The organism is Calorimonas adulescens (genome assembly GCF_008274215.1).
GTDB classification, from domain to species: domain Bacteria; phylum Bacillota; class Thermoanaerobacteria; order Thermoanaerobacterales; family UBA4877; genus Calorimonas; species Calorimonas adulescens.
In genome coordinates this window covers 1-115,343 of sequence record NZ_VTPS01000003.1, presented here as the reverse complement: position 1 = coordinate 115,343, position 115,343 = coordinate 1, and the positions used below count along the sequence as shown (strand labels likewise).

Annotated in this window: 111 protein-coding genes and 2 tRNA genes (1 of these 113 running past the window's edge); 10 read left to right on the top strand and 103 right to left on the bottom strand. The window is 43.0% G+C overall.

What is annotated here, in order from left to right:
• Nucleotides 1-106, bottom strand: the 5' portion of a protein-coding gene (locus FWJ32_RS13820) for a DsbA family protein (protein ID WP_149544524.1). It extends 29 nt beyond the left edge of the window; the window shows 106 of its 135 coding nt (coding positions 1-106); it begins with the start codon at nt 104-106; its stop codon lies beyond the left edge, outside the window.
• Between the two features lie 506 nt (nt 107-612).
• On the opposite strand from FWJ32_RS13820, the gene FWJ32_RS03165 reads away from it, so the two are divergent.
• The 3 genes from FWJ32_RS03165 to FWJ32_RS03155 all read left to right on the top strand — a co-directional run bounded on the left by FWJ32_RS03165 (nt 613) and on the right by FWJ32_RS03155 (nt 1,607).
• The gene (locus FWJ32_RS03165) at nt 613-810 is read left to right on the top strand and encodes an AAA family ATPase (RefSeq protein WP_149544523.1); all 198 of its coding nucleotides are present in this window, start codon (nt 613-615) and stop codon (nt 808-810) included.
• 162 nt (nt 811-972) lie between these two features.
• Nucleotides 973-1,410 (top strand): PIN domain-containing protein, encoded by a 438-nt coding sequence (locus tag FWJ32_RS03160; protein WP_149544522.1) that lies wholly within the window; start codon nt 973-975, stop codon nt 1,408-1,410.
• A complete protein-coding gene (locus tag FWJ32_RS03155; RefSeq protein ID WP_149544521.1) occupies nt 1,407-1,607 on the top strand; it encodes a hypothetical protein in 201 nt (66 codons plus the stop codon). The genes FWJ32_RS03160 and FWJ32_RS03155 overlap by 4 nt, the downstream gene beginning before the upstream one ends.
• Before the next feature lie 64 nt (nt 1,608-1,671).
• Here the strand turns inward: FWJ32_RS03155 and FWJ32_RS03150 are convergent, their stop codons facing one another.
• The 33 genes from FWJ32_RS03150 to FWJ32_RS02990 form a co-directional block, all read right to left on the bottom strand.
• Nucleotides 1,672-2,403: an SIS domain-containing protein gene (locus tag FWJ32_RS03150; RefSeq protein ID WP_238988772.1), complete on the bottom strand. Its 732-nt coding sequence runs from the start codon at nt 2,401-2,403 to the stop codon at nt 1,672-1,674.
• Nucleotides 2,390-3,130: a creatininase family protein gene (locus FWJ32_RS03145; RefSeq protein ID WP_149544519.1), complete on the bottom strand. Its 741-nt coding sequence runs from the start codon at nt 3,128-3,130 to the stop codon at nt 2,390-2,392. Before FWJ32_RS03145 ends, FWJ32_RS03150 begins: the two co-directional genes overlap by 14 nt.
• Nucleotides 3,131-3,135: 5 nt before the next feature.
• Nucleotides 3,136-4,074: a phosphotriesterase family protein gene (locus tag FWJ32_RS03140; RefSeq protein ID WP_149544518.1), complete on the bottom strand. Its 939-nt coding sequence runs from the start codon at nt 4,072-4,074 to the stop codon at nt 3,136-3,138.
• Nucleotides 4,075-4,123: 49 nt separating this feature from the next.
• Nucleotides 4,124-5,440: a PTS ascorbate transporter subunit IIC gene (locus FWJ32_RS03135; RefSeq protein WP_238988771.1), complete on the bottom strand. Its 1,317-nt coding sequence runs from the start codon at nt 5,438-5,440 to the stop codon at nt 4,124-4,126.
• 17 nt (nt 5,441-5,457) lie between these two features.
• Nucleotides 5,458-5,727: a PTS sugar transporter subunit IIB gene (locus tag FWJ32_RS03130; RefSeq protein ID WP_149544517.1), complete on the bottom strand. Its 270-nt coding sequence runs from the start codon at nt 5,725-5,727 to the stop codon at nt 5,458-5,460.
• 14 nt (nt 5,728-5,741) lie between these two features.
• The gene (locus FWJ32_RS03125; RefSeq protein WP_149544516.1) at nt 5,742-7,838 is read right to left on the bottom strand and encodes a BglG family transcription antiterminator; all 2,097 of its coding nucleotides are present in this window, start codon (nt 7,836-7,838) and stop codon (nt 5,742-5,744) included.
• A 96-nt stretch (nt 7,839-7,934) separates the two neighbouring features.
• A complete protein-coding gene (gene murQ, locus FWJ32_RS03120; protein WP_149544515.1) occupies nt 7,935-8,822 on the bottom strand; it encodes an N-acetylmuramic acid 6-phosphate etherase in 888 nt (295 codons plus the stop codon).
• Between the two features lie 15 nt (nt 8,823-8,837).
• Nucleotides 8,838-9,890 carry a serine hydrolase domain-containing protein gene (locus tag FWJ32_RS03115; RefSeq protein ID WP_149544514.1) on the bottom strand — a complete coding sequence of 351 codons (1,053 nt, stop codon included), beginning with the start codon at nt 9,888-9,890 and terminating at the stop codon, nt 8,838-8,840.
• A complete protein-coding gene (locus FWJ32_RS03110) occupies nt 9,890-10,375 on the bottom strand; it encodes a PTS sugar transporter subunit IIB (protein WP_149544513.1) in 486 nt (161 codons plus the stop codon). The genes FWJ32_RS03115 and FWJ32_RS03110 overlap by 1 nt, the downstream gene beginning before the upstream one ends.
• A 17-nt stretch (nt 10,376-10,392) precedes the next feature.
• Nucleotides 10,393-11,202 (bottom strand): PTS system mannose/fructose/sorbose family transporter subunit IID, encoded by an 810-nt coding sequence (locus tag FWJ32_RS03105; protein WP_149544512.1) that lies wholly within the window; start codon nt 11,200-11,202, stop codon nt 10,393-10,395.
• Nucleotides 11,195-11,962 (bottom strand): PTS mannose/fructose/sorbose/N-acetylgalactosamine transporter subunit IIC, encoded by a 768-nt coding sequence (locus FWJ32_RS03100; protein WP_149544511.1) that lies wholly within the window; start codon nt 11,960-11,962, stop codon nt 11,195-11,197. The genes FWJ32_RS03105 and FWJ32_RS03100 overlap by 8 nt, the downstream gene beginning before the upstream one ends.
• A gap of 14 nt (nt 11,963-11,976) precedes the next feature.
• Complete coding sequence (locus FWJ32_RS03095) at nt 11,977-12,393, bottom strand: PTS sugar transporter subunit IIA (RefSeq protein ID WP_149544510.1); 417 nt, start codon at nt 12,391-12,393, stop codon at nt 11,977-11,979.
• A 187-nt stretch (nt 12,394-12,580) separates the two neighbouring features.
• Nucleotides 12,581-13,078 carry a ferritin-like domain-containing protein gene (locus FWJ32_RS03090; protein ID WP_149544509.1) on the bottom strand — a complete coding sequence of 166 codons (498 nt, stop codon included), beginning with the start codon at nt 13,076-13,078 and terminating at the stop codon, nt 12,581-12,583.
• A gap of 64 nt (nt 13,079-13,142) precedes the next feature.
• Complete coding sequence (locus FWJ32_RS03085; RefSeq protein ID WP_149544508.1) at nt 13,143-15,872, bottom strand: sigma-54-dependent transcriptional regulator; 2,730 nt, start codon at nt 15,870-15,872, stop codon at nt 13,143-13,145.
• 1 nt (nt 15,873) lies between these two features.
• Nucleotides 15,874-16,692, bottom strand: coding sequence for a PRD domain-containing protein (locus FWJ32_RS03080; RefSeq protein WP_149544507.1), 819 nt, complete (start codon nt 16,690-16,692; stop codon nt 15,874-15,876).
• 44 nt (nt 16,693-16,736) lie between these two features.
• The gene (gene nagA, locus FWJ32_RS03075) at nt 16,737-17,864 is read right to left on the bottom strand and encodes an N-acetylglucosamine-6-phosphate deacetylase (protein ID WP_149544506.1); all 1,128 of its coding nucleotides are present in this window, start codon (nt 17,862-17,864) and stop codon (nt 16,737-16,739) included.
• 72 nt (nt 17,865-17,936) lie between these two features.
• Nucleotides 17,937-18,428 carry a PTS sugar transporter subunit IIA gene (locus FWJ32_RS03070; protein ID WP_149544505.1) on the bottom strand — a complete coding sequence of 164 codons (492 nt, stop codon included), beginning with the start codon at nt 18,426-18,428 and terminating at the stop codon, nt 17,937-17,939.
• Between the two features lie 70 nt (nt 18,429-18,498).
• Nucleotides 18,499-19,926, bottom strand: a complete 1,428-nt coding sequence (nagE, locus tag FWJ32_RS03065) for an N-acetylglucosamine-specific PTS transporter subunit IIBC (RefSeq protein ID WP_149544504.1) — start codon at nt 19,924-19,926, stop codon at nt 18,499-18,501.
• Nucleotides 19,927-20,094: 168 nt separating this feature from the next.
• A complete protein-coding gene (gene ptsP, locus FWJ32_RS03060; protein ID WP_149544503.1) occupies nt 20,095-21,750 on the bottom strand; it encodes a phosphoenolpyruvate--protein phosphotransferase in 1,656 nt (551 codons plus the stop codon).
• Between the two features lie 6 nt (nt 21,751-21,756).
• Nucleotides 21,757-22,020, bottom strand: coding sequence for an HPr family phosphocarrier protein (locus FWJ32_RS03055; protein ID WP_149544502.1), 264 nt, complete (start codon nt 22,018-22,020; stop codon nt 21,757-21,759).
• Nucleotides 22,021-22,126: 106 nt separating this feature from the next.
• Nucleotides 22,127-22,870, bottom strand: coding sequence for a glucosamine-6-phosphate deaminase (gene nagB / locus FWJ32_RS03050; RefSeq protein ID WP_149544501.1), 744 nt, complete (start codon nt 22,868-22,870; stop codon nt 22,127-22,129).
• A 7-nt stretch (nt 22,871-22,877) separates the two neighbouring features.
• Complete coding sequence (locus FWJ32_RS03045) at nt 22,878-23,648, bottom strand: GntR family transcriptional regulator (RefSeq protein ID WP_275266213.1); 771 nt, start codon at nt 23,646-23,648, stop codon at nt 22,878-22,880.
• Nucleotides 23,649-23,844: 196 nt separating this feature from the next.
• Nucleotides 23,845-24,996 (bottom strand): mannitol-1-phosphate 5-dehydrogenase, encoded by a 1,152-nt coding sequence (locus tag FWJ32_RS03040; RefSeq protein ID WP_149544499.1) that lies wholly within the window; start codon nt 24,994-24,996, stop codon nt 23,845-23,847.
• Complete coding sequence (locus FWJ32_RS03035) at nt 24,996-25,427, bottom strand: PTS mannitol transporter subunit IIA (protein WP_149544498.1); 432 nt, start codon at nt 25,425-25,427, stop codon at nt 24,996-24,998. Before FWJ32_RS03035 ends, FWJ32_RS03040 begins: the two co-directional genes overlap by 1 nt.
• A 13-nt stretch (nt 25,428-25,440) precedes the next feature.
• Entirely contained in the window at nt 25,441-27,447 is a 2,007-nt protein-coding gene (locus FWJ32_RS03030) for a BglG family transcription antiterminator (RefSeq protein ID WP_149544497.1), read from the bottom strand.
• A gap of 11 nt (nt 27,448-27,458) precedes the next feature.
• Entirely contained in the window at nt 27,459-28,886 is a 1,428-nt protein-coding gene (locus FWJ32_RS03025) for a PTS mannitol transporter subunit IIBC (protein WP_149544586.1), read from the bottom strand.
• A gap of 323 nt (nt 28,887-29,209) precedes the next feature.
• Nucleotides 29,210-29,713: a hypothetical protein gene (locus tag FWJ32_RS03020; protein ID WP_149544496.1), complete on the bottom strand. Its 504-nt coding sequence runs from the start codon at nt 29,711-29,713 to the stop codon at nt 29,210-29,212.
• The gene (locus tag FWJ32_RS03015; RefSeq protein WP_149544495.1) at nt 29,700-30,356 is read right to left on the bottom strand and encodes an HAD family hydrolase; all 657 of its coding nucleotides are present in this window, start codon (nt 30,354-30,356) and stop codon (nt 29,700-29,702) included. Before FWJ32_RS03015 ends, FWJ32_RS03020 begins: the two co-directional genes overlap by 14 nt.
• Before the next feature lie 207 nt (nt 30,357-30,563).
• Nucleotides 30,564-30,857, bottom strand: a complete 294-nt coding sequence (locus FWJ32_RS03010; RefSeq protein ID WP_149544494.1) for a CC/Se motif family (seleno)protein — start codon at nt 30,855-30,857, stop codon at nt 30,564-30,566.
• 14 nt (nt 30,858-30,871) lie between these two features.
• Nucleotides 30,872-33,586 carry a UPF0182 family membrane protein gene (locus FWJ32_RS03005; RefSeq protein WP_149544493.1) on the bottom strand — a complete coding sequence of 905 codons (2,715 nt, stop codon included), beginning with the start codon at nt 33,584-33,586 and terminating at the stop codon, nt 30,872-30,874.
• Nucleotides 33,587-33,679: 93 nt separating this feature from the next.
• Nucleotides 33,680-33,770, bottom strand: a tRNA-Ser gene (locus FWJ32_RS03000).
• A 33-nt stretch (nt 33,771-33,803) separates the two neighbouring features.
• Nucleotides 33,804-33,892: transfer RNA gene (locus FWJ32_RS02995), tRNA-Ser, on the bottom strand.
• 39 nt (nt 33,893-33,931) lie between these two features.
• A complete protein-coding gene (locus tag FWJ32_RS02990) occupies nt 33,932-34,351 on the bottom strand; it encodes a HutP family protein (RefSeq protein WP_420837934.1) in 420 nt (139 codons plus the stop codon).
• Nucleotides 34,352-34,436: 85 nt separating this feature from the next.
• Between FWJ32_RS02990 and FWJ32_RS02985 the strand changes: the two genes are divergently transcribed.
• Both FWJ32_RS02985 and FWJ32_RS02980 read left to right on the top strand, forming a co-directional pair.
• Entirely contained in the window at nt 34,437-35,048 is a 612-nt protein-coding gene (locus tag FWJ32_RS02985; RefSeq protein WP_149544492.1) for a hemerythrin domain-containing protein, read from the top strand.
• Between the two features lie 134 nt (nt 35,049-35,182).
• Nucleotides 35,183-36,889, top strand: a complete 1,707-nt coding sequence (locus tag FWJ32_RS02980) for an HD-GYP domain-containing protein (protein ID WP_162523480.1) — start codon at nt 35,183-35,185, stop codon at nt 36,887-36,889.
• A 14-nt stretch (nt 36,890-36,903) separates the two neighbouring features.
• On the opposite strand, the gene FWJ32_RS02975 is transcribed toward FWJ32_RS02980, so the two are convergent.
• The 4 genes from FWJ32_RS02975 to FWJ32_RS02960 form a co-directional block, all read right to left on the bottom strand.
• Nucleotides 36,904-38,193: an aspartate aminotransferase family protein gene (locus FWJ32_RS02975; RefSeq protein WP_149544584.1), complete on the bottom strand. Its 1,290-nt coding sequence runs from the start codon at nt 38,191-38,193 to the stop codon at nt 36,904-36,906.
• Nucleotides 38,171-40,096, bottom strand: coding sequence for a peptidase U32 family protein (locus tag FWJ32_RS02970; protein WP_149544490.1), 1,926 nt, complete (start codon nt 40,094-40,096; stop codon nt 38,171-38,173). The genes FWJ32_RS02975 and FWJ32_RS02970 overlap by 23 nt, the downstream gene beginning before the upstream one ends.
• Nucleotides 40,097-40,169: 73 nt before the next feature.
• Nucleotides 40,170-41,264 carry a glycosyltransferase family 4 protein gene (locus tag FWJ32_RS02965; protein ID WP_149544489.1) on the bottom strand — a complete coding sequence of 365 codons (1,095 nt, stop codon included), beginning with the start codon at nt 41,262-41,264 and terminating at the stop codon, nt 40,170-40,172.
• The gene (locus FWJ32_RS02960; protein ID WP_149544488.1) at nt 41,233-43,422 is read right to left on the bottom strand and encodes an alkaline phosphatase family protein; all 2,190 of its coding nucleotides are present in this window, start codon (nt 43,420-43,422) and stop codon (nt 41,233-41,235) included. The genes FWJ32_RS02965 and FWJ32_RS02960 overlap by 32 nt, the downstream gene beginning before the upstream one ends.
• Nucleotides 43,423-43,573: 151 nt before the next feature.
• On the opposite strand from FWJ32_RS02960, the gene FWJ32_RS02955 reads away from it, so the two are divergent.
• The gene (locus FWJ32_RS02955; RefSeq protein ID WP_149544487.1) at nt 43,574-44,524 is read left to right on the top strand and encodes an L-lactate dehydrogenase; all 951 of its coding nucleotides are present in this window, start codon (nt 43,574-43,576) and stop codon (nt 44,522-44,524) included.
• Between the two features lie 127 nt (nt 44,525-44,651).
• The gene (locus tag FWJ32_RS02950) at nt 44,652-45,881 is read left to right on the top strand and encodes a M48 family metallopeptidase (protein WP_203227556.1); all 1,230 of its coding nucleotides are present in this window, start codon (nt 44,652-44,654) and stop codon (nt 45,879-45,881) included.
• Here FWJ32_RS02950 and FWJ32_RS02945 read toward each other — a convergent pair.
• The 27 genes from FWJ32_RS02945 to FWJ32_RS02820 form a co-directional block, all read right to left on the bottom strand.
• A complete protein-coding gene (locus FWJ32_RS02945; protein WP_149544486.1) occupies nt 45,862-46,716 on the bottom strand; it encodes a mechanosensitive ion channel family protein in 855 nt (284 codons plus the stop codon). The genes FWJ32_RS02950 and FWJ32_RS02945 overlap by 20 nt on opposite strands.
• Nucleotides 46,717-46,766: 50 nt before the next feature.
• Nucleotides 46,767-47,288: a type 1 glutamine amidotransferase domain-containing protein gene (locus FWJ32_RS02940; protein WP_149544485.1), complete on the bottom strand. Its 522-nt coding sequence runs from the start codon at nt 47,286-47,288 to the stop codon at nt 46,767-46,769.
• 15 nt (nt 47,289-47,303) lie between these two features.
• Nucleotides 47,304-48,203, bottom strand: coding sequence for a S66 peptidase family protein (locus FWJ32_RS02935; protein WP_149544484.1), 900 nt, complete (start codon nt 48,201-48,203; stop codon nt 47,304-47,306).
• Nucleotides 48,204-48,207: 4 nt separating this feature from the next.
• Nucleotides 48,208-49,263, bottom strand: coding sequence for a nicotinate-nucleotide--dimethylbenzimidazole phosphoribosyltransferase (gene cobT / locus FWJ32_RS02930; protein ID WP_149544483.1), 1,056 nt, complete (start codon nt 49,261-49,263; stop codon nt 48,208-48,210).
• A gap of 75 nt (nt 49,264-49,338) precedes the next feature.
• Entirely contained in the window at nt 49,339-50,508 is a 1,170-nt protein-coding gene (locus tag FWJ32_RS02925) for a M20 family metallopeptidase (protein WP_149544482.1), read from the bottom strand.
• A gap of 279 nt (nt 50,509-50,787) precedes the next feature.
• The gene (gene arcC, locus FWJ32_RS02920; protein WP_149544481.1) at nt 50,788-51,735 is read right to left on the bottom strand and encodes a carbamate kinase; all 948 of its coding nucleotides are present in this window, start codon (nt 51,733-51,735) and stop codon (nt 50,788-50,790) included.
• A 301-nt stretch (nt 51,736-52,036) separates the two neighbouring features.
• Nucleotides 52,037-53,011, bottom strand: coding sequence for an ornithine carbamoyltransferase (gene argF, locus FWJ32_RS02915; RefSeq protein WP_149544480.1), 975 nt, complete (start codon nt 53,009-53,011; stop codon nt 52,037-52,039).
• A 173-nt stretch (nt 53,012-53,184) separates the two neighbouring features.
• Nucleotides 53,185-54,402 (bottom strand): arginine deiminase, encoded by a 1,218-nt coding sequence (arcA, locus tag FWJ32_RS02910; RefSeq protein WP_238988770.1) that lies wholly within the window; start codon nt 54,400-54,402, stop codon nt 53,185-53,187.
• A gap of 626 nt (nt 54,403-55,028) precedes the next feature.
• A complete protein-coding gene (locus tag FWJ32_RS02905) occupies nt 55,029-55,550 on the bottom strand; it encodes a chromate transporter (protein WP_149544478.1) in 522 nt (173 codons plus the stop codon).
• The gene (locus FWJ32_RS02900; RefSeq protein WP_149544477.1) at nt 55,547-56,095 is read right to left on the bottom strand and encodes a chromate transporter; all 549 of its coding nucleotides are present in this window, start codon (nt 56,093-56,095) and stop codon (nt 55,547-55,549) included. Before FWJ32_RS02900 ends, FWJ32_RS02905 begins: the two co-directional genes overlap by 4 nt.
• A complete protein-coding gene (prmC, locus tag FWJ32_RS02895; protein WP_149544476.1) occupies nt 56,092-56,934 on the bottom strand; it encodes a peptide chain release factor N(5)-glutamine methyltransferase in 843 nt (280 codons plus the stop codon). Before prmC ends, FWJ32_RS02900 begins: the two co-directional genes overlap by 4 nt.
• A complete protein-coding gene (locus FWJ32_RS02890) occupies nt 56,918-57,841 on the bottom strand; it encodes a DUF1385 domain-containing protein (RefSeq protein ID WP_149544475.1) in 924 nt (307 codons plus the stop codon). Before FWJ32_RS02890 ends, prmC begins: the two co-directional genes overlap by 17 nt.
• A gap of 51 nt (nt 57,842-57,892) precedes the next feature.
• Nucleotides 57,893-58,120 (bottom strand): 50S ribosomal protein L31, encoded by a 228-nt coding sequence (rpmE, locus tag FWJ32_RS02885; RefSeq protein ID WP_149544474.1) that lies wholly within the window; start codon nt 58,118-58,120, stop codon nt 57,893-57,895.
• A gap of 169 nt (nt 58,121-58,289) precedes the next feature.
• Complete coding sequence (trpS, locus tag FWJ32_RS02880; RefSeq protein WP_149544473.1) at nt 58,290-59,270, bottom strand: tryptophan--tRNA ligase; 981 nt, start codon at nt 59,268-59,270, stop codon at nt 58,290-58,292.
• 16 nt (nt 59,271-59,286) lie between these two features.
• Nucleotides 59,287-60,684 carry a transcription termination factor Rho gene (rho, locus tag FWJ32_RS02875; RefSeq protein WP_149544472.1) on the bottom strand — a complete coding sequence of 466 codons (1,398 nt, stop codon included), beginning with the start codon at nt 60,682-60,684 and terminating at the stop codon, nt 59,287-59,289.
• Nucleotides 60,685-61,014: 330 nt separating this feature from the next.
• Nucleotides 61,015-61,566, bottom strand: coding sequence for a cupin domain-containing protein (locus tag FWJ32_RS02870; protein ID WP_203227555.1), 552 nt, complete (start codon nt 61,564-61,566; stop codon nt 61,015-61,017).
• A 103-nt stretch (nt 61,567-61,669) separates the two neighbouring features.
• On the bottom strand, nt 61,670-62,317 hold the full coding sequence (gene fsa, locus FWJ32_RS02865) for a fructose-6-phosphate aldolase (protein ID WP_149544471.1): 648 nt from the start codon (nt 62,315-62,317) through the stop codon (nt 61,670-61,672).
• 5 nt (nt 62,318-62,322) lie between these two features.
• Nucleotides 62,323-63,183 (bottom strand): class II fructose-1,6-bisphosphate aldolase, encoded by an 861-nt coding sequence (locus FWJ32_RS02860; RefSeq protein WP_149544470.1) that lies wholly within the window; start codon nt 63,181-63,183, stop codon nt 62,323-62,325.
• 8 nt (nt 63,184-63,191) lie between these two features.
• Nucleotides 63,192-63,839 (bottom strand): hypothetical protein, encoded by a 648-nt coding sequence (locus tag FWJ32_RS02855; protein ID WP_149544469.1) that lies wholly within the window; start codon nt 63,837-63,839, stop codon nt 63,192-63,194.
• Nucleotides 63,840-64,032: 193 nt separating this feature from the next.
• Nucleotides 64,033-64,227, bottom strand: a complete 195-nt coding sequence (locus FWJ32_RS13990; RefSeq protein WP_238988769.1) for a hypothetical protein — start codon at nt 64,225-64,227, stop codon at nt 64,033-64,035.
• Nucleotides 64,211-64,339: a hypothetical protein gene (locus FWJ32_RS13985; RefSeq protein ID WP_275266207.1), complete on the bottom strand. Its 129-nt coding sequence runs from the start codon at nt 64,337-64,339 to the stop codon at nt 64,211-64,213. The genes FWJ32_RS13990 and FWJ32_RS13985 overlap by 17 nt, the downstream gene beginning before the upstream one ends.
• 21 nt (nt 64,340-64,360) lie before the next feature.
• On the bottom strand, nt 64,361-64,717 hold the full coding sequence (locus tag FWJ32_RS02845) for a response regulator (RefSeq protein WP_149544468.1): 357 nt from the start codon (nt 64,715-64,717) through the stop codon (nt 64,361-64,363).
• 224 nt (nt 64,718-64,941) lie between these two features.
• A complete protein-coding gene (locus FWJ32_RS02840; RefSeq protein ID WP_162523479.1) occupies nt 64,942-66,810 on the bottom strand; it encodes an S-layer homology domain-containing protein in 1,869 nt (622 codons plus the stop codon).
• Between the two features lie 147 nt (nt 66,811-66,957).
• Entirely contained in the window at nt 66,958-67,521 is a 564-nt protein-coding gene (locus FWJ32_RS02835) for a TetR/AcrR family transcriptional regulator (RefSeq protein WP_149544466.1), read from the bottom strand.
• Between the two features lie 15 nt (nt 67,522-67,536).
• Entirely contained in the window at nt 67,537-68,760 is a 1,224-nt protein-coding gene (locus FWJ32_RS02830; protein WP_149544465.1) for a TolC family protein, read from the bottom strand.
• A 23-nt stretch (nt 68,761-68,783) separates the two neighbouring features.
• Complete coding sequence (locus FWJ32_RS02825) at nt 68,784-71,924, bottom strand: efflux RND transporter permease subunit (RefSeq protein WP_149544464.1); 3,141 nt, start codon at nt 71,922-71,924, stop codon at nt 68,784-68,786.
• Complete coding sequence (locus FWJ32_RS02820; RefSeq protein ID WP_149544463.1) at nt 71,924-73,057, bottom strand: efflux RND transporter periplasmic adaptor subunit; 1,134 nt, start codon at nt 73,055-73,057, stop codon at nt 71,924-71,926. The genes FWJ32_RS02825 and FWJ32_RS02820 overlap by 1 nt, the downstream gene beginning before the upstream one ends.
• 249 nt (nt 73,058-73,306) lie before the next feature.
• On the opposite strand from FWJ32_RS02820, the gene FWJ32_RS02815 reads away from it, so the two are divergent.
• Nucleotides 73,307-74,017, top strand: coding sequence for a hypothetical protein (locus FWJ32_RS02815; RefSeq protein ID WP_149544462.1), 711 nt, complete (start codon nt 73,307-73,309; stop codon nt 74,015-74,017).
• Here FWJ32_RS02815 and FWJ32_RS02810 read toward each other — a convergent pair.
• From FWJ32_RS02810 to sleB, 29 genes are all read right to left on the bottom strand, one after another.
• The gene (locus FWJ32_RS02810; RefSeq protein WP_149544461.1) at nt 73,960-74,595 is read right to left on the bottom strand and encodes a hypothetical protein; all 636 of its coding nucleotides are present in this window, start codon (nt 74,593-74,595) and stop codon (nt 73,960-73,962) included. The two genes, FWJ32_RS02815 and FWJ32_RS02810, sit on opposite strands and share 58 nt — an antisense overlap.
• Entirely contained in the window at nt 74,592-74,846 is a 255-nt protein-coding gene (locus FWJ32_RS02805; protein WP_162523477.1) for a DUF3450 domain-containing protein, read from the bottom strand. Before FWJ32_RS02805 ends, FWJ32_RS02810 begins: the two co-directional genes overlap by 4 nt.
• A 16-nt stretch (nt 74,847-74,862) precedes the next feature.
• The gene (locus FWJ32_RS02800; RefSeq protein WP_149544459.1) at nt 74,863-76,158 is read right to left on the bottom strand and encodes an AAA family ATPase; all 1,296 of its coding nucleotides are present in this window, start codon (nt 76,156-76,158) and stop codon (nt 74,863-74,865) included.
• 3 nt (nt 76,159-76,161) lie between these two features.
• Nucleotides 76,162-77,130: a metallophosphoesterase family protein gene (locus FWJ32_RS02795; protein WP_149544458.1), complete on the bottom strand. Its 969-nt coding sequence runs from the start codon at nt 77,128-77,130 to the stop codon at nt 76,162-76,164.
• Nucleotides 77,127-78,992, bottom strand: a complete 1,866-nt coding sequence (locus FWJ32_RS02790; RefSeq protein WP_149544457.1) for an ATP-binding protein — start codon at nt 78,990-78,992, stop codon at nt 77,127-77,129. Before FWJ32_RS02790 ends, FWJ32_RS02795 begins: the two co-directional genes overlap by 4 nt.
• The gene (locus FWJ32_RS02785; RefSeq protein WP_149544456.1) at nt 78,989-79,933 is read right to left on the bottom strand and encodes a DNA double-strand break repair nuclease NurA; all 945 of its coding nucleotides are present in this window, start codon (nt 79,931-79,933) and stop codon (nt 78,989-78,991) included. Before FWJ32_RS02785 ends, FWJ32_RS02790 begins: the two co-directional genes overlap by 4 nt.
• A 192-nt stretch (nt 79,934-80,125) precedes the next feature.
• Nucleotides 80,126-80,653, bottom strand: coding sequence for a hypothetical protein (locus FWJ32_RS02780; RefSeq protein ID WP_149544455.1), 528 nt, complete (start codon nt 80,651-80,653; stop codon nt 80,126-80,128).
• Between the two features lie 15 nt (nt 80,654-80,668).
• Nucleotides 80,669-81,097, bottom strand: coding sequence for a hypothetical protein (locus FWJ32_RS02775; protein ID WP_149544454.1), 429 nt, complete (start codon nt 81,095-81,097; stop codon nt 80,669-80,671).
• Between the two features lie 78 nt (nt 81,098-81,175).
• On the bottom strand, nt 81,176-82,555 hold the full coding sequence (locus FWJ32_RS02770) for a sensor histidine kinase (RefSeq protein WP_203227554.1): 1,380 nt from the start codon (nt 82,553-82,555) through the stop codon (nt 81,176-81,178).
• Nucleotides 82,545-83,219 carry a response regulator transcription factor gene (locus FWJ32_RS02765; protein ID WP_149544452.1) on the bottom strand — a complete coding sequence of 225 codons (675 nt, stop codon included), beginning with the start codon at nt 83,217-83,219 and terminating at the stop codon, nt 82,545-82,547. Before FWJ32_RS02765 ends, FWJ32_RS02770 begins: the two co-directional genes overlap by 11 nt.
• 619 nt (nt 83,220-83,838) lie before the next feature.
• Nucleotides 83,839-84,207, bottom strand: coding sequence for a BlaI/MecI/CopY family transcriptional regulator (locus FWJ32_RS02760; RefSeq protein WP_149544451.1), 369 nt, complete (start codon nt 84,205-84,207; stop codon nt 83,839-83,841).
• 246 nt (nt 84,208-84,453) lie between these two features.
• Nucleotides 84,454-85,203, bottom strand: a complete 750-nt coding sequence (locus tag FWJ32_RS02755) for an ABC transporter ATP-binding protein (protein WP_149544450.1) — start codon at nt 85,201-85,203, stop codon at nt 84,454-84,456.
• 4 nt (nt 85,204-85,207) lie between these two features.
• Nucleotides 85,208-86,101, bottom strand: a complete 894-nt coding sequence (locus FWJ32_RS02750) for an ABC transporter permease (RefSeq protein WP_149544449.1) — start codon at nt 86,099-86,101, stop codon at nt 85,208-85,210.
• Nucleotides 86,102-86,112: 11 nt separating this feature from the next.
• On the bottom strand, nt 86,113-87,075 hold the full coding sequence (locus FWJ32_RS02745; RefSeq protein WP_149544448.1) for an ABC transporter substrate-binding protein: 963 nt from the start codon (nt 87,073-87,075) through the stop codon (nt 86,113-86,115).
• A 190-nt stretch (nt 87,076-87,265) separates the two neighbouring features.
• Nucleotides 87,266-88,309 (bottom strand): ABC transporter substrate-binding protein, encoded by a 1,044-nt coding sequence (locus FWJ32_RS02740; protein ID WP_149544447.1) that lies wholly within the window; start codon nt 88,307-88,309, stop codon nt 87,266-87,268.
• 218 nt (nt 88,310-88,527) lie between these two features.
• A complete protein-coding gene (locus FWJ32_RS02735) occupies nt 88,528-89,925 on the bottom strand; it encodes a S41 family peptidase (protein ID WP_149544446.1) in 1,398 nt (465 codons plus the stop codon).
• A gap of 100 nt (nt 89,926-90,025) precedes the next feature.
• Nucleotides 90,026-90,676 carry an MBL fold metallo-hydrolase gene (locus FWJ32_RS02730; RefSeq protein ID WP_149544445.1) on the bottom strand — a complete coding sequence of 217 codons (651 nt, stop codon included), beginning with the start codon at nt 90,674-90,676 and terminating at the stop codon, nt 90,026-90,028.
• 31 nt (nt 90,677-90,707) lie between these two features.
• Entirely contained in the window at nt 90,708-91,874 is a 1,167-nt protein-coding gene (locus FWJ32_RS02725) for an ABC transporter permease (protein WP_149544444.1), read from the bottom strand.
• Nucleotides 91,871-92,548, bottom strand: a complete 678-nt coding sequence (locus FWJ32_RS02720) for an ABC transporter ATP-binding protein (protein ID WP_149544443.1) — start codon at nt 92,546-92,548, stop codon at nt 91,871-91,873. The genes FWJ32_RS02725 and FWJ32_RS02720 overlap by 4 nt, the downstream gene beginning before the upstream one ends.
• A gap of 11 nt (nt 92,549-92,559) precedes the next feature.
• On the bottom strand, nt 92,560-94,116 hold the full coding sequence (locus tag FWJ32_RS02715) for an efflux RND transporter periplasmic adaptor subunit (RefSeq protein WP_149544442.1): 1,557 nt from the start codon (nt 94,114-94,116) through the stop codon (nt 92,560-92,562).
• A 274-nt stretch (nt 94,117-94,390) separates the two neighbouring features.
• The gene (locus FWJ32_RS02710; protein ID WP_149544441.1) at nt 94,391-96,073 is read right to left on the bottom strand and encodes an FAD-dependent oxidoreductase; all 1,683 of its coding nucleotides are present in this window, start codon (nt 96,071-96,073) and stop codon (nt 94,391-94,393) included.
• Nucleotides 96,074-96,124: 51 nt separating this feature from the next.
• Complete coding sequence (locus tag FWJ32_RS02705; protein WP_476727222.1) at nt 96,125-96,229, bottom strand: sigma 54-interacting transcriptional regulator; 105 nt, start codon at nt 96,227-96,229, stop codon at nt 96,125-96,127.
• 13 nt (nt 96,230-96,242) lie between these two features.
• Nucleotides 96,243-97,925, bottom strand: coding sequence for an arginine--tRNA ligase (gene argS / locus FWJ32_RS02700; protein ID WP_149544440.1), 1,683 nt, complete (start codon nt 97,923-97,925; stop codon nt 96,243-96,245).
• On the bottom strand, nt 97,925-98,329 hold the full coding sequence (locus FWJ32_RS02695) for a YwiB family protein (protein ID WP_149544439.1): 405 nt from the start codon (nt 98,327-98,329) through the stop codon (nt 97,925-97,927). Before FWJ32_RS02695 ends, argS begins: the two co-directional genes overlap by 1 nt.
• 789 nt (nt 98,330-99,118) lie before the next feature.
• Nucleotides 99,119-100,189, bottom strand: coding sequence for a D-alanine--D-alanine ligase family protein (locus FWJ32_RS02690; protein WP_149544438.1), 1,071 nt, complete (start codon nt 100,187-100,189; stop codon nt 99,119-99,121).
• Between the two features lie 82 nt (nt 100,190-100,271).
• Nucleotides 100,272-101,150: a cation diffusion facilitator family transporter gene (locus FWJ32_RS02685; RefSeq protein ID WP_149544437.1), complete on the bottom strand. Its 879-nt coding sequence runs from the start codon at nt 101,148-101,150 to the stop codon at nt 100,272-100,274.
• 186 nt (nt 101,151-101,336) lie between these two features.
• On the bottom strand, nt 101,337-101,537 hold the full coding sequence (locus FWJ32_RS02680; RefSeq protein WP_149544436.1) for a small, acid-soluble spore protein, alpha/beta type: 201 nt from the start codon (nt 101,535-101,537) through the stop codon (nt 101,337-101,339).
• A gap of 69 nt (nt 101,538-101,606) precedes the next feature.
• Complete coding sequence (gene ypeB / locus FWJ32_RS02675) at nt 101,607-102,959, bottom strand: germination protein YpeB (RefSeq protein WP_149544435.1); 1,353 nt, start codon at nt 102,957-102,959, stop codon at nt 101,607-101,609.
• Between the two features lie 4 nt (nt 102,960-102,963).
• Entirely contained in the window at nt 102,964-103,638 is a 675-nt protein-coding gene (gene sleB / locus FWJ32_RS02670; RefSeq protein WP_149544434.1) for a spore cortex-lytic enzyme, read from the bottom strand.
• A 320-nt stretch (nt 103,639-103,958) separates the two neighbouring features.
• Between sleB and FWJ32_RS02665 the strand changes: the two genes are divergently transcribed.
• Nucleotides 103,959-105,602 carry a peptide ABC transporter substrate-binding protein gene (locus FWJ32_RS02665; RefSeq protein ID WP_149544433.1) on the top strand — a complete coding sequence of 548 codons (1,644 nt, stop codon included), beginning with the start codon at nt 103,959-103,961 and terminating at the stop codon, nt 105,600-105,602.
• Between the two features lie 30 nt (nt 105,603-105,632).
• Here FWJ32_RS02665 and spoIIR read toward each other — a convergent pair whose 3' ends face one another.
• The 8 genes from spoIIR to yabG all read right to left on the bottom strand — a co-directional run bounded on the left by spoIIR (nt 105,633) and on the right by yabG (nt 113,724).
• Nucleotides 105,633-106,289 carry a stage II sporulation protein R gene (gene spoIIR / locus FWJ32_RS02660; RefSeq protein WP_149544432.1) on the bottom strand — a complete coding sequence of 219 codons (657 nt, stop codon included), beginning with the start codon at nt 106,287-106,289 and terminating at the stop codon, nt 105,633-105,635.
• Between the two features lie 78 nt (nt 106,290-106,367).
• Nucleotides 106,368-107,096 carry an NTP transferase domain-containing protein gene (locus FWJ32_RS02655; protein ID WP_238988768.1) on the bottom strand — a complete coding sequence of 243 codons (729 nt, stop codon included), beginning with the start codon at nt 107,094-107,096 and terminating at the stop codon, nt 106,368-106,370.
• Nucleotides 107,097-107,114: 18 nt separating this feature from the next.
• Nucleotides 107,115-107,780, bottom strand: coding sequence for a GntR family transcriptional regulator (locus FWJ32_RS02650; RefSeq protein ID WP_149544431.1), 666 nt, complete (start codon nt 107,778-107,780; stop codon nt 107,115-107,117).
• A complete protein-coding gene (gene ispE, locus FWJ32_RS02645; protein ID WP_149544430.1) occupies nt 107,773-108,615 on the bottom strand; it encodes a 4-(cytidine 5'-diphospho)-2-C-methyl-D-erythritol kinase in 843 nt (280 codons plus the stop codon). The genes FWJ32_RS02650 and ispE overlap by 8 nt, the downstream gene beginning before the upstream one ends.
• 166 nt (nt 108,616-108,781) lie before the next feature.
• The gene (locus FWJ32_RS02640; RefSeq protein ID WP_149544429.1) at nt 108,782-110,428 is read right to left on the bottom strand and encodes a peptide ABC transporter substrate-binding protein; all 1,647 of its coding nucleotides are present in this window, start codon (nt 110,426-110,428) and stop codon (nt 108,782-108,784) included.
• Nucleotides 110,429-110,810: 382 nt separating this feature from the next.
• Entirely contained in the window at nt 110,811-112,331 is a 1,521-nt protein-coding gene (locus FWJ32_RS02635; protein WP_162523476.1) for a DUF3794 and LysM peptidoglycan-binding domain-containing protein, read from the bottom strand.
• A gap of 97 nt (nt 112,332-112,428) precedes the next feature.
• Nucleotides 112,429-112,689 (bottom strand): Veg family protein, encoded by a 261-nt coding sequence (locus FWJ32_RS02630; RefSeq protein WP_338028685.1) that lies wholly within the window; start codon nt 112,687-112,689, stop codon nt 112,429-112,431.
• A 177-nt stretch (nt 112,690-112,866) separates the two neighbouring features.
• On the bottom strand, nt 112,867-113,724 hold the full coding sequence (gene yabG / locus FWJ32_RS02625) for a sporulation peptidase YabG (RefSeq protein WP_149544426.1): 858 nt from the start codon (nt 113,722-113,724) through the stop codon (nt 112,867-112,869).
• 166 nt (nt 113,725-113,890) lie between these two features.
• On the opposite strand from yabG, the gene spoVT reads away from it, so the two are divergent.
• Nucleotides 113,891-114,445: a stage V sporulation protein T gene (spoVT, locus tag FWJ32_RS02620; protein WP_149544425.1), complete on the top strand. Its 555-nt coding sequence runs from the start codon at nt 113,891-113,893 to the stop codon at nt 114,443-114,445.
• Nucleotides 114,446-114,486: 41 nt separating this feature from the next.
• On the opposite strand, the gene FWJ32_RS02615 is transcribed toward spoVT, so the two are convergent.
• Nucleotides 114,487-115,092, bottom strand: coding sequence for an NUDIX hydrolase (locus tag FWJ32_RS02615; protein WP_149544424.1), 606 nt, complete (start codon nt 115,090-115,092; stop codon nt 114,487-114,489).
• Nucleotides 115,093-115,343 lie beyond the last annotated feature (251 nt).

Genomic DNA, 115,343 nt, shown 5'->3' with positions numbered 1-115,343 from the left:
ATATCTTTATAATGGATATGGCTTGAATGTAGTAGACTGCATCCAGGACAACCTTGCCCATGTAGCAAAATGGACAAACGTAGTCCGAATAAACCTCAATTTTCATTTATCATTCGCCTCCTACTTTGTTATAGCACTATGGAAGAAATAAATGCAGAAGCAAACCACCGCAGGCATATATGATTCCATGACATCATGGACATTTATTTATTATGGAATGTATAAATACAGATAGATACCCTGGTATTACGAGAGTTTTCACCTTGCATTAGTTCATACTAAAATACAGGGACTACAAGTACCCGGAACCGACGGACATATGCCCTCGTCCTGACTGTAAGAGCAGGGCAAGATTAAAAAAACATGGCTTTTATTACCGGTACCACTTCTCCTCTATCATGAAGGAAAAGAGGTTGGAGAAGCTTATCAGGTAAACCTATATGACAATGCAAAAATACCTTTAAGACACCATGGAAACCGAAAAGGTTCAAGTAAAGACAATATTTATGACGGAAGTACACCCATAGACAGTATGGATGGTTCTAAAGACCAATCAATATCCTTTAATGATATTATCGATTGAGGTGATAAAATTATGTTTACACAGTTTTAATGGAGATAGCAGGCACAGCAGACGACATATTTACAAAGTCGGCATATGAAGCAGTATACTCTGCTACCAAGGGTATACCCAGATTAATAAATAACCTGGTAACTGCCTCACTCATCTATGCATATTCCAAAAAACAAAAAGAGATAGATGAAGAAGCAATATACCAGGCACAAAATGAAATCAACATATACGAGTAGTAACCCCCTACTGTATAAACATGAATATGCAAAAATGGATGATTATGTAAATAGAAAGGTGCCAACAAATACTTGACACAAATCCTATGACATCAGTTAATTGAAGTTAATCTTTTACTATGCTATAATGACCTTAACAGCCCATATTGGGAGGGTTTTATAATGCGTATTTATCTTGATAATTGTTGTTTTAATAGGCCATTTGATGATCAAACTCAAATGAAAATAAAGTTGGAATCAGAAGCTAAATTATATATCCAAGATGCAATACATAATGGACTTTTTGAATTAGTATGGTCATACATTCTGGATTATGAAAACGCTATGAATCCTTTTGAAGAACGGAAAATAACTATCAGTTCATGGAAAAATATAGCTAATTTTGATTGTGATGAAAACGATGAAATTATATTGATTGCTGAAAATCTCGAAGGCAAAGGAATAAAAGCAAAGGATGCATTACATCTGGCTTGTGCCATTTACACAAGATGCAAATACTTTTTAACAACCGATATTAAACTATTAAAGAGAAATTTAGACTCTATTAATATTGTAAATCCAGTGGAATTTGTTAGAAGATGGGAGGATGATGAACTATGAAGAATGATACTTTACTCCGATCCGAAGGTATGGATATACTTATAAAGTATCTTGGAAAAGTTAACGCAGAAAGATTCATCACTTTAATAATGAGAGAACCTTTTGATTACACTAAATGGCAGACTGAACTATGGAAAGATAAGGGCGTCAAAGAACTTAGCAAAGAAGCAATGGAATACCGCAAATCTCAATCATAAAAAGTAAAATCAATTTATGTAGTAGAGAGGGCCTGGTTTATCAAATTAAACCAGGCCCTCTCTATCAAAATTTTATCCTATCCCTATATCTCTCCATGAGTTTTCTATTATGCTCATCTGCCCCATCAATATTGCCGCTTATGAATATTGGCGGCTCATATCCATTCTCATGCATTATCTCTACTGCCCTGGCAAAGACAGCATTCAGTATAGTTGCCCCAATTACTGTGGAAGAAGGTGCAAAGGGTTCAGGAATGCCATCCAGCTTGAGTACGGCATCCCCAGGTACTCCATGGTTATCTATGACTATATCTCCAAACTCATACAAATGTTTTCCGCTGGAGTGCCTCGAGGGCTGCGATTTTGAATATTCCATAGATGTTATCACTATAACTCTTGCCTCTTTTCCCTTTGCATATATGGCCATCTCTATGGGTACCGGATTTCTCCCTGAGTTTGATATGACTATAACTATATCACCCTTTCTTATGTCTTGATATTTTGCAAGGATGGTACCATATCCCTCAAATCTCTCAAGGTCTGAGCTTTTGGCTGCTCCCTCATGGAGCATAAGGCCGGTGTCCAGTATAGGATGTACTGGTACTAATCCACCTGCCCTGTAGTACATCTCCTCTCCCAGTATATGCGAATGGCCACATCCAAATATGTGGACAATGCCACCATCCATTATACACCGGGCTATCGCAGATGAAGAGAGCTCTAAATTATTTAACTCAAGAGTTTTTATTTTGTCAATAATTTCTCCAATTTTATTTATATAGTCATTGCTTAGCACTCTCATCTCTCCTTGTTATATTTTCTATTATAGTTATCATGTTATTTATCACTGAATTTATAATCTGCTCTCCTTTTTGGCGTGTAGCGGCTTTTGCATCTCCAAATACTCCAAAACTTGATACCTCGTCCCAATATATTGGTGTTTCATCAAAGCCCGGTGGATATTCTGGATACTCCGTAACCGCCTTGTTCATATCTACCTTAGTATCATCAATATAAAGCATCATTGATGTCTCAATCTCGCAGGCATGTATTATAGATGGGTGGCTCTTAGGTGACTGACAAACGTTTTTAGCTATTTCATTTATTCCAGGATAAGTAAAATATATTACCCTGAATCCTATCTCATCATATATTTCTCTGGCTGCCTCCTTAACTGCTGTCATATTACCTATATGTGAGTTAACTATTATTAAATACTGTACTCCCTGAAATTTTACTCCTCTTGCTATATCTTTTATTATAGCTTTAAGAGTATCTGTCGATAGCGAGAGACTACCGGGAAATCTCTTGAGAGACCATACCTGGCCGTAATTAATAGTAGGAAGCAAAATTCCTTTTATTTTTTCTGACAACAGCCGGGCTACACCTTCTGCCAGAAAATTATCAGTACCAAGTTTCATATGTGGGCCATGCTGTTCCAAGGCCCCCAGGGGTAATATAGCGTATTTTTTATTTGTTAGTTGTTCATATTCCTGCCACGAAAGTTCCTGCCATTCATTCATAAGTGTCACACCCTGAAGCTGAAAAATTCACGTGGATTGTTTATAAGCAGATCCTCAATTATTTCTTTACCATTTAACCCCTGGGAATTCGCCTCTTCTATGAATCTTGGCACCCATTTGGTTAGTATAAAGGTTAGGCCAGGCCCACCACCATATTCAATATAATATGACTTCCTTGCCATATCCCCAGAAATCATTATTTTCTTTTGATAGCCTTTCTTGCAGAGTTCTATAATAGAATTTATTCTTACACTTTCTGGATAATACTTTACTTTTCCAAGACCATCAAATATAAGGTAAGCACCTGTTTCTGCTATTTTGAGGTAATACCACATATCAGGATTTCTATCCATATGGCCAAAGGCCACATGAGTCAGGTCAATCCCCTCTTGCCTTAATATTTCTATTTGTTCTAACGCCATAGTCCCTATTTCCGTATGAGCATACATAGGTGCTTTTGTATAATTTTGGGCCTTTGCAGCGGCTCTTATTACCTTTTCTTCTGTTGGTGTAATTGTATTATAGCTTGTACCAATTTTAATCTGCCCACACTTTATTCCAGTATCTTTATAGCCCTCCATGACTTCTTTTATCATTAGTTCAACCATCTCTTCCATAGGCATCTCATGTACCCATTTTTCATAATAGAGTCCTTTATTAAAACCTGTTGTACAAACAATATTAATGTCAACGTTATCTGCTATTTCTTTTAATTTTAAAACATCTCTCCCATAGTCGATTGCAGTTCCTTCTATAATGGAATTGCCGCCAGCATCTATGAACATCTTTATTTCATTAACAATCTTCGCTGTATCATCTACAACCAGATCTTCATCTTTGCCACTGACCCAATAGGGTGGTTTAGAATATAAATGCTCATGTGAATATGTTATTCCCAATTTTGATGGGTCGATATCACCTTTTATAGTCCTTACAAACCTCATTTTACATACCTCCTAAAATGTCTCAAGCCCGTTAAAACGGGCTTGAGGTTTATATCCCGGCAAATAGTTTTGCTACTGATGACAAGATAAAGCCAAAAATAAACATGTCAGAGTCTGCCGCCCACAAAACCGTATCAGGTACAGTATGGGCTAATGCACCTACCATCCACCACTGTCCTAAAGCAACAACAGTCGATGTTATTATACCACCTGCTATAGCTCCTCTCACTCCACCGGTAATATTGCCAAAAACACCGGCAGTCGCTGCATGGAAGAATATTACTATCATTGTTGGTACAAAGGCATGTGCTCCTGAGGTACCTAATACAACCAGCCATAGCAGAGCTGTTACAAAAGCCGATAAGAAGCCTATGATTGTAGCAGTTGGCGCATATGGAAATACTACTGGACAATCCAAAGCTGGAACTGCATTTGGTGCTATTTTTGTAGCAATACCCTTGAACGCCGGTACAAGTTCACCTATAAATAACCTCACTCCATATAAGATAACCGCTATACCTGCCGCGAACTGAAAGCCCTGCAAAAACCCATATATTATAAAGTTCTGTGAGCCTGCCTTAGAAGCTAACTGTTGTATTGCAGGATTTGTTCCAAAATCTGGCCTCAAATAAATGATAGTCGCACCTACTGCATAAAGTAAACCCATCACTATTGTTATAATCACGTTGGAATCCTTTAGAAAGTCTAATCCCTTTGGCAATTTTATCTTTTCTGTGCTTTGCTCTGGATTGCCAATATATTTTCCAACTATCGCAGCCAGAAAAGATACAGAAGATGAAGTATGCCCCAACGCGATCTGGTCGTTGCCGGTTATTTTTTTCATGAACTTTTGAGTATATGCAGGCTGTAGTGTCCAATACACACCCATTAATAAACTCCCAATTATCAATAAGGCGGTTTTTGAAATTCCTGGGATGGCTTCTACTAAAATTGCTGTGGTTATCAGTGTTACCCAGAACATCATATGGCCTGTAAGATAAATATATTTAAATTTCGTGAACCTGGCCAATAATACATTCAGCAAAAAACCAAATGTCATTACTAATGCCACTATGCTCCCGTATTCTGCAAGAAAATCTGGCGTCCCCTGTAAAACAGGTGGTGACTCTATACCAAATATGGTATTCCACATTGGCTCAAATATGCCCAACGCTCCTGTAAGAACCCCCGAACCCGCACTAATTATTAAAAATCCCAAAATGGTCTTCAAAGTGCCACTTACCACCACAGATGCTGGCTTATTTTGAAGTAAGAGTCCAACCAAGGCAACCAAACCTATTAAGAATGCAGGCTGTCCAAATATGTTGTCAGCCAACCACTGAGCTGTTGAAATTAAGGTATTCACATTCTATTCCCCCTTATTTAAATATTAAAGTATTCTTTTAACTTTTCTTTAATCTCATTTTTATCAAAGTAATTGTTGATAATAATTTTTTGCGCCGGGTTTCGTTCCAGCAAGGGTGCTAACTGGGGTGATGTAAGTATTAATTCTGCATTCTCAGACGCCGCATAGCTGACATCCATATGATCCACTTCAGCCTGTATTTTTAATTCATTTAACACCTCCTCTACATTCATTCTTAACAATAGACTTGTACCCTGGCCCAACCCGCATACTGTTAATATCTTCATTTAGTCTCCTCCTTCTACGACGAATATTTTATGATATAATCTATGACTCTTTCTTTATTTATATCCTTAATGAGCACACTTTGAACATCTTCACTGCTCAAAAACTTTACCAGTTGTGATAGTGCCTTTATATGGCTGTTATTGTCTACTGCGCATAGGCACACCACAATCTTTACAGGGTCATTTTGTCGATGTCCGAAATTTACCGGAGTCCTTAGTGTTATAAGGCTCATCCCCACCTCCTTTACTCCATCTTCAGGCCTGGCGTGAGGCATAGCTATGCCGGGTGCTATAACGATGTATGGCCCGAGCTGCTTTGCCGTCTTTATCATAGCGTCAATATATCTTGCTTCTATCTTACCTGCTTCAAGTAAAAGCTTCCCACCTTCCCTTATTGCCTCCTCCCAGTTATCCACTTCTACATTTAGTTTGATTGTTTTCTCCGTTAAAAGGTCATTTAACACTGGTTGTCTTACCTCCCTCGAAATCAAATGTGGTATTTTTGGTGCGATGATCCTGCTTAATTCTTCTTTTAACCCCGCTTCGTCTGTTACTATGGCGTATCGTTTTATTGCCTTTATAACTTGCTCGAGCTTATCGCCATTGATTGGTTCAGGTTTTATATAAATCTCCCTTAAAATTCTTTTTATACTGTCTATATCCTCTTCTGCAAGCATAGGTGATACTCTTACATACGGCAGTGTTGTGTCTTTTAAATTTATTGTTGAGATAATAATGTCCGCATCTGTCTTTAGTTCTTTTAGCCCATGATAGGATGTGATATCTTCAATAATTATATTTTCAAACTCATTCATTACCCTGGTAGCCAGCAGCCTGGCCGTACCAAGCCCCGTACTGCAAACCAGTACGGCTCTAATGGACCTTTTGGACCTCATTCTTTCTAATGCTGCTCCAAAATGAAATGATATATAGCCAATCTCATCTTCATTAATCCTCTTACCTGCATAATTTTCCACTATCTTTACTGCTTTTTCCACTGCTTTGAACAGCTTTGGGTAGTTGGCTTTAACGTCATCCAGCAGTGGGTTCTTCACGGGAAGGTCATTTTTTATCCTGTAGAGTGTGGGTGTGAGATGTTCCTTTAATCCTTTAAAGAGAATATCATCATGTTCCAGATCTACCTTCAGCTCTTCTTCTACCTTTTTTATGAGTTCTGAGGTCATAAACTCCACGTCAAGCCAGTTTTCCTTTTCTATATCTACTGCCGTGGTAGACTTACTGCCCAGGAGATGGAGTGTAATATATCCCATTTCCTCTATCGGGACTTCTATACCATAGTGGCTCTCTATACAGCTGGCTATCTGAGAAGCAACTGCAAATTCCTTGGTAACCTGAAGCTGTTTTATTTCTTCATGTGGCATCATTATGTTCCTTCCCAGCTTTATTCTCTTTACCGCAATTGCAAGATGCAGTATGAGTCCTGAAAAGTCCATATCGGAGAGTCTGTATCCCAGTTCTCTTTCTGCCTCCCTTAAGACCTCTGATAAAAATTTAGTGTCTTCCTCAGAGATGAAATCAGACATCTCTTTCCCGGCACCAGGCCCAAAGTTCCATCCTTCCAGATATTCTAAAATCTTTGCAGTGTCCACTTCATCGGTAAGGAGTTCTATTGCTGCCCTCCTTATGTCCTTTTCCTTGCCAATTACTTTAAGACCATTTTTTGTAGGCTTAATATTTATATTAAACCTTTTAAACCAATCCCTTACATTCTTAAGGTCATTTATTACTGTGTTCCTGCTGACATAGAGCTTTTCTGCCAGTTCATCTATCTTAATTTCATCCCTAGCCTTTAAGATAAGGGCCTTAAGTATGTCTTCCCTCTCCAGGCGGCCAGGCCCATATTCATAATAGTTAATCGAGGATAGGGCGTCTGCAATAGATTTCTTTTCTCTAAGATAGACCCCTGTATTGGGTTTTCTCTCAACGGGTGAAATGTTATTCTCCTTCAGCCAGTCATCTATCCTGTCTAAATCATATCTTATTGTCCTGGTACTGACCTTAAAGACTTCAGCCAGTTTAGAGGTCGTAGCCGGCTTGTCTGTTTCAAGGAGATAATTTAATATGTCAATGCAACGGGTATCCAGCTGCATCCGCTTCCCTCCTCTTTATTTTTATTCTATACTATATATTCTATCTCTTTAAGTCCAAACCTTTTCCTCATAAATGTGGCAAAATAAAAAAGAAGGCTAAAGCGCCTTCCTAATAAATCCGTCTGCTTTTTTGAGTTCTTCTTCTGCCTGCTCCCTCGATATGCCCTTTAAGATCATCAATATGGCGGTCTTGGAGTGATATCCTGATCCCTCTAATGCCTCTTCAACAATTTCATCTGGAGCACCTGTGGCCAGCTTTACTATCCTCCTGGCCCTGGCTAAGAGCTTTTCATTACTGGCCTTCATGTCCACCATGAGGTTTGTGTACACCTTGCCAAGCCTTATCATAGAGGCAGTGGAGAGCATATTTAAGACCAACTTCTGTGCTGTACCCGCCTTCATCCGTGTAGAGCCCATAATGACCTCGGGCCCAACCTCGGGGGCTATCATGACGTCCACAATCTTTTCCAGTTCACTGTCTTTATTGCAGGCTATGCCTACGGTTCTGCAGCCTGTGCTTCTGGCGTAATCAACGGCACCGAGGACATATGGCGTCCTACCACTGGCAGCAATACCAACAGTCACGTCTATGTCTTTAAGCCCCTTTTCTGATAGGTCCCTTTTCCCTTGTTCCCTGTCGTCCTCTGCCCCCTCCGTAGATGAATAGAGAGCCTTAATGCCCCCCGCTATCACTCCCTGGAAGAGTTCAGGACTTACACCATATGTTGGCGGACACTCTGAGGCGTCAAGCACACCCAGCCTGCCGCTGGTACCTGCACCTACATAAAATATCCTCCCGCCTTTTTTGATGGATTCCACTATTATATCGACGGCTTTTGCTATAGATGGCAGTTCCTGCTCTACAGCTAAGGCCACCTTTTTGTCCTCATCATTGATCTTTCTTAAAATGCCCATGGTATCTAGTGTGTCTATGTCCATTGTATCTGGATTTCTGCCTTCCGTGGTTAACCTGTCCAGGTCCATAATACCAGTCCCTTCTTATTTTAAAATTGTAGTCATTGCTATGTTGTTTATATATCCTCTCAAGGGAATGAGCTTTTGGTTTTCTCTTGTGGGATGTACCCTGTTAGTCAAAAGGACAAAGCCTAGGCCATACTGTCTGTCTATGAGTATGGATGTTCCTGTAAAACCTGTGTGATAAAGTACATTATCTGATACAAGGTCTCCCATGGAGTGGCCAGGTGTCTTTAGCTCCCATCCCAGACCACGCCTCTCATTCAGGCCCTCGGTATAGCATCTGCCCATCGCATCAATAGCCGCTCTGCCAAGTATCCTCTTCCCTTTATAGTATCCGTCATTTAATATCATTTCAACAAATCTCATCAGGTCGGGGACAGTAGAAAAGAGTCCTGCATGGCCGCTTGCGCCTCCCATTATATATGCGTTGCCGTCATGTACTTCCCCTACAATCATACCCCTATCCTCACTATATTCCGTGGCAGCGCATCTCTTTTTTAATTCCTCTGGAGGGTTATAACACGTATCAAACATCCCCATGGGTTCAAAGACATACATATTGGCAAATTTATATATCGGCTCTGCCACTTTTTCTACAACAAGGCCCAGAAGCATAAACCCCAGGTCGGAGTATAAGACCTTCTCCCCCGGCTTATATTCAAGCTCCACATCATATAGCCTGTCTATGACCTCCTCATAATTTCTGCACATACGGTAAAACTTTATCTCAGCAGGCAGGCCTGATGTATGGGTCAGAAGCTGAAATATTGTAGTATCTTCGTATCTATATCCCGGTAAAATGCTTTTAATCCTGTCATATAACCCGATTTCTCCATTCTCTATTAAAATCATGATAGAGGTGGTGGTAGCTATAACCTTAGTAAGGGAGGCCAGGTCAAATACACTGTCCCCCCTCATTTCCCTTTTTATTGGTTCTACCTGTGCATTCCCCATGAATCCAGAATAGGACTCATCCACAGACACTATGCCAAAACAGGCACCAGGAAAAGCCCCCTCAGCCATGCATTTTGCAAGGAAATCCCTGAGATAATTGACTCTGTCTGCATTCAGCATTATATCAAGCCCCTTATGAGATCCATAAAATTATTTGCCGGTTCATCTGGAATCATCCTTGCTGTCATCTTTATGCCCATTGAATCAAGTTTTTTAAATATCTCTACATCTTCTTTAGTGACATTGACAGATTTCTTTACCTGTGTAGCTCCCTCTTTGTGGGCCATATTGCCCACATTTATCTCAGGCAGATTTACTCCAGCCTCAATAAGCCTCAGGCAGTCCCTCGGATTTTTAAATATCATAAAAACCCTGTCAGCATCATACTTACCTGCCTTTATCCTTTCTGCTGCGTCTGCTACGGTAAGGACAGAGAGTTTTATCCCGGGAGGTGTTGCCATCTTCAAAACGCTCTTTTGGATTTCATCTTTTGAAGCCTCGTCATTTACTACCATTATCCGGGTGACACCCAGTGAATTGCTCCACACGGTAGCCACCTGGCCGTGTATAAGTCTCTCATCAATTCTAACATGAATTATTGCCATAAATTAACCTCCAAGTTTTATCCTAATATCTTCAGATTATATAATACCACACCCAGTACCAAAAGGAATATAATAAGTTTTGTAGAGTTAAAACCTTTACGGCCTAAAAGCCAGTATGACAGCAATACTATCGCCATTGGCACCATAGATGGCATAATGTTGTTTAGCATATCCTGGACTTTTAGCTCTACCTCACCGCTTTTGAACACCAGCGGGACATTGGCCTTTACAACCGCCGGGGCCAGGCCACCTATAACCGTAAGCCCCAGTATGGCAGCACCTTCTGTGAGCTGTTTCAATTGGTTGGCAAATCCTACAGCTATCCTTCTGCCCTGTTCATAACCTATTACCGTAAACTCATACCTTACCCACCATATGGCTATGGCCGGTATAACAGGAATTAGAGCACCTATTACATTCCCCTGCAGTGCCATATAGGATGCCACACTGAATACAATTGTTCTGTATATAGCAACAAATACAGTATCTCCTATACCTGCAAATGGTCCCATAAGACCTGTCTTAATACCGCTTATTGTGTCCTCATTGGCCAGGCCGTATTCCTCTTCTATAGCTATATCGGCACCCACAATAAGGTGAGCCATGGCAGGGGTTGTATTAAAGAACTGCAGATGCAGTTTCAAAGCTTTTGTCATCTCTTCCTTGCTCTTATAAAGTTTTTTCAGTATTGGCATTATAGCGAAGCAGTACCCAAGGCCCTGCATCTTTTCGTAGTTCCATCCCATCTGAAGCCCCAGTATTGTCCTCCAGAATACAGAAAGCAGGTCTCTTTTTGTAACCTTTTTCTCCACCTTTGCATCAGTCATCGATATCTCCTCCTTCTGTCTGAGGCTTTAATTCATTCTTTAAGAACAGGTAGGCAGCCGCAACCGCAAATCCAATCAATGCTATACCTATCAGACTTACCTTTAAATATGCTGCCAGTACGAAGCCGATAATCATAAAGGGATAAAACTTCTTTAGAGGTAGATACCTCATCAGTATTGCAACACCCATGGCAGGGAGGATACCACCTGCAACCTTAAGGCCACCCATGAGCCACTGTGGCAGATATGCTGTGATAGCCTTGACAACTTCACTTCCGAAATACAGCCCCAAAAACACAGGAATGGCACGGCTAAGGCCCCATGGTATTATTCCCATAAGGTTCATTCTGGCCACTCCATCTGCATTTCCATCTTCAGCATACCTGTCAGCCCTATGCTGGAAATATGTGTTGGATAGCCTGGCCAGTATATCCAGCTGCGTGAGTAAAAGCCCTATAGGTAAGGCAATCCCTATAGCAAACTCCACATCCTGCCCTGATATTATCGCAAATGCAGTCCCTATAACTGCTGCCGACATAAAGTCCGGTACTGTAGCGCCTCCATATGTGGCCACACCCAGCACCATTAACTGTAGCGTAGCACCCACTGTAAGGCCCATTGGAATGTTACCCATTATAAGTCCTGTAACAAAACCGGCCATCAAAGGATTACCCAGTGAAATCTGAAGGCTTAAAGCATCAAGCTGTGCAACGAAGGCATATACCGTCAAAAATAGTATTTGCCAGAATGCAATTTCCATAAATTCCCCTCCTTTTAATTTTTCATAATGCCTGCAATTTCTTTAAAGACATCTTTGATACCGCTTTTGCCCACCTCTACAAGGTGATCTTTAAGCTCTTCGGCATCATCGATATAAGAGGTGGCAAACTCCAGAACCATTCCCAGATTAAACCCGCTTATGAGTTTTACTTTCTCATTCTTGAAGAGTTCTGTAGTCGCCACATTGGATGGTGTCCCGCCAATAAGGTCCACCATTACTATTATATTGCTATAACCCTTTACCTCATCCATCACCTCCTTTATCTTTTTCTTTAGGCCCTCAGCTCCATCCTTTGCATCCATTGATACTGCGTATGCACTATCGATATTGCCGACAATCATCTCCGCACTTTTCAGTGTTTCCTCAGCCATCCTGCCATGGCTTATTAAAATTAATGCCGTTTTCTTCAAAAGCTGCACCTCCTGACTTAGAAAATATAAAGGCCTTTTGTGAGGGCACCAGACTATGTAGCAAAAATCATGCCAGGTTTGGTTTCCCTCACAAAAGGCCTATTTACAGGGTCTCATATACCATCTAATACAGTGCAATACTCATCCATATAAATATGGGATAACAATAATACCCAATAAGACACTATTATATATTACGATAGTTGAGCTTAATTGAATTTAAGAGTGAGATATGCTTTCTCTCCTCAATTATTATGCTCAGGACCGTCTCCCTGGTGTTTCTGTTCTTTGTGCCCTCAGAGAGCGCCTGATACAGCAGGATAGAATCTTTCTCCAGGTCCAATGCCATGTTTATAGCATCAAGGGGCTCCCTGATGCCCTCCAGGACCTTATCTATGTCCTCGTCCTCTGGAAATACAGATGCATGTACGAGATCATCAATATACTTGCTGGCCTCCATATCAAAAAAGTCAGCTGATTTGTCACCTGCCATCTCGTCTATGGCTACAGACTGAAGTTCCTTAAACCTTTCTTTGTGCTTTAATTCTTCATCTGACAATCTCAAGAATATGGATCTTGCCTCTCCATCTTCAAGTTTTGCGGCAGCTTTTTTATAAAAAGCATTACCCTTGTCTTCCATTTCTATGGCTATGGTGATTAAGTCAAGACTGCTATAGTTTTCCATGTTTTCCCTCCCGATGTTTATTATTCTATAGTTATTATTCTCTATTAAACTAATATTTCCTTCCCTATTTTATAATTTCCTCAATTATTTTTAATTCATCACTTTCCAGAGTTACACCAAAATCCTCATATACTGTTCTTATAAGAGGATCTGGTGGCAGTGCACCTTCTACAACCCTGCTCGCAAATTTGAACCTCTCTATGGCATATGCCATATGCATAGTAAACAGCGTGTATTTGTGGTTATCCAGCTTAATATCCTTCTCCTTCTCAATCATCCTGGCATACTTGTCAAGAAATGGCATGAGTTTTTTCCCTGATAAGAAGTTCAGATTTTCATCAAGGGCATCCATGATCGCCCCATAGACCACTGTCCTGTCTTCATCCTTTATATCTGCCCTGAGTTGAGTACTGCCGGAGATAAGCCTTAAAACCCTTTCCAGGCCATTTCCGGTGACAAACTCCATCAAGTTTATAAATGGAACCCCGGGCATTTCCGGGTTGATGCTGCCGGCAATGGCTGCTATTTGGCGTCCTGCAGCAATCCTTTTCATGTTTTCTACTGCTTTTTTCCTGTCACTTATATTGATTTCTATTACATCTACACCCTCTATGTTGTTCTTCTTGAGGGCCCTTTCTATTACCTCCTTAAGGTACATGGCTGTCCCTTCCCCTGTACTGCAGACGGTAAATATCACCCTTTCCCTCTGTGTACTCCCGTTTACCTCTTTCGATGTCGCAGCTATTAAATTCCTGGTTAAATCCAGTACAGCCCTTGCTACATCGCGCAGCGTAGAATAGGGTAGCATGGACCTGTGGGCAGCCTCTATGAGCGCAGGGGTGCTTACATTGTCTATGGTGATGGTGTTTATCCCTGTGCGCTTCTCTATTTCCTCCCCGAACACCTTAAGTGAGCCCATGTCTACCATTAAAAGTATCCCTTTGCCTTCATCTATGTCCTTGGCTAGGCCGATTGCCCTCTCTAAAATATCTTCGGGGTTGTCATCTAAGCTCATGTCTATGGCCTTCACATGGTCAGTCCTCAAGAGCTTGTTTGCCACATCCGCCATGCCGGTGGCAGTCCCTTCCCCGTGAGCTATAACCATTACCCCTATCTTTTTGGGTCTCTCTTCCCCATTGGTAAGGTAGAGTATCATGCTTATAAACCCGGCCTCATAGGTTGGTATATCCCTCTTTAAAAGGCTCTTTAACCGCTCCACCATGTAAGAGGCCACCCCATACTCCACTGGATGTCCACTCTTGATGTCATCGAGGTTTATGGGGTTTACCTTATTTTTCCTCACAAACATGGAGTTTATGTGAAAGGCTAAGGCTATCAAAGTATCCTCCTTGATGTGGTAATTAAATTTCTTCAACACCTCTTCAGAGAGTACCTTTACGCTGCTTATTATGTCTGCACTTAAAAATCTGGCAAGTTCCTGCTCTTTTATACCTATAGATAATATGCCTTCCCTGTATCTTAAGAATACCTCTTCCAGGTCTTTTAAGAGCCTGTCGGTCATCTCTCCCTTTGATAGCCCATTTCCCCTGTATTCCCTGCTCTTTTCATCCAGATATTCATATACCTCCATAGAAAAATCATATGGGTCTCTTTCGCTTTTCTGCCTCTCAAAAGACGCCCCATCAAACACATAATCCCCATACTTTAAGAGCTTTTCAGCGGACCTCTTTTCATCCCCTGGAGTCAATATTGCCTCCCTTATATTCTCTGGGAGATGGCTTAAGGTTATCCTCATCTCATCCTGGTTTATAAGGTAGTCCAAGTACCCCCTGGATGATATGCGCTCTATGTCCGACTTCAGTTCACCCACATTTCCTGATGGCTTATATAATAGCAGTGAGAGCATAACATCCCGAGCCACCTTAATGGGTCTTTTTACCCGCTCAGCCTCTTTATTAAAAAAGTCAGATATGATCTCCAGTTTTTCTGCAAGGCCCCTTTCCTTAAGGGAAGGAAGTTTTATCATTATAGGAAAACGTCTTAAAAATGTCTCCAGGAGGGCAGACCTGGGGTCCCGGGTTGTGGCAGCAATTATGATGATATCAGCCTTCCTCTCGCTCACCTCACCAAGCCTCCTGTAAAGTCCCCTGTCTATTATGTTAAACAGCATTTCCTGGCCTTCAGGAGGCAGCCTGTGCACCTCATCCAAAAATAATATCCCCCCGCCAGCCTTTTCTACAAGCCCTACCCTGTCAACATCACTCCCGGTGTACGCACCCTTTGCACTCCCAAACAGTATGGACATTAAAAGCTGAGGGTTATTGGAGTAGTCAGCACAGTTAAAGACAACGTAGGGTGCGTCTTCCTTTATGACTCCATTGGCCCTGGCAAAAAGGTACATATGCTCTGCAAATGTGGTCTTTCCTACCCCGGTTTCTCCCAGGAGGAGTGTGGCCAGGCCCTTCGGAGGATAGAGCATAGCTGCCTGTGCCTGTTTTATATACGGGAGGAGGCTGCCGTCATGACCCACCATGTCGCTAAAAATGTCCATATTGATGGTATTTGCAGACCTCTCACTCTTAGGTTTGCTGCCTGTGATTCCATGTTCATCTGCCCAATCCCTGGTAAGATAAAGTGTCGGCCTTCCCTCTATCTTATATACCCTGCCCTCTCTGTACAGGGCATTTAAATCCGCCGAGACGTTATTCCTTGTCAAATTCAGCTTTGAGGCTATGTATTCAGCCGAAAACCCCACATCGTCCTTTATGTCCTTTGTCTTTATCCTGCTGCACTCATCATAGAGAAGTCTATAAACTTTTTCCTTCCTAAGCATCCTAAACCTCCTTAGAGGCTTCCAGAGCCCTCTCTATATGTATGGCAAGGTATCCCACCTCGCCCTCAGGTACATCTCTATCAAGATATCCCTCTATTATGTTTTTAAGTTTATTGGCCACACGGTACGACCTTTTGTATTTCCTCTTTATGGTGTTAATAAGAGGATTATCTATAGGCTTATCCTTATCTACCCTGTCTAAGGCAAACCTCAGGTGGGTGATCAACCTGGCGTAGTCCATACCCGACCTGTCTATTGAGACACCCATCTCCCTCTCTATAGTTTCCACCAGTTCATTTATTATACTGGTGTATTTAACTGTCTTTGACAGGCTGTTATTCTCCATCCCGGCATGTATGTGCATGGCTATTATCCCTGTCTCATCGGCAGGCATCATTACCCCAAGCTTAGCTCCCACCATAAGTACAGCTTTTTCTGCCAGGGCATACTCCTCAGGATATAGCACCTTTAGTTCAGCATTAAACGGATTTTTAATCTCAATGCCCAGTTTTATACGGTCTATGGCAAAGCCTATATGGTCTGCCAGGGAGATGTGGATGTGTTCTGAAAGTTTCTTGCCTGTCTCCTGCTCTATCATCGTGATTATCTCCTCGGCCAGGCCAATCACCTGCTCATCCACAGACTCCAAGAGTCCCTTGAACTTTTCTCTCGTATTGTATTCTAAGACAAATCTCTTCTCTATGCAGGATTCATCAATTGTCTCCATAAATCCAAGGCCGCGTCCTATCAGTATTATCTCTTTGCCCTCCTTTTCTGTCAGGACGACATTATTGTTGAGGACCTTTTTCACATGATACATTTATATCACCAATTAAAATATGATTTGGGTGTAATGAGGATAAATTAGAATACTCTATCCCCTGCTATAAACATCCCTTTTATGTTTATGTCTTCATCGAAAAATATTATGTCCGCCATATTCCCCTTCTTTATCTCTCCCATATCATTAAGCCCCAGGAGTTTTGCCGGGTTATATGACGCCATGCGGACGGCCTCTGGTATGGTGACACCAAGATGTTCTACTGCATTATGCACAGCAGCATCCAGGGTAAGCGTGCTGCCTGCAATAGTCCCGTCAGCAAGCCTGGCCTGGCCACTTTTCACAAAAACCTGCTGCCCGCCCAGATCATATACCCCATCGGCAAGGCCAGCCGCCCTCATAGAGTCTGTGACAAGTATTGACCTCTCTACGCCCTTTATCTTAAGAAGTGTACGTAATGCAGCAAAATGGACATGTACACCATCACAGATAAACTCAGCAAATATGTCACTGTCAAATACAGCCCCAAGGGCTCCCGGCTCCCTGTGGTGAAATCCCCTCATACCATTAAAAGTATGCGTAGAGCTCTTTGCACCTGCCTTTATTCCCTTCATGGCCTCATCATAGGTAGCATTGGTATGGCCCATGGATATCACTGTACCCATATTAGCTAATTTTCTTATAAATTCTACTGCCCCATCTGTCTCAGGTGCAACAGTAATAAGCTTTACAATGCTGTCAAACCCATCACACAGGCTCATAAACTCATCCATTGACGGCATCTTTATATAATCTTCAGGCTGAGCCCCCTTATGCTCTTTAGATATAAAAGGTCCCTCCATGTGAAGCCCAAGTAGCCTTGCCCCCTCCACCTTACCCATGGATTCACCCACAGTCCTTACCGCCCTTTTGATATTTTCCCCGGGCATGGTCATGGTGGTAGCAAGAAAACCTGTCACACCACTCGCAATAAGAGCCTTAGAAAGCCCATTTATTGCATCAAAGCTGGCATCCATGGTGTCATAACCATTCCTCCCGTGCATATGGATCTCTATAAACCCCGGTGAAACGTACATTCCCCTGGCATCTACTCTCCTAATACCCACGGGGACAGCGTCCCTGAGGTCTACTATCCTGTCCTTATCTACGATTACAACACTATCCACAATCTGGCTTCCAGCAATAACCCTACCATTGGTTATGGCAAACATATTTATCCCCCCAAAAATTGTGTTATAAATTCCGATAGAACATCTTCTTACAATAGAATCATATATGCAATCTCACTTAATAGCGACCACCATTATAGTATCCACACCTGCCTCGACGTCCCCATACCTCTTCTCTATGGACTGGATAATCTCTCCATTGGTCAATATAACCGGGGTTACCGCAGATTTACCTGAAGACTTTAACTTATCCAAGTCAACCTTTATAAGCGGTGTACCCACAGTAACAACATCTCCCTGTTTTATAAGTGCTGTAAAACCGTCCCCCTTGAGTTCCACAGTGTCTATCCCTATATGAATAAGGGTTTCCAGGCCCTCCTTACTCCTTAACCCTATGGCGTGAAGCGTAGGGAAAAGCTGCAAAACTTCACCGTCCACCGGTGATACAATAAGTCCGTCAGTAGGCTCTATCGCCACGCCATCACCAACCATCTTCTGGGCAAAAACCGGGTCTGGTACATTTCCTAAATCAACTATTGTCCCATTTACAGGTGAAAAAATATCCACTGTATTATGTCGTTTAAAAAAGCCGAACAATGCAACCATCCTTTCCTTTGTTCTACCCTATTATAGCATATCCAAAAATTACAGGGGAGGTCTTCCTCCCCTGTAATTTTTACATCATTTTCTGCATTTCCTGAACAATCAGGTCTGCCTTCGTGCCTACCACCACCTGAAGGCTGTTTTTGCCCATGTGGACCACGGCTGTTGCACCAATCTTTCTCAGCCTGTCATCAGATATAATGGAGTCGTCTTTTACTCCAAGCCTGATCCTGGTGACGCAGGCCTCCAAAGAGACTATGTTATCCTTTCCTCCTAGTTCCCTTAGGTAACCCTCTGCCATTCTCTTAATGTCCTCATGAGTTTCGCTTTTGCTCTGTACTGGTGCGTTACCCATTATCTCTGCTGCCGGGTTTACAAACTCCCCATCGGTAGCAAGGCGTCCGGGTGTTGGAAGGTTGAATTTTGTGATAAACCAGTAAAACACAAAGTAATATATGAAAAAGTACACAACGCCTATCAGCAAGAGCAGCAGCGGTTTGGAGGCTATGCCGTAGCTCAATACATAGTCAATAAGCCCTGCTGAAAAACCAAACCCCGAGCGAATCCCAAGGGCATAGGTTACTGCCAGTGATATACCCGTCAGAACTGCATGTACTACATACAGCACAGGAGCAACAAATAGGAATGAAAACTCTATCGGCTCAGTAATGCCGGTGAGGAATGCGGTCAGCGCTGCTCCTATCATAAAACCTGATATGGCTTTCCTGTTCTCCGGCCTGGCCGCTCTTATCATAGCAAAGCATGCTGCAGGAAGGCCAAACATAAATATGGGGAAGAAGCCTGTCATAAATATGCCAGCAGTAGGATCACCAGCAAAGAACCTGTTGAGGTCTCCAGTTACAACCTTGCCTGCAGTATTAGTAAATGTTCCAAATACAAACCATACCAGGCTGTTTATTACGTGGTGCAGGCCAAGCGGTATCAGCAGCCTGTTCAATATCCCATAGATAAATACGCCAAAAACTCCTGCACCTATTATCCATTGTCCAAGGCCGTTTATCCCCGCCTGTACAGGAGGCCATATAAAGCCAAATAATATACCAAGTATTAGTGCTGTGACCGCCGTGATAATAGGCACAAACCTCTTTCCACCAAAAAAGCCCAGCCAGTCCGGAAGCCTGATGTCATGATACCTGTTATACAGGTAACCGGCCACAAGGCCCATTATTATGCCAGCCAGTACACCCATGTTTATGTCTTTATTCATTATGCTAGTAACCCTGGTAAGGACCAGATAGCCTACCGCACCGGCCAGGCCTGCCACACCGTCATTCCCCGCTATGCCTATAGATATACCTATGGCAAAAAGCAGGGCCAGGTTGTCAAATATAGCACCACCGGCATTCGTAACCACAAGTATGTTGAATACATCAGGTGCTCCAAGCCTTAAAAGCAAAGCTGCGGCTGGTAAAACAGCTATAGGGATCATCAAAGCCTTACCGATTTTTTGCAGCTCGCCAAGAAAGCCCTTACTGTTCATAGATGATACCTCCTTATAATTTAAATTTAGGCAAATAAAAAGCTGAAAAGGTGACCATCCACCCTTTCAGCTCATGCCTCCAAATTTTAGAGTAACACGCTGATACTGATAAATCTATCGAGTTCTATAATCAGAGTATCACATGAAGAATTATATGTCAATATGGAACTATCCATTCATTAATGCCTTCTCCGCTAATGCCCTGGCTTCTTCCATGGTAGTATTCCTTATGACATCTTTTACCAGTGGTATAGATGAGGCGCTCATGCTGAATACATCCAGTCCCAGTCCCAAAAGTATCTTTGTGGCTTCCGGGTCACCAGCCATCTCACCGCACATAGCTGTGTATATGCCATGTTTGTGGGCCTGTTCTATACAGTACTTTATGAGCCTCAATACGCCGGGCTGGAAGTAGTTATAATAGCCCCTTACCCTCTGGTTACCCCTGTCCACCGCCAGGGTATATTGTGTAAGGTCATTAGTGCCTATGCTAAAGAAGTCCACCTCGCGGGCCAGTATATCGGCTGTGAGGGCAGCGGATGGGATTTCTACCATTATACCCACCTCAATGTTGAGGTCATACGGTATACCATTGCTCCTGAGCTCACTTTTGGCTTCTTCCAGCAACTTATTGGCCTTCCTTACCTCTTCTATATCGGATATCATAGGATACATTATGCTTACCTTGCCATAGGCGCTGGCCCTCAATATGGCCCTGAGCTGAGTTTTGAATATCTCAGGCCTATCTAAACAAAACCTTATAGCCCTCCAACCAAGGAATGGGTTTTCTTCTTTTTCAAGGCCAAGGTATGGTATGTCTTTATCTCCGCCGATATCCAGAGTCCTTATGGTCACCCTTTTGCAACCCATCGACGTGACAACTTTCTTATATGCCTCAAACTGTTCATCCTCAGTGGGCAGGTTGTTCCTGTCCATATAAAGAAACTCTGTCCTGAAAAGTCCTATCCCCTCTGCACCGTTGGAAAGAGCTGCCTCAACATCCTTGGGAGTACCTATGTTTGCTTCCAGCTCCACCTTTCTCCCATCTCTGGTAAGTGCCGGGAGTGTGGTAAGGCTCTTGAGCTTTTCCTTATACTCCTCGTATTCTTCCTTTTTTTTCATGTATAAACTGAGGGTGTCATTGTCAGGGTTTAAATAGACCTCTCCCTCATTGCCATCCACAATAACAATGTCGCCGTCTTTTACCTGATGGGTGACATCGCCAAGTCCAACCACAGCAGGTATTTCCATCGTCCTGGCCATAATAGCCGTATGAGAGGTCTTACCACCCTCATCTGTCAAGAAAGCCTCAACCTTTGACTTATCCATTTGGGCGGTGTCTGACGGACTGAGGTCCCTTGCAACAACAATGGTACCATTGGGAATTTCTGAGAGGTCGTATATCTGTCCACGCAGATTTGATATTATCCTGTTCCCGACATCTTTTATATCTGCAGCGCGTTCCTTAAGATATGTGTCTTTCATTGCATCAAACATTTCTGCATATTTTTTTACTACTTCAGCCACCGCATATTCCGCACTGGTCCCTTCCTTCTCTATATACGACCTTATCTCTGGTATAAACTCAGGGTCTTCCAGGATCATTATATGTGCATCAAAAATAGTTGCAGCGTTTTCGCCCATTTCCTTAGCGACCTTATCCATGATCCTTTTTAATTGCCCGATGGACGCGGCTATGGCTTCATCCAATCTTGCGAGCTCTTTCTTCCTATCCTCTACAGTGGCCTTTTCTATCTTAATATCCTTTTGAAGAAGATAGGCCTGGCCAATGGCAATACCAGGTGAAGCTTTTATGCCCCTCATGTTACCCTACTCCTCACCAAATTTACTTTCGACCAGTTTAACAAGAGCTTCCAATGCTTCCTTTTCGTCCTCACCGTTTGTCGTGATTTTTATCTTAGTGCCTTGAGAGACACCCAAAGACAAAATTCCCATTATGCTCTTGGCATTTACCTGCTTTCCATCCTTCTCCACTTTAATGTCGCATTTGTATTTGCTGGCTTCCTGTACAAACAGAGCAGCAGGTCTTGCATGAAGCCCCGTCTTATTAAGAAGTGTAACCTCTCTCTCCATCTTCAGTCTCCTTTCAGTAAAATTTCACACCTTTTATTATATACTATTTTGTATTTATAATTAAAGATAGGAAAATTTTGAATAACGTTTGCCTGCAAAATTTCTTCTATGATTTTTTTGCCAGCAGTTCCATTGCAGCCTCCCTGTCTATTATCACTGTTGTGTCTGGATGAAGGTGTAGGAATGATGCTGGCACTCTGGTAGTTACGCTGGTGTCACTCAAAAGTTCTGCCATGATTACAGCTTTTTCCCTGCCACTGGCGAGGAGCAGTATTTTTTTTGCCTTCATTATTGTACCCAATCCCATGGTAACCGCTTTTTGAGGGACATTGTTTAGATTGCCAAAAAATCTGGCATTGGCCATCCTTGTCTCCTCTGTGAGTATTGTGACATGAGTCTCAGTAATCAGCTCATCTCCCGGCTCGTTAAAGCCTATGTGTCCGTTTCTGCCTATGCCGAGTACCTGGAGGTCTATTCCCCCCACCCTCTGGATTTCCTTGTCATACTCTTCACAAAATTTGTCAATGTCCGTGGCTGTACCACTGGGTATGTGTATATTCTCCGGCTTTATGTTTATATGCTTAAAGAAGTTCTCATGCATGTAGTAGTGATAGCTATGTTCATCCTCGGGAGAAAGACCATAGTATTCATCTAAGTTAAATGTAATGACCTCCGAAAAGTCCAGACCCTCTTCCCTGTGCATCCTTATAAGCTCTTTATACATCCCCAGTGGTGTCCCCCCTGTGGCCAGGCCAAGCACCAGGCTGGGTTTTCTTCTTATCTCTTCTGCCACCATCCTGGCTGCAGTCCTGCTCATCTCTTCATAGGTCTCTTCTATAACTGTCTTCATTATAATACTACCTCCCATCCCTGTAAATATTTACAACATATTTGAATGTATCAGAACGGTAGAATGAAACCTCATAAAACACTGGCTTATCCGATATGTTGACGCTTTCTACCTTTAGGAGCGGTATACAGCCATCTGTCTCCAAAATCTTCTCCAGATACGAGTCACTCATAACAGCCTCAAAACCTGCACTTGAACAGGTTACCTCTATGTTGTATTCCTCTCTCAACAACCGGTACAGCGAGCCAGTCAGGTCTTTTTCGTCAATTCCCGGAGCATACCTTTCAGGTATATAGTCCGACTCTATAGCCACAGGAACATTATTTGCACACCTCAATCGGGTAATTTCAAACAACCCCTCCTGCTCATCAAGCATAAACCTGTTATGTAGGTTGCCTACCACAGTCCTCTTGAGGTCTATCACTGTTGTCGATGGTACCATGCCCATGTTCTTTACCATCTCTGTAAAGCTCATTATATTTTTCTGTTCAATCTTTGGCCTGGCCACAAAGCTCCCCCGTCCTCTTTCCCTGATGATAAGGCCATCGTCTTCCAGTTCCTTTAAGGCCTGTCTTACAGTCATGCGGCTTATGCCGTACTTCTCAGAATATTCCCTTTCAGATGGTATTATTGAACCTGGTTTCAATACTCCGCTCTCTATGTCGTCTTTTATAATATTTTTAAGTTGAAAATAAATAGGTATAGGACTTTTCTTGTCGATCTCCATATCCACCACCTTGATTATTATAACATATATATGTATAGTTGTATAGACCATTTTAAGTGAAATAAAAACTGCAGCACAGTTTTTATTTGGGCGTAAGAACACATTTGAGCATAACATACCGCATCAGATGTGACCCTAAAGAGAATCCATGATGCTCTTGAATTTGCAGCAAATAAAGCAGGGACATCCAGCATGGACGCTGGATGGAGGCATACACTGTGAAATGCAGTGGCAAAGTAGTCAGCTTCTATTTTACTAATCTATTATACTCTACCACTATTTTGTCGGTAATAGGTGAATCCTTAGGTATGCCGCATATTTCTTCAACAGCGCCGGCTACACCTCTCTCTCTTATAATTCTTTGCATTTCCACGGCCTGGCCATCTCCCTCATAGTCAAACCTCAGTGCAGCCGCTATGCCTTTTATAAGGGCCTCGGGAAGCTCCCCAATTTCCACACACTGCATGAGCGGTGTAATGAGCCTGTCATTTGGTGAGAGCTTTCTCATGGGGTCCCTGCCCACTCTTGTTACCTCATCTTGAAGAAATCTGTTTCTGAACCTGTCTATGATCCTGCCGCTATATTCCTTAAGTTCGTCTAACGTAAAGGCATCGTGCCTTTGGGCCAGGCCATACGCCATCTCCTCCTGTGCCTTTTTTACAACAGATAGGATCTCTTTGTCGGATATGGCCTCGTCAATAGTCTTATGGCCTTTGAGATAACCCATATAGGCCGTTACAGCATGGGCGCCATTCAGCAGAAAAAGTTTCCTTTCCAAGTAAGGACTCAGTCTATCCACTATCGCTGCCCCGTCTATGCTCAGGTCTGTTTTAAGGTTTCCCCTCTCTATATCCCACTCAAAAAACTTCTCTACAACCGCATCAAGGGGACCCATGTCACTGGTCCGGAAATTAGGAGCTATCCTGTCAACAGCCACATTGGCAAACCCTATAAATTTTTCCGCATACTCCTTTTCTCCCTCATTCAAAAGCTCCATAACCATCCCTTTAAGTGTATCCGTAGCATAGAGGGCATTTTCACAGGCCATTATATTCAACGGACTGCATCTTCCCTTTGTCATCATGCGTCTTATGCCTTCAGCCAGTATCTTTGCCACGCCACCCAGATGGTTTACCCCTACAGCAGTTGTTATAAGGTCAGAAGTCTCCACCTCATCAATGCATTCATCGGAGTTTAGCATAACACCTCTTACATTCTCTACATCCTCCGTGCTGACCTCCGTCCCAAGGATGTGTACACTATATCCCTTCTCCTCATTTAACCTTTTCACAAGGTCCTCTACAACATCTGCAAAGACCACCTCATAGCCAGATTTGTAGAGAATAAGACCTATAAATCCTCTACCTATGTTTCCTGCTCCAAAATGGAGGACCTTCATCACAGTACCTCCCTTTCAATGGTGTTTATAACTTCTTCAGGGTCTTTGGCTGATACCAATTTTTTTACATTATCTATCTCTGAACACACTATGGCAATCTTAGAAAGTATATTCATGTGTTCGTCCCCTTTCCCTGCGATCCCTATCACCAGATATGCCTTCCCTGCACCAAAGTCAACACCTTGAGGATACTGGGCGATAACTATACCGGACCCTTTTATATACTTTACATATTCGCTCACCGCATGGGGGATGGCCACGCCGTTTCCAATATAGGTAGATATATCCTCTTCCCTCTTTATCATTCCCTCTATATATTGTTCTTCTACATATCCGTTTTCAACCAGCTTCTTGCCTACCCTCTTTATGGCTTCAAATCTTTCCTCTGAGGGCAGGCCGAGCATGACATTATCAGCAGTCAATACTTCCATGATATCACCACTCCTATTTCTTATTGAATACATTTAATATTGCTTCTCTTATTTCCTTTATATCCCCCATTTTTAACACATTCAAAAATTTATCATCTTCTATAAGGGCCGAACTTATTCTACCTAAAAGTGCAATCACTTCAGGTTCTTCTCTGGCAGAAGCCAGCATCACAAGGACCGTAGAGACTCTCTCCACATTAAATCCTATGCTCTTCATATTTAGAGGCTTTACAAGCCTGAAAATACCCACATAACTTTTAAATACAGCCTCAGACCTGCCATGGATGAGGGCAAACATCTCACCCGGAAGCGCCACGCTTCCCAGTTTTTCCCTCTCCAGTATCACCCTTTTCACTTTTTCGGTGTCATTGCATATACCCGCATCTCTGGCCGTTTCGGCTATGATGCCAACCATCTCAACAAGGTTTTCAGGGTTAATGCTCTCCAGGGTGATGTTTCTTAAAATTTCGTCAGCCTTGACACTTACCTCATAGTCTACAGAAAGTGTATCTTCGCTTTCATCATATGACATATTGGTATAGTTTATATCAGAGTGTGATATATATTCTCTGATGTTTTCAATGTCTGCTGCAGAGAGAAAAGGCGAAACCACCACATGCCTTTCTGTCGTATTGAGCGGTACCGTGGATATTAAAATATCGTAGTCGGCCTCTTTTATACCCTCCACCGGAGAAATCCCCATTATCTTAAGCTCTGGAAGCTCCTTTCTGATCCTTCCGGCAAGCAGCTCTGCAGAGCCAATCCCGTTTGGACACACTATCCTCACCCTGAGCCTGCCCCGTTCGTAATTCCATCTTTCTATGGCAGCGCCCATATGCATGGTAATGTACCCCAGTTCCTCTTCTGGCATCTCATAACCGTATGGTTTAAATATTCTTTCTGTCACGCCACTGACAATACTAAAAAGCTCCCTGTACCTTTCTTTAATCTGGGCAAGAAGGGGGTTTCTTATGGCCAGGCCGATGCTCACCCGGTATATGGCCGGCTCTAAGTGTTGAGCCAGTCCCGAAATGAGGTTCCTATCATTTTCTATTGGTATTCCGATAGCATCTCCTACACCTCTTGCCATACTGTAGGCCAGTTCCATTGTTGTAATCCCCAATGGCAAAAGTTTGGAGTCCTCTGTCAGTTGAAGCTTAGCCCCCTTAAGGTGCAGGGCAAGATATACCTCCTCATCCTCTTTTATTAAATCCTCTGGCAAAAGCCTACGAAGTATTTTCTTTACAATTCTGTATTCCCTGCTGTCTGCAAGCTCGTCCTTCCTTTCAACGCATACCGTCTTTCCCTTTTTAGCCCTATCAACGGAAAGGATAACATGAAGCAAAAAACCGTAAAAAGAAGCCTCATCCAGAGGGGGGTCCATCTCTCTCAATTCTTCCTTAAGGATTGCCTTTGCCTTTTTAATATCTTCCATGTGAAACCAGTGGTTTAATATATCCCCGTATCCACCATTTATCCTGTTTTCCATCATATATATCATGTTTCCTGCCGGCACAAAATCGTAGAGAAGCTCAACAAGAGCTTCTCTTTTATCCTTCTCATTTCCTGAAACCTCTACGCCATAGCCTCTTCTGCGGATAAGATTCAAATTCCGCTGCTTAAACCATCTCTCCAGCCTGTCAAGATATATGCTTATACTGCCCTCTACCACGTTCAGCTTGTGGCTGAAGTAAGCCATCTTTATCGGGCCATTCGAGCGCAAAAGCTCCAGTGCAATATATATTTCTCTCTCCCTGGGGTTTAAAATCCATAGCTGAGGCAGCTTACCCAAATTTTTGAGCGAATTTTCTATATCTCTTCTACTGCCAGAAAGCGTGACCCTGCCTGAATCCACCTTCAAACCGACATTAAAGGTTGACAGGTATTCCCTGATGTCATCCAGGTCTCTCCTTATGGTCCTTTCACTAACACCAAGGGCTTTTGAGATCTCATCCATGTCCATATTGTTGTCCCTTGCTATCTGCTTTAATATATACTGCTGCCTCGAGGTTAATTCCATTTATACCACCACTATTTCTTTATATTCTTAAGGTCGTATATAAATGAGTCATAGGTCTTGCTGTCTAAGAAATTCTCTACGATGTATATCTTGGCGTCCGGCACAACCTGCCTTGCCCTGTCTGCAAGGCTTTTCTGTGTAAATATCACGTCAGCGTCCTTTGATATCTGGTTTACCGGGCTGTGTTCCACCCTAATGTCAAATCCGGCCTCTTTTAACTTCTTCTTTAATATAGACTCGCCCATTGCTGAGGACCCCATACCAGCCTCGCACGCAAACACAACCAATTCTGGCATATCTGTAAGGGTCTCAGCCCTGGTAATGCCCTTACTCTGCTGTTTTAAATCCTGCACCATATTCTTTGCCATATTCAAGCTCTCGGCGTCCATTGTCTCCTCTGACGCTCTCCTCACAAGCGGTGAAGCTATCAGGAATGAAACCACTGTACCAACTGCTATGCCAAGCAATACCGGTATAAGCCCACCTTTAGGTGCCATAGCAATTTCAGCAAATATACTTCCCGGAGATGGTGTGGCTACCAAGCCAGCATGGGTCAACATAAATGTAGCATCGGCAGCCATCCCGCCACCTATAACAGCCAGTATAAGTATGGGATTCATCAGGATATATGGGAAATATATCTCATGTATGCCGCCAAGGAAGTGTATTATTATTGCCCCTGGTGCTGATTCCTTTGCATTGCCTCTGCCAAAAATCCAGTAGGCAAGGAGTACGCCAAGGCCTGGCCCAGGGTCAGTCTCCAGCAGGAAGAATATAGACTTACCCATCTGCTGAACCTGTTCTACGCCTAATGGCGCCAGTATACCATGGTTTATCGCATTATTAAGGAACAATACCTTCCCTGGTTCAATAAATATAGCTATAAGAGGAAGAAGTCCCTTTGCAGTTACCCATTGAGCTGCTGTGCCAAGTGCTGATGAGATGCTACCCACCACAGGTTCTACTACCAGAAACGCCAGTATTGCAAGGGCACCACCTATGATACCGCCAGAAAAGTTGCTGACCAACATTTCAAAACCCGTTGGCACCTTATCCTTGACAGACTCATCAAAGACTTTAATCACATAGCCACCAAGCGGACCCATAACCATTGCACCTATAAACATCGGCACCGACGAGCCTATAATAACTCCTGCCGTAGCTATAGCGCCTATTACTCCTCCCCTTATTCCATATACCAGCCTTCCTCCTGTAAAACCAATCAGAAGGGGAAGCAAAAAGTTTATCATTGGATCTACCAGTGTCCCAAGCTTTTCATTGGGAAGCCAGCCTGTTGGGATAAATAATGCCGTTATAAGTCCCCAAGCGATAAAGGCAGAAATATTAGGTATGACCATACCAGCGAGAAAACCGCCAAACTTCTGGAGAGTAGTCCTCGCACTGCCCCCGGCCGTCAAGATAGCGTTGTCCTTTACCATAACCCTTACCTCCTTTAATTTTGTAAATCTGCAAAACCTCATCAATCGTGGCAATAACATAAAACTCTCCCCTTAAACGTAACTCGCGATACTTTTGGCAAGTATCAACCAAAAATGACAAATATGCCCAGATCGAATACATGCCACAGAATATCAAATGGAGTATCGGGAGGGTTAATGTTATAGCACGCTCCTGCGGATCACCTAAAGCAAAATATGTTTTGTCCTCCATATTTTATTAAACATTATATTGTGCATATAGTCAAACAATAGAAAATCAGTATTGTCTGACCATAACGTGACAAAATTAAAGGAGGCGGCCTTTAGTTGCTGTTGCCCCCTCCAGAACTGCTATTATTTCTGTGCATAGTCTGATAATAATACACTATTGACACACATACCCCTATAAGGACAGGTTCCACATCCGATGCTATCACATCAACATCCATTCCTATAAAATCCCCGCCCAGATGGCCCGTCACCTCATCGCCGTTAATCTTCAGACTTATGTCGAAACCAACCACTTCTCCTCCACATCGTCCTGTAACCCTGTCGCCAGCAACATTTACATTTATATCATTACCGTCTATAAAACCACCTAACCTCCCGTATGCACCATATCTTGACAGATTCATATCCAAGTCCTTACCAAAAATTATGCCACCTATCCTGCCTCTTATATACCCCTCGTCAAAATCATAGTCCAAGTCAATATTGGCTCCGCTTATCTGTCCTCCCATCCTGCCTTCCATCTTTCCACTGCCCACCCTCACATGTATGTCATATCCACCAATTATGCCACCTATCCTGCCATCAATTGCCCCCATTTGCAGCACCTGCCTTAAGCAAATCCACTATCTCTCTCGGGTCGCTAAACACATGCTCCGGGTCCAGCTCAAAGAGCTTTTCAGGTTTTTTTGAGCCCCACACTGCCACACCAAAAGATACTCCAGCAGATCTGGCAGCCAAAAGGTCATAGAGACTATCGCCAATATAGATACACTCTTTACTTTTCACACTCAAAATTTCCATGGCTTTTAATACAGGGTCAGGATTGGGTTTGGGCCTTTTAGCATCGTCAGCGCATACTATAACGTCAAAATCATCCCGGACCTCATCCAGTATCTTTTCAGAGGAAAGCTCATGCCTCGTCTTCGATGTAACAATACCAGTCAAAAAGCCCATCTCTTTAATAGAATCCAGTGTCTCACGTACACCAGGGAAAAATGACACCTTATCATATTGCTGTAAGAAATATCTGTCCCACAGCTTAATGGCCTTATCCTTCTCGGCAACCCCAAATATGTCCATGGTCATGCTGCCTGTTATACCCATGCTTACATAGAGTTCTTCTTCGCTGTATTCTATACTGGTAAACTCCATGAGTACCCTCTTTAGTGAGCTTATGATAGCATCAGTTGTATCAATTATTGTTCCATCCACGTCAAACAACACTGCCCTATAGCCCATCCTGTATCCCCCTTAAAATAGTTTAATCCCCTCAAAATAAAGTCTGATGCCATACCCTTTTATATCAATGTTTTGCACACATACCTCAAATCCTTTAACCAATCCACATCCCCAGAACTGCCCATCATAACCGATTTGATTGGCACATGGACCCAGCATGAGGTTGGAAACGTACAGTATTTTACTCTGTCCTCATAATTTACACTTCTAGAAGACCTTTACCCCATCCACTGCAGGTCTGCTCAAAAACGACAATCCCTCCATATAAATCTTAAGTCCCCGTTCCTTTACTTCTATCATACTGTGAACATAGACATCAGTGCCATCAACATTGAGCTTCTTAAACCTCTCCAGTTCCTCATCCTTTGGTCGCCCAACCTCTACAGAAGGGAAGGCACCAGGTACACAGCAGCTATCTGCTGTAACCAACTTAACGGTTATAGCATTCTCTCCTTTCCTTTTAAGGTACTCCTTTACCTTACGGTCAATCACAATATCCATACCATCTCTCCTCACTACTTGGCATTTATTATCTTTCCAAGCTCGTCCATAAGCCTGCCAAACTCTGTAAAGTTGCCCTCCTTCAAAGCATTTATTGCTTTGTTATACGCATCTCTTATCTGCACGATTACATCCGTTGATACTTCAGGTGCAGCAGGTTGTGTCGCTTCTTGCTGGTTGCCAATGAGCTGCCCCAGTGCACCCTGTATGGTGTCAGCCATAACTATTTTTGACCCGTCAGAGACTATTATACGCTTTACCTCTGGTATGCTGTTCTCAGCACTGGATGATATATAGAGTGGTTCTACATATAGTATAGACCTGTCTATTGGTATAACCAATGTGTTTCCACGTATCACCGACGAACCGCTCTGATTCCACAGTGTTATCTGTTGTGAGAGATGGGCATCCTCATCAATACGCGCTTCTACCTCCAAAGGACCATACACGTGGACATTTTTTGGAAACTCATATATCTCAAGGATTGGCTTTTTGGTTTCACTGTCTGTATACCCAGCCATCCATGATATCATATTGTTTTTCGTGGCCGGTGTGTAAGGTACCATAATAATAAATTCTTCTTCACCACTATTGTCAGGCAGCGCCATATAAATATATTGCGACTCTATATCCTGTACCTCTTCCTGATATCTCTCTTTAGCTATGTTCCAGAGGTCTTCCTTGTTATAGAATACCTGTTCATTATCCATGTGGTATGTCCCATATATAACTGACTGTATGTCAAACAGCGTTTGGGGATATCTTATATGTTCTTTTAACCCCTCGGGCATGGCCTCAAAAGGCTTGAAGAGGGAGGGAAATATGCTCTGATATACCTTTATGACAGGGTCATTGCTGTCATATATATAAAAGTCAGTAGAGCCGTCATAGGCGTCAATGACTACCTTGACCGAATTCCTTATATAATTAAACTGCCTGCCATTTATGACAGAAGTCGTGGAGTACGGGAAGTTATTGCTTACCGTATAAGCATCTAACATCCAGTAAAGCTTGCCATTGTCAATCACAAGATACGGGTCTTCGTCATACATAAGAAAAGGTGCAATCCTCTGTGCCCTGTCCATTATATTCCTGTTTATTAATATCCTGCTTTCAGGCCCTATATCACTCGAAAACAGCAGCCTTACATCGCCTGTGTACAAGGTGTATAAAATTCTATTAAAAAATCCCAGTTTTGTGCCAGTCTTGCCGCTATACTCCGTATACACGTTATCTTCTCCCGAACTGGCAGGATAGTCAAACTCTTTTGCATCAGTATTAACGATAACATAGTCATTGGTTAGTTCACCAAAATAGATCTCCGGCCTGTTTATTTGTATACTCCCTTTAGGTGGTATGTCCTTTACAATGAATTCTGGCTGCCCTTCCGGAGTCACCTTGTTTACAGGGGTTACCGCCACACCATAGCCATGAGTGTAGACAAGGTGCATGTTTATCCATGACCTGGCCTGGTCTGAAATCCTGTTCTTATCGAGTTCCCTTGCAGATAGAAAGACTTCTGTTGGCTTACCATCAATATTGTACCTATCAATATCTACGTCGTTAAATCTATAATACATCCGTATGCCCTGAAGTTGATTGTAAACCTGAATCACTGGCCTGTAGTCATTTATACGTATGTTGTCTATGGTATTCCTGTTCATGTTCATATCAACATCGCTTATATCCTGTACATCTCCAAAGCTTATCCTCTTTATGTTATTCACACCATAAGCGAGTTGTGTAAACTCGATATTGTTTTTAATATACGGCTTTTCTCTGTTAAACTCATTTGGCGAAACTACAAAATTCTGGACAACAGCACTGGCTATATATGACACTACCACTACAGCTATAACCAGAAGCGGTCCAGATGCAGTAAGCCTTATGTTTCTCCTGAGGCCGCCTACCGCAAATATGATACCTGCTGCAATACATAAACCTATGAGTATCCTGTTAAAGAGCAGCGTCACGTGTATATCTGTATAACCAGCGCCGTACACTACCCCCAGAGGCGAATTCAAGAGGTTAAATCCTTTTAAATAATAGCCAAAGGAGAGAAGTACAAAAAATACCAGCCCCAGTATGGCGACCTGGTTTATGGCAATCATTATTATTTCTCTATTTGGGATAGACCTGAAGGCATGATTCTCCTCAGAATATCTGAAAAACCTTGTTGCATTGGAATAGTACATGAGCACATATATTATAGCAGTGAGGACTACCAGTATTACAATAAGAAAGAGCAAAAAGTTATAAACACCATTTAAGAATGGCAGCTTAAAGAGATACAGGCTCAGGTCTTTATTAAAAATCGGGTCATTATATCCAAAATCGGCTGAATGCAAGTAGTTTAAAAAGTTTTGCCACATTGTGCTGGCAAGCTCTATGGACATTACTGCAGATATAAGGGCAGAACCCCACAGCACAAAAATATTAAGCCTCTTTGTCTCTTTAGGTGACATTACATCACCTGTATATCTGATATAGTCCCTCTTTATCTTATTAAAATAAAAGTAAAGAAGGAAAAAAATTATTAAAAAGGCAGGGATGCCCAGCTCCAGTTCTGCAAAAAACCGGACAAAAAAAATCTTTCCATAACCTAAGCTGGAGAGCCACTGATAGTTTACTATCAGACCTGCTCCACCTGCAATGATTATAAACAGCATAACTATAACAGCTATCACATATAAAAACCATCGTCCTGACGGACTAAACCTTATTGGCATATCCTGTCTCACCTCACTATTATATTACCACAGAAACGCTCCAATTAAAAATAAAAAGCCTACCATTTCAGGTAAGCTCTATTTCATCATGTATGGCGGAGGAGGAGGGACTCGAACCCTCGCGCCGCTTTCACGACCTACAGTCTTAGCAAGACCGCCCCTTCACCGACTTGGGTACTCCTCCAAAATCTGCTACATTAAAATAATATCTTATTCATGGCGGAGAGGGTGGGATTCGAACCCACGGCCCCTTGCGGAGACACTGGTTTTCAAGACCAGCTCCTTAAACCCCTCGGACACCTCTCCGAGCGACACATCAAAGTATAACATAAATATTCTTTAGTGTCAATACTCTTTACCAACAGACCTGTGTCCGAGACCAATTACAACCTCATTTAGATTTAACAGGCCTATGCCAAAGAATGCACATACAGTAAGGTGTTCTCCATACCTGGCCAGGCCAACCTTCCCACCTACGTTAAATCCGCTTGCCTTTAAGGATACCTCCATAAGTGCATCCCTTACAGCTCCGGCTACCGCTCCTTCACCAACATGGGTATCCGTTACTATTCCCTCACGTTTTGCAGCCACGCATGTCCTCTCCACAATCTTTTGTATCGAGGAGGAAAAATCTCCCCCAAAGTCCACAGCGGCCACCCTAATCCCATTTTCCTGATATTTCGCCTTTAGTTCATGTTCCTCTTCCCTTGTTGAGAGGGCCATTCTTACTGCTATTTTCGCTATATCAACACTGCCTACAGCCATTATTATCAACCTCCAATCGATTTCATTATACCATAAAATCCTGATTCCTTTCTAAAAAATATCATATCAAAATGTGATATGAATCATGTCCTGTCAGACTCGTTGGGGATATACTTACAGTTGCTCCATACACATGGAAATGCTCTCCGCTGAGCTGGAAAACTTCAAGGCAGGGTTGGAGCCGGGTTCCATGTTGCATACATTGATATCGGAGCACGACGTGATACTGAAGTTCCTGGATAGTTTGGACGAGGCCAATAATATGATACAGAATATGGACACATATAAACCTGAGGCTGTAATATTCAAGGAGCTGAGGCATATAGCTGAGCACCTTGTAGAGACAGAAAAGCATCACCAGAGGGAGGAGGATGTGTTGTTCCCTGAACTGGAAAAGAGGGGTATAAGCGGCCCGTCAAGAATAATGAGGATGGAACATGATATGTTAAGGCCGCGCAAGAAAAGACTGAAGGAGATATCGGAAAACGTAGAGGATATTGACTTTGCCGATTTCAAGGGCGAGTTAAACGAGCTTACAAGGTTTATTGTCTTCAACCTGAGAGACCACATATTCAAGGAAAATCACATACTATACCCCACCGCTTTTGAAGTCATTGATGACCCAGAAGTTTGGAAGAAGATGCTCAATGACGCTGACCAGATTGGATACTGCTGCTTCACTCCAGGCAGACAATAATAAACTTTAAAATAGCCCCCTCATAATGGGGATTAATTTTTTTAAAGAGGAAAATGGAAAAAAGTGTCGAATATTATATGCAAACATATAATATTATACAATTAGTACTATATAGTCATGGTGGGGAGAGCATATTGGGTGCATCAAAATACAAAGAAATTGATATCCATTACACTGATTTTAAAGTCGACCTTAAACAGCTTGTACATTTTTTTGATAAGTATTTTTCCTATGAGGTTGCCTCCATAGGTTATCTCAGCAACGACCATACCTATATTAATTTTAAAGATACTATTATAAACAGCGCAGAGTTGCAAAAACTCATATCATCGGATTACGCTGTAATCATAGACAGAGATTATATAAACATGTTGTGTAACACTCACAACCTTCTGCTCGTCGAAGATGTTGATAATGAAACTGCTGAAAGGATATATGGCATCGACCTGAAAGGGTATCCATTACATCGCATAGCAATAATACCTTTTTTTGACTCAAAAGATGATAATCTAATGGCAATATTGGTGTTTGCCGGTATAAAAATGAATAACTTGGATGGGCTTATGCATGACACAGAGGTATCACTTATCTTGCAGCTTATACGAGAAAAACTGGAACTATATTTTAATGGGGATATTGCCAGTATCATGTTGGAGAGAATATCCATATTCTTGACCGGTCAGCTCAATAAAAAAGACCCTTTCACTTTTGACCATTCGTATAATGTAGCGCACTGGGTCATGCTTTTATCCAAGGAGTTCGGCCTTGATGAAAAAACCACAAAAATGGCTTATTACGCCTCCTTACTTCATGATGTGGGAAAACTTGGCATACCTGATGAAATACTAAACAAAAACGGTAAACTGACTGAGGAAGAATATATAAAAATTAAGGAGCACCCTATCCTCAGCTGTCAGTATATAAATGAGATCTTTTATGATTTTCCAGATATCAACGATATATCTAAATATGTTAGATACCATCATGAAAGATATGATGGGACAGGTTATCCTGATGGTCTTTCAGGGAGAGATATACCCTTTATAAGCAGGCTCATTGCCGTTGCCGACTGTATAGATGCAATGCGTTCCGGCAGACCCTATGCAAAATCCAAGACTACAGAAGAAATTATTGCAGAACTAGAATCGTGCTCAGGTACACAGTTCGACCCTGAAATAGTATTAAAGGCAATAGATTTGCTAAAAAAGAAAAAAAGTACCAATTACAGCTTAATGGAGTATAACTACATAACCAAGGTATCAATAATAATTTATCTGACAGAAAACCGTTTTTATGTCGATAAGGGGATATTGAAGTATACAGGCCAAGATTATATTTTATTATTTCAGGATTTCCAAGTAGATAGCCTGTCAAAAGATATAATGGAGATACAGGTGGCTTTCAATGATAGACAGAACTTCTTCGAGTATATGATAAAGGAAATATCCGGTATCGGGTATAAACGACTCATCTTTAAAAAGTTAGAGGCAATAGAAAAAGAATATTTCTATAAAATTTTGTGGGAACTTAATGGTTTTATTAAAAACGAAAACTCTACAGAAACAATTAATATCAAAGCCATTTCAGGAAATCATATAGAATTCGAGTCGCCTTATATGCTTCCAATATATAAGGGTCTGGCTGTAGGGATACAGCTCCCCGATTCCGAAGTTATCCCTGTATATGGATTTATAAAAAATATCATACATGATAACGGTGTCAATCGCTATACCCTTGAATTTGTCTCTATAAACACCAATACCCGTGATAAAATATTAAAAGCCATACTCAGCGAACAAATCAAAAGAAAAAGAGCATATATAGAGAAACAGGCACCGTAATGATGCCTGTTTCTCTACTCCATTTCTACCAATACCTCATTTAACGTCTCGATGACCTGGTCGATATCCTCTTTTTCTATAATAAGCGGTGGCTGGAAAGCCAGCACATTCCTAAACTCACCAACCTTGCCCAGAAGTACGCCCCTATCCTTAAGCTTTTCAAGGATTATATCTATCTCCTTTACTGCAGGGCTCCTGTCCTCATGCACCAGTTCTGCACCCTGCATAAGGCCAAGGCCCCTTACATCTCCTATAATCCTGTGCTTATTTTTAAGCTCTATGAGCCTGCTTCTCAAATAGTCCCCAAGCCTGGCCGCCCTGCCGGGCAGGTCATTTTCTTCGATGTAGTCTAAGGTCGCCAGGGCTGCCGCCATGGAGACGGGGTTGCCCCCCAGTGTGGATGAGCCTGGCCTGGTAAAGCATTCTGCAATTTCATCGGTAGTTATAAAGGCTCCTATGGGCATACCGTTGCCAAGGGCCTTGGCCACACTCATAATATCTGGAGACACCCCGAAATGTTCCATGCAGAACATTTTCCCAGTTCTTCCAAATCCTGTCTGGACTTCATCGGCTATAAGGAGTATTCCATACTTATCCAGTATTCTCTTTACCTCTTTGAAATACTCAGGTGGTGGGGTGATTATCCCTCCATTCCCTTGAATGGGTTCTACAATAAAGGCAGCCACGTTCCTTGATGTGGATGTCTCTATGACCCTCTCCACCTCTTGGGCACAGGCAATATCACAGTCAGGGTATTTGAGGTTTAGCGGACACCTGTAGCAGTAAGGGTTTGGCACAAAGCTTATTCCACCTACCGGGTTCGGCTCTGTCCTCCAGAAAGAAAGACCCGTAAGGCTAATGGTAAGCTGCGTCCTGCCGTGAAGGCTGTTCCTTAAGGCCAGCACCTCACTGTCATGGGTGTATACCTTAGCCAGAAGGATTGCCCCCTCGTTGGCTTCACTGCCGCTGTTTACAAAAAAACTCCTTTTTAGTTTGCCAGGTGCAATCTCGGCCAGTCTCTCGGCAACGTCCACTACCGGTTGGGTCAGGTAGATGGACGACACGTGCTGTAGTGTCTTTACCTGCTCGCATACCCTCTCTGTTATTGCAGGGTTGCAGTGTCCGCAGTTTATGGTGGACACCCCGGAATAAAAGTCAAGGTATTTATTGCCCTCACTGTCATAAAGAAACTGCATCTCACCTTTTACTATCTGCATGGGCCTCTCATAGAAATGGTAAAGACATGGTATCATATACCTCTGTTTCTTTTCAATAATCCTATCAGGTCCTATATAATTCGGCACTCCTATTCCCCCTCTTTTTAATCTCATCAAACCTGAAAATGCCAAGGCCCTGGTTGAAACCTGCTGCTTCTCTTAACAGCTTGAAGTCATTCCAGTCAAACTCGCCACCATTGCATATACTATCAATGCTTTTCCTGTACAAACCTACAACTGTTTCAACCTGGTCTGCATTATAGAGCCTGCCCTCCACCCTTATACTGGCAAGAGGAAGGCTTAAGACATCTTTAAGGTATGGCAGCAGGCAGAGCTCCGCCTCAAGAAAGATGTGGTTTCTGCAGTACTGGTCAACCCCCACCCTCCTAAGTCCTCCTGTCTCATCCTTAAGGTAGAACCCACCATCTCTGCACCCTTTGTCACATGAGTATGGGCTACCCAGCAGGCAGTTGTCGGATACCATCCCCTCTATGGGGCCCTGGACAATAAGTTCTAAAGGAATGATGGGTTTTATTTCTTTTAGTTCTGCAAAGGTCGCCTCTAAGGACAGGGTGGCCTGGCCAAACCCAAGCTCTTTTAAAAGCGAAATGGTTATGTCATTCATGATATTAAAGGAATAGTCAGCACATACAGACCAGTCAGCCTCTTCTCTTACCAACCTGTATGAACCCAGGTTTGACACGTAGACAACGTCTGGCGGGGTGTCCTTAAGATACCTTAAAAGCTCTCTGTATTCCAGAATTTCCCTATTCATGGTTATGCGTGGCATGGCCAGGCCTATCTCCACACCGTATCTATCACTATCCTCAATAAGTCCTTTTATATCCTGCTTTTTAAACGGCCTGGCCGGACAAAACGCCTCCCCGCCTATGATAATCCTTTCAGCTCCTGCCTCTATAGCTGCCATGGCTGAATCCACATCCCTAACCCTCACCGCAAGCTTGGGGATTGACATATCCTTTCCACACTCAAACGGCGAAGCCTCGCCAACCTCTATATGGTGTTCCCTGGCAGACCTTGTAAATATTTTAGGCTCCCTCCTACCGGTCTCATCTACATAAGATGGCCCTGGATTGCCAAAGGCAAAGGCCGTGCTAAATTCCCTCGCCCTCTTATCGTATAATCTTTTGTAGTCTTCCATATCAAGGGCCCATCCTGCAGGGTCCTTCATGTAGCTATCAATTGCTCTCCTGTATATACCAATGATCTCACCTATGTATTCGGCTCCCCTCATCCTTCCCTCCACTTTTAAAGAATCCACCTCGGCCTCAGCCAGCTGTGGTATATGAGGGAGCATACACATATCCTTTACCGCCAAAAGATACCCATCGCGTATAAGCCTGTTATCTCTATAAAGTCCATATGCCCATCTGCATGGTTTCAAGCACTGTCCTCTGTTACTGCTCTTACCCAAGACTATGCCTGATGTGAGGCACTGGCCACTTTCCGCATAGCACATGTCTCCATGAATGAAATATTCTATCTCTATACCGACATCCTCTTTAATCTTCTTTAGCGTCTTTAAATCCATCTCCCTGCAGGCAACAAATCTTGTAACGCCAAGTTCTTTTAAGGTCATTGCAGTCTCCCTGTTGTGCACATTCATCATAACGCTGGCATGTACCTGTATATTAATATCCATATCCCTGAGGAGCTTTAAAGCAGAAAGGTCCTGTACTATCAAGGCATCAGGTGCAACAGCCTTTAAATACTCAAGGTATACAGCAACATCTTCAATCTCACGCTGGTTATACAGGTTGTTTAACGTAACATATATCCTCACCCCATTACTGTGAGCGTAGGATACAGCCATCTCCAAATCCTCATCGTCAAAGTTCATGTCCTTTCTGTGCATCCTCATATTAAACCTTTTACCACCCAGATAAACTGCATCAGCTCCATTATCAATGACAGCTTTGAGGGCATCAAAATTCCCGGCTGGTGCCAGGAGTTCCAATATTTTCCCCATTTTGATCACCACACACAATTATAGTACAAGGTAGAATCAATTTCACCCATAAAGTCTAATATAGTTAAATACATCACATCAATCCTGTACTTAAATAAACAGACTCTAAATCCTTTATCATATCAGCAGACCTAAACCCGTTCTTGGCCAGATTATACCCTTTTTCCGCCAGCTCTACAGATTTATCCCTATTGTTTAATAGATACCTCATAGCGGCATAAAGTTCCATATAGTCGCCAGGTTTCACCAGTATGCCTCCCATACCTTCGCCCAGTACCTCCGGTATGCCTCCAACCTTTGAAGCTATACAGGGCACCTTCGAGGCCATAGCTTCTAAAAGGGAAATCCCAAGCCCTTCTTTTAGAGATGGCAATACAAAAATATCGCAGCCCGATAATAATCTTCCGGCGTCTTCTCTGTATCCAGCAAAGATAAATCTTTCACTTAACCCAAGCTCCCCAACCATGCCCTCGAGATAACCCCTCATAGGCCCATCGCCTATGAGCATGAAATAAACATCGTCCCTGTCTCTTTTTAGCAATGATGCCGCTCGGATAAAGTACTCTACTCCCTTTTCCGGTATCAGCCTGGCCACACAGACGACCAGTTTAAATCCTTCACCGATATTGAACTCTCTTTTTAGCACAGGTTCCCTTGAATCAAAAAGCTCATCATCAATGCCGTTATAAATAACCTTCACCCTGTACCTGTCAATACCTATGCTGCTCAAACTCTCCCTAAGCGCCTCTGATACCGCTATGTACTGACAGGTACGCCTGCCAAGGCATTTTTCCGCTTCCCTGAAGCCTATCCACTTGAGCCCTTTATCCGGCGGGAAATTATGAAACGTTATTACAGATTGGACTCCCGAGACCTGTGCCACAAGTCCTGCCACAAACCCATGGGCATGGACAAGATTAATCCCCTCTTTCTTAACTATACCCCTAAGCCTTGCTGCAGCCCTCAGTATCTCACCCGGAGAGGATCTGTCCGATATTTCAACGGGAAAGTATTTAATTCCCATTCCACTTATATATCTTATAGTAGGCTCATCAAAAGATGCGGCTATCTCCATTTCAAACCTGGTTTTATCCAAACCCCTAGCAATGGTCAGTATATGGCTCTTTAGTCCCCCTTCACTTCTCCTTACCAGATGAAGTATTCTCATAAGTGTATCGCTCTCCTATAAGCCTGTCTATAGTCATAATGACTATAGGAGGTACTATAAATATTATCAGTGTGGCTGCCGCAACTATCCCGGAATCATTTGCAACAAGGACGAATAAGGTGCCGATAAGCCCGCTTACAAAACCTTTATACAGATAAGGATATTCAGCAAACAATTTCTTTAACATGTCCGTGGGCCTGTATGAAAGGGCTGCCAGGACAATAATGGATGCTAAGAGGACCCTGGTCCATATGGTATACCTTATAAGCCTCAGGTTGGTTGCAAGTTTCCTTATAGCCACCTCATTTAGTGCACCCATCCCCTGTGTGGCAACATTCCTTGCCAGCTCTCCTATATGTGTAGCCCCTATGAACATATCCACAATGAAGAGGCAGAGGACAACTGCGGTTGTAAGTATGCCGGCATATATGATATCCCGGAATGTAACCTTATTTCTGATTATGAGGATTGCAAAAGTGAAAAACGCCATCGCAGCGGCAATGGTGCCGCCAAGGTTTGTTCCATAAGATGGTGCAGCCACCAGAAATATCAATATCATCATAATACCTATACTAATGTACCTCAAAATTCTAATATTATACCTGTCCATAAGGCCGGAAATACCCAGCAATGCCGCACCTATCAGCACACCTACATATTCGTTTCCTATACCGTAATACCTGGCTCCGCCGATAGGGTCATAACCAAGTACAGATGTCTTTATAAGGTTTGCCCCTGTAAAAAGGTCCAGGGCAATTGCAAACACAGTCACAAGCCCGATAAACGTCACAATCTTGTAGCTGTCCTTAAGAAACAGGCTTATGATGTATATCATTACTGCTGATAGTCCTGTTATTGCGAGCAGTGTCATAGATAGTGTCCGTATGTCAAACATGGGAAGTATAAGCAATATGAAAGGGACCAGCATGTCGCCCATGAGCAGATATTTGATGATATATACATACCTCTTCAAAAGATATATAAACAACAGTGATACAAAAAGTATCCCTATCTGGACTCCAACATAATATCTCACAGCAACAGGCCTTATTACATGGACGGCTGTTGTCCTCTGGTTCATCTCATAGAGTGACTCTAAGCTTCCGCTCCCACCATTATAGAGCCTGTGGCCTGCCATGACCGCTGGCTTATCTATTCCAAAATAATTCAGTACTGTCACGGCAACGTCAAGGTTAGCCACAATTCCCGGCCTCTTTGTTGTATCTGACTTCAGGTAACCATTACCAAAGCCTGGCCCTGCCACAATAATAGGCGTCAGCATCTCCTGTTTCAACAGGGAATCCCTGCCAGGATATGGGTCCACAATCATAACCATGTCTCTTGAAATATCAACCTCATTCAATATGTTTCCTATAAATTCATCTATATCCCTTAAGACCTTTGACCTCAAAGCCATACCCCTTTCCTGGCTTGTGAAGCTCATGAAGTCATCTACACGCGCCATGTCACCCAGCTCTACTATGGTAAGGCCTCCTCTATCCAGTGAGTCCTTCAATTTTTCATTGAGATAGTCATAATTGGTTTTAGTCAGAAAGGGGTACGAGCTATCCTCAATGTTCATCCTCGAACTCACATCGCCATAGGCCACCACTCCATCCTCATCCATCCCAATTAATGGGGCATACCTTCGCTTAATGTTCGGCCTGTCGCTATTTCCCAGAACCGTTACGGGTATACCCGCATCTTTTAACGTCTCCCCCATCAGGCCTGGCCTTATGTCCTCATAGTAGCCCTCATTGGCTTTTTTAATCTGCAATATGCCTGGCACAACAACCTCGCCGTAAGGCATCATGCCCGTATAAAGACTGTAAAAATCTCCGGCACTACCATTTATGTACTCCTCATCTTCATTATACCCCTGGCCGGTCTCTACCCCTGCGTAAGCCCTTACGCCTGCCCCTATGGTCAAGAAAGAGCCGGGTTCATTTTTAGTCGCTGCGGCATTGGAATTCATAACCGCTATACAGCCTGTGTCTATCAAACGCTTTATGTTTGGAAGGTCATTATCTTTAAGGTCGTCAAGGGTAAGCCCATTCAGGATTATCATTACAACATTTCCCGGCTGTTTAGCATAAGCCGTAATAAAATTGCCAAACACTATTAAAAAGGTCAAAATATATATGCATAGTCGCCTCATACAATACCTCCATAATTTTGTGGACACCCCATTAAGCTTTATTATACCACACTGGTGCAAGTCCTAAAAATCTGCAAATAGCAGAAGACGGTGTAATCCGTTATATGTTGTGGTATACTATAAATAAAAAATTAAAAAGGAGTAGAAAAATATGGAGTCAATAGTATCACATAAAATAGCAATAATTGGGACCGGTTTTGTGGGTTCAACTACAGCTTTTGCCCTGGCATTGAGTGGAATTGTTCCTGAAATCGCCCTTATAGACCTAAACGCCCGAAAAGCAGAAGGAGAAGCAATGGATATAAACCACGGCATGGCATTTATACCTCCTGCCTCGGTATACAACGGCGATTACTCCTCATGCAGCGGGGCAGAGATTATAATTATAACAGCAGGGGCAAATCAAAAGCCAGGAGAGACACGTTTGGACCTGGTTAAGAAAAACACAGCCATATTCAAGGAGATGGTGCCGCAGCTGGTAAAATACAACGATAAGGCTATATATCTTATAGTAACCAACCCTGTGGATATCTTGACCTATGTGACACTGAAGGTTTCTGGACTTCCTTCAAATCAGGTTATAGGCTCAGGGACTGTGCTGGATAGCTCCCGATTTAGATTTTTCTTGGGCAAGCTGTGCGGTATAGATCCCAGGAATGTACACGCCTACATAATAGGGGAACATGGTGACAGTGAAGTAGCTGCGTGGAGCCTTACAAATATAGCGGGAACCCCCTTTACCGAATACTGCGACCGGTGCGATAAAGGCTGTGATCAGGCAGAAAAGCAGGCGATTGTGGATGATGTAAGGAATGCAGCATATAAGATAATTGAGCGGAAGAATGCCACCTACTATGCAGTAGCCCTTGCGGTAAGAAGGATTGTGGAGTGCATACTGAGGGATGAAAACTCTGTACTTACGGTCTCAAGCCTTATGAAGGGACAGTACGGCATAGATAATATATGCCTCAGCTTACCTTCCATAGTGGGAAAAACAGGAATAAAAAAAGTATTGGAAATGTCTTTAAAAGAAGAAGAAATAGCATCATTAAAGAAGTCCGCTGAGACTTTAAAAGAAGTAGCATCCACCCTTGAGTTATGATGCTGCACCATCCTTGTATTTTCCTTGATGCCCTCGCTTTTTAGGGACTTTAATACCGGCAATGGTTTGGGATAGCACAAGGGGCAGGCATATATAATAACACCGCAATAATAGAAAGGAAATTGGCATGGCTTTTAGTTTTAACCGGTTCTGGTACATTATGATTGGCATCACAGTTGTATTCTTAGGGTTATACCTGTGGTTTACTACATTCCCAGGCAGACCGGCCGGGGACGCCTACAGATACTTTACAGAGGGTGACATTGTCTCAGCCAGGGCATATGCATCTGCATCCAGGATGGTCTCAGCAATAAATTTTTCCGTTGAGCTCTCTTTCCTTATCTGGTTTACAATGGGAACGGCAGGACGGTATCTTTCAGACTGGTGTGAAAAGGTGGCTGGCAGGTATACCCTGAGTATCCTTTTATACTTTTTTATTCTGTGGGTGATACTCCGTATCATCAATCTCCCATTTAGCCTCTACAGCGGCTATTTTCTTCAAAAACAGTGGGGATTTTCCACTCAAACCCTCATGTCATGGTGGATGGATTATATTAAAAGTGCAGCGCTGGACCTTGTCCTATCAGCTACAGGTGTCATACTGCTGTTCTTTGCAGTAAACAGATGGCCTGGCACATGGCATATCACAGCCTGGGCGTTTATATCCCTGTGGCTTGTGGTACAGACCTTTCTGTGGCCAATACTGGTTGAACCGTTGTTTAACAAGTTCGAGGCTGCAAAAGATCCACAAATAATTGCAATGGTAAAAGAACTGGCTGATAAGGCCGGAATACCCGTTAATCAGGTGCTTATAATGGATGCAAGCCGCAGAACAACTAAAGCCAATGCCTATTTTACCGGAATCGGCAGGATAAAGAGGATAGTCCTGTACGACACCCTTTTAAAAGACTATCCGGAAGATGAGGTGAGGGCTGTTATAGCTCATGAGATGGGCCACTGGAGGCAGGGGCATATCGTAAAGGGCCTCCTCGAGAGTTCACTGGGCATCCTGATTATGCTACTTATACTGCATACCTTTATGAAAATAGATATACATTTTAACGGCAGCTATCCACCTTACCTGTGGGCGTATCTAACCCTTTTCTTTGTGCTTGCCTCATACATTGCCAATCCAATATATAACTATGAGTCACGAAGAATGGAGACCGAGGCGGACAGGATATCAGTAATGTTGACAGAAGACCCGAATTCTGTCATAAAGCTGCAGGTAGACCTGGCAAAAAGAAACCTGTCTGATATGTCTCCACCATTGTTTATTGAATGGTTTGCGTACACCCATCCCAGTACAATGCACAGGATAGAAATGGTTGAGAAGATCAAGCCTCCTTCTGAATAACCACCCTCCGCGGGTAAGGAATCTCTATACCTTCCTGTTCAAAGGCCTCTTTTATCCTTTTCCTGAGTTCTCTCTCCACACTCCATTGTGTGGTCGGCTTTACAGTAGTGACCATGCGTATTGTAACGCCAGCGTCACCAAGACTCACTACACCGAGGACATTTGGCTCTTCAACTATGTTTTGGTTTTCTTCCATTAATTTTCCCCCCACGCTCTTCATTACCGAAATTGCCTTATCTATATCCGACTCATAGGATATGCTTACATCCACTATAGCCTTATTGTTAGCCCTTGAGTAGTTTACAACCTTTGTTATAGAGCCATTGGGAATTATATTGATCTCTCCTGTAAAACCCTGGATGGTCGTGACCCGAAGCCCAATCCCGGTAACTGTACCTGATATGCCTTCAATAGTTACATAGTCGCCAACCGATATCTGGTCTTCCAAAAGCATAAAGAAGCCTGCGATTACATCCTTGACAAGGTTCTGGGCTCCAAAACCCACGGCCAGGCCGCCAATTCCAGCCGTTGCTATTATAGAAGTCATTGGTACCCCCAATGTGTCCAGTATTGTCATTCCAGCAATGAAATACACTGTATACCTGAGAACGCTCTTTAATATACTTGCCAGCGTCTTGAGCCGTCTCTCCTCTACAGGAAGATTCATTTTGCTGCTTCTGCCACTGACAAAACGGGCAATAATAAAACTGCCTGTCCTTATGGCAATACCGGCAACAATAATTACTATCAGTATACCTATTCCCTTTGATATAAAGTCAGCAAAATTTATGGCAGCTATCCTATCGTTTATGGCGCTTACTAGAGATTCCCACATAAAAACAACCTCCATAATAAAAAGGTACCTGCAGTGCAGGCACCGTAATGTTATTTACTTTCCCTCTTTACTATCTCCCGCATATACGCTGGCAGGTCATCAGGAGTCCTTGAAGTGATAAGGTTGCCATCGACCACTACCTCCTGGTCAATGTAGGAAGCACCTGCATTTACCATATCATCCACTATTGCCGATACGCAGGTCATCTTCCTACCTTTGAGCATACCAGCGGAGGCCAGCACCCAGCCTGCATGGCATATGGCAGCCACGAGTTTGCCCTGTTCGTTTACCTCCCTAACCAGTTCTAATATGCCCTTATCCCTTCTCAACTTGTCCGGTGCCCAGCCTCCAGGTACCAGGAGACCATCTATCCCGTCTGCGCTTACATCTGCAACGGTGCAGTCGCTCACTGCTGGGACGCCGTGTTTGCCGATGTAGGTCTTGCCTTTCTCTCTCCCCAGGAGCTTGACCTCTGCTCCCTCTTCCCTGAGCCTAATTACTGGGTACCATAACTCTAAGTCCTCAAAACCTTCCTCTACCAGCATAATGTATTTCTTACCATTCAAGCTCATAAAAATCACTCCTTTTTAAATTACAGGTGCTTCCTTTATATTAAATATAGACTGCTCAGCGTCAATTTCTGCCATTACGCCTTCTGGGATTGTAAGTTTATAGATGTCATGGCCAAATACAGGTATATAGAGCACTGGTATTTCCAGTGAGCCAAGGATATCCTCAAACACAGGTTGGACATCGCCGCATCCTTTGAATGAGCCAAGCAGTATGCCACAGGCCTTCTCCAGCTTGCCGGAATTTTTAAGCTGGGTAAGCATCCTGTCTATCCTGTACGGCTCCTCATTTACGTCTTCCAAAAACAGGATGCGGTTAAATGTATCTATCTCGTAGGGGGTACCCAGGGTGGAGCATATAAGCGAAAGATTGCCGCCTATAAGGCGGCCTTCGGCCTGGCCAGGCCTTATACACCTTGCCTCAATGCCCTCAGGTATTTCAACCACCCCTGCCGGCTCTCCATCCATAAGCTGGGCCTTAAAATACCACAAAGAATAATCATTTATATCTGAGGTGAGGTTTGGCCCGTGAAATGTAACAAGCCCTGTGATATTATATATAGCAGTCAAAAGTGCCGTAATGTCACTATAGCCAATAAACGGTTTGGGGTTCTCCTCAATTTTCTCATAGTCTATCATCCTGAGTATCCGGGTAGAACCGTATCCTCCCCTCACTGCTATTATACCATCTATTGTCTTATCTTCAAACATTCTGTCAATATCCCATGCACGAAGTTCATCATGGGCGGCAAGATACCTTATGGGTTCTGACATTGCGCTTTCTCCTACAACCGCTTTAAAGCCGAGACTCTCCAGAAACGATATGCCATTTTTTATGTCTGTTTCCTTTACGGGCCCAGCCGGAGCTACAACTCCTATCCTGCTTCCCTCTCTCAGTCTTCTGGGCTTTATATTCATAGGATCACTCCTTTTGCGATACCCCAGCCTCTTCAAATGTGGCCATCTCTCTAATTATCTTTATAGACACATCCACAATCCCCATAGCCAGAGCAGCTCCTGTACCCTCACCCAGCCTCATATCAAGATTCAAAAGAGGCTTTAATCCCATCATATCCAACTCTACCCTGTGGCCCCTCTCCATGGACAGGTGTGATGCTATCATATACTCCCCTGCAAGAGGCTTGAGTTTATAGGCAACCAGTGCCGCTGCCCCAGATATAAAGCCATCAATGAGCACAGGAATCCTCATTGCTGCGCATCCCAAGAAAACACCGGCCAGGCCGGCAATCTCCAGACCTCCAACCTTCGACAGCACATCAACAGGGTCGGCAGGGTCGGGCCTGTTCACCTCCAGTGCTTTTTCTATGGCCCTGACCTTTCTTTTAAGACCCTCGTCATCTATGCCTGTACCCCTGCCAACCACATCCTGCGGGCTGATACCAGAAAAAGCACAGACAACAGCAGCACTGGCAGTAGTATTCCCTATGCCCATTTCTCCTGTACCTATGAGCCCATAACCCATGGCTTTAGCCTGCTCGACCATAGATATCCCTACTTCAATGGCCTTTATAGCCTCATCCCTGTCCATGGCCTGGCCTTTAGTCATATTAGAAGTACCTCTTGCTATTTTTTTATCTATTATTCCTCTTTTATCTGGAATGTCACCCTTAACACCAATATCCACAACCCACAGGTCAGACCTTACATGCCTTGAGAGCACATTCATAGCTGCTCCACCATTTACAAAGTTCTCAACCATCTCCACGGTCACATTCTGGGGAAAGGCACTCACACCCTCCTCAACTACCCCGTGGTCTGCAGCCATGAGTATAGAGAGCTTTCTGGGTACATCCGGTATATATTTGCCCGTTATACCGGCTATCCTGATAGCCACCTCCTCAAGCCTCCCAAGGCTACCCTGTGGCTTTGTAAGGCTGTCTAACCTCTCCTGCGCCAGTTTCATTGCCTCATCATCAAGGGGTTTTACCTTATCTATAACCTCATATAACCTTAACATATGTAAACACTCCTTAAAAATAAGTATTTTAATTACATTATACACTAAAAACTTAAAATAAGCAGCATGTGCTGCTTATTTTAAGTTTTTAGTAAATTCGTCTCTTATCCTCTTTCTGAGTTCCTCATCCCTCATCACATCAGTTGCAGTCATAGCCAGCGCTTTAGCTGCAATCATCATGGCATTTATCCCCTCTTCCGACCCCGACGCATTACACATCTCAATACTGTGTCCAGGTGTGCCAGGTTCAACTATCCTGAAGTATAAATGCATTGAAGGCACCCTATGGGATACATTGCCCATGTCCGTAGATCCCATACTCTCATCATTCTCTGAAAGTTCATGTACCCCGAGCCTCTTTAGGTTTTCCTTACACGTTTCTGCTAAATGGCGGTTGGTAACCATGTCATCAAAAGAAAACTCAAAGTTGGAAATCTCAAGCCTCGACCCAGTAGCCATCTCAGCTCCTCTGGCACATCTTATCACCTTTTCCCTCAAGATATCCAGTTTCATCCTGGTCTTTGCCCTGACATAAAAACGTGCCTCAGCATGGTCAGGTATTATGTTTGGCGCTTTTCCACCATCAGTTATGATTCCATGTACCCTTGAACCATCTTCCATCTGTTGCCTCAATGCATTTACTCCGTTAAAGAGCTGTAAAACAGCATCCAGGGCATTTATCCCCTCATGGGGAGCAGAGGCCGCATGGGCAGCTTTACCAAAATATTCAAACTGTAAAGCGTCCATAGCCAGGGATGACGAATAAACACAGTATTTATCCGATGGATGAGCCATTATTGCAATATCATACGGGTCAAAAACACCGGCCGCAGCCATTGGTACCTTGGCACCATTGGTCTCCTCTGCCGGGGTACCAAACACCGTCACAAGACCACCAAACATGTCAGCAACAGGTTTTAGTGCTATGGCCGCACCCACTGCTGCTGCACAGATGAGGTTGTGCCCGCACCCGTGGCCAAGGCCTGGCAATGCATCATACTCTGCCATTATTGCCACACTCACCTCATCCCTCCTGCCATAATCTGCCTTAAATGCTGTCTCTATCCCAAGATATCCTCTTTCCACACTAAATCCATATTTCTCCAGCGTATCGCAGAGGATCGCCGCTGCTTTGTATTCCTGATTACCCAATTCAGGGTTATCGTGTATAAAAGTAGAAAGGCTTGTAAGCTCATCTCTTAGCCCATCAATGCAATCATCTATACTTTTCTTTATCTCATCCACTCATATCACTCCAGTCTATTTTATAATAGTCCATATACTGCATCCAATAATAACAACGACAGTACAGACACTCTATATATTTTACATCAATATTCAGTTGTCTGTCCGTTGTGCACAAGACATGCAGACAACCTGCTGCCCCTTATTAATTATGTACATTCAGTACCTTTTTTTAACATTCTATAATAAATCTTTTTTTAAGTAAAGTGAAAAAGTATAAATAAACAATCCTCGCAGAACACAGTCATAAAAAAGCAGGGCGTGCAACCCTGCTCAAGACTAATTTGTAACAACTGTGCCCGTTTTGCCTTGAATGGCATCCTCTGCTTTTTCAAGGGATGTTATTATGGCTTTGCGGCCCGGCCCGGACCTTGCAAACATCACAGCAGCCTGTACCTTTGGAAGCATGGAGCCCGGGGCAAAGTGTCCCTCTCTCATATATCCTTCCGCCTCCTCTGCAGTCAGGGTATCTAAATCTTTCTGGCCAGGCCTATTGTAATTTATAGCAACTTTTTCAACTGCAGTAAGTATCAATAGAACATCTGCATCCATTATCTCTGCCAGTTTCTCAGAGGCCAGGTCTTTATCTATTACAGCGGCTACCCCCTTTAGCCCGTCTTCATCTTCTATAACCGGCACCCCTCCTCCCCCACAGGATATTACTATATGCCCTGCCTCTGCCAAAGTTCTTACTATATTCTCCTCTACAATTCTCTTCGGCATGGGGGATGGTACCACTCTTCTGTAGCCCCTGCCGGCGTCCTCTTTCATTACATAGCCATTCTCCATAGCCACCAGTTTATAAGCCTCTTCCTTTGTAAAAAAAGAACCTATTGGCTTACTTGGATTCTGAAATGCAGGGTCATCTCTATCTACAACAACCTGTGTAATGACTGTGGCAACCGAACGGTTTATCCCTTCTTTCCTCAGAGCATCACCTATAGATTGCTGCAGGTGGTACCCTATATACCCCTGACTCATGCTTCCACACTCTGGTAGAGGCATAACATAGCCTCCTGCAGTCTTCGAAGCAGTCTCATATGTTGAGACTATCTGACCCACCTGGGGACCATTTCCATGAGCAACTATTACCTCATGACCTTCTTTTACAAGACTGACTATGGCCTTTGCAGTTAATCTGCAGGATGCAAGCTGACTTTCTGCTGACACATCTTTTGGGTTTGACTGAAGGGCATTGCCACCCAGTGCAACAACTATTCTGGACATTGCTATATCACCTCATTATGGCACTATTCTCCATATGACAACCTGAAAAATCATGATTAATACCAAAAGTATCAATCTACCGGCGGTTGGCCTTTGTCCCTTATCCTTTTTAACAATATGAATACGGTATTATTCCCGCAGCATATACTACATGTGGAAAGTCCAGGATAGTACATGCTGACAGCATAAACTGCATATACAGACATCATCACAGCAACAACCCTGCCTAATACCTCTCTTTTAATCTCCTACACTTACCCATATCACATATACCGTAACATCTCAGCTACTCCATTTTGAGTTAAGCAAGAGTAGCAACCATTATCGCCTTTATGGTATGCATCCTGTTTTCTGCCTCATCAAACACCTTTGAATACTTGCTTTCAAATACCTCGTCAGTCACCTCCATCTCACCAACATTTTCCGATATTTCGGTATCATTATTATGAAAAGCAGGAAGGCAATGGAGGAATATCACATCTTCTTTTTCTGTTGCTCTGATAAGATCCATGTTGACCTGGTATGGTTTTAGAAGGTTTATCCTTTCCTGAAGCTTTGATTCTTCTCCCATGGATGCCCAAACATCAGTATACACGACATCTGAACTTTTTACAGCCTCTCTGGGGCTTTCTGTAAATTCTATTATCGCTCCTGTCTTTTTGGCTATCTCTTTTGCCTTAGCTACAACAGAATCTTCAGGCCAGAGTGCCTTTGGAGCCCCTGCCACAAAGTGCATACCCATAACGGCACATCCCATCATAAGCGAATTACCCATATTATTTCTTGCATCACCCATATATGTTAATTTAATCCCCTTGAGATAACCAAAATGTTCTTTTATCGTGAGAAAGTCTGCCAGTATTTGTGTTGGATGAGAATAGTCAGTAAGGCCATTCCAAACAGGAACCCCGGCATACTTTGCAAGTTGTTCCACAGTCTCCTGTTTAAATCCCCTAAATTCTATACCATCAAACATCCTGCCAAGCACCCTTGCAGTATCTGCAACAGTTTCTTTCTTACCCAACTGGATATCATCCTTCCCCAGGTACTCAGGATGCGCACCCTCATCCACACATGCCACAGTAAACGCACATCTTGTTCTCGTAGATGGCTTCTCAAACAATAGCGCTATATTCTTACCTTCAAGAAGATTGCCTTTTATGCCGGCCTTTTTTTTGGCCTTTAATGTTGATGCAAGGTCTAAAAGATATTCCATCTCCTCTTGTGTAAGTTGTTCAACAGTTAAAAGTGACTTGCCTTTCATGTTTACAGGCATTAGTAACTCCTCCTTCATAAATTAGTTATTGGTTTATTTAAATCAAAACAGGTACATATCATTATGTCATAAACCATCAGATGCGTATAAAATTAAAAAATGGATAACAAAGGAACAGGTGCACAAATATGATGCGGATGTTTCAACAAATCTTTATAAGACGCCATTGCTCCCTACCATAAAACAGGTTCTCTATATAATGGCATACTCATGCATCTTGGACCTCCACGACCTCTGGAAAGTTCGGAGCTTGGAATCGCTATCACCTTTACACCATTTTCTTTCAATGCTTCATTGGTTATATAGTTCCTATCATAAGTAACAACCACACCAGGCGCTATGGCAAGCGTATTAGAACCATCGTTCCACTGCTCCCTACCAGATGCTATTACGTCTCCATTACCACACTTTATTAACCTGACGGACGGCAATCCAAGGGCTTCTTTAAGTATCTCATCTAAAGGGAGTGTCTTGTGCTCAATATATATTTCATCTTCACTGTACTTAGATATTTCATATATACTAAGTGGCCCTTCAACACCTGGATGTATTGTAAACTTATCATAGTCAACCATTGTAAATACAGTATCAAGGTGCATAAAAGCTCTGGACTTTGGCAGTTCAAATACCAATACCTTTTCAAAATAGCTGTCTCTGAAAAGATTACGCGCTGTAAGTTCAATTGCCTGTGGGCTTGTCCTTTCACTGCATCCTATGGCTACTATTTTATCGTTCAAGACAAGTTCATCCCCACCCTCAATACTGAATGGCTGTGACCTGTCATACCAGAGCTTCAAACCATTTTCCTTAAACATAGGATGATTTTCATATATATACTTTATGAAGAGACTTTCTCTTTTTCTCGCTGCTGTAGCCATCCTGTTTATGGTAAGGCCATTACCTATACATGCTGCAGGATCCCTTGTAAAATACAGGTTTGGCATAGGATCAATATAGAACGGATAATCATCATCTATTATATCTGCTAGTGTGTAATTCTTTATTTTTATCTCATCTCTCCTTATACCTGACATCAGTTTTAGAACAGCTTCTTTAGGAGACATATTTTCAAAATATGTCTTCAAAGACTCTTTAAGGCCTTTAGATGTTATTCCACTCTCCTCAAAAAACTCATCTAAAAATTTCTCTCTTATTGCATCATCATCAAGCACATCGGCTGCTAAATCCTCAAGATACACCACCTCAGCACCGTTGTCCTTTAGGATGGAGGCAAACGTATCATGCTCTTTCTGGGCTATAACAAGATACGGTATATCATCAAAAAGCAACCGGCCCAGATATTCTGGGATAAGATTTTCCAGTTCTCCATTCGGCCTATGCAGTAGAACCCTTCTTAACCTACCTATCTCTGAATTTATTTCTATGGGCATCATATCCCTCCTTGCCTTCCTTTACGTCAGTATTATACATTGTATGTACATATCCGGCAAATATTGTATGTCAATTTCAATAGGCAAATTTAGCTGTAATATCGAATTTATCGCTGCCATTCTTAATTTTATTTAATTATACTTATTTACTTCTATATAGCTTTCATTTTATCCATAAATCACATATATTTATTCATAAATCTTACCTGTTTAGCCGCTGGATATTCATGATCCGTATAAAAATTAATCAGATGTAATAAAAACTATTTGCATAAAAGTTTCACAGTTAATATATATTATATTACATTAAAATTTTCCCATATTTAACATAACCGTGCATAAATTGCCCCGTTCTTATAACTTCGGGTATATGGACAGCAAGTCATCAAAAAAACCACAAAAAGCCTATTTGATGGGATGATAAACTTCGACAATGAAAGGACAATCTTCATACTATGGCTTGACAACCAAGAAATGTTAAATTAGTGAGATGGTCACTTAAAAACTATAAATAATATTGATTTGGCAATTATTAAAGTAGATAGCCTATATACAGTTAAGACCCGGTAATAACCGGGTCTTAACTGTAATCAATAGACAGAAAATCGTCCCCTTGTATCCATTTATCAACGGTAGAGCAAAAGTCCAAGTATGGCAGATAAAGCAATGGCTAAAATAGTGTCCAACTTCATATAGTATAGAAGAATGAATATAAATATACCTATAAGGGCACTCTTTATATCTACTATGGATGCCTGTGCGGTAGTAACAGCAGCAGCAGCTATAAGTCCTATGGTTGCCGGCCTTATAAAATCAAAGGCAGCTTTCACATAGTGATTTTCCTGAAACCTGATAAAAAACCGTGCTATGACAATTATAATCAAAAAAGATGGAAGTGTCACACCAAGGGTTGCCACTGCTGAGCCAGGATATCCTGCAACCTTGTATCCGACAAATGTAGCAGCATTGATAGCTATTGGTCCGGGAGTAATCTGGGATATGGCCACCACATCTACAAATTCCGATGGTAAAAGCCAGTGATTCAGGTTTACTATTTCTTTTTGGATGAAGGCCAGGACCGCATAACCACCTCCAAAGCTGAATGCACCTATCTTGAAAAATGAATAAAAAAGTCTTAAAAGAATCACTCTCCCATATCCTCCCCTCTGACTATTGTTTTAATTATGCCACTTATAGCTGCCAACACAATTATAAGAATTGGATGAAGATTAAAAAGAACTATTCCAAGACATGCAAGAAGGGGGATAATAAAGGCGTATCCCTTCACGTCATTAGATTTAACAAGTCTCACCACAGAATACACTATCAAGGCCACCACTGCTGGTCTTATCCCCATAAAGGCCCTCTTTACAACCGCTGAATCTTTAACAGATAAGAAAAAAGTGGCCACTATCAAAATAATTAAGAACGACGGCAAAACCGCACCCAGTGTAGCAAATACAGCTCCAGATATCCCTTTGAGTCTGTAACCGGTAAAGACAGCCGTATTAATGGCAATCGGGCCCGGTGCAGACTGGGCTATAGCTATAATGTTGAGAAACTCGCTTTCATCAATCCAGCCTTTTTTTTCCACAACCTCTTCCTGAATAAGGGGCACCATGGCGTATCCCCCGCCTAGTGTAAAGGCCCCTATCTTAAAAAAACTCATCATAAGTTCAAATAAAAATTTCAATTTCTAAGCCTCCCCACCACTACCCTATCCATCCCAGCCATGTCTTTTAAGACCTCTATATTTCTATACTCACTCTTCATCAATTGCACGACATCGTCGGCCTCATCACAACCTATCTCCAGTGCAAGAACACCATTGTCTTTCAAGAAAGCCACTGCACCTTCAACAATCTTATTATAAAACTCCAGTCCACTTTCTCCGCCATCCAATGCCTCAATTGGCTCATAGGATATTTCAGGCATAAGGCTTGCAACCTCTCCGGTTTTGATATATGGCGGATTGGATACCACTGCATCCACCTTCAGATTGACAGGTAATGGCTCAAACAAATCACCATTTAGAATTCTGACCCTGTTGTTAACTCTTAGCTTTGAGGCATTTTCTTTAGCTATTTTGCATGCAGTTTTTGAAATATCCACGGCATAAATGGTTGCGTCATATAAATAATGGGCCAGAGAAATTGCTATTACCCCTGAGCCCGTACATAAATCTATAACCGCAGCATCCTCTGGCAGCATATTTATTACAGTTTCTACCAGCAGCTCCGTCTCTGGTCTTGGTATCAGCACGCCCTCACGGATAATAAAGTCAAGCCCCATAAACTCCTTGTGGCCTGTAATATAGCATAGAGGGTATCTTGAAGCCCTTTTTTCTATATAACTATAAAAAAAATTTAGCTTATCATCAGGCACCTCGTCGTTTAACCTTGCGAGAAGTTTAGCTCTATTTATCTTACAGGCATACGATAAGAGCAACTCTGCATCCAGTCTGGCAGTATATATGCCAGCCATTTCCAACGTAGCAGTCCCTTCCTTTAAGGCCTCACGGAATAATGTCATTGTCTCCCTCTACCTCCAGTATGGACCTCAATGAGGCTATGGCAACCTCTAACTGCAAATCATCAGGTTCCCTTGTGGTAAGCTTTTGAAGCATCATTCCCGGATAGGCTATAGCCCTGGCAAGCCTGCTCTCGCTCTTGCCAGCCCATCTTATAAGCTCATAGGATATGCCAGCTACAAGAGGAAGAAGAACAATCCTCAAAATCACCCTCATCCAGAATCCAGGCCAGCTAAAGATTGAAAAAAGCAGGATGCTTACCACCATGACCAGAAAGAGGAAATTTGTACCACACCGGGGATGCAGAGTGCTATACTTGCGGGCATTTTCCGGAGTAAGCTTTTCCTCATGCTCATAACAATGTATGGTCTTATGTTCGGCGCCATGATACTCAAATACCCTTCTTATATCTTTCATACCTGATATAGCAATAAGATAGATCAGAAATATAGCTACCCTGATTACACCTTCTATAATATTTAATAAAAATCCAGAATTCGTAAACCTTTTAATAAGGTTGGCAGACCATGTAGGAAGGATAAAGAACAGCAAAACCGCAAAGCCCAAAGATATAATCAGCGAAAAGGCCAACAGCACATTGTTAAGTCTATCTCCGAAAATCTTTTCAAGGGTTCTGTCAAATTTTGAGGGTTCTTCCTCCACAAGCTGGCCAGATATCTCAGCAGAATAGTTTATAGCATTAACACCTATTACAAGCGACTCCACAAGAGATACCATACCCCTTAGAATAGGAAGTTTAAAAACAGGGTATTTATCTGTAAAAGGGCTCACCTTTTTACAGGCCAGATTGATGCCATCTTTGCTGCGGACAGCAATGGCCACATTACTCCTGCCGCGCATCATGACACCTTCTATGACGGCCTGGCCGCCAATCAACGTCTTCTTCATATATATCTCCTCTTTTTATGAACAAAGAGGTTAGACCAATACTAACCTCTCCTATTCTTTAGGCTCATCATTCTTCTTACCTATGCCATATCTCTTGTTAAACCTGTCTATCCTCCCGCCAGTATCTATAAGCTTCTGTTGGCCAGTATATAAAGGATGACACTTAGAACATATCTCCACATGGATCTCTTTTTTTGTAGAACCGGTAACAAACGTGTTCCCACAAGCACACTTAACTACTGCATCTTCATAATATTTTGGATGGATCCCTTCCTTCATCTATATCACCTCGCTTAAACTCTACTTTGACCACATAATTATACCATAACTATTATTCTACTGCAACCTCTGTCAAATCATAATCACAAACCCATCAATGCTTGCTCATACACAAACTAAAATACCCCAGGTTAGGCACGGACATAACATTCAAGCCACACTTAAAAATTTAAAACATAACGAGCCCCATTTTGCTCTTTACATCATGTAAAGTCTTTTCAGCAACCGCTTCAGCCTTTTCCCTGCCCTTTCGTAGTATCATCTCAAGCTCCCCCCTGGAAAATCCATAATACATGTCCTGAATGGCCTTGAGTTTTTCGTTTACCACATCAACCAGATCCTTTTTCAGGATCCCATAACCGCAACCCTCATATTTTTTTTCTAAGTCCGGTATTGAAAGACCGCTCATCACGCTGTAAAGGCTTAAAAGGTTGCTCACCCCAGGCTTGTTCTCCGGGTCGTACCTTATAACAGATTCTGAATCAGTAATAGCCCTCATAATCTTTTTCTTAACCACGTCGGGACTATCCAGAAGATTTATCCTGCCATTCTCATCCGCATCACTCTTGCTCATCTTCTTTGTGGGATCTGTAAGAGACATTATCCTTGCTCCTACATCAGCAATCAGTGGCTCAGGCAATACAAATGTCTCCCCAAACCTGTTGTTAAACCTCTCAGCCAGGTCTCTTGTAAGCTCCAAGTGCTGTTTCTGGTCATTGCCTACAGGCACATAGTCTGCTTGATAAAGTAAGATATCTGCCGCCATCAATACAGGATATGTGAAGAGCCCTACAGAAACATTTTCCTTGCCTTTGCTCTTATCCTTAAATTGGGTCATCCGGGAAAGTTCACCAAAATATGCCATACAGGATAGCAGCCATGCCAGTTCCGCATGGGCACTTACCTGAGACTGCACAAATATCGTTGATTTTTCTGGGTCAAGTCCTATGGCCAGGTATATCCCTGCCAGCTCATAGGTCTTGTTCCTCAACTCCTCGGGGTCCTGCGGCACCGTAAGGGCATGCAGGTCCACTATGCAGAAATAACACTCATGATCCTGCTGTAACTCAACAAAGTGCATCATAGCCCCCACATAATTACCTATATGGATATCCCCTGTCGGCTGCACCCCAGATAATACTCTCTTCATAATCTCTAACAACCTCCTACTTAGTAACTACTACGTTTTTTAAACCACTTATAAACTCATCATTGGTCTTTGTATTCAAAAGCATATTTATAAGGGTCTCTGTAACCTCAGCGGTAGAGGATGTATTCAAAGCCCTTCTAATATAGTATACAGCATCCAATTCGTCTTTGGTAAGCAAAAGTTCTTCCTTTCTTGTACCCGACTTATATATATCTATGGCTGGGAATATCCGCATTTCAGAAAGTTTTCTGTCCAGGTGTATCTCCATATTGCCTGTTCCTTTAAACTCCTCAAAAATAACGTCATCCATACGACTGCCTGTCTCAATCAATGCTGTTGCTATTATAGTGAGACTGCCCCCTTCTTCTATATTTCTTGCAGCACCAAAAAATCTTTTTGGCGGATGCAGGGCCGATGGATCAATTCCACCCGATAAAGTCCTGCCTGATGGAGGCGTCACCAGGTTATACGCCCTAGCAAGCCTTGTGATGCTGTCCAGTAATATAACTACATCCTTTTTATGTTCAACAAGTCTTTTTGCCCTTTCTAAAACCATCTCAGCCACCTTTGTGTGGTGCTCTGGAAGTTCATCAAAGGTAGAATACACAACCTCACCCTTAATGGAGCGCTCCATATCTGTAACCTCTTCAGGTCTCTCATCAATTAGAAGGACTATAAGATAACATTCAGGGTGGTTGGTAGCAATAGAGTTGGCAATTTTTTTAAGAAGAGTGGTTTTACCAGCTTTAGGTGGAGACACTATCATGCCTCTTTGACCTTTACCAATAGGCGCAATCAGATCAATGAGGCGTGTAGAAAGGTCCTTAGGGTGAATCTCCAGCTTAATCCTTTCTTCGGGATAGATAGGCGTCAGATCGTCAAAAGACTTTCGCATTCTTGCTTCTTCAGGATTACAGTCGTTTACAGACTTTACGTACAGCATCGCCGCATATTTCTCACCCTCTCGGGGAAGCCTGATAATTCCTGAAACCTTGTCTCCTTCTTTTAAATTAAATCTCCTTATCTGGGATTGGGAGATATATATGTCATTAGGACCTTGAAGATAATTCTCCGCTCTCAGAAAGCCGTAGCCATCGGGCATGGTGTCCAGTATACCCTCTCCAACGGCTTTTTCAAAATCGGTCTTGCCATGAAACTCAAATTCATTCTCTTCTGTCTTTTCACGTTGAGTGTCTTGTGTTTCAATCATATTACTTACCTCTTCTTCTTTAATTTCTGCTTCATTAAGATCAATGGGACTGGCAGAATTGATTTCTTTATAAACAGAAGCTGACTTTAAGATCTGTTCAATGAGTTCATCTTTTTTGTATTTCGTAACACTTTTTACCCCTGCATCTTTTGCCATCTGGCGCAGTTCTACAAGGGTTTTCTTGCTCAAGTCTTCAGATATCATCACACACCTCCACAAAAGCTATCTATTATAACTTATTCCCAATAGCACAAAAATATATACATAACTGGTATAATATATACATTCGTGGACATGCCACCCCATAAAACGTTCGCTTTTATAAATAACCTAGCATCTATTAAGTGCTATTACGGATTTAATAAATAAAAAGAAGTCCCCCATTTATATCGGATCGTATAATACAACATAATGATTTATTGAATTGTTATTGCGTCACACAGAGAAACGCAAATATGAGATGGACAACAAAGAACGGTACACAAAGGATACATATAAGTCGGGCGGTGAGTAATATCAACCGCCCTGAACAAGTTAAAAACTGGGTGGAGTCATCGCCCACACAGAAATGCACTCAGTGTCACCTATATTAAAGTACCTGTGAGGTACACTGCTGTCAAAATAGATACTATCTCCTTCCTCTAATATATATTCCATATCACCCCATTTTACCATCATCCGCCCACTTAACACCAAACCACACTCTTCACCCTGGTGGGACAACTGTTCTGTATTGTCACATTCGCCGGGCTGAATGCGCACTAAAAGAAATTCCATCTTTCTCTTCATATCAGGTGAAAGCATCTCATATGTACGGTTGGACTTTGGCAGCTTAATAACCCTTCTCTCATCTTTTCTGACCACGGCACCTTGTTTATCATCATCAAAGAAATAACCTATGTGGGTATCCAGGGCCTGAGCTATCTTATAAAGGGTTGAAACAGTTGGGCTGTTGAGATTTCTTTCTATCTGCGATATAAGGCCTATGGAAAGGCCAGCTTTCTCAGCCAGTTGTTCTATGCTCATATGTTTATCTTTTCTCAGACTCCTCAGTTTTGTACCCAATTCAATATCAACTTTTGGCATTTTTGCCTCCATACACAACATATATTATAACACAAATATCAAGCTAATTGCACAGTCACTGCCGTTTAAAGCCAAACCACACTGACTGTTCCGCTATCCAGTGTTATTCTTTGACCGACCTATAGTCATTCAAGAACTTTTCCAGTCCGGCATCTGTCAGAGGATGTTTAACCATCTGCATCAGCACTTTATAAGGCACTGTAGCGATATCTGCACCTGCCAGCGCCGCCTGAGTCACATGCAGAGGATGTCTTATACTGGCTGCTATGACCTTGGTCTCAATCCCATAAATATTATATATCTCCATAATATCTGAGACCAACTTCATGCCATCAAAGCCTATATCGTCAAGTCTTCCTACAAACGGGCTGGCATAAGTTGCGCCTACCCGGGCAGCAAGAAGTGCCTGATTGGCCGAAAAAATCAACGTCATGTTTGTCTTTATTCCTTCCGAAGATAATACCTTTACAGCCCTTAAACCCTCTTCCGTCATGGGTATTTTTACAACAATATTGGGGTGGATCTTTGAAAGCTCTCTGCCTTCCCTTACCATCCCTTCGCTGTCAGTGCTTATCACCTCTGCACTTATCGGGCCATTTACAATAGAAGCTATCTCCGCAATCAGGTCTTTTAAGTCCCTTTTTCCTTCTTTTGCTACCAGGGTTGGGTTGGTAGTAACACCTGTTATAATACCCATCTCAGCAGCCTTTCTTATCTCGTCTAAGTTGGCGGTATCAATAAACAGTTCCATTATACTTAACCCTCCTTAGCTCTATTATCGGAGCCAAACATTATCATTTTTTTCTTTATAACATCCTTCATTGCTTTCTTTGCGTTTCCAAGGATACTCCTGGGGTCATACACATCTTTATTCTCATCCAGGTATGCCCTCACAGACGCAGCAAATGCCTGCCTTATGTCTGTATCTATGTTTATCTTGTTGACACCAAGCTTAACAGCCTTTTTTATATCCTCCTCTGATAGTCCTGAGGCGCCATGCAAAACAATGGGCATCCCTAATCTTGATTTTATTTCCTTTAACCTCTCGAAGTCAAGGTGTGGAACACCCTTATACGGCCCGTGAGCTGTGCCTATAGCTATGGCAAGGTAATCCACTCCTGTCTCCTTCACAAATTCTACAGCCTCATCGGGGTCGGTATACATTGCCTCCTTCTCGCTCACGCTGACGTTGTCCTCAGTTCCACCAATCTTACCCAGTTCTGCCTCAACTGAAATGTTCACGGCACGTGCCATATCAACTATCCTTTTCGTCCTTTCTATGTTCTCCGGCAATGGATACTTTGAGCCATCATACATAATAGATGTAAAACCGTATCTGATAGACCTCATAAGAATGCCAAAATCCCTGCCATGGTCTAAATGGAGCGCCACAGGTACACTGGCGTCCCGAGCCATTGTTTTTACGATATTGGCAATATTTTTACCACCCGCATAATTAAATGCACCTTCGCTCACCTGAACAATCACAGGGGCATTGAGCTCCTCTGCTGATTCAATTATAGCCTGTGTGATTTCCAGATTGCTTGTGTTGAAGGCCCCAACAGCATAACCGTCTATATTGGCTTTTGCAAGAATTTCAATGCCTGAAACTAACATGATTTAAGTTAACCTCCTTCTTTCTCCGGTCTTTTATTTGTACAGAGTATAGGGTCATTTAATACTATTGTATTGAGCCTTGCTATAGATCTGAGGTCTTTAATGCTCCCAGCATATATAAAACCCCTGGCATGGCATTTTTTACATAGCAGTTCAATACCCTCCGGTTTTAATAATACATCAATATTATCATTTCCACAAGTGCAGTATAAATTCCCCCTTTCTGCAATCTCATGCAGCTTATTGATAGCCTCATACATGACCTCATCGTTCTTAAAATAGTCGTCAAAATTAAGGTCCATCAGAGCTTTATCGAGTTCTACATCATAATCTTCTATAGCCCTCAAGACAGGTTGCTCTTTGCCAAGAAAGCAAACCTTATATCCACTTTTTGGACACGTGAGTATATTTAAAGGCTCCCGCCATATCCTCTTATCCAATGTATAGGTATGATATTCGCCGCAGGCAATACAAGGCACCGTTATACTATATTGCATCTTCTCCGTAATATTTATTGTTACCGTACTCCTGCCGCATTCGCATGGAAACATGACGCCATGTTCCTTAACAAGCTTAAATGGCGTGGTGCTATCAAAGGTCAACCTGCCACATTCGAGGCATCTGAAGGCAACCGTTACCTCTGGGTTTATAAGCATTACATATCACACCCCTTTAATAAATAATTCTCTATAAAAATTAAAATTCCTCTCAGTAAATAAAAAAATAGTCGATTTAATCGACTATTTTTTTATTTACGCACTATATGTCTCTCTGTAACTTTTTTACCATACAGGTACTGGAAGCCCTGCATACCCGTACAGGCTCCTCAAGCACATCACATGCAGACGGCTATTCCATAATATCTGCTAAAGTTATAATCTTGTACGCCTCAAGCTTCATATGGCGGGAGGTCACCCCAACCCTGTCGATCTCATCTCTCTCACCTCTCGCCTCAATGTAATCACCCGTATATACTGGAGCAAGAAACTCGAGATTACCATCTGCAACAAAAATTCCTCCATCACCATCATGACATATGAGCAAGTTCTGTGGCCACATCTCTGAAAAGCTCCAGTATCTTAGCACCCTCTATCAAGCTGCCAGCACAGTGCGCATCTCTGCTGGATATCCCAACCTTCAGCATAATCCGCTCCACTTATACTCTTCCTCGATATCACTATCCGCACAACTCACACACCTTTGCCTTTAACATCCCAATGTCAAACGGTTTCTTCACGTAGTGGACCTCGATTCCCGCAGGCAAACATAGGTCATCAAAATACTCAGAAGCCGATATGACTATAGGCACCATCCCCGGATTATTACTCTTAATCTCTTTTAGCAGGTCAAGCCCATTACAACCGCCAAGGTTTACATCAAAAATCCCAATCCCCGGCTTGCATTGCTCTGCTATACATTTTGCTTCTTCCCTATTTCCGGCGCACTTGACGTCAAACCCGTCTCTCCTGAAGATTTCGCTCATGAGTATTCTGATTCCCACATGGTCATCCACAATCAGAATACTTTTCTCCATACACCCTATCCCCCGTAACTATAGCTTAGCACTATGCTACGCTCCTTTATACTATTATTCTACATAATATTGAATTTTCCTTTTTACATGTGAAAAATTTTTTAAAAAAGGATAGGGGGGTTAAATCTCGCTGCCTATAAAAAATATGCATGTCAATAGCATCCCCAATAATTCCGATGCTATTGACATATCCAATATATCCTAAGAGAGAAGTATACCCTCCTCTATTCGATGGATATAAATATCGCCTTGAGTATTCCACCCTCGTCCTGTACTCTTGCAGTGACCGAATCGCCCTCATCTAAGTCTCTTAATTTTATAATATCTCCATCCTTGTCATAAATCTTGGTATCATCAGTGACCAGTATCACCACATCCGATGTCTTCTTTGTCGTCTCATCGTATACGGAGATTGAAATCAGGTTGGACTTTGTTTCGATCCTCTTTATAGTACCAAAAATCAAGGAATTCTCTTTCGTTGAGGAGACACTAAGTTTGACAATTTCATCGGACTCCACACTAGCCTCTGCCTGATAGCCTAACCTGAGGTTATATATCCCATCGACAGCCGTCCTGCCGTCTATCTTTATATCAGCATCACTTGCCAGGGCATAGGTCATATCCCCCTCGTCATTGGTTATGGTTATCTCAGGGCTTGACGAAATAAAGATCCCCGTTATGCTGCCGCTGATATCACGGTCTGTACTGGTGGCATTAATGACAGTTACAAGATCTCCCTCCACTGTAACCTCAAGGTCATCTCCTTTTTTAAGATCGGTCCAATCCGCAGAACGCTTATTCCTCTTTATACTGGCGTCATCAGATATTTCAAAGGTTTCTGTGCCATCATCAGTATCCATAGTTAACAGAAGTTTTGTGCCATCCAGTTTAACCTCTTTTAATGTGCCTTCATACTGCCTTACCCCGCTGGTGACATCAAGGCTTATTATCTTGTCACCTGAAGCCACAGCCTCTACAACATCCTTGGGTTCAATGTCATTGACTGAGGCTGTCTTACCGTCTTTTTTAATTGTTGCACCGGTCAAGTGGTACGATACCCTGTTTCCATCTTTATCTTCCAGGGTCAGTATAGGATCACTGCCATAAAATATAGAAAACACTGTGCCACTGACGTTTTTTTCCAGGGATTTCGCCTCTATCTGTGTTACATTGCTTCCCTTTACTTTAATCTTTGCAGACATACCGCTTTTGATGTCAGATATAGAAGCAGTCTTGTCATCTACTGTAATCACAGCATTGGGGTCTATGTTCAAAATCTCTGTCTTACCGTCAGATGTCTTATAGCTTAAATAGTTTACATTGCTGCTCTCAATAACACTGTCGATCGTGACATCCATAACTGACGTATCGGAAGTTGTTGTCCCCGACGACGTCTTGTTGATCTTATCATAGGAGAGTGAGAATATCTTGGCAACCTCTGCACGTGTTAGCTGGTTTAAGGGATTAAACTGCCCCTTGGCGTCACCGTTTTTGTCAAATACCCCCTGGTCTACAGCAACTTTAATATACGGTCTTGAAGCCTCTGGGATGTTGAAAAAGTCAGTAAAACTCAGTGTGGGATACTTTATAGACTTTGCCGTATCTTCAAGGCCCATAGCCCTCACTATATATATGGCCATCTCATGCCTCAATAGCTTTGCCTGATTTCCTTTACTGTCAATAAAGGTTTTTACATCCCCTTCAGTGACCACACCCCTATCCATGGCATAGGCTACCTCTTTTGACGCCCAGCTGGGAATCTTAGCCTCATCCAGCACCGCCTTATATTTGTCATAGGCTGTATTGACAGCTGTCTCGTTGTCATTGGATCCCATTATTCTGGCAATAAGTGTAACTGCCTCCAGCTTGCTTATACCCTCTTCCGGCTTAAAAAGCCTGGAATTACCCTGCATTGATCCAAGTATGATGCCCTTGTTATACATATCGAGTATATACTGGATTGCCCAGTGATTGTCTGGTACGTCAGAGAATGGGTTGCTTTTTGTCACCCCTATTGGTGCAGCATATGCTGTTGAGAATATCATTAAAAATACTGCAATAAAAACACCGACCTTTTTAATGTTCTGTTTCATCATTTCTCCCTCCTGTAATGCAAAATTAATAGCACGGAACTCAATATTGGGCTGGAATCATTTTTATATTAATATAGTTCTTCACAAACCCAAGAAATCCTTCTAAGGTAACCAAAGTTTAACCAAATTGTAATATATCTGTAACATTTACCTTGATATGCCGTTAAGGATTATATCCACGACATCATCAACATTCCAGTCCTCATCTTCCATAAATCCTGCAGTAACGAGGGAGATGGTTATGCCCAGTATTATTCGAGCCCCTATCCTCCTTTTTATATCCCGTACCTCACCATGCTGTATGGCAGAATCAATCATGTTTACAGCCGCATTGATAGCTTCTTTTTTTACATATAAAAAATGCTTTTTTACCCCATCCGGGATACCTCTGGTATCCTTCATGAGCAAATTGGCAAGGTCTCTGTTCTTTTCGAGAAATTCCTTGTGAAGTCTTATAAAGTCAGCCAGTTTCTTATCAAATGGCTGTTCCTCTGTCCCAACGTCCTTAAGAAGCCCTACATAAATACTGATGGAATTTTTTATGACCTCCTGAAACAGCTCTTTTTTGCTTTTAAAATATTCATAGATGGTGCCCTTGCCTATACCGGCCTGTATAGATATATCCTCCATCTTAGCTCTGTCAAACCCATCCCTGGCAAAGATTGCCGTCGCTGCCTCTATGATTATTTCTCTTTTATCACCCTTCATCATACTATCACCACTAAATTATTGCGTCTGGCTTGCTGTTAATGAGTTGCTTGCCGTTTCATTCACCTGGGAAGAGCTGGTCTGGGACTGCGACGGGATACCAATGCCTGTAGCAACCTCATAGTTTATTTTGGCCAGGTTTAGACCATGCTGTGTCTTTACAAGGTCCAACTGATTCTGGAGTAGTGTATTCTGGGCATTTAAGACGTCTACTATTGTTCCAAGTCCATTTTCAAACCTGAGCTGTGCCAGCCTCAAAGACTCCTGTGCTTTTTCTACATTCATCTGAAGAACCGGCAGTGCTGAAGAGGCGCTTTTCATGTCAAGGTATTTACTCCTTACATCCAGCTCCACATCCTGCTCTGCCGACTTCAATTTTTCCTGGCTTGTGTTCAGGTTTAAAAGCCCGCTCTTGTACTGGAATGTAATATCCGAATAATACTTTTTTATCAACTCAAAGTCTTGCTGCTTTATATCCAGGTCCTTTTTTGCTTCAAGAATCTCCATGCGGTTTTTCAAGGCAGACTCCACGCCTTCTTCCACATCTATGCCAGATATGTCCGGTACCTTGAACACTGTCTCAAGCTTAAGTTCCGACTTCAATGGAAGACCAAGCTGCCTCTTTAGATTGAGCATATCCTTCTCTAATGTGGCCTTGGCCTGGTCTATCTGCATATTAACACCGGATACGCCAATCTCAGCCTGGAGGAGCTGATCCTCTGTTATCATCCCCTTATCAAACTGTACCTTAGCTATACTCTGTGCTTTTTGTGCCAGCTCCAGGCTCGTGTTTAAGACATCAAGGTTCTGTTCATCCTCCAGCACCTTATAGTAGGCCTGCTCCACACTCAGCTTTATAGCCTCCTCAAGCTGCTTTTTTGTATTCTCCAGTGTATCGATCCCATTCTTAAGCTCTTTAGGGGCTATTAGTACCTGTCTATCAGCATCATAAGTAGAAACTCCCATTTTATATGCTTTGCTATCCGGTATATCATTTAAATCTTTTACATCAAACTGCCTTTTGAGCCGATACTCCACCTGGTCATACTGATTTTGCATTATCTCTATCTGTAGGTCCATATTTTTGAGGCTGTCATTATTCTGAAGTGCATAGTCTATAGCCTCCTCAAGAGTGAAGCTCTTTGTATCACTCCCCTCCTCGGCCAGGCCGCTGGCCGGTACGAGGAGGGCCCCAACCATAATAACACTCATTGTCAATGAGACTACCTTTAAACCCCTCATAGACTCATCCCCTTCTGCATTTTTTAAACCTCATTCTTTGCTTCATTTCTATGCAGCAACCTTGAAACATACCTTTCAGCATTATCAAAGTACGAATAAATTACAGGTAGGACTATCAAAGTGACTAATGTGGAAAATGTCAGACCAAATATGACCGTAATAGCCAGCGGCTGTTCCATCTCCGCACCTTCACCGATCCCCAGTGCCATCGGTATTAAGCCAAGTATGGTTGTCAGCGTAGTCATGAGTATAGGCCTTAACCTTGTAGGCCCACCCTTCATGATAGCTTCATCTCTTTCCATGCCGTCTCTTCTCCTGAGGGTGTTTATATAGTCTATCAGGACTATGCCGTTATTAACCACTATACCTGCCAGCATGATAAGCCCTATATAGGCAGGTATGCTCAAAGCCTTGCCTGTAACAACCAGACCAAGGATACCTGTGGACAGTGATATTGGTACAGACATAAGGATTGTAAAAGGATGCAATAGCGACTCAAACTGGGACGCCATTATCATGTAAACTAAGATTACAGCCAGTATAAGTGACCTGCCGAGGCTTGAGAATGCATCATTAAGCTGGGTAGCGCTGCTACCCAATTCTATCGAATATCCATTGGGTACCGGTATCTCCTTTATTACCCTCTGCAAATCACTGTTCACACTTCCCTGGTCCCTGCCTACCACGGCAGCCGTTACATGAGCTATCCTCGACTGGTCCTGCCTGTCAATCTCTGACGGCCCAACCCCTATCGATACATCTGCAACAGCTGACAGAGGTACCTGCACCCCAACCGGTGTCTGTATATAGAGCGACTTTAAGTCTTCAATGCTGTTCCTTTCACCGCTTGCAATCCTTACCACCACGTCTATATCCCGTCCGCCCATCTTATACCTTGTAGCTGTAGTACCCTTTACCGATGCCTGCACGGCCTGCGCCACCTGGGCGGTTGTAAGGCCGTAGCTGGATGCCACATCATCTTTAAGCTTCACAATATATTCTGGTTCTCCCTCACTGAAACTGGTCTGAACATCCCGTGTCCCCGGTATTCCCTTTACTTTTTCCGCAACCTGATCGCTAAGCTGCCTCAATACATCCAGGTCGTTACCCTTGATGTCAACACCTACAGTAGTGCCCAGTATTGAATTGCTTATGCTTCCCGCTCTGCTTCCTGCCATGGAGAGCAAACCCGTATCAACACTGATCTTTACACCGGGTATAGAGGAGAGCCTCTTTCTTACCTCGTCTGCCACCTCCTCGGTAGAGCGCTTCCTCTCGTTCAATGGCTTTAGCTTGACACTAAAACTCCCCTCATTGGCACTGCCCCCAATGGCCAGATTTGTGGTGCCTGCTGAGCCGATGCTGAGATAAGTAACGTCTATCTCAGGTATATCCTTAATCCTGTTGTATATATCCTGCATAACCTTGTCGGTTGTCTCTATATTTGTCCCCTTCGGCAGTGAAGCACTGATGGAGAACTGCCCCTGATCCATCTGAGGTATGAGCTCCGTACCTACCATAGAGACGGACACTATTGATGCAGCAAACACGGCTATACCTATAAGAAGGGTAACCAACCTGTGCCTTAAAGACAAACGCAAAAGTCTGCCATATCCAGTATTTAAACTGTCAAATACAGTACCGACCCAGTGGGAAATTCTGTATAGAACACCCTTCACCCTTGGCTCGCGGGCCTCTGCACTCATAAGCTGATATGAGAGCATCGGCACAACCGTCAAGGCCACGACAAGAGATGCCAGAAGTGAAAAGGTGACGGTAAGAGCAAGGTCTCTAAATATCTCCGATGCTATTCCCTGCATAAAGACAATGGGAAGGAATACTGCTACAGTAGTCAATGTGGAACCTGTAATAGCCATGCCCACCTCTTTTGTCCCTGTACTTGCCGACTCAAACCTCTCATGCCCCTCCTGCCTGTACCTGAACACGTTCTCAAGCACCACTATGGAGTTATCCACCAGCATGCCTACGCCCAGTGCCAGGCCACCAAGGGATATCAGGTTTAATGTCATGCCAGAAAAATACATCATGACAAAGGCAGCCACAACGGACACGGGAATGGATATGGCAATAATCAGTGTGGTCCTTACATTCCTCAAAAACAGGTAAAGTATCAGGACTGCGAGTAGAGCACCAACAACTGCGTTTTTCTCCACATTGCCTATAGAACGATTGATGAACTCCGAGCTGTCAATAATCTTCGTTATTTTTACATCAGGGTAATCTTTTTCTATATTCTTTAATGCCTCATTGATATTTCTTGCCACAATTACAGTATTGGCATCTGAGGCCTTCTGTATAATTAAGCCCATCCCCGGCTCGCCATTTAAGTATGTAAGCGAGCTTACATCTGCATATCCGTCCTTCACATCTCCCAGGTCTTTTAGAAGTACAACCCCACCTGTAGGCAATATTATAGGTGTGTTCTTTATCTGCTCAATTGAGGTAAACTCACCCACAGTCCTGACGCTTATCTCCTGGTTGCTGCTCTTTATAGTACCACCAGGCAGGTTCATGTTCTGTGCCCCCAGTGCGCTTACTATTTGACTGACAGACAGACCAAGGGCATTTAACTTGTCCTGGTTAAGCTCTATATTTATCTGTCTGGCCCTTCCACCTGATACTGTCACGCTGGCAACCCCAGCCACCTTTTCAAGCTCAGGCTTTATATCGTTCTCAGCCATATCCTTTAAGGCCACACTGTCCATGTTGCCAGACACACTCATTATCATAACAGGCATCATGGAGGGGTCCAACTTCATGACTGTCGGCGTACTTACATCACTGGGAAGCATACCCTTGATCATGTCCAGCCTCTCTCTCATTTGGGCCGTAGCAGCATCCATGTTAGTCCCCTCATTAAAGCTAACCATTATTATCGAGGTGCCCTCCTGAGACATGGACTGGATTGAATCCACATTGTTGACGCTGGCAAGTGCACTCTCTAAGTTCTGTGTCACCATGCTCTCGACTTCTTCCGGACCTGCACCGCTGTAATTGGTGATTACAGCAGCCATCGGGAGATTGATATTAGGCAGGAGGTCTAAAGGGATCATAGTAAGCGAAACGACACCCAGGATTATTACTATCAGTATACACATCCATACAGTAACCGGGTGTTTTATGGACAAGTCAACAATCCCCATCAGTTGCTCCCTCCATTTTCTATCTTAAGCTTTTCTCCACCGCTCAGCAGGTTTTGCCCTTTTACTATGACCTCGTCGCCTGTTTTTATACCCGATACAACCTCTATGTTTTTATCGTCGCTTATACCTGTGGTTACAACATTCCTTACCGCTTTGCCATCCTTTACGGTAAACACAACACTTACTGTATTCTGGATAACCACCGCCTCTTTGGGTATCAATACTACATCCTTTTTTGTTTCACTGGGCAATACCACGGTGGCAGTCATACCAGCCTTAAGGCTTCCATCCTTGTTGTCTATTTTTATCTTTACGGGAAAAAGACCTGTACTCTGCTCTGCGGCTGGCGCCACTGTGTCAACAACACCTTCTACCGCCTGCTCTGAACCATCACCCAATTTTATAGTTAACCTGTCGCCTGGCTTTACCCTGTTTATCAAGGAATCCGTCAGCTTGACCTCCACAAACATGCTGGAATTATCCACAATAACAAAGGAAGGCATAGTATTTGCAGCCATCTCACCCACGTTTACACTCTTGGAGGCCACAACACCATTTATAGGAGATGTAACTATCGTATTCTGGAGCTGACTCAGTGCAGTATCATAGCTCGCCTGTGCCTGCGCCAATTGTGCCTCATATAGCTTCAACATATCAGGCGATACTGAAAGCTTCATCTGCTCATACTCCTGCTGCGATATAGCGCCCTCCTTGTAAAGCGCCTCATACCTTGCAAAATCAGTCTTTGACTGTTCATATTTCTGTTTATTTAACGTATAGTTTGCCTCAGCCATCTTCAAAGCAGCCTCGGCACTCTTCACCTGGTTCTGTATATCTATGTCATCCAGCTTGAAGAGTATATCACCTGCTTTTACATGATCACCAACGTCAAAATTTACCTGTACAACCTTTCCCGCCATCTTTGGGATAACATTTACCGTCTTGTTTGGCTTTAGTGTCCCTACCAGGTTACTAAACTCTGAAATATCTCCTGTAGTAGCCTTAACGGTAGATACAGTGACCACCTGCTCTTCTGGTACGGATGAAGTATCACGAGTTGTACCGCACCCTCCAAGCACAATGGTTAAAACCATAGTGACTGATACAATTATAACCAAATATCTTTTTGCCACTCCTATCCCTCCCAACTTTTCGACCGAACGGTCAGTCTGAAATTAAGTATACTACCTATAAGGATATAAATCAACAGACAGGTGTCGTCCAGTTTGTAAATTTTTTGTTAAGAAATCACGTAGGCCGTTAGAGGGATGCTATCAATATCATTTTTAAATCAAAAATATATTATTTTAAAAAAGGATTTAACAAATAAATGTCGAATATAAGTAGCAATTGATAAAAAATGCGCAACGGAGATGGGTAAAATGCCAAAAGAAGAACACGAAATAGTAAGAAATGACCTGATAGAATTGATGGCCAGCTTTGATGAATTGCTAAACTCAATGGCGAAGATCGAACAGGACATGGAGCAAAAATGCCTGAAACATCTCGTGGAGAAAAAGTATTTAGAACAGGCTGTGAATGTCATAAAAAAAATACAGTATATTGATGAAAAGCAGAAAGAGCTCCAGAGACTACGTGCCGAGGTGGATAAAACACTGCAGATGGATATCCACTGCGATGGCTGCATGCAGCTTAATACCGATAAGAACGTCAAAACTACATTCTGGGATTTTGACGGACACAATTTGAAGATTGAAACGTCTCGGGTTAATGGTAGGTCTTATGGAAGCATAGTACCCTATGAAATTGTCATGGAGCTATGCAAGGCAATCTCATCGTTAGACAGTGAAAAGCAAAAGTGTTTTGCTGCCAAAGATTTATTAGATAAAACCGAGGAGATTATCAAGGCCAGGTCTGGTTATAAAAAATCACCGTCCCACCTTGTTCGCTGTGTACTGCATGTGATGATGGATGAAGGGTTAATCGGCATTTCCGAACAGTCTCCCAGGAAATATGCTGTCCTTGTTAAAAATGAAGATATAATGTCGTGGGCAGAAAATTTAGCAAACAGGCTTCATGACGATGAGACCTCTGATAGCCGACTTATGCCGTCCTTTATTGAGACAACATAGCTTTTCCCTGCAGCTTGGGCAAGGTGCTGGTTGTGGCTTACCATGAGCACCTGAAAGTCTCCCTGGTCTGCTAAATATTTCAAAAAGTTTGCTACATTTGGGGCAAACTCCTCAGAAACCTGTTTTGCCGGTTCATCAAGTATTATAACTCCGCGTCCCTGCATCATTGCAATCCTCAAAGCCAAGGATATTACATCAACAACGCCCCCACCTCTTGCATCCTGTGGCCTGGTTCTCACAAGCTGTTCTCCACCATACCTGGATTCCACATAGAATTCCGCCTGAGGCCCGGAGGCGTTATCTTCCAGTTCAATCTTAAACTTCAGGTCACTTTCAAAGACGTACTGCAGTGCCTGAGTTACCACATACTCAATATCGCCTTTAGCCTGTTGCCTTGCATACTCTGCTGCCATTTCCAGAAGCTTTCTCGTGTTTTCGTATAATCCTCTTTTCTTCAAAACCTCATTTAACCTTTCGGTGTATCTGTCAAGCGAGCTTTCAAGCTGTTCCTTCTGACCCTTTCTCCTGTTGTACAGGGCCTCCAATCGTGATATCTTGTCTCCAAGTTCCCCTATCACTTTGAACCCTCCAATATGTCCCATGGTATCATGGAGTTTATCTCACTCAACATTTTCTCTAGCTCTCCCTCCAGCCTTTTAATCTCCTCTTCTAACTCCTCAGGGTTAACGCCCAGTGCCCTGATTTCTGAAAGAATTTCTTCCTTTTGCTTTGTAAGCATATCTATCTCTGTCTGGGCTTTTACCCTCTTGTTTTCTGCATCTTTTATTGCCTTTTGCAGCTTAGCTATCTCCTGTTCATAGTTTTCCATTGTCATCTTCCCCCTATCATCTGAGTTCCTCAATAATCTTTTCGACCGTATGGTCGTCTATCTCGCTGCCGCATACCGGGCATCTGCCTATCCTCTTTAGAAGCTGGCCATATGCCGACATCCATTTTTCCTTTTCATTACGTTTTTCCTCCTCTGTTTTGCAGGCCTTTTCCAAATCTCTCTCAATCCTGAAAAGCCTGTCATGAAGCTCTTTTAGCCTCTTTAATCTGGATGGTATGCCTTCTATTTCTTTCAAAGCTGGAGTGGCCTTATCTGAGGTTTTGAGCCTATCAATTTTTACCTCACAACCCTTAAGCCTGCCTGTTATCATATCAAGCTTCGTTTTATGCTCCTTAAGCCTGCTCAGCCTGCCACTTAAAAGATTGGCATCCTTTAATCTATCAAAGGTATTTTCTATGCCGCACATTCTATCCAATACATCGGCTAAGGATGAAACCCGCTTGTTTATATGCTGAAGCCTGTCATAGTATCCCTTTAACTTATTGTATCTGTCAAACTCCATCCCGGCATCAGATAACTTCCTGCCCGCCACGGTTATAGTGCTCAGGGCATTAATTATTTCCATGTTCAGCTTTATCTCTTCATTCTTTACGTTCAGTTTATCTTTTAATGAATCCAATAAGTCTATCCTGTATTTAATGGCTGTGGCCTCGCTGTATTTGTTTTTTATATCAGGGAGTACCCTCTCCATCAAGTCCAGGTCGTCAAACCCAGACAGCTCATCATTTATTCTGGATATGTTTTCTCTTATGTTTTTCTCTTCACTCATGAGTTCTCTTATATCGGTTGTTATATCCCTGATTGCCTGGTCTACTATGTTCACCCCGCTCAACAAGCCTATGGTCTTGGCTTTAACCGGTTTACTCTCAGAAAGGAGAAAAGGCCCATCTAACTGTTCGCTTAATGAGAGTCTCAGCGAATGGTCTTCGTCTAACTTTATAGGTATCATCCCATGGGCGTTTAATATCTCCTCTGGCACACCCCTGCCAAATGACTCAAAGATACGTTCGTCTTTGCCCTGTCTTAGTATATACCTATTTTTTTTGCCCCTTTCCCTTATGATGATTGTACCATCGTCCAGGGTAAGCGATACCCTAACGTTGGTTGCTCCAACCCTTATATACTCTTCTCCCTGGGGTTCGTTGTAGAGCACCCATTTGAGTGCCCTTATAATAGCTGATTTGCCTTGGTCTGAGGCACCTACAATTACGGTAAAATTCTCGTCAAAGTCTATGGATGTATGCTCATGGGACTGGAAATTTTCAATCGTAAGATTTCTTAGCTTTTTCACCTGTCAGTACCCCCCATTCTCCTGGGCTATGGCAATCCTCCTGAGTGCCTCATCCTTTACCTCACTGTCCAAGTCCTCATTCTTAGCTATCTCATTGATTATACCTGTGATATTTATTGCCCTGTTTATGCCCGATGACCTTATCTCCCTAGCAAACTCCTCCAGTCTCTCCCTGTGTAAGCGGGTGGCCTCCAGTACACTTCTGTCCAGGACATCCTCGCCTTTTTTTGCCGTTCTGAGCCTCTCTTTTCTGATTGAGATATTGCCATACAGCTCTATAATAACCACCTGCGGCATCCTCTGTATTTCCGAGAGGTGGTTTGTCACCCTGGCCAGGCCTCCTGGATTTATGATATACTTTCTCCCATCTATCACGTCCTTAAACCCAGCATGGTTGTGCCCGGCCAGTGTTATATCTGCCTTTGTACCAGATACCCTGTCAACAGTGGTGTACCTGGCCCCTTCAAATAACCTCACATCAGTGAGAAATCCGTGGACCATATGGATGGCTACATCGGCATCTTTCTCTCTTACGATGTAGCCCTCTCCCGTGCCATCATCCAGGTTATAGTTAAACTCCTGTCCTGTAAGCTGTACCCTTATACCGTCTTTATCCAGCATTATCCTCTGGCCTGGCCTTATCAGGTTTATTATCCCTAAGGAATCTAAAAAACCCATCATGGTCCTTGCAAGGGTCTCAGGGTTATGGCCATACATATCGTGGTTGCCGGCCACCGCATATATTGGGGCGTTCATCCTCCTCAGGATATTCATATATCTCGTCACCACAGGTATGGCAGGCATGGGGCTGTCAAAAAGGTCGCCGCCACATAGGACGTAATCAATGCCCTCCTGTCTTACCATGTCGCTTATCTCGCTAAGCTTCATCTCCAGCGTATCAGGAAAGTTGTCCTTCCTGTTGACAGGAGAATTCCCCCTTATATGGCTATCTGTAAAAAACAGGAACTTCATTGTATCACCTCCGAGACCATTTCCCCAAGGGGAGTCTTTTCCAGCCTGGCCTGGCCTTCTGCCACCAACTCATGCAGCACCTTTACAATCTCATCCCTTGTATACGTCATGCCCAGCTCCTCATTCACCCTTTCCAGAACCGACCGCAGATTGCCCATATATATAGGCATCTCCGAAAGCAACAGCTTTTTTAGCCGGTCATTTTCTGAAGAATAGTCCCTCTCCAGCTCCTCAAAAGGGTTTATAGCATGGGGGCTCACAGTTTTTGAAGCCCTTATCCTTACTGCTGTTGTCCTACCGGTAATGGCCGAGGATATAAAGGCAGTTCCTGAAGCCAAGTAAGGAAGCCTGGCTGCCTCATCAGGATTTATGTCGGTCTCTTCTTTTATGGTAGCTATATCCACTGACCTTACTGTCCTGAAGATTATCTTGGTGTTAAGCTGAGCAGTAATAGTATCGTCTAAGAGTGCCGGTCTCTGCGTAGCCAGTATAAGAAATACCCCATACTTCCTGCCCTCCTGAGCTATTTCCCTTATAACATCCTTTGAAGGGGATGGGGTTGAACGCGGGGCAAAATTGTGAGCTTCATCCGTGGCCACTACAAAGGGCGGGAACTTTTCTACAGCCTCTCCCGAAAACTCACTGTCCCTATATCTTCTCCTCCTGCTGTAGAGGTTTTTTATAAGGTATGAAGAGAACACGGTAAGCACCCACAATGACGATCCCCTTATCACGCAGGTCTTTCTGCTTTTAATAGCCTTTAAAATTGGTTCTATATTGTGCAGAAACAGATTTTCCCTGGCCACGTTATTAAGACGCCAGAGTATGGCCTTCACCGTACCTGAATATGGCACAGCATTTCCGTAAGCATCTATAAGAGCCTGGTAGCTTGCAAGCCTTGCAACCTCCTCAGGGGCCATACCGCCATCCCTCATCATCCTTAATATCCTGTCCTTGCCCAGGTCCAGTGCATCGCTCAGGTCTATAAGCCTATCCCTGAACGTTGTAAAGGTATCTTTCCTCTTATAGAGTGTCCTAATGGCATTCTCCATAGACTCCGATATGGAGCCTCCCGAAGCCCTGAGGATATTTACAAGGTCTTCCTGTGTAAGCTCCGTAAAATCTATGCCTATATCCCTGCCTGCGGTAAACACCTCATAGTGAGCCGTAAAGTCCTCCTTAAATTTATCAGGTATCCCCTCCATGGGGTTGTTAAACTCCATCTCAAAGTGAGGGTCAAAGACAATGGCTGGTACCCTCTTTTTCATAAGCTCCTCCAGGATGACCCTCAGGCCAAAGGATTTTCCAGACCCCGAACCGCCGAATATACCTATATGTGGGTACTCGCTCATGGCCTGGTAGTCAAATATAAAAGGAACCCCATTCTGGGGCAGTATCCCTTTACCCTTTTCAAACAGGTAGGCTATATCGCAGAGTTCATCGGGCATGCCCTTTGAAACTTCTTCAGTCCCCAGGATAGTCCCCAGTGTAAGCCCCTCCTCCGGCCCTTTCTTTAACAAGAGTTCTCGCACCTCGTCAAAGGCAGGGAGCCTCACACTGCTTCCCACCTCTACAGGAGATGTAAGCATGTCCAGTATTCGCACCTTAGCCACATGGGTGGATTCATCCTCTATGGAAAATCCCACCTGTCTCATAAATTCCAGGGTATTCCGGTCGACAAAGCCGTTCCTCACGCCGGCCATGGGTATGTATCTATTGAAGGATGTGGTCTCCACCACCTCTCCCTTTATGTCGCCGTGAACCCTATCCTCAATAACCAGTATCTCGTTTATATTAAACCTCCTGTCTTTGGAGGCCACATATACAAACTGCTCTGTGGTAGAGCCAACTACCTGCATCATAGGCCAAACCTCCTATCCCTCTGCGGCCTGAATAGTCCCTCTTTTATATCCTTATCCAGAAAGGAGTCCACCAGTGCCTCCACCTCATCAGATCCTATCTTCACCTCACCGTCTACTATGTCCAGTATCAGAGGTATACCACGGCTCTCTGCCGGGGTGAGAGAAATCAAAAACCTCACAACCTCTAAAGCCCTATCTCTATCTTCTTCAAAAAAGTCATAGGCCACAGGGTTTGGATGCATAGATGGTCTTGCAAAAACCGTATAAAAGCCCCTTTTAAACTGCATCTCATCCCTAACCTCGAGGATTTCACAGGGCTCCAGCACCCCGAATAAGAGCTCCCTGTCATCCTCCACAGGATATCCCAGCCCGTCCCTCAGCTTCCTTGCCATATCAAAGGTACCTATCTCCTCAATCACACCCACGCTTAGAGTTCCGGCCTCCCTGCTCAACTTCCTGTATTCGTCAAATGCATCCTTTGCCTTATCCTCATACCTTAAAAATCCACCATCGAAAACAACCAGTGACGGCCTGAACCTCTTTACGCCCTCTATGGCAGACCGTATCTCCATCTCCGCCATTTTCCTGTCTCTTATAACCTTGAGCACCTCCTCGCTGTCCCCATCCTGGTAGCTTTCCATATCCAACAGCGGTATATAAATGTCATTCAAGAATATCCGCTCGTTGCCCAATGAAAAGAGGGCAAGCGACCGAAAGAAGTTTATAATATAAGGAAACGTAGACCCATAGGAATTGAAAGAACCGTCCACCACCAGCATGTCCCTTATCCAATACGGCTTTTCTTCTGGAGCTTTCATTATAATTTTTCCTAAGTTTCTCTCTACAGCCTCCCTTATAGCTTTTCTAGGCGGTTTAGAGTTTCTTTTTTCTCTCAATATGCTATTTATGGTCTTAAGTTTTTCTTTCAAGCCGTTCTCCATATTTCAATCACCTGATATTGATTATACCATAAAAGCCCGCTCAAAGCAGGTATAATAATCTAATGGTCCCGTGTATAATTTTTGTAGGCAAAAAAGATGGTGAAAATACAAAAAAGGAAGGATATGCAGGCAAGGGATGCATATGCACCCCTTGCCTGCATAGTTGTTATAAGAGGTGAGAATTTTAAGCTGTCAGAGCAGTTCAAGTGCGGCATTCAGGTCCTCTATAATCTGCTTTTGGCTTTCAATCCTCGTATTCTGGATTTCTATTATATTATTCAGGTTTTCTTCTACGGCATCCCAGTTCTTTTCTCTTCTATTCTGTATCATTTTGAGCTGCTCTGTCCTTATTTTGCCCAGGGTACCTGCAAGTTCCTGCTTATGACTGTTTAATTGGCTTAGCATATCTTCGAGCTTTGCAATTGTCTCATCATCAGGGCTATTTCCATTTTTAGCCATTTCCCTGATTTTATTCCTTATCTCCTGTGTAAGTTTCCTTATCTCCTGCTCTTGAGACTTTATGGTCTGTCTGTTTTCCTTTATCCGGTCTAACTGCGGTTTAAATTGCTGGGCCACACTCCTTGCTTCCTGCAGTCTGTCAGCGGCCTGGCCTGCCTTTACACCATTGCCCTTGGTGGCAGCCGGTTCATCGGCAAATGCTACGGCACTGACTGCAAATACTACAACCAATGTCAATATCAACGCAACTATCTTCTTCATCTTACATACCTCCCATTAAAATTCTAAATCTGAATCTGAGATATCGTCCATGTTGTTGAGGACATTGATGAGGTTATCCATCTCCCTGTCTATCTCTTCAAGGACCTTTGCGGCTCTCTCGTCTGACACGCTGGTGTCTGTCTTTACCACCACCTCTGCTGAGGTATCCTTAGAGCCGGCAGTGTTAGTATTTGTCTGGGCTGCTGCGGGTTTTCCCGTTTCCGCTGCTGAATTCTGGCTGTCTGAGGTAACTTCCTCACCGGATGCCTTTTCTGTCCCTGCCGCTTCCTCAGATTGAGGCTCCTGCGTTCCGGAAACTGAATTGACCTGTTGCCCATCTGATGCTGGTTTTACGTTCTGCATATCACTGGTCCTGGTGCCACATCCTGAGATAACTAATATGAGCAGCACAGACAAAGCAATCAACAGTTTTGGTCTCATCATCCCTTATTCTCACCTCCGTTTATATTCTCTCACCGGTGTTTTTCCAATTTATAAACAAAATGTAAACAAAGTGTAAAATCATGATGGCAGGTCAAATATTATAGTGGTGCCGTATCCTTCTTTGCTTTCTGCGCTGATGGTACCACCATGGATCTCAACGAGTTCTTTAGCTATGGCCAGGCCAAGCCCATGGCCGGGTTTTGTCCTATCGGCCCTGTAAAACCTGTCAAATATATATGGGATGTCCTCCTCTGAAATTCCCTGTCCTGTATCTGAAATCTTGAATACCGTCCTGTTGTCCACCTGCTGCGCCGATATAACAATATTGCCGCCATCAGGTGTAAACTTCACAGCATTCCCCACAAGGTTTACCAGGACCTGCTTTATCCTGTCCCTATCTGCAGTCACCTTGAGTCCTTCTCCAACCTCTGCCGCCACATATATGCCCCTCTCCCTGCATTCTATATCAAACCCCTTAACCACCTCATTCACAAGGGAGTCTACATCAAATTCCGACTTGTAGAGTTTAATGCTGCCAGTCTGCAGTTTTGAAAGGTCCATAAGGTCTCCCACAAGCTTTGTCATCCTGTTAACCTCTTCCAGAGCGACCTCAAGATACTGCCTCTCTTCCTCAGGGTTTATCATGCCATCCATTATCCCCTGTATAAAACCTCTAATCGTGGTAAGAGGGGTCCTGAGCTCGTGGGATATATTGGATATAAGCTCCTGCCTCATCTTTTCGATCTTTTTTAATTGATTCTTCATATAATTGAAAGAATCAGCCAAAAGTGCGATTTCATCATTGCTTTGAATGTTGATATCCCCAGCAAATTTCCCATCAGCAATTTCCCTTGCTGCATTTGCCATACGTATTATCGGCTCTGTCACACGCCTTGATACTGCATATATAACCATGGAAGCTATCATAATAAAGGCCAGGCCAATACCCCATGCGGCCATATACATGCGGTCCATGGTTTGTCCAAGTTCGTTTAAAGGAGAAAAGAGAAGCACTGCACCCTCCACATTACCATTCAAGTATATGGGGAGGCCAGCAAAAAACACATCCGTATCTATATTTTCTATACTTATGCGTCTGGCAACCTCGTCCCCTGCAGCCACCCTTTTGATGTCCTCAGCTATAGCCATACTATATTCTCCGCTCATCTGCGGGCCTACGTCCTCTAAGTTTTGTATCTTTAAGACATAGACACTGGAATTGGTAACATACCCTATGAGGTTTAAGGCATCTTTCATCTGGTTTCCCGCCAGGTCTTCAAACCCGTACCTCTCCACCAGGCTGCTTATCCTTTTCCCCTCCTGGAGCAATTGATTCCTTTTCATGTTGTAGTAGCCGATGTCTATAAATCTGGTAAATACAAAGGAAAGGATGAGGATTACTGAAATAAAGAGAATGAGATATGTATATAAAAGGCGGCTTAATATGCTATCTTTCATACTCCAGCCTGTAGCCGGTGCTCCAGAGGGTCTTAATCCTCCAGTATTTTTCCTCATCCCTGAATTTTTCCCTCAGCCTGTTCACATGGACGTCCACAGTACGGGTTTCCCCTACATAGTCGTACCCCCATACGTCCTCCAGGATTTTCTCGCGGGACAGGGCCAGGCCTTTATTTCTGAAGAGATATATGAGAAGCTGGGTCTCCTTGGGTTTAAGGTTTACCACATTGCCATTTAAAGTTACAGTCATTCTATCAATGTCAATGACAGTATTCCCTAAGGATAATATCTCATGGCTCTTTTCCGATTTCCTTCGCAGCTGTGCCCTGACCCTTGCGGCCAGCTCCTTGGGGTCAAAGGGCTTTATCACGTAATCATCGGCCCCTCTGTCCAGTCCCTCTATCCGGTCCTCCACTTCATCTCTTGCTGTGAGCATTATCACCGGGACATCGCTCTTTGTCCTTATGAGTTTTACCACTTCATAACCGCTTATCACCGGCAGCATTACGTCCAGTATCACAAGGTCCGGCCTGGCCTCTTCAAAAAGGTCCAGCGCCCTGCTTCCATCCTCTGCAAAGAAAAGTTCATGCCCATCATGGGAAAGGTATAACCTTAATACCTCCCTGATGTTCTTATCATCATCCACTATCAGTATCTTTGCCATAGACCCACCTCCCTCTGCTCTCATTATAACAGAAAAATGGCATCCAAGGTATTTAATTACCTGCAAGGTGCCATTTGTATCTCTCTAATCCAAACGGACAGGGTTTTAATTCCTTTTCAAGTCTACTCCTCCATTTCGCTGCCAAATTTGCAATATATAAAGTAATTATAAAATATGCACAGGCTTTACCCCATTGTTAATAGCCCCATGCCTAGGTCGACTTTCAAGTACAAATATTGCGAAGTTTACACACATTCTGCCAAACATCCACACCATGCAAGAACAGATAAAGTCTTGGTGGCCGTACGCTGGACCTCCTCTCACATGACAACCTATTCAAAAGCAAACGTCAGAAAACCTTTCTTTAAAGACGTACAGCAAATCCTGCAAGAAACGAACCGCTTTACACTCCCGGTTCAGGGAATAGGTATTTGTACGCTTTTCCAAATCGTACACTGGATATGTTACAGAACCTTTAGTAGTTTGATATATGCAATTGGCATCAAATAGATGATTATACATTTCATTTAGTCTTTCAATAATTTCATCATCATAATAGGACGGTAAAAATTGATCATGATAAGCAGCTGATTGTAAATGTTAATCAACATGTGTCCACCTACTCTTTCAACCGTTTCATAAGGTTTTCAATGTCTTCCTTTGTCAGGTCGCCATTGTCATATAGTGCAGTTATAAAGCCTAATACTGAGCCTTTATGGACATCCTTTATGAACTGCTTTGTCTCAAAGTTTCGGTATTCCTGTTCTGTCACACAGGGTTCATAATGGTTTGCTTTCCCTATCCTGGTAGCCTTAATTATGCCTTTTTTTGTCAAGCGGGTCAAAAAAGTGACCACAGTATTTTGCTTCCATGATTTTCCTTCAGGCAAATGTTGAATGATTTCCGAAGTTGTCACAGGACGTCCGGCTGCCCATATATACTCCATTATTTGCTTTTCAGCATCAGATATCCGTTGCAGTTTTTTCATAAAGATCTCCTTTCTTATATCTACATTATGTAAGTTAATTTTATTCTACACTATGTAAATATATCTGTCAATGGTCTTTTCAAAAAATTTTAATTTCATGCAAAGCAAAAGCCACGAATGATGTCATTCGTGGCTTTTGTGTCTTAGGACAGCTTTCAACATAAGCTTTTAATCGATTGCCGGCAGCCTTGAATTTACTTGAGTTTCTAAAACTTCTCTATGCCGTTTACTCTAAGGGTCCTATTTCTATGCATACATGGCCAAAAGCTCTTCATGAGTCAGCCTCTTTTTTTCTTCGCCCTTTGCATCTAAGGATATCCTACCATTCTCCATCATTATGAGTCTGTTGCCCATGGAAAGGGCACTGGAGAGGTTGTGTGTGACCATTATGGCAGCTACACCGGTTTCCCCCACTATCCTCTCTGTGAGTTCCGATATCAGGGAGGCAGCTCTTGGGTCCAGAGCTGCCGTATGCTCATCTAACAAAAGCAACCTCGGCCTGGCCATGGTAGCCATCAGGAGAGTAATGGCCTGCCTCTGGCCGCCTGATAAAAGACCAACGCTGGCCTTTCCCCTTTCCTCCAGCCCCAGAGAAAGTATCTTCAGGTTATCCCTTATTATATTCCTGGTATTGCTTGAAATGCCCCACTTAAGTCCCAGTTTCTTTCCCCGTTTTAATGCCAGGGCCATGTTCTCATTTATGGTCATAGACGGTGCTGTGCCCATCAATGGGTCCTGGAACACCCTGCCTATCATCCTTCCTCTCTTGTACTCCGGCATGGTAGTGACATCTACACCGTCTATAATTACCCTGCCCTCGTCAGGAAATTGAGAACCAGATATGATGTTGAGGAGCGTAGTCTTGCCCGCACCGTTGTTCCCTACCAAGGTGACAAAGTCACCGTCCTCAATCCTCAGGTTTATACCCTTTAATACCTGCACCTCATCCACTGTGCCCTTATTAAACGACTTGTAAATATCCTTAAGCTCCAGCATTGTATCACCTCTCTGCCTTCTGTACTTTACCTGCCGGCTCAATCACCGGCCTTTTAAACCTTGCTATCCCTTTAAACTGCGGCAGAGTAAGTATCAGTATTACACCCACTGCCGTGACCAGCTTAAGGTCTGTAGGAGGCATACCTGCCCTCATGGCCATAGATATAGCCATCCTGTATATTATGCTGCCTGCTGCAACAGAGATTAAAGGCCTCAATATCCCGCTGCCACCTATGAGCATCTCTCCGATAATCACTGAGGCCAGGCCAATTACGATTGTCCCGATACCCATGCCAACATCGGCAAATCCCTGATACTGAGCTATAAGGCTGCCAGAGAGGGCTACAAGCCCATTGGAAAGGCTCAGGCTCAGCACCTTGAGCCCGTCAGTGTTTATGCCAAGGGATATGAGCATCTTTGGATTGCTGCCCAGTGCCCTTACCGCCATGCCTATCTCTGTATGGAAGAATACATATAAAAGCACAATTAAAATTACAAGAATTATACCAAAGACCATTAGGGCATTATATGGTTCACCCGTTATAATAAGTCTTTCATTTAAGAGCGGCAGGTTGGATTTACCCATTATCCTTAAGTTTATCGAGTAAAGTGCCGTCATGGTGAGTATACCTGACAGCAGCTCTGATATCTTTGCCTTTGTATTTAAAAGCCCCGTCACAGCCCCTGCTGCCATCCCTGCAAACAGTGCCGCCAGTGTTGCAATATACGGGTCCACACCGGCAGAAATAAGGCTGGCCGATGTAGCCGCTCCCAATGGGAAGGTCCCATCTACTGAAAGGTCTGCATAGTTTAAAATCCTGAAGGAAATATACACACCCAGGGCCATGACCGAAAAGGCCAGGCCCTGCTCAACTGTCAGTAAAATAAGTCCCTGCATAAGATTCACCTCTATCTAAGAGTATCAGGAATTTTAATCCCCAATATATCCGCTGTATCCTCATTTACTGCAAGAGTCAGGTCGTGAGGCATCAATACAGGTATCTCTGAAGGTTTTTTACCCTTCGTAAGTATATCAGCCGCCATCTTACCCGCTTCCACGCCCATATCAAAATAGTCTACGCCTCTCGCCACCAGTACCCCGCCATCCACCTGGCCCTTGCCCGAACCCACCGTAGGTATTTTATTGGAGTTGGCAACTTTTACAACTGCTTCCATAGATGAGACTACAGTACTATCCGTGGGTACATACAGTACATCTATCCTGCCAACAAGGGACTGTGCAGCTTGCGGTACCTCTCCCGAAGATGAAACCGGTGCAACCACAAGGTTTAATCCGTCCTTCTTGCATATCTCCTTCGCCTTTTCCACCTGTACGGAGGAATTTATCTCCCCTGGATTATATATTACACCGATATTTATGGCCTCAGGAAAAAGCTCTTCTATAAGCCCAAATATCTCATCAGGTGGTGTAAAATTGCTCACTCCAGTCACATTTGTCCCTGTTTCTTTAAGGCCCTTCACCACACCGGCCCTCACGGGGTCTGTGACAGCGGCGAATACAATGGGTATCTCCTTTGTAAGATTGTATACCGCCTGAGTTGATGTAGTCCCTATGGCCAATATAAGGTCTTTTTTCTCATCCACAAACTTACTGGCTATCTGCCGGGCTGTACCTGCGTCACCCTGTGCATTTAAGACTTCCACATCCACTGTTGACTCATCCAGATTTGACTCCTTTAACCCCTCAATAAATCCAAGTTTTGAGTTTTCAAAGTCAGGGTGTTCCACCCACTGCAGTATCCCTATCCGGAACTTTTCCTTTCCTGCTGCTGTATCTGCAGTTGCAGTACACCCTGCCAGCGTAAATATAAGCAGAAATACAGCCAAAAATTTGCCTACCGTCCTATCCATTCTACCAATCTCCTTCTTAAATAATATTCGATTCTGGTATAAGAAGTCTACTCACAAATGATAGTGGCGTCCATGCCAGATGCCCCCGCTACACCTGTCACTTATCAAGAGTATCATAGACTCGCTTTAAAGTTGCATTTTATGCTCACTATCATTCTTCATAAAGATCTTTACAGCACAATAATATCTTCTATTCTACCGTCTTACTCTCCTTCAATATGTCATCGGGCAACTTTATACCCAGTATACCCATAGTAGTCTTGTTAACAACAATATCCATATTTTGAGGAAGCATCACCGGGATGTCTGCCGGCTTTTTCCCATTTAAAATCTCTGCAGCAATCTTACCGGCATCCACACCAAGGTTATAATAGTTTATACCTTTGGTTATGAGGGCTCCACCCGATACCATACCCTCCTCTGAAGCTATCACGGGTATCTTGTTGGCATTAGCCACTTTTGCCACAGCCTGTATGGATGAGGCTATGGTATTATCCGTTGGAATGTATATAGCGTCCACCCTGCCCACCAGTGACTGGGCAGCCTGAGAAACCTCCCCGCTGGTTGAAACCGTCGCCTCCACCAGGTTTAACCCAAGGGCAGGGGCAGCCTTTTTAGCCATATCTACCTGAACAACTGAATTTATCTCACCGGCATTATACATAATGCCAACATTCTTCGCATCCGGCAGTATCTGCTTTAAAAGCTTAAGCTGCTCTTCCACCGGTGTCATATCGCTTACTCCTGTTACATTGGTGTTGGGTTTATCCAGACTCTCCACAACCTTAGCCGAAACCGGGTCAGTAACTGCGGCAAAGACGATGGGTATGTCCTTTGTAACATTATATGCTGCCTGTACTGCCGGAGTGGCAATGGCATATATCAAGTCTACATTTTCATCCTTAAATCCCTCTGCTATGTTCTGGGCAGTAGCAAAATCTCCCTGAGCATTCTTTACATCTATCTTCACCTTGTCTTCAGTAAAACCAGCCTGCTTTAGGCCATCCATGAACCCTTCCCTGGCAGCATCCAGAGCAGGATGTTCCACAAGCTGTATTACCCCTATAGTTTTTATTTCCGTTGATGCCTCATTGCTTGCTGTCTGTTGATTTGATGATTCTGCAGTTTGAGACTGGCCAGAGCTCTGCTGGGCAGATTGATTGGCGCCGCACCCCGATACAAACAGGACTGTAATGATGAGAATTATGAGAATTGCCTTTACCGTTTTTACCATTTTACACTCTCCCTTTTTATTTATTTATCCGCACCTGGTACAAGTGTACAGGTAAAAGGGTATAAAAAAACACCCAGGTTGGGTGTGACTACCCTACCATTCTACCATGCTACGGATATTAAATTTAAAGATAATTATATCAGGATTTTGAAGCACCGTCAATATAAATTTTCCAAAGCCCCACCATGCTGGCAGTACGCCCTGTGAAACCATCCTCTTCACTGTGATTGTATCATGCCTTTGTCTTCTTTATTCTTAAGCATCTGAATGGCCGTCTCCAGTACTATATCTCTCACCTCTGGATGCGCCAGCCTGTCCATTGCGTCCACAAGGTTTATATAGGTATACTCGTCCAATGTCCCGGTTGCCTTGAGGCCATTCCTTGTCTGAAATTCCTTTAAAGCCCTCTCTGTGGCCTGGCCAAACACACCATCCAGCTCACCTACATCATAGCCAAGCAGCTTTAACCTCTGCTGCAGGGCAAACACCTGCAGGTTTATGCTGCCTCTACTTACCGCCTCGCCCTCCCTTAGCGGAGCCAGATTAGAAAGGTCAGGCACAACAGGCTCGGAGTTGGACAGCTTCACATCGGGTATTATCCCTACCCCATCTATAATCCTGTCCTTCGGCGTGGCATATTTTGCCATAGTGAGCTTAAAGCCGCTCCCGTCCTCTAATGGCATAACTATCTGTACTGAACCCTTACCGTAAGATTGAGAACCAATGACTATACCTGCTCCGGTATCCTGTATTGCTCCGGCCAGAATTTCTGCGGCACTGGCTGTATCCTTATCTATAAGGACAGCCAAGTTAAACTCCGGTTTTTCTAAGTTTGAATAATATACATCCGGCGGTGCATTCTTATATATTATCTTTACTATTGGTCCCTTGGGCACAAAATGCTGTGCCACATCTATGGTCTCCGGTATTATACCCCCCGGGTTTCCCCTGAGGTCTAACACAATAGATTTTATACCATTTTTCCTCATATAGTCCAGGGCTGGTTCTAAATTTTCTTCTGTATATTCAGTAAATTGAAATATCTTTATATATCCTACACCGTTCTTTACGCTGTATATTATCGGGTTTAATCTTATCTGCCCCCTTATAATGTCCACTAAGGTCACGCCATTGCTGCCTTCCCTCATGATGCCAACCCTGACTGTGGTGCCTTCATCCCCCTTCAGGAGGTCAGATACCTTATCCCGCTTCATACCTGCTACGTTGGTGCCGTCTACCGACACTATCCTGTCGCCTTTCTTTATCCCTGCCTTATCCGCTGGCCCTCCATTCATCACCGAGGTCACAACGATATATCCGTCAGACTCGGAAATAATAATCCCTACCCCGCTGTATTGCCCGCTAGTTTCCTCATTAAACTCTTTTAGCTCCTCTTTTGTGAAATACTCGCTATAGGGGTCAACCGCCTGAAACATGCCTTTAAGTGCACCTTTTATCAGTTGTTCCTCCGTAACATCCCTAACCGTAGATGAGAGTATAAACTGCATTATGGAGTCAAAGGTGTTAATGTCGTATGTCATTGAGGCAAAAGAAACAACCGGCGTTGCTATGACAGTTACTATTATAGCTATAATTATAATTTTTTTATATTTCAAAGGAGTCCCCCCTCTGCATGGTAACCTCTGTCATCTATTATATCATTATTAAATATATAAAGATATATGAGGTGAATTAAAAAAATAACCGGTTGCCCGGTTATTTATTATAAAAATCAAGCACATACACTCTGGTGGTTTGAGGGAGGCTTTCTGGTGTAATCTCCAGTTCATCGCTGTTTAGCTTTTCTCCTTTCCCGTACACCTTGAGGAAATAGTCTACGGGCTTTATTGGCAGGTCTCCTGATGTGGTCTCCACGGCAAAATGCATCGGTATGAGTATTTTCGGATTAATTCTCCTGACCTCAACAAGCATCTGTTCCGGTTCCAGCGTGAAAAAGCCGCCTACCGGCGCAAAGAGGACATCCACACCCTTTATCTTCTCTACAACGTCATTGCTCAAAGTCTCGCCCAGGTCGCCTAGATGACATATGCTTACACCATCAATACTATCCATCCTGAATATTATATTTTTACCCCTTTGCGTACCGCCTTTGCTGTCGTGGTTTACCTCATATCCTTTTATATCCACACCCTTTACATGGTGTTCACCAGGTATATCAATAACCGCAGCCCCCGGCCTTATGGCCTTAAGGTAGCTATGGTCAAAGTGCTGGTGTGATACGGTCACTACGTCAACCTTTATCGCTGGAAGGTCATACCCGACTGATGGGTCATAAGGATCTGTAGCAATAGAGATATCTTTTCCTGTAAGCAAAAAGCATGAGTGTCCGTAATACTTTATCTTCACAGCATATCACCTCGCATTACATATTATACCATTATTCATAATGTAATGCATCAATAGGATTTAGATTGGCAGCCCTGTTGGCTGGATATATGCCAAATATTATACCCACCAGCAGCGCAAACCCGAAAGACACCCCAACTGTCAAAAGTGTTGTCTGAGTGGGGATATTAGCTACTGTAGAGAGTATCTTGGCTAAGATAAAGCCAACAATTACCCCGATCATCCCACCTACACCCGAAAGTACAGAAGATTCAATAAGGAACTGTGTGAGTATATCCCTCTTTTTTGCTCCAATAGCCTTCCTTATCCCTATCTCTCTGGTCCTTTCTGTCACTGTAACCAACATTATGTTCATTATCCCTATGCCGCCCACCAGAAGAGATATGCCTGCTATGCCGCCCAGCATCATACTCAAAACAGATGTTGACTGCTTTACAGTATTTAAAAGCTCCGTCTGGTCAAAGACGTTGTATGCATCCTCGTCATCTTTAAAGAGACGCTTTAGGTCAGCCTCTAAATATGCCTTAGCAGCCTCTACATCATCAGGTGATACTGCCTGCATTGTTATAGACCTTACCCCACCGGTCTGAAAAAGCCTCTGGGCAGTAGTTATGGGCACTATCACCATATCGTCCTGGGAGCCCATCATGCTGCTCCCTTTGGATTGTAACAAGCCTACAACGGTGAAATTATTGCCACCAATCTTTATAGTCTCACCCACAGGGTTTAACATCCCCAGTTCTTTCGCCACATCCGGACCTATCACAGCCACTTTAGCCCTATCCTCAAGGTCGGTCTCTGTTATTATCCTCCCGGCTTCAAGTTCCCTGTTATTTATTGTAAAATAATCGGAATTTGTACCTATTATGCCGGTGTCATAGGTTTTATTCATAAACTTTACTGTCATACCGCTGTTGACTGTTGGAGCAATTCCGGATATATATGGATTTTTAAGATCCAGTGCCTCCTCATAGGTCAAGGTGGTTTGTGCCCCTCTGCCCATTATGTTGACACTCAATATGTTTGACCCCATACCCTCTATTTGACTGGTTACCTGGGAGGTAGCCCCAGAGGCAAATGAGACCAAAGCTATTACCGAGGCCACCCCTATTATTATGCCGAGCATGGTGAGAAATGAGCGGAGTTTATTGTCAATGATTCCTCTAAGTGCCAGTTTTACAAGTTGATATAGATTCATGAGACCACCTCGTCACTTAAAATCCTGCCGTCTAAAATGCGTACAATCCTCTTTGCTTCACTGGCTATGCTCATGTCGTGGGTTATAAGGATTACAGTCCTGCCTGCACTGTTCAGGTCTTTTAACATATCCATGACCTCGTGGGCAGAACGACTGTCCAGGTTGCCCGTGGGTTCATCAGCAAGGATGATGTTAGGATCCCCCACAAGGGCCCTGGCTATAGCCACCCTCTGCTGCTGCCCGCCTGACATCTCCGTGGGCCTGTGGTTCAGCCTGTTGGCCAGGCCAACTTTTTCCAGGGCATCCATAGCCCTTTGTCTCCTCTCGTGTACCGGCATACCCCTGTATATCAACGGGAGCTCTACATTTTCCAGAGCGGTAAGCCTTGGTAAAAGATTAAACTCCTGAAACACAAATCCAATCTCCTTGTTTCTTATCTCTGCCAGCTTATCCTGTCTGAGTTTTGACACCTCGCTGCCGTTTAGTATATATGTGCCAGACGTAGGGGTGTCAAGGCATCCCAAAAGATGCATAAACGTCGACTTTCCTGAGCCGGATGGACCTGTTATGGCCACAAACTCGCCCTCTTCAATATCTATACTGACCCCGTCCAATGCCCTGACCTCTACCTTCCCCATACGGTATATCTTGGTCATGTTCTCAATGTGTATCATACGATCACCCCTCATTGGCCAGAACTTCCGCTGACTCTTACCTCGCCGCCTCGCGGTCCCATCCGGAAACTGCTGCCCCCGGAGCTGACAGTAACCTCAACCTCATCCCCTTCATTGAGCCCTGATATAACCTCTGCATACTGCTCATTTGTAAGCCCTATCTCTACCTTTACAGGTTCGGTTGACCCAACCTTTGTGACGTAAGGCTGCTGTCCCTGATATTTTAACGCCTCTATGGGCACAAGAAGCACATTATCCTTCTTTTCCAGTACAATATCAGCATTAACCGTCATGCCTGCCTTGAGCTCCGGAGTCTTATCCATAGTCACCTTTACATCAAAGGTTGATACCCCATTCTCTGCCTTACCTTCATCGGCTATATCCGATATTACACCTTTAAAGGTCTTGCCCTGCACAGCATCAGATGTTATAATGACCTCCTGGCCCACTTTGAGCTTGCCCACATCCATTTCATCTACAGGTATGACCACATTCATAGAACTATAGTCCACTATGCGCGCATCCACAGTGTCACTGCTTGTATCTAAACTGGAAAGGTCATCTCCTACATTTACATTCTGTTCAACTATGGTCCCTGAAATCGGTGCGTAGACATACATATCTTTCAATTCCTGCTGCTTGGACTCAATGTCTGCCATGGCCTGTTCTATCTTCATCTTTTGAAGCTCTATCTGGCTATCAATGCTGTCTGAGTGTATGGTTGCCAACAGCTGGCCTCTTTTCACTGTATCATTTGCCTTTACATACAGCTTTTCTATATCACCGGCAAGCACTGCCTTTACATTCTCTACCTCTGCCCTCTCTAAGGCAGTTGTTGTAAACGCCTGTACGTTGCCCGATGAAGTTATTATCGTTGCATTCACTTTTTCGCCACCTTTTAAGCTGCCGGGATTTTTAACCTGTACCTCCACATTATATATAATCCCGCCGCCTGAGGTCGGCTGTGGGCTGCTGTCAACACTTGTGACCGTACCTGTCAGGCTTGCAAGATAATCCGGCAAAAATACATTTACACTCTGACCAACCTTTATTTTCCCTATCTCTGTCTGTGATATTCCAGCAGTAAACTTGAAATAGTTATCGGACTCGATGGTTGCAATAACCGTACCATTATTTACAGAATCACCCTCATTGACATTTATAGCCGTGATCCTTCCGTCTATTGGTGATGTTACCTTCTCCCCGGCCTTCTGTTTATTCAGGTCTTCCATTTCAAGATTGAGCTGCTTCAGGTTGAGCTCTGACTGTTTAAGAGAAAGGGCCACATTGTCGTCTTCTATTACATACATCAGGTCCCCTTTCTTTACCACATCACCCTCTTTGAAGTTGACCTGAACCAGCTTCCCACTTCTCCTGAGCCTTATTGTCTCCTCATCAGCCGGCTCCAGTGTCCCCGAACCGCTGATCTTGATTTCAATGGGCCCCCTTGTCACCTTCTGTGTAGCTGTAACCACACCTTCATTTTGTGTACTATTTGTTCTGGCCGAACAGCCAGCCAGTGAAAGTATTAAAATCAATGCAGTTAATGTTAAAAAGAATTTCTTCACATATATCCCTCCTTGAGACTATTATACCAGAACATTAAAGGTAAGGAAGTTAATAAATTGTAAATTTTTTTAAAGAAGCATAGCCCTTGAATATAAACACACCAAAAAACTCATCTGTGACATGAAGTAAACCAGTTTACAGCGACTATGATGCGTTCTTGATATCAAAAAAGCCAGCTGTTTTCCATCTGGCCCTTTTGATAAAACAACTATTTAGTAAACCATGTTATACCAGCATAAGATCACAGATTAATCCCAACCAGTCGAGACTATTTTAAAAGAGTGAGCTTAGTATCTTATAAGCATCCTTATAAAGTACAGGTCCATCCGGTATTGTAGCGCTTACCTTTATTCCGTATTTCTTTAACAGCCCAATTATTTCACTGCCATCTATTGGCCTATCATTTGTGTCATTTGGAATCCACTTAAAGCCATTTATGTGGTCTGCCAATATGGGATTGACTATGCTAATAAATTCATTATATGTTATTGCATCCTCTAACCTGTAGTCATTGGAATAACCAGGGTGAATATATCCATACCTGCGCAGTTTCTTTATATATGGGTAGTAAGGTGAGTTCACTATATCCGGTGTAGCCTCATAGTCCTTAATATAGGCTCCCTGTTTTTTGAGAATTTCCTGGAGTTCGTGTATAGCCTTCCCATTATAGGTCATCTCACGAAATGTCATATCTTTAGCTATGGAGATCTTGGAGGCCACGCCTGCGGCCTGGCCTTCTCCCATCCCCACCGGAACAACCCTGGCCGAACCAGAGGCAAGGGAGTCATAAGATGCACTTCTTCCTATCACCAGGAGATTATCCACTTTTTTAGGCACAAGGCAGCGGAATGGTATTGAATACACTTTTGGTTTACCCATCACCAGTCCGTAACTGCCTGGTTGAAATGACTGTATATCAACCGGATAGCTGCCCATAACCACAGCATCATCAAAATATCTATTTTCCAGCACATCATCTATGGTAAGCCTGTATTCCCCTATTATATGCCTGGATTCCCTGACATAGAGTTCATCCATTACCCCTGCAAGGGATGCCTTTTCAAGGCCTGGCAGGTTATGCATGTACTCTATTATGGCCGGCAGCTCTTCTCTTGCTTTCTCTATGGCATTTTTTTTCGACTCTTCATCCAGCAGGTTAACATTATAAATAAGGAGGGAATTTACCAGCACTGTCCCGTCGTCCTGCCTGCCCATGTTGAGTCCCCGTACCATAATATCAGGGTCTTTGGGCTTATATCTGTACATCTCGGAATATCCCCAGGCAGAGCGGTCGTTCGCACCTGTATCTTTACTGCTATCGGTATTAAGGTAGCGTCTCACACCATTCCAATCTACCCCTTTAAGCTTGTATACCAGTGTTGGTGCCATAACCCTTTCCGGGTGGCCTATGTCTTCTTGTCCATATGTGTATGGAACTCCTGATGCCGCAGCAATATCAGCGTCCTCAGTGGCGTCTATAAACCTCTTGCCTTTATAATCCACTCCGTTTATGGTAATTCCTGTTATTTTGCTGCCCTCCATTATCGTATTGCCTATATCAGCATCTAAAAGTAAATAGACTCCTGCCTCTGCAATCATGTTTCTGAACACTTTTTCTGCTTTCTCTATGTCAAAAGAGTCCCCGCCTACAGCTTTATAAAACTCTTCAAATATACCGCGGGTCAACAACTCTTTATCCGGACCATAATTCATATCAATAGTATTAAGCCCAGCTCTGGTATATATACCGCCAACCCTGTCATGGGTCTCCACCAGAAGGGTCTTAAGGCCGTTTCGGGCAGCAGATACACTGGCAGCTATTCCCTCTGGTGTTGCACCTATAACAATAACATCATAAGAGGTATCTCTTGGTATTTTAGGTGCGGCATTATTATTTAAATTGCATCCAGATACTAGCAATGCAATAGCAATAAATAAAAGGATGGTCTTTCGCATACTGAACCTCCATCTGTGATGTTTCCTATTACACCAGAGTTTGGCCTATCCTCAGCCCCAGTAAGCCCACCTTGCTGTTCCGAAGAGTATGCTCTCCAGCAGATTGGCCGGCAGTGCTGCGCAGTTCTGCAGGATAAAGGGCCCATTTTCGGACACTGCCAAATCAGCCCTACATCTTCTCAGGTGCACTTACTCCAAGGACAGCCAGTGCATTGGCCAGCACCTTTCTTGTGCTGTCAATGAGTACAAGCCTTGCCTTCATAACCCCCTCTTCCTCTCCTATTACCCTGCATACCGTGTAAAATGAATGGAAAAGTGTGGCTAAATCCAGGGCATAATGGGTAAGCCGGTATGGCTCTAACCTCAGGGCGGCCTGGCCGATTTCCTCCGGGTATGATGCCAACTTCTCCATAAGGCTAAACTCCTCGTCCTTATTTAAATGGTATAGATCCACATCATCTATATCCGGGACGGTTATACCTATTGACTCTGCATTTCTCAGTATACTGCAGATTCTGGCATGGGCATACTGAGCATAAAACACGGGGTTCTCACTGCTCTCCCTTATAGCCAGGTCCATATCAAACTCAAACTGAGAGTCTGAAGACCGCATATTAAACAAAAACCTCACGGCATCCCTCCCAACGGCATCCACCAGGTCACGCAGAGTCACCATGTTGCCCTTTCTCTTTGACATCCTGGCAAATTCTCCACCCATCTTCAACCTCACAAGCTGCATCAGTATAACGGTAAGCCTATCGGGTTCAATGCCAAGTGCCTTCATGGCAGCCTTCATCCTGCCCACATGGCCGGCATGGTCTGCGCCCCAGATATCAATTACCCTGTCAAAACCCCTTTCTACAAACTTGTTCCTGTGGTAGGCTATATCAGAGGCAAAATATGTCGGTATGCCGTTGGCCCTGACCAGCACATCATCCTTATCAGCTCCAAATTCTGTTGCCTTAAACCAGAGTGCACCATCCTTATCATAGGTATAGCCATTGGCTTTAAGCTCCGAGATTACAGTGTCCACCTCTCCGCTCTCATAGAGGGAACTCTCCCTGAACCAGACATCATAGTGGATGCCATATGCCTCAAGGTCCTCATGCATTCTATTTATGTTTTTCTCCAACGCCCATTCCCTGAGTACACGCTGCCTGTCCTCAGAGCTTAACGCAAGGGCGCTCTCACCTTTCTCCTCGATATATTCCCTCATAAGGTCCACCAGGTCCTCGCCGTGATAACCGTCCTCGGGCACTTTGGCATCACGGCCTAAAAGCTGCAGGTATCTTGCCTCCAACGATGCCCCAAATTTTTCTACCTGGTTTCCTGCATCGTTTATGTAAAACTCCCTTTCCACATAATATCCAGCCTTTTGCATAATAGATGCCAGCACATCGCCTATAGCCCCACCTCTTGCATTGCCGAGATGCATGGGCCCCGTAGGGTTGGCAGACACAAACTCTATCTGCACCCTCTCACCCTTACCAACATCTAAGTTGCCATAGTCCTGACCCATAGAGCTTATTTCCCTGAGGACATCATAAAGCCATGTCTTATCCAGCTTGAAGTTTATAAAGCCAGGACCTGCTATCTCAATAGACGACACATACCTTACCTCCGGAAAATTGGAAACAATAAGCTCGGCCAGCTCACGCGGTTTTTTGCCGAAAATCTTAGATGATGTCATGGCCACATTGGTAGCATAATCCCCAAAGCTTCTATCCTTTGGCACCTCCAGTTCCGGTACCGGCAATCCTTCTAAATCAATCCCCGATTCCAGGGCTATTTTTTCTAAAGATGCCTTTATAGCATTTTTTATGTCTTTATGTATCTTAAAAATACTATACATCAATTGACCTCCCTTACTGTCAACTTTAATTCATTGGTACTGACATACCTGTTATTTAACTCCAGGTGATACTTAAGGTTAACCTCTCCACCTGTACTGCCAATATCTATGTGCATTTTCTTTCCTATTACCCCAAGGTCAAAAATCCCATCAGAAGTTACATAGGGACTGACGTTCTTCTTATCTTTTTCAAACACAAGTTTTGAATTATGCCTTCCACTGTTATACACCACTACCCTGTCCCTTTCAATCTTCAGCGTGGTAATGGTGTCTGGACTGCTCCTGTAAACTATGTAATAGTTGCCCCTGTTTTTATAAAGTTCAGCCTCCGTAGTAAGTTCGATGCTTTCTTCACCATGGGGTGAGATTTGGGTGCCCTTAGCTCTTACCCATGCCTTTGCCATAAAACCTCCCCCTCAATGCCTTTTTAATTAAATTATAGCACTTTCATGTTCATAAGGATAATTGTTTATTTTGCCTTACGTTCTACACTTTGCTATATTAATATAACCACATCCAGTCATAACCTGCATCCTGTATATAATATCATATAGCCTGTATACTTGAAAAGGTACCTACGGCAAGATAAATTATGTGGAGCTTTGACCCAAAGGAATGTCTTCATTCAATGCATCAAACAAAGTCCGGACATCCGGCATGGACATCAGTTTTAAGCTTTTAATATTTATAAAAAGTGTAAGGTACGCTGCAGAATAAAAATACACACGTTATAACGTCCCAAGCAGCATTATTCCACGAAGTATTGTACTTTACACACATCTGTTAAATTGTAAAACAAATTAATCATTAATAATATTACATTTTATATTTTAAATATGCATACAATGGGGTATAATATATAGATGAAAATAACTGCAGGAGGGCGGTGGTTATGCTTTCGTACTTATGTGATTATATAGACATAAGGATGGAAAACCGCAGCTATATGAGATATCTGCCTGAAAGATGTTCCTTTTGTGGATACATGATGAGGTCTTCTTCTTCAGGTATGACATGCAAATCCTGTGTGCTCATCCATAATTATAAAAAAGTGGGATCAGGGATCCCACTTAAGATTACATTATAATTGGTCTATCCGTCTTGTCCCTCCAGGACATTTGCTTTCATTTTTTATGCGTCCATGGATATCGTATAAGATTACAATTGCTTTTCATCGTCATGTGATATCAATTTTAATGAACATCTTGAAACCTCTCCAGGGCCAAATCAATTAGATCTTCTAAGAGCTTTCCGTAGGCCAGGCCTGACGCTTCCCATAATTTGGGGTACATACTCACATGAGTAAAACCCGGTATGGTGTTTAGTTCGTTAACATATACATTCCCCGTACCATTCTCATAAAAAAAGTCAACCCTGGCCATACCCTGACAGTCAAGGACTTTATAAGCCTTTACAGCTAAGGTTCTTATCTCCTCTATCTTTTCATCGGGCAACTGGGCAGGTATCAACAGCCTCGTAGCTGTATCACAGTATTTAGCCTGATAGTCATAAAACTCCCTGGCCGGCATTATTTCTCCAACTGTTGATGCACGAGGATTTTCGTTTCCAAGCACAGAACATTCCACATCTTTACAGTTTATTGACTTTTCTACAATAATTTTTCTGTCATATCTTGCCGCTAAATTCAATGCCTCCGTGAGCTCCACCCTGTCATGAACCTTTGTAATACCCACACTGGACCCAAGATTAGCCGGCTTTACAAAGTTAGGATATCCCAGCCTTGTTTCTATATTCTCTGCGACATCTTCGCTCTGCCCATACCACTGTTTTTTCGTAAATACCAGATACGGTACTATCGGGAGTCCAGCGTGTTCTAACAGCTTTTTGGTAAAAACCTTATCCATTCCCACAGCAGAAGATGTGACACCAGCCCCCACATACGGTATATTCGCCAGCTCTAAAAGTCCCTGTATCGTGCCATCCTCACCTCTCGGCCCGTGCAAGACTGGAAAGACCGCATCCAGACGTTCTATCTTAATCTCACCATTTACAAAATAAATAAGTCCATGATATGATGGGTCTGGTGGAAGTATGGCCTTATATGAATTATCCAACCAATTACCGTTTTGTATGTCGTCTATATCCCCTTTGTATAGATACCAGTGCCCGTTTTTTGTTATCCCTATAGGTATTATCTCAAACTTTTGCCTATCTATGTTCTTCATAACCGAGGCTGCAGACATCAGAGACACTTCATGTTCTCCAGATTGTCCACCGAATAAAACCCCCAACTTCAAAGGCATTAACAATCCCTCCAATATGCTTCTTTAGGTCTATTGTATTCTAAAATTAACTAAATAACCACACAATATATTGAAGCATTCTTCAAGATTGTTTATCATTACTCTCTGGTTCAATATGGATGGTGACATCGGTTATACCAGGGAATTTTCCTCGCAATCTTTCCTCAATTACCTCACTAATCTCATGGGCATCGTATACATTCATATCATTTCCCACAAGCACATGGAGGTCAACCTTGATATCATCCTCTCTTCCTCTTGTCCTTATCTTATGGCATGACTTTACACCGTCTACACTCAGTACAAGCCTCTCTATATCCTTTTCATCCAGCACTACAGAATCCATCAAAACACCTGTACTCTTGGATAAAATCTCAAATGCCGCCCGTCCTATCATAATTACAATAAATATAGAGATAATGACATCCGCAATTGAAAGCCCATACCTTGATAAGATTAACCCAACAATAACAGACACCGACACCAGCACATCGCTTGTTGTATGAATAGAATCTGAAGCCAGAAAGTCGCTCTTCAGCGTGTCAGCTTTCTTTTTTTCATACATTGCTACGAAAATATTTATTAGAATAGTGGCAGCCATGACGAGTATGCTATATAGATTGGTGTCAACAGCAACAGGTTGTTTAAACCTTTTAATGGCACCGATGGTCACTTCATAGCACAGTACAAGCAATGCTGCAGCAATGATTAAAGTTACCATAGTCTCAATCTTTTTGTGTCCGTAAGGGTGTTTCTCATCTGATGGCCTGTATGCAAAATTTATACCCACGATACCAATTATATTATTGCCCATGTCCGTCAGCGAGTGATAGCCGTCGGCCACCATGCTTATTGAATTTATCGCATTGCCCACAACTATCTTTGCAATACATACCAGCAAATTAAGCAATAATACCACAACATTGACCTTCAGCAGCTCTCTGTAATTGGCTTCTTCCATTTATATTCCACTCCCTCCATAAAAAATTCGCAGGCCATACGGCCTACGAATCCATCGGCCTCATTTCAATTGAAATAGAGTATTTATATTATTATATGTTCTTTTTTCTTAAAATGCAACTACTTTTTCCTGATATTAATTATTATCAATTGATAATAAAAACCTTTAACAGTTAAAGGCCGGGGATCACTCCCCGGCCTCAGGGCCACCACTGTACTTACTGGCAATGCTCTTCTCAGCCCTCTCTATAGCAAGCCTCACCAGGTTGCCACAGTTTCTGGAAGATACACTACCCCATCCTTCTCTTGCTACTATATCGTCAACACCTAATTCTCTGGCAAGTTCATACTTTAGCTCGTCGGACATTATACTACGCCTTCGGGACATATATGACCATCTCCTCACCAGAATTTGAAGGTGCCCCCAATACTATTATGTCCTGAAGGTTGAAAAATATCACATGGTAAGCTTTCCTTCTTCAGTATCTATAACCTGTAAGACCTGCTCTTCATTTCCATTCTCGGCATTAATATACACATAATAGGTATTTCCGGAATACTCACCTGTAAATTCATAGGCAAGAACTTCTTTCCCACCTGGTAAGGGAATTATGGCCAGCCTCACTCGTTTTACATCTAAATTCAAACTTATCCTGTCTTCCGCTTGGCTTTCTGTTATTTTCGGTCTCTTTACAGCCCTTTCCGTGTGAGACATGTAGTAGTTCTGTGCCTCAAAGCCCAGCACATCGCCATTATCTAAGGCAACCTTTACCTTAATAAGGTCCGGGTAAAATACTATATCGTCCTTAGTATATGCATAGTTTATGACCACCGTATTGTCATACTTCATTGAATATGTCGCCATCATATTATCAAATCCGTTTCTCTTTAAAAATCTTTCAGCATAGCCTTCAGCCTGTGTGGTGGATATATTAACCTTGCCGACATCCCTGCTATTCATCATCCAGATTACATGGCCACCCTTTTTGGTGACGTTTAGATAGTAGCTTGAACCATTCTCATCATCTATCACCTCTATCCCAAATCCGTCCACCGGTTGGTCCACATAGCTGTACTGTCTAACTGAACGGACATTTTTAACCCCCAGGAAATCCACAGCTTTTTTTTCTGCTGTTTTCAAGTCAATATCGTTTCCTGTTACACCCTTTGGCACCTTTCTCTCTAAGGAGGCAGAAAACGGTCCATCATATATTAATGTTGGGAGGTTTGCCATACTCTTCTCTACATTTTCAAACCTGGCACCCATAAGGCTGTCAGAAATATTATCCAGTCTTGTACCTCCTCTACTCTTTAAGTCACTTATTGTTATCTTCCCCGACACCAGCTCATCCTGGATCTTTTGCAACTCCACAGAAACATCACCTGCTATCTTATGGAGCTCAGCTATGTTCTTCCTGTCTGTATCGGAGAATTCTTCACCTCTTGCCCTCTTTCTTTGAAGGCTGTACGAATAGTCACCCACCTGGTTTAAAAACCTCAGTGTATTTTCCACGGTCACTGAGGGAATAGGCAATTGGGCAACGGCCTCGGCCGCCGTAAAGGCCCGCCTGTGTACGTCAGTAAGTGTAATTATGTCCATCTCTTCTTCTTCTGCGACCTGAAGTTTTGAAAGGCCAACCTGCATATTTTCAATATTGTCTACAAGTTGATAAAAGGCCCTGTTGTACTGCCCGTTCAGATAGCGGTAATAAAACGTCTTTTGGTTATACTGATATATGCCAAAAATACCCAGACCTATAACGGCAGCCACCATAATCAGACTTACAGCATTAATTTTTTTAAATTTCATAATGTCACCTCGCAAACCTGTGTTTACCTATTACTGTTATGACTGGTCTTGACCATATCCAGCCACTGGTCGTCTTGGCAGGATTATAGTAATAGAGCGCCCCTCCCGAAGGGTCCCATCCGTTCAGGGCATCTCTTGCCGCCCTGAGGGACTCATCGTCTGGATTTAACCATATCTGTCCGTCGGCAACCGCTGTAAAGGCACCGGGCTGAAATATTACGCCTGATATGGTGTTTGGAAATTTTGAACTCTTCACCCTGTTTAACACAACAGCACCAACGGCAACCTTTCCAATGTATGGTTCTCCCCGCGCTTCTCCATGTATTAGCCTGGCCAGAAGAGTGTAGTCGTCCCTGCTGGATATACCTCTGGATGGTGTTGTGGCAGCCGCTGGTGTTATCCTCATACCAAGTGCCCTCTTGGTGGCATTTCCTATGACGCCATCGGGTGTAAGGCCATTCTTTTTCTGAAATCTTACAACAGCCTGATACATCTTAGCGCCATAGACCCCGTCCAGGGGGCCTGTATAGTATCCCCAGTTCTTCAGTCTCCTCTGAGCCTCAAGCACTTCGCTGCCTTTAGACCCCCAGGAGAGCGTGGCACTGTATGCCACGCCTCCAATCAATACAGTTATCACAAAAATTACTAGCAATACCAACTGCTTATATCTTTTCTGCATGGGTATCCCCTTTCAATTAGCTGAAATATATCTGTATACTCAGTCTTATTGTTATTTTTTGTATAAAGCAGGATTTTTATTCTGAATGTCGAATTTATATGATTTAATAAACATGACTATAGTGTGGGTATCATTGACTTGCTTTAAGGCTGAGTTTTATGTTTCATACCACGCTAATATTGATGTTATTGGTATTCGTCTTAAAATGTGCATTAGATGTTACTATGCCACACTAATATGTATAGTGTGTTATTAGCCTGAAAAGCCATTTTCACCGTAAACCACGGTGGTTAAAATAAAAATAAATGGGAGGGGATTTTTTGAAAAGGAGATTTATAATTATGCTGGCTGCATTGCTGGTGCTCAGTATGGCTTTATCAGCATGCAGCGGCCAGACCACACATCAAAATCAGGAGTCACAACAGTCTGGCAAACAAACAGCGCCTATAGAAATAACCTATAACCTGCAGACAGAACCAAGGAGCGTCGACCCTGCGAAGAATACAGCAATAGATGGGGGTACTGTTATATATCACGTGTTTGAGGGGCTCACAAGGCTGGATAAAAATAATAAGGCAGAACCGGCAGTGGCAGAAAAGTGGGATGTATCCAGTGACGGCCTTACCTATACCTTTCATCTGAGGGACGGAGTAAAATGGTCTGACGGAAAACCGGTTACCGCCAAGGATTTCGAGTATGCCTGGAAGAGGGTATTAAACCCTGATACTGGTTCAGAGTACGCATACCAGCTCTATTACATCAAAAACGGTGAAAAATATAATAAGGGAGAGGCAAAGGCTGAGGATGTAGGTGTTGTGGCCAAAGACGATAAGACATTAGAACTCACCCTCGAGTCTCCAACCCCTTATATACTTGAACTTCTGGCTTTCTTTACCTACATGCCAGTAAGGCAGGACATAGTCGAAAAAGACCCCGACGGCTGGGCCCAGAATCCTGAAACATATATTGGTAACGGCGCATTTGTTATGAAGGAATGGAATCACAACGACTCCATAGTCTTTGAGAAAAACCCCAATTACTGGGATGCTGGCAGGATAAAGCCCGATAAATTGACCTTTGTGATGATTAATGATGCATCCACAGAACTGGCAGCGTTTGATAACAATCAGATTGATTTTGGTGATAATCCTCCAGCCAATGACTTCCCAAGACTGAGAGAAGACGGTGTTCTCCATATAGACCCAAGCTTAGCCACATATGGATACGTCTTCAATACAAAAAAAGCCCCCTTTGACAATCCAAAGGTACGCAAGGCATTTTCTCTCGCAATAGATAGAAAGGCTATAGTGGAAACACCTCCACAGGTCGGACAGAAGCCAGCCGGTGGATGGGTACCACCCGGGTTGCCTGATGCTGACGCCACCAAAGATTTCAGAGAAATTGGTGGAGACTATTATGATGTAAACAAAGCCAGTGTGGAGGAAGCCCAAAAACTGCTTGCCGAGGCTGGTTATCCTGGCGGTAAGGGCCTGCCAGAGATAACACTGCTATATAATACCAGTGAAGGTCACAAGCAGATTGCTGAGATGCTGCAGGAAATGTGGAAGAAAAACTTAGGAGTGGAAGTCAAACTGGCTAATGAGGAATGGCAAGTATTCTTGGATGACAGGGCAAACGGAAACTATCAGATTGCAAGGCTTGGCTGGTTTGCCGATTATATAGACCCCATGACATTCCTTGATATGTTTACCACGGGTAGTGGAAACAATGATTCAGGCTGGAGCAACAAAGAATACGATGACCTTATTGACAAAGCAAAGCGTACTACCAACGCTGCAGAACGAATGCAGTACATGCATCAGGCAGAGAATATCCTTATGGATGAGATGGTTGTCATCCCAATATACTTCTATGTAAATTCATATATAGTAAAACCCAACCTGAAAGGCTATCACGTGGACCCGCTGGGATACACCTACTTCCATGAGGCATATAAAGAGTAAATATATTGTTACAGAAAGGACCTTCGGAGGTTAATCCGGAGGTCTTTTCTGAAATGCCAGCTTCAGAGTATCGGATACCTTGCTGGCTATATTTTCCACTATCTCCACAGCCTTAAATTTTATTTCCGGCCTATCAGAGGATATCTCTTCAATTTCATTCTTACTAAGTACCCGTGACAGCTCTTCCTTTGTATTATCACGGACCTTGCCATGGGCTGTGTCAACAAAGCAGAGCGGAGGGAAGAGAACGCACCACCAATTTTTCCCGTCTCCCTTGCCAATCACTATACGAAGCGCATCATACTCTCCCGATGGTAAAGTGATAGCCCCATAGGACTTGACAGGAAAATCAAATTTCCCTATGGACACCTTGACTGGATATTCATAACCCTCTTCTTTTATAACCTCTTCAGCAGTTCTTTGTATATCATTTAGTTTACTGTTAATCAAGACCATTGCATCATTTTTGCTGTCTGTTGCTGTAAGGTACGGGTCCAAACATTCGACAATCGCATCCTTGACCTTTAATTTCAACTGTTGATCGGCTTCATCATCGCTGTTGGCTATTACGTGAAATCTCAGCAGTTTATTTGACAGGTCAACCTGCAGGTCCTTGTCTGGTAAAATGTATCCCGTCAGTAAGACAGCTATCAGGGTGGTAACCAGTATAGCAACAGCCCATTTCATAGAAAAATCCCCACCTTTCTGTTCTAATTTAAATTATTTACAGAAGGCAGGGATTTTATACATTTATTGAAACATTTTTCACATCAGTATCTGATTAGCCATCTCAAGGTCCTCCGGTTTATCTACATCATTTCCTATCTCTGCATATGGTGAGATAATTGCCTTTGCGGTTATATTGAGCATCCTTGAAGCCTTTTTCTCCACCATTTCAATGGTAAGGGTTTTAAACAAAAACGCAAGAATCAAGCCAGGCCCCAGTATAGTTGCTATCTTAGCAGGATTCTTACGATTCTGTACCACATGACGAATTACAGGCATACACCGTTCTATAATCCCAGGATTTAGATAAAATACATTCCCACCGGTAAAGGCCCCATCCTTTAAAGTCACATAGGTCCTGCGCGTCCCGGGAAACTTTTCCTCACATGTCTTTTTCTCAACTATGGGGTAACAGAAATCCGCATCTATCTCTTCTGACCTGATAATAAAATCTATTATTGCTTCCGGCGTAATGTATGGTATGTCTCCTGTCAATATTATTATGCGCCTGTCATTTTTAAACCTCTGGATACCCTTTATAAGGTTATCCAGTATATCAGTGCCCCCCTCAGCAAACTCCAAATCATTCTCCAGGCAAAATCCTCTGATATCATCATTGCCAACAACATATATGCTGCCAATCATATCAGTTTTTCTAGCTGCATCCACCACATAAGACAGCATCGGCTTTCCGTTTATCTTTGCAAGGGACTTCCCCGGTATTTTCTCTATTTCTCCACTTCCGGCCAGTATTACAGCATTTATCATAGCATCCACCCTCAACTGTTATATTTTACTGAGCGATCTCACAAAATCCTCCTGTGTAGATTCCAAGTGTCTTTCTGCAGCTTTTCTTGCAGTTTCAGGAGTACGTTTTTTAATGGCCTCTACAATCCTTTCATGCTCAGGTATCAGCTTGTTTGGCCTCTTATATGCCTCAAGGTATTTTATCCTGAACCTTTTAAGCTGTTCCTGCAGGTTATTGTTTATCTGTATTAACTTATCATTCCTGGTAGACTGAAATATAAGATTATGAAACTCAGTATCTGCCTCTATTATACCATTTTCATCGCTTTTATCCACATAGTCTTTAAAATTTTCCATAATATCTGTCAGCATACGGATCTCATCATTGGACATACGCTCAGCAGCGAGGGCTGCGGCCAGGCCTTCTAAGGCCGTCCTCACTTCAAAGACCTCAAGGATATCCTTCTGCGAAAGGTCGGAAACATATGCACCCTTCCTCGGCATCATAATCACAAGGCCTTCCAGTTCAAGCTTTCTTATAGCCTCTCTGATAGGTGTACGACTTACTCCTAGTTTTGATGCGAGCTGAACCTCCATCAATCTCTGACCCGGTTTAAATTCTCCCGATATTATACCTTCCTTCATATATTCAAAGACAAGGTCTCTCAATGGCTTATAGGTTTCTATCGGATTAAAATTATCCATTCATATCCCACCCAACAGTTTTAGTATAATATACAAAAGGATAATTGAGCTTTAATTTTTTGTATGCATTCATCAAGACAGTCCTATCGGTAAACACACCGAAAACCGCAGAACCGCCTCCGGTCATCATGGCTTTTACAGCCCCATTCTCTTCAAGGTCCCTTTTGATTTTTTCAATAGATGGGAGAATACTATGAGCTGCAGCCTCCAGCACATTATCCATATACCTGGCGATTTTTACAGGATCACCGGTATGGCAATTCTCCAGAAAGCCGTCGATATCGCCATGAGAATAACTTACATTATCAAGTATACTGTATATCTTCCTCGTTGAAATAGACTCTTTTGGCTTTACAATCAGGACATCCAGATCGATAGGATCTAACGGTGTTATCCTCTCCCCCCTCCCCTCTGCCAGTGCCATTCCTCCTTTAATAAAAAATGGTACGTCGCTGCCTATAGACGCAGCAATTTCCATAAGTTCTTCATCTGTCTTGTTAAGGCGCCACAGCTTGTTGAGCCCTATCAATACCTGTGCCGCATCTGAACTGCCGCCGCCCATGCCCGACCCAATTGGGATGCGCTTTCTAATCTTTATATAGGCACCCAGGTTGTCTCTTTTGCCTCTGAGGGCACATGCTGCTTTATATGCAAGATTCAACTCCTTTGGCATATCAAGCATATCAACATTAATTTTTTTAAATATAGGTTTAATGTATACCGTATCATGTAGACCAATAGTGTGCATAACTGTCACTATATCATGATAGCCATCGTCCCTTGTCCCTATGACATCCAGAAAAAGGTTTATCTTTGCATTTGCTCTTAAAAACATTCAGCACCTCTTAATATATAAAAAATTGTTACACTGACTATAATTATAAGACTTTAATAAACCCGTGTAAATAGAAAAACCGTCTTACAGACGGTAAAATTTTGAATAGCGGTACAAAAAACGGTTTGTTTCCAAACCGTTTTTTGTCATATCTGTGCTCTCTCTATTACTTTGCAAAATAAGCATGATGGAAATATACATACCCAAGCGGGTCAACTATATAACCCTGGAGCTTAGGATCAACCACAACATAGTTTATATAGAAATATATTGGCATTACAACAGCATCATCCATGAGAATGTCCTCTGCCTTGTGGAGATACTGCATCCTCTCCTCGGATGTCTTTGCCGTCTTGGATTTCCTTATCATCTCGTCGAACTGAGGATTGGAATACTGAGCGTCGTTGTTACCCATTCCAGTCTGAAGCATGTCTAAAAAGCCCATTGGATCTATATAGTCTGAAACCCATCCCCATCTTGCAATCTGATAGTCATGGGTCTGTCGCCTGGTAGCTAAAAAGACCTGCCACTCTTGATTGGCTATCTTCACGTCTACCCCCAGGTTTTGCTTCCACATCTCCTGCAGCGCCTCGGCTATTGCCTTGTGGCTTTCACTGGTATTATAGAGCAGTGTGATCTCCGGAAGACCCTTGCCATCAGGATATCCTGCCTCTGCAAGAAGCTTCTTTGCCTCTTCTACATTGGCCTTGGTGGGGTCAAAATAGTCGCCACCAACTTTTCTGAAATCCTCACCTGGTTTTGCGTCAGGCATGCCATAGGGTACCCACGCTGCCGCCAAAGGCTGACCACCCTTTGCGATCTGGTCTACTATTGCCTTTCTGTCTATGGCTAAAGAGAATGCCTTCCTTACCTTAGGATTGTCAAAGGGTGCCCTCTTTGTATTAAATACATATGCATAGGTAGAGAGCAACGGGTATTCCTTTAACACTCCCTCCTGCTTTAATCTTTCCAGCTCGGTAGACGGCGGATTATCACCAAAATCTAAATCTCCACTCTCAAAGGCAGACAGTTCTGTAGCTGGTTCAGAAATCATGGTAAACACTAATTTATCGGGTTTTATATTTTCAGCATCCCAGTAGTTCTCATTCTTGACCAGAACTATAGAGTCATTATGGTTCCATTCAGCCAGCTTAAAAGCGCCGTCACCTATATACGTCTCAGGATTCTGTGTCCAGTCATCAGGATGTGCCTCTATGATATCTTTCCTTACCGGCATATAGGTCATAAAGGCAAAAAGCTCCATAATAAAAGGTGTAGGATTTTCCAGCGTGACCTCAAGGGTTTTATCGTCAATGACCTTTACGCCAAGGTCCTCCGCACTCGCCTCGCCAAGGTTGAATTTTTCAGCATTCTTTATGAAATACAACTGATAGGCATAGCTGGACGCAGTCTTAGGGTCTAAAGCCCTTGTCCATGCATAGGCAAAGTCACCGGCTGTAACCGGCTTGCCATCAGACCACTTTGCATCCCGCAGGTGGAATGTGATTGTCAACCCGTCATCAGAGATCTCCCAACTCTTTGCTATGCCAGGTTTCGCCTTAGAATTTTCATCCAGGGTGGTCAACCCCTCAAACACATGCAGGATTACCTCAGCACCATCGAGGGCACTGTTGAGCGCCGGGTCTATCGTCTGGGGTTCTGTACCCATGTTATAGCGTATGACCACCTCATTGGAAGTGCCATTATTTTCCCCCTGGCCTTGCTGTTTTTGTTGCTGTCCGCCTGTGCTGCAACCCGCCACTAAAGATAATACCATGATAATGGCCAGGCCTATGATTAAAGTCCTCTTCATTCGTCCATTACCTCCCCTTCTTGTTTTTTAATTTTAGCAAAAGCTCAAATAATCAACACGCCCCTTTTTATAAGCTAAAATCTTCTACAATCTTCCCAGCAAAATATTTAAGCAGCAGGATAATAGAAACACTTATACAGGTAAGTGTGTGACAATATAAGACTTGTGTTGATACTCCCCCCTCTTTTACAATTATCATTTATATTCAATATACAAGCAAATTTCGTGCCACAAAAAACCACCTCATATTCCACAGAATGTTGGGATGAAATCCTTCCTATTCCATCCCATTAGCAATACTGTTTAGATGGTTTGTCCCTATCATTTTATATTTACTATAATTCTACACGAAGATTCTTGCATTTACAATAATAAAGTTCTATTACGGCTTAATTTCTTTCAAGATCAGGAGTTTGTCTCCTTCATTCAATATCTCCTCTTCTAGCTCATTTATACCTTTGATCTTTTCTATGGTGGTCCTGTATCTCTTGGCAACGTCCCAGAGTGTCTCTCCCTTTCCGACCACATATACGGTTATACTGGCTGGCTCAGGCAGGGTTTCCTCATCTGACTCTTCTACCGATAATAGATAAATGAACCTGTTCTCCCTGTATACCTTAAGATTGCAGTCAACGGTATATCTGATGTCCACAGCATTGCCATTTAAGGTATATGCGATGTGGGATACATTAAACCGCACGTCAAGCTTGTCATCATCCTTTAATTCATCAGAATCCACCACATGCCTGAATGGCATTTCTGCCATATCACACGCAAGACCGGATTCGGTTATGTAATATACCCTTACCAATAATAAACCGTCTATGTATAACCTGTTGCCGGAAAACTCATATTCACCTGCCTGGGCCTGGCCCCTTACCAGAAGTATATGTTTAGCATCTCTGGACAGTTCTACAGTGTCCCTCAGGCTAAGCTGTGTGTTTGACCTGAATGCCTCACTTAAAACAGCAAAACTGCCCTGATTCCCCCTGATATTTCTCGAAAGACTATATGCGTCTACTATTAAAGTCTTTTCTTCTTCCTCATACACCTTAACCCTGACATTCAGGACAGCCTCTATGTTCACCGTGCCACTATCCTTAGGGTCAGCACTGACCTCCTCAACAACACACTCCACTTCTGGAAACATATACGCCTGAACGCCGTCTACATCTACATAATGTGTAAAACCCAGTTCTGTGCTATATGAGTCATATTTTACGCCTTCAGTATCTTCTAAATATATAAGGTCGACACTCAATGTACCTTCCACAAGAACCTTGTTGTCAGAAAGCTGCATTCCCAGGTTTGTCACTGTTACATCAGAATAAAGTATGTCCCGTACAACCACATCCTCGCCGAGGTTTATATCCTCCCTTACTATTGTCTCTGAAGAGCCCTCGCCGACCATATGCCTCGCCCTTATACCACTGTTCTTGCACATTACATCATCCAGTTCAATCGATGTGACAGCATTGATACTCTCCTCCTTGCCTATGGATAGGCTTAAATTTATAACATGCTTTAACTGAAGTTTTCTGCTGTTTATCACATCGCAGTCTGTATGCTCCACATATCCCCTGGCTCGTACTGTCACATCTTCGTCAACATCGGTCGCATCAAAATAGTGGCTGAATTCAATCACGGCGTCCATACCAGCAACAGGCCTGTCCTCCTGAGCCGTGGCATATAAAACACGGGTCAGGACCCTTCCCTCTATCAATATCCTGCCGTTAGCCACTTCGCCGTCATCAATTATAAGTTTACAATCCACCCCTATAATCTCTTCCACATCGGGCTTGACATCCGGTACCAGTACATCGCTCGTTGCCATGACCTGTACATCCCACTTCTTTATCAGCCTATCCAGTTTAATGGCGTCACTGACAGCATCTATAGACATAAGAATTCCCTCCCAAGCATTTCTCATTAATATATAGATATAACCCCGGGAGGGAAAATATGATAAAAATTTAAAAAACCGAGGCAAACCCGGTTTTTTAAACACATTCTTTATTTAAATTGCTGCATAAGCTAAGTTCAACAGTCTCTGTCAAAATGTCGGAGTAGCTATAAGAAATGCGCCTAACTGAGTTATCCATTTCTATTTTAACTATAAAAATGCTTGGGTAAGTCTCTTCAAGTATGCCTTCTCTGATTATGGTTTTCTTTCGTCCTCCGTTAGTCTTGAGTCTAACCCTCTCTCCAATGTGTCTGTCAATAACCTTTTTAATCTCCATAAGGGCATTCTTGTCAGACAAATCTACCACCCCTCTAAGACATCTTTTATAATATTTTAACATTTAGGGTGGCTAATGTCAAGTTAAATATTATATACCCATCTTAAAAACTTGTCAATTGCCATTTATAAATATTTTTTCAGTATCTTCTCATATAATTATAACCGTTCTCTAGTTATCTTTATTTTTTTATATATTCTAATTCACCCTCTTGCTGTAGTTTGGCAATCCCTCTCTGTACTTGCCGCGAGTATTCAGCCCTCCCATACCTTCCTTCCCGCTTATTGTCCTTTCAAGAACATCCGAAGCATTGATAATATCGTTGATCTTCGTATATGCAATTTTTTCGCAGATAAATACCGGATCGAGACAGTGTATAAGGACTCTCTGAGGCGAGCTGGCATAGTTCGCACCAGCCTCCATCAACTCCTCATAACACGATTGACATGCACCTGCAATGATTGCAAGGTCATCCAGTGATGGCTCATATTCCCTGGCCTTTTTAACCGCCTGTACAAAATACGCTGAATTTTTGTAATTGGAAAGGTCTAACCTGTCAACTGCCCCTTTTTTCATTGCATCGTGGCCTGTTATCACAAGTATATCCGGTTTATACCTGTTTAATAATTCCAGGACAACGTCAGGTTGTTTTTCCTCTCTTACTTCTACTCCGACCACATCTATATTTAATTCCCGATAAATGCTAAGGCATTCTTTTAGATAGTCTATATCGCCGTCCAGGTGAAGTACACGGCCTGGCCTCTTCAATATGTCACCCTCGCTGCCAAAACTTCTAAAACCCGTGTTTGAATTTCTTTCTTTTTTTATTTGAAGTTTTATTCTTTCTACAATATCGTCATAGTGTTTTGTGAACTGTTCTTTTCTTGTCTTCTCAACCGGCATGAGGTCGTCCTCAGAAGCGTCAGCCTCTATCCTTACACAGGCGCCTTTTATCCTGTATATCACATTCTTGCCCTGTCGCCTGTAACCACATACTGTAAATAGTATATCACTGTTATACGATTTTCTTACAACCATATCCCCAATCTTAAACATATAATGCTTCACCCCTTCATATATGTCTATGATATAATATGAAAATATATATCTTTAGGTGCTTTTTCCATCCCACACCATTAATAGACATATTGATGAATATTTTTTCATAAAAGGAAAAATAATAATGATAAGCTTAAGGATACAACTAAAGGAGGTTACTAACTTGAAAGCTACCGGAATTGTAAGAAGAATTGATGACCTTGGCAGAGTAGTTATACCCAAAGAGATAAGGCGTACCTTGAGAATCAGGGAGGGTGACCCTTTAGAAATATTCACAGATAGAGAAGGAGAAATAATACTGAAAAAATATTCACCCATAGGGGAGCTCAGTGACTTTGCTCAACAGTATTCCGATGCCCTGTATCAATCAACCAAACATATAGTCCTGGTAACAGATGGGGATACAATTATCGCAGTATCGGGTGGTATCAAAAGAGATTACCTTGACAAACCCATAAGCAAGGAACTAGAAAAAATAATGGACACAAAAAAGACCGTACTGCTTGGAAAGGGAGGTGAAGGTAATACCATCCCGCTATATGAAGGGGAACCAGAAAAAGTTGCCGTATCTCAAGTAATAACTCCAATAATCTCAAGGGGTGACTGCATAGGTGCAGTGATAATAACCAGCAGGGATGAAAACACCCAGCTCAGTGAAACCGACGTAAAGCTGGCAGAAACTGCTGCATCATTCTTGGGCAAGCAAATGGAGGATTGATAATTACCCACCTTATGGTGGGCTTTTTTGTAAATCTAAACTCATATCCCCGACAGGGTCAAAAAATTCAAAAGTATCCTGGCTGTAAGTCCCCATATAACATGGTCTTTGTACTGGTAGAAGTGTTCCGGGTATTGACCTGTACGCCACCTGTAATTGTTCCCATATGGAATAAGATGGTATGGAAAATCCGCTGTCGGCTCTACTTTTACTGTTACATAGTATGTATTTGGCTTATTTTTTACAAAAAAATCTATAGGGACATAAAAGACCTCTTTCACCTCGTCTGCATTTGGCTTTATGATACCCGGGTTTAATATCCTGCCAACATAAGGGTATATAATTAAATTAAATGGCGTGATGACTATATCTAAGGGTGCTATTATCTGAATATCCTCCTTTGAAATACCCAGTTCCTCAGTGGTCTCTCGTATCGCTGTTTCCATGCTGCATGAATCGGTCTTCTCCATACCGCCGCCCGGAAAGCTGATCTCACCAGGCTGCCTCTTTATGGTATCTGACCTTACCTCAAAGAGTATCTGGTCAACTCCGTCGATATTTACAACAGGCACAGTGACCGCTGATTTAAAATACCTCTCGCTGTCCATTATATCCGGTTTTCTGCCGGCCAGTTTTATCAAGTCCATAAATGACCCCCATAACTTAAAATTATAATTTAACGATACACCTTAATCATAGTATAAACCACAACTGAATAACAACAAATCAAAAACCACAGTATTACCATAATAAAGGGGCTGTTGCACAATGGACTAAATAGTTCATTGTGCAACAGCGCTTTTTTTATTGCGTAAAAGCAAATACGGGTACCGAAGTACCCGTATAAGCTGTATAATTAAGTCATGAAAAACACTAAACTATACACCAAAGATTATAC

Excerpts from the sequence above, each read along its gene's own strand:
- argF (WP_149544480.1), bottom strand. The coding sequence starts at position 53,011 with ATGCCTGTAAACATGAAAGGCAAGTCACTTTTAACTGTTGAACAACTT.
- ypeB (WP_149544435.1), bottom strand. The coding sequence starts at position 102,959 with ATGAAATTTAAAAAAATTAATGCTGTAAGTCTGATTATGGTGGCTGCC.
- FWJ32_RS03160 (WP_149544522.1), top strand. The coding sequence starts at position 973 with ATGCGTATTTATCTTGATAATTGTTGTTTTAATAGGCCATTTGATGAT.
- FWJ32_RS03090 (WP_149544509.1), bottom strand. The coding sequence starts at position 13,078 with ATGGAAAACTATAGCAGTCTTGACTTAATCACCATAGCCATAGAAATG.
- FWJ32_RS02950 (WP_203227556.1), top strand. The coding sequence starts at position 44,652 with ATGGCTTTTAGTTTTAACCGGTTCTGGTACATTATGATTGGCATCACA.
- FWJ32_RS02790 (WP_149544457.1), bottom strand. The coding sequence starts at position 78,992 with ATGATGCAGGTAGTTGGCTCTACCACAGAGCAGTTTGTATATGTGGCC.
- FWJ32_RS02860 (WP_149544470.1), bottom strand. The coding sequence starts at position 63,183 with ATGTTAGTTTCAGGCATTGAAATTCTTGCAAAAGCCAATATAGACGGT.
- rho (WP_149544472.1), bottom strand. The coding sequence starts at position 60,684 with ATGATATCTGAAGACTTGAGCAAGAAAACCCTTGTAGAACTGCGCCAG.
- FWJ32_RS02760 (WP_149544451.1), bottom strand. The coding sequence starts at position 84,207 with ATGAAAAAACTGCAACGGATATCTGATGCTGAAAAGCAAATAATGGAG.
- FWJ32_RS02795 (WP_149544458.1), bottom strand. The coding sequence starts at position 77,130 with ATGAAGTTCCTGTTTTTTACAGATAGCCATATAAGGGGGAATTCTCCT.
- FWJ32_RS02770 (WP_203227554.1), bottom strand. The coding sequence starts at position 82,555 with ATGAAAGATAGCATATTAAGCCGCCTTTTATATACATATCTCATTCTC.
- FWJ32_RS02780 (WP_149544455.1), bottom strand. The coding sequence starts at position 80,653 with ATGAAGAAGATAGTTGCGTTGATATTGACATTGGTTGTAGTATTTGCA.
- FWJ32_RS03070 (WP_149544505.1), bottom strand. The coding sequence starts at position 18,428 with ATGGTTGCATTGTTCGGCTTTTTTAAACGACATAATACAGTGGATATT.
- FWJ32_RS03140 (WP_149544518.1), bottom strand. The coding sequence starts at position 4,074 with ATGAGGTTTGTAAGGACTATAAAAGGTGATATCGACCCATCAAAATTG.
- FWJ32_RS02695 (WP_149544439.1), bottom strand. The coding sequence starts at position 98,329 with ATGGCAAAGGCATGGGTAAGAGCTAAGGGCACCCAAATCTCACCCCAT.
- FWJ32_RS03055 (WP_149544502.1), bottom strand. The coding sequence starts at position 22,020 with ATGGAGAGAGAGGTTACACTTCTTAATAAGACGGGGCTTCATGCAAGA.
- FWJ32_RS03040 (WP_149544499.1), bottom strand. The coding sequence starts at position 24,996 with ATGAAGGTCCTCCATTTTGGAGCAGGAAACATAGGTAGAGGATTTATA.
- FWJ32_RS03110 (WP_149544513.1), bottom strand. The coding sequence starts at position 10,375 with ATGGCAATAATTCATGTTAGAATTGATGAGAGACTTATACACGGCCAG.
- FWJ32_RS02985 (WP_149544492.1), top strand. The coding sequence starts at position 34,437 with ATGTCCTGTCAGACTCGTTGGGGATATACTTACAGTTGCTCCATACAC.
- trpS (WP_149544473.1), bottom strand. The coding sequence starts at position 59,270 with ATGAAGAGAGTATTATCTGGGGTGCAGCCGACAGGGGATATCCATATA.
- FWJ32_RS03035 (WP_149544498.1), bottom strand. The coding sequence starts at position 25,427 with ATGGAAGTATTGACTGCTGATAATGTCATGCTCGGCCTGCCCTCAGAG.
- FWJ32_RS02870 (WP_203227555.1), bottom strand. The coding sequence starts at position 61,566 with ATGCCAAAAGTTGATATTGAATTGGGTACAAAACTGAGGAGTCTGAGA.
- FWJ32_RS02965 (WP_149544489.1), bottom strand. The coding sequence starts at position 41,264 with ATGAGAATACTTCATCTGGTAAGGAGAAGTGAAGGGGGACTAAAGAGC.
- ispE (WP_149544430.1), bottom strand. The coding sequence starts at position 108,615 with ATGTTTTTAAGAGCAAATGCAAAGATAAACCTTTTTCTGGATGTCATA.
- FWJ32_RS02745 (WP_149544448.1), bottom strand. The coding sequence starts at position 87,075 with ATGGATAGGACGGTAGGCAAATTTTTGGCTGTATTTCTGCTTATATTT.
- FWJ32_RS03155 (WP_149544521.1), top strand. The coding sequence starts at position 1,407 with ATGAAGAATGATACTTTACTCCGATCCGAAGGTATGGATATACTTATA.
- FWJ32_RS02970 (WP_149544490.1), bottom strand. The coding sequence starts at position 40,096 with ATGGGGAAAATATTGGAACTCCTGGCACCAGCCGGGAATTTTGATGCC.
- FWJ32_RS03015 (WP_149544495.1), bottom strand. The coding sequence starts at position 30,356 with ATGGGCTATAGGGCAGTGTTGTTTGACGTGGATGGAACAATAATTGAT.
- nagA (WP_149544506.1), bottom strand. The coding sequence starts at position 17,864 with ATGTTTGCCATAACCAATGGTAGGGTTATTGCTGGAAGCCAGATTGTG.
- arcC (WP_149544481.1), bottom strand. The coding sequence starts at position 51,735 with ATGTCCAGAATAGTTGTTGCACTGGGTGGCAATGCCCTTCAGTCAAAC.
- sleB (WP_149544434.1), bottom strand. The coding sequence starts at position 103,638 with ATGCAGAAAAGATATAAGCAGTTGGTATTGCTAGTAATTTTTGTGATA.
- FWJ32_RS03020 (WP_149544496.1), bottom strand. The coding sequence starts at position 29,713 with ATGGGGGCAATTGATGGCAGGATAGGTGGCATAATTGGTGGATATGAC.
- FWJ32_RS02830 (WP_149544465.1), bottom strand. The coding sequence starts at position 68,760 with ATGAGGGGTTTAAAGGTAGTCTCATTGACAATGAGTGTTATTATGGTT.
- nagB (WP_149544501.1), bottom strand. The coding sequence starts at position 22,870 with ATGAAGACAGTTATAGAAGAGACCTATGAAGAGATGAGCAGGACTGCA.
- FWJ32_RS02710 (WP_149544441.1), bottom strand. The coding sequence starts at position 96,073 with ATGCGAAAGACCATCCTTTTATTTATTGCTATTGCATTGCTAGTATCT.
- FWJ32_RS03130 (WP_149544517.1), bottom strand. The coding sequence starts at position 5,727 with ATGAAGATATTAACAGTATGCGGGTTGGGCCAGGGTACAAGTCTATTG.
- FWJ32_RS02640 (WP_149544429.1), bottom strand. The coding sequence starts at position 110,428 with ATGAAGAGGACTTTAATCATAGGCCTGGCCATTATCATGGTATTATCT.
- FWJ32_RS02990 (WP_420837934.1), bottom strand. The coding sequence starts at position 34,351 with ATGGCTGTAGGCAGTGTTGATATAGCGAAAATAGCAGTAAGAATGGCC.
- FWJ32_RS02945 (WP_149544486.1), bottom strand. The coding sequence starts at position 46,716 with ATGTGGGAATCTCTAGTAAGCGCCATAAACGATAGGATAGCTGCCATA.
- FWJ32_RS02655 (WP_238988768.1), bottom strand. The coding sequence starts at position 107,096 with ATGATAAATGCTGTAATACTGGCCGGAAGTGGAGAAATAGAGAAAATA.
- FWJ32_RS02935 (WP_149544484.1), bottom strand. The coding sequence starts at position 48,203 with ATGAATATAAAGCCCAGAAGACTGAGAGAGGGAAGCAGGATAGGAGTT.
- FWJ32_RS02720 (WP_149544443.1), bottom strand. The coding sequence starts at position 92,548 with ATGATACACATTGAGAACATGACCAAGATATACCGTATGGGGAAGGTA.
- FWJ32_RS02960 (WP_149544488.1), bottom strand. The coding sequence starts at position 43,422 with ATGAGGCGACTATGCATATATATTTTGACCTTTTTAATAGTGTTTGGC.
- nagE (WP_149544504.1), bottom strand. The coding sequence starts at position 19,926 with ATGAACAGTAAGGGCTTTCTTGGCGAGCTGCAAAAAATCGGTAAGGCT.
- FWJ32_RS02890 (WP_149544475.1), bottom strand. The coding sequence starts at position 57,841 with ATGAAGAAGACGTTGATTGGCGGCCAGGCCGTCATAGAAGGTGTCATG.
- FWJ32_RS02740 (WP_149544447.1), bottom strand. The coding sequence starts at position 88,309 with ATGGTAAAAACGGTAAAGGCAATTCTCATAATTCTCATCATTACAGTC.
- FWJ32_RS02650 (WP_149544431.1), bottom strand. The coding sequence starts at position 107,780 with ATGGATAATTTTAATCCGATAGAAACCTATAAGCCATTGAGAGACCTT.
- FWJ32_RS03010 (WP_149544494.1), bottom strand. The coding sequence starts at position 30,857 with ATGGATATTGTGATTGACCGTAAGGTAAAGGAGTACCTTAAAAGGAAA.
- FWJ32_RS02815 (WP_149544462.1), top strand. The coding sequence starts at position 73,307 with ATGCCAAAAGAAGAACACGAAATAGTAAGAAATGACCTGATAGAATTG.
- FWJ32_RS02750 (WP_149544449.1), bottom strand. The coding sequence starts at position 86,101 with ATGCAGGGACTTATTTTACTGACAGTTGAGCAGGGCCTGGCCTTTTCG.
- FWJ32_RS02680 (WP_149544436.1), bottom strand. The coding sequence starts at position 101,537 with ATGTCCCGAAGGCGTAGTATAATGTCCGACGAGCTAAAGTATGAACTT.
- FWJ32_RS03080 (WP_149544507.1), bottom strand. The coding sequence starts at position 16,692 with ATGTATCATGTGAAAAAGGTCCTCAACAATAATGTCGTCCTGACAGAA.
- FWJ32_RS02690 (WP_149544438.1), bottom strand. The coding sequence starts at position 100,189 with ATGCCTTTGAAGTTGGGGGTTTTATTCGGTGGACAATCTGGAGAACAT.
- ptsP (WP_149544503.1), bottom strand. The coding sequence starts at position 21,750 with ATGAGGGGCATAAAAGCTTCACCTGGTATTGCCATTGGCCAGGCCTAT.
- FWJ32_RS02755 (WP_149544450.1), bottom strand. The coding sequence starts at position 85,203 with ATGCTGGAGCTTAAGGATATTTACAAGTCGTTTAATAAGGGCACAGTG.
- FWJ32_RS02855 (WP_149544469.1), bottom strand. The coding sequence starts at position 63,839 with ATGCTTATAAACCCAGAGGTAACGGTTGCCTTCAGATGCCTCGAATGT.
- FWJ32_RS02635 (WP_162523476.1), bottom strand. The coding sequence starts at position 112,331 with ATGTCTATAGATGCTGTCAGTGACGCCATTAAACTGGATAGGCTGATA.
- FWJ32_RS03025 (WP_149544586.1), bottom strand. The coding sequence starts at position 28,886 with ATGGTAAAGGACAACGCTATCTTGACGGCCGGGGGCAGTGCGAGGACT.
- yabG (WP_149544426.1), bottom strand. The coding sequence starts at position 113,724 with ATGTTTAAGATTGGGGATATGGTTGTAAGAAAATCGTATAACAGTGAT.
- FWJ32_RS03145 (WP_149544519.1), bottom strand. The coding sequence starts at position 3,130 with ATGAATGAATGGCAGGAACTTTCGTGGCAGGAATATGAACAACTAACA.
- FWJ32_RS02805 (WP_162523477.1), bottom strand. The coding sequence starts at position 74,846 with ATGGAAAACTATGAACAGGAGATAGCTAAGCTGCAAAAGGCAATAAAA.
- FWJ32_RS02955 (WP_149544487.1), top strand. The coding sequence starts at position 43,574 with ATGGAGTCAATAGTATCACATAAAATAGCAATAATTGGGACCGGTTTT.
- argS (WP_149544440.1), bottom strand. The coding sequence starts at position 97,925 with ATGTATAGTATTTTTAAGATACATAAAGACATAAAAAATGCTATAAAG.
- FWJ32_RS03105 (WP_149544512.1), bottom strand. The coding sequence starts at position 11,202 with ATGACTGATGCAAAGGTGGAGAAAAAGGTTACAAAAAGAGACCTGCTT.
- FWJ32_RS02840 (WP_162523479.1), bottom strand. The coding sequence starts at position 66,810 with ATGAAACAGAACATTAAAAAGGTCGGTGTTTTTATTGCAGTATTTTTA.
- FWJ32_RS03045 (WP_275266213.1), bottom strand. The coding sequence starts at position 23,648 with ATGGTCTATACAACTATACATATATATGTTATAATAATCAAGGTGGTG.
- FWJ32_RS02685 (WP_149544437.1), bottom strand. The coding sequence starts at position 101,150 with ATGGAAGAAGCCAATTACAGAGAGCTGCTGAAGGTCAATGTTGTGGTA.
- fsa (WP_149544471.1), bottom strand. The coding sequence starts at position 62,317 with ATGGAACTGTTTATTGATACCGCCAACTTAGACGAGATAAGAAAGGCT.
- cobT (WP_149544483.1), bottom strand. The coding sequence starts at position 49,263 with ATGTTAAGGTTATATGAGGTTATAGATAAGGTAAAACCCCTTGATGAT.
- FWJ32_RS03165 (WP_149544523.1), top strand. The coding sequence starts at position 613 with ATGGAGATAGCAGGCACAGCAGACGACATATTTACAAAGTCGGCATAT.
- FWJ32_RS03125 (WP_149544516.1), bottom strand. The coding sequence starts at position 7,838 with ATGCAGCTGGATACCCGTTGCATTGACATATTAAATTATCTCCTTGAA.
- FWJ32_RS03115 (WP_149544514.1), bottom strand. The coding sequence starts at position 9,890 with ATGCTGAATGCAGACAGAGTCAATTATCTCAGGGATTTCCTTGCAAAA.
- FWJ32_RS03100 (WP_149544511.1), bottom strand. The coding sequence starts at position 11,962 with ATGGAAATTGCATTCTGGCAAATACTATTTTTGACGGTATATGCCTTC.
- FWJ32_RS03030 (WP_149544497.1), bottom strand. The coding sequence starts at position 27,447 with ATGGAATTAACCTCGAGGCAGCAGTATATATTAAAGCAGATAGCAAGG.
- FWJ32_RS02785 (WP_149544456.1), bottom strand. The coding sequence starts at position 79,933 with ATGGAGAACGGCTTGAAAGAAAAACTTAAGACCATAAATAGCATATTG.
- FWJ32_RS02940 (WP_149544485.1), bottom strand. The coding sequence starts at position 47,288 with ATGAGCTTGAATGGTAAGAAATACATTATGCTGGTAGAGGAAGGTTTT.
- FWJ32_RS02845 (WP_149544468.1), bottom strand. The coding sequence starts at position 64,717 with ATGGAGAAAAGTATTCTGATTGTGGATGACCATGTGGGAATCAGAATA.
- FWJ32_RS02825 (WP_149544464.1), bottom strand. The coding sequence starts at position 71,924 with ATGGGGATTGTTGACTTGTCCATAAAACACCCGGTTACTGTATGGATG.
- murQ (WP_149544515.1), bottom strand. The coding sequence starts at position 8,822 with ATGGACCTGGACAGGTTAACCACGGAAGGCAGAAATCCAGATACAATG.
- rpmE (WP_149544474.1), bottom strand. The coding sequence starts at position 58,120 with ATGAAGGAAGGGATCCATCCAAAATATTATGAAGATGCAGTAGTTAAG.
- FWJ32_RS03005 (WP_149544493.1), bottom strand. The coding sequence starts at position 33,586 with ATGCCAATAAGGTTTAGTCCGTCAGGACGATGGTTTTTATATGTGATA.
- FWJ32_RS03085 (WP_149544508.1), bottom strand. The coding sequence starts at position 15,872 with ATGCTTAGGAAGGAAAAAGTTTATAGACTTCTCTATGATGAGTGCAGC.
- FWJ32_RS02725 (WP_149544444.1), bottom strand. The coding sequence starts at position 91,874 with ATGAATCTATATCAACTTGTAAAACTGGCACTTAGAGGAATCATTGAC.
- FWJ32_RS02835 (WP_149544466.1), bottom strand. The coding sequence starts at position 67,521 with ATGATGAAGGGTGATAAAAGAGAAATAATCATAGAGGCAGCGACGGCA.
- FWJ32_RS02765 (WP_149544452.1), bottom strand. The coding sequence starts at position 83,219 with ATGGCAAAGATACTGATAGTGGATGATGATAAGAACATCAGGGAGGTA.
- prmC (WP_149544476.1), bottom strand. The coding sequence starts at position 56,934 with ATGACATTATTCCGTGAGGCCTTAAAGGAAGGGACTGCTACGTTGGAA.
- spoIIR (WP_149544432.1), bottom strand. The coding sequence starts at position 106,289 with ATGAAATGGGCTGTTGCTATACTGGTTACCACCCTGATAGCTGTCTTA.
- arcA (WP_238988770.1), bottom strand. The coding sequence starts at position 54,402 with ATGCCCATAGAAATAAATTCAGAGATAGGTAGGTTAAGAAGGGTTCTA.
- FWJ32_RS02615 (WP_149544424.1), bottom strand. The coding sequence starts at position 115,092 with ATGGACTTGATAAAACTGGCCGGCAGAAAACCGGATATAATGGACAGC.
- FWJ32_RS02775 (WP_149544454.1), bottom strand. The coding sequence starts at position 81,097 with ATGATGAGACCAAAACTGTTGATTGCTTTGTCTGTGCTGCTCATATTA.